111 protein-coding genes, 3 tRNA genes and 2 pseudogenes are annotated in these 109107 nt (G+C 66.0%); 49 read left to right on the forward strand and 67 right to left on the reverse strand.

All coding sequences use genetic code 11. The features are described from left to right. Positions 1-79 precede the first annotated feature (79 nt). The 12 genes from AB4Z10_RS00830 to AB4Z10_RS00885 all read right to left on the reverse strand — a co-directional run bounded on the left by AB4Z10_RS00830 (position 80) and on the right by AB4Z10_RS00885 (position 13346). Complete coding sequence (locus tag AB4Z10_RS00830) at positions 80-778, reverse strand: cytochrome c3 family protein (protein WP_441468956.1); 699 nt, start codon at positions 776-778, stop codon at positions 80-82. Positions 779-805: 27 nt separating this feature from the next. Then, a complete protein-coding gene (locus AB4Z10_RS00835) occupies positions 806-1309 on the reverse strand; it encodes a nitrate reductase cytochrome c-type subunit (RefSeq protein WP_441468466.1) in 504 nt (167 codons plus the stop codon). Continuing rightward, entirely contained in the window at positions 1276-3777 is a 2502-nt protein-coding gene (napA, locus tag AB4Z10_RS00840; RefSeq protein ID WP_441468467.1) for a periplasmic nitrate reductase subunit alpha, read from the reverse strand. The genes AB4Z10_RS00835 and napA overlap by 34 nt, the downstream gene beginning before the upstream one ends. Continuing rightward, the gene (locus AB4Z10_RS00845; RefSeq protein ID WP_441468468.1) at positions 3774-4061 is read right to left on the reverse strand and encodes a chaperone NapD; all 288 of its coding nucleotides are present in this window, start codon (positions 4059-4061) and stop codon (positions 3774-3776) included. The genes napA and AB4Z10_RS00845 overlap by 4 nt, the downstream gene beginning before the upstream one ends. After that, positions 4054-4563, reverse strand: coding sequence for a ferredoxin-type protein NapF (gene napF, locus AB4Z10_RS00850; protein WP_441468469.1), 510 nt, complete (start codon positions 4561-4563; stop codon positions 4054-4056). Before napF ends, AB4Z10_RS00845 begins: the two co-directional genes overlap by 8 nt. Positions 4564-4572: 9 nt before the next feature. After that, a complete protein-coding gene (napE, locus tag AB4Z10_RS00855; RefSeq protein ID WP_441468470.1) occupies positions 4573-4767 on the reverse strand; it encodes a periplasmic nitrate reductase, NapE protein in 195 nt (64 codons plus the stop codon). Between the two features lie 350 nt (positions 4768-5117). Then, positions 5118-6149 (reverse strand): alcohol dehydrogenase AdhP, encoded by a 1032-nt coding sequence (gene adhP, locus AB4Z10_RS00860; protein WP_441468471.1) that lies wholly within the window; start codon positions 6147-6149, stop codon positions 5118-5120. Between the two features lie 423 nt (positions 6150-6572). After that, positions 6573-8870 (reverse strand): glycoside hydrolase family 31 protein, encoded by a 2298-nt coding sequence (locus tag AB4Z10_RS00865; RefSeq protein WP_441468472.1) that lies wholly within the window; start codon positions 8868-8870, stop codon positions 6573-6575. 19 nt (positions 8871-8889) lie between these two features. Beyond that, a complete protein-coding gene (locus tag AB4Z10_RS00870) occupies positions 8890-9957 on the reverse strand; it encodes an ABC transporter ATP-binding protein (RefSeq protein ID WP_441468473.1) in 1068 nt (355 codons plus the stop codon). A gap of 16 nt (positions 9958-9973) precedes the next feature. After that, on the reverse strand, positions 9974-11044 hold the full coding sequence (locus tag AB4Z10_RS00875; protein ID WP_441468474.1) for a carbohydrate ABC transporter permease: 1071 nt from the start codon (positions 11042-11044) through the stop codon (positions 9974-9976). Beyond that, entirely contained in the window at positions 11041-12063 is a 1023-nt protein-coding gene (locus AB4Z10_RS00880) for a carbohydrate ABC transporter permease (RefSeq protein ID WP_441468475.1), read from the reverse strand. Before AB4Z10_RS00880 ends, AB4Z10_RS00875 begins: the two co-directional genes overlap by 4 nt. A 5-nt stretch (positions 12064-12068) precedes the next feature. Continuing rightward, complete coding sequence (locus AB4Z10_RS00885; RefSeq protein WP_441468476.1) at positions 12069-13346, reverse strand: ABC transporter substrate-binding protein; 1278 nt, start codon at positions 13344-13346, stop codon at positions 12069-12071. Positions 13347-13510: 164 nt separating this feature from the next. Here AB4Z10_RS00885 and AB4Z10_RS00890 point away from each other — a divergent pair, with 164 nt between their 5' ends. The 10 genes and pseudogenes from AB4Z10_RS00890 to AB4Z10_RS00935 all read left to right on the forward strand — a co-directional run bounded on the left by AB4Z10_RS00890 (position 13511) and on the right by AB4Z10_RS00935 (position 25494). Then, complete coding sequence (locus tag AB4Z10_RS00890) at positions 13511-14542, forward strand: LacI family DNA-binding transcriptional regulator (RefSeq protein ID WP_441468477.1); 1032 nt, start codon at positions 13511-13513, stop codon at positions 14540-14542. A gap of 434 nt (positions 14543-14976) precedes the next feature. Continuing rightward, positions 14977-18060, forward strand: coding sequence for a formate dehydrogenase-N subunit alpha (gene fdnG / locus AB4Z10_RS00895; protein WP_441468478.1), 3084 nt, complete (start codon positions 14977-14979; stop codon positions 18058-18060). 10 nt (positions 18061-18070) lie between these two features. After that, positions 18071-18991: a formate dehydrogenase subunit beta gene (gene fdxH / locus AB4Z10_RS00900; protein ID WP_441468479.1), complete on the forward strand. Its 921-nt coding sequence runs from the start codon at positions 18071-18073 to the stop codon at positions 18989-18991. Further along, the gene (locus AB4Z10_RS00905; protein WP_441468480.1) at positions 18975-19670 is read left to right on the forward strand and encodes a formate dehydrogenase subunit gamma; all 696 of its coding nucleotides are present in this window, start codon (positions 18975-18977) and stop codon (positions 19668-19670) included. The genes fdxH and AB4Z10_RS00905 overlap by 17 nt, the downstream gene beginning before the upstream one ends. Positions 19671-19735: 65 nt before the next feature. After that, positions 19736-20653 (forward strand): formate dehydrogenase accessory protein FdhE, encoded by a 918-nt coding sequence (fdhE, locus tag AB4Z10_RS00910; RefSeq protein WP_441468481.1) that lies wholly within the window; start codon positions 19736-19738, stop codon positions 20651-20653. Positions 20654-20840: 187 nt separating this feature from the next. Beyond that, entirely contained in the window at positions 20841-22247 is a 1407-nt protein-coding gene (selA, locus tag AB4Z10_RS00915) for an L-seryl-tRNA(Sec) selenium transferase (RefSeq protein WP_441468482.1), read from the forward strand. Further along, a complete protein-coding gene (locus AB4Z10_RS00920; protein WP_441468483.1) occupies positions 22234-22995 on the forward strand; it encodes a tetratricopeptide repeat protein in 762 nt (253 codons plus the stop codon). The genes selA and AB4Z10_RS00920 overlap by 14 nt, the downstream gene beginning before the upstream one ends. Beyond that, positions 22992-24809, forward strand: a pseudogene (selB, locus tag AB4Z10_RS00925) (selenocysteine-specific translation elongation factor); the annotation flags it as partial. The gene AB4Z10_RS00920 and the pseudogene selB, both read left to right, overlap by 4 nt. A 105-nt stretch (positions 24810-24914) precedes the next feature. Then, positions 24915-25010 (forward strand) — tRNA-Sec (locus AB4Z10_RS00930). A gap of 103 nt (positions 25011-25113) precedes the next feature. Then, the gene (locus tag AB4Z10_RS00935) at positions 25114-25494 is read left to right on the forward strand and encodes a hypothetical protein (RefSeq protein ID WP_441468484.1); all 381 of its coding nucleotides are present in this window, start codon (positions 25114-25116) and stop codon (positions 25492-25494) included. 81 nt (positions 25495-25575) lie between these two features. Here the strand turns inward: AB4Z10_RS00935 and selD are convergent, their stop codons facing one another. From selD to AB4Z10_RS00950, 3 genes are read right to left on the reverse strand one after another with little or no spacing between them, the layout of a single operon-like run. Then, positions 25576-26652: a selenide, water dikinase SelD gene (selD, locus tag AB4Z10_RS00940; protein ID WP_441468485.1), complete on the reverse strand. Its 1077-nt coding sequence runs from the start codon at positions 26650-26652 to the stop codon at positions 25576-25578. Positions 26653-26710: 58 nt separating this feature from the next. After that, positions 26711-27805, reverse strand: coding sequence for a transglutaminase-like domain-containing protein (locus tag AB4Z10_RS00945; protein WP_441468486.1), 1095 nt, complete (start codon positions 27803-27805; stop codon positions 26711-26713). Continuing rightward, positions 27802-28293 carry a TlpA family protein disulfide reductase gene (locus AB4Z10_RS00950; protein ID WP_441468487.1) on the reverse strand — a complete coding sequence of 164 codons (492 nt, stop codon included), beginning with the start codon at positions 28291-28293 and terminating at the stop codon, positions 27802-27804. The genes AB4Z10_RS00945 and AB4Z10_RS00950 overlap by 4 nt, the downstream gene beginning before the upstream one ends. Positions 28294-28633: 340 nt before the next feature. Between AB4Z10_RS00950 and AB4Z10_RS00955 the strand changes: the two genes are divergently transcribed. The 3 genes from AB4Z10_RS00955 to AB4Z10_RS00965 all read left to right on the forward strand — a co-directional run bounded on the left by AB4Z10_RS00955 (position 28634) and on the right by AB4Z10_RS00965 (position 29516). After that, positions 28634-28786, forward strand: coding sequence for a hypothetical protein (locus tag AB4Z10_RS00955; protein ID WP_441468488.1), 153 nt, complete (start codon positions 28634-28636; stop codon positions 28784-28786). Between the two features lie 91 nt (positions 28787-28877). Beyond that, entirely contained in the window at positions 28878-29285 is a 408-nt protein-coding gene (locus AB4Z10_RS00960; RefSeq protein ID WP_441468489.1) for a hypothetical protein, read from the forward strand. A 155-nt stretch (positions 29286-29440) separates the two neighbouring features. After that, a tRNA-Phe gene (locus AB4Z10_RS00965) sits at positions 29441-29516 on the forward strand. An 840-nt stretch (positions 29517-30356) separates the two neighbouring features. Here the strand turns inward: AB4Z10_RS00965 and AB4Z10_RS00970 are convergent. Together AB4Z10_RS00970 and AB4Z10_RS00975 are read right to left on the reverse strand one after the other, a co-directional pair. Next, positions 30357-30641 (reverse strand): hypothetical protein, encoded by a 285-nt coding sequence (locus AB4Z10_RS00970; protein WP_441468490.1) that lies wholly within the window; start codon positions 30639-30641, stop codon positions 30357-30359. An 11-nt stretch (positions 30642-30652) separates the two neighbouring features. Then, positions 30653-30919, reverse strand: a complete 267-nt coding sequence (locus AB4Z10_RS00975; protein WP_441468491.1) for a hypothetical protein — start codon at positions 30917-30919, stop codon at positions 30653-30655. 113 nt (positions 30920-31032) lie between these two features. Here AB4Z10_RS00975 and AB4Z10_RS00980 point away from each other — a divergent pair, with 113 nt between their 5' ends. After that, positions 31033-31251, forward strand: a complete 219-nt coding sequence (locus AB4Z10_RS00980; protein WP_441468492.1) for a hypothetical protein — start codon at positions 31033-31035, stop codon at positions 31249-31251. Positions 31252-31275: 24 nt separating this feature from the next. Here the strand turns inward: AB4Z10_RS00980 and yacG are convergent, their stop codons facing one another. The 3 genes from yacG to AB4Z10_RS00995 form a co-directional block, all read right to left on the reverse strand. After that, positions 31276-31479 (reverse strand): DNA gyrase inhibitor YacG, encoded by a 204-nt coding sequence (yacG, locus tag AB4Z10_RS00985; RefSeq protein ID WP_441468493.1) that lies wholly within the window; start codon positions 31477-31479, stop codon positions 31276-31278. Further along, the gene (locus tag AB4Z10_RS00990) at positions 31472-32293 is read right to left on the reverse strand and encodes an SDR family NAD(P)-dependent oxidoreductase (protein WP_441468494.1); all 822 of its coding nucleotides are present in this window, start codon (positions 32291-32293) and stop codon (positions 31472-31474) included. The genes yacG and AB4Z10_RS00990 overlap by 8 nt, the downstream gene beginning before the upstream one ends. A gap of 84 nt (positions 32294-32377) precedes the next feature. Further along, positions 32378-32986: a Maf-like protein gene (locus AB4Z10_RS00995; RefSeq protein ID WP_441468495.1), complete on the reverse strand. Its 609-nt coding sequence runs from the start codon at positions 32984-32986 to the stop codon at positions 32378-32380. A 296-nt stretch (positions 32987-33282) separates the two neighbouring features. Between AB4Z10_RS00995 and AB4Z10_RS01000 the strand changes: the two genes are divergently transcribed. Continuing rightward, positions 33283-33666: a hypothetical protein gene (locus AB4Z10_RS01000; RefSeq protein WP_441468496.1), complete on the forward strand. Its 384-nt coding sequence runs from the start codon at positions 33283-33285 to the stop codon at positions 33664-33666. A 72-nt stretch (positions 33667-33738) separates the two neighbouring features. Here AB4Z10_RS01000 and AB4Z10_RS01005 read toward each other — a convergent pair whose 3' ends face one another. The 4 genes from AB4Z10_RS01005 to AB4Z10_RS01020 form a co-directional block, all read right to left on the reverse strand. After that, positions 33739-34584, reverse strand: coding sequence for a CDP-alcohol phosphatidyltransferase family protein (locus tag AB4Z10_RS01005; RefSeq protein ID WP_441468497.1), 846 nt, complete (start codon positions 34582-34584; stop codon positions 33739-33741). A gap of 78 nt (positions 34585-34662) precedes the next feature. Continuing rightward, positions 34663-35364 (reverse strand): phosphatidylserine decarboxylase, encoded by a 702-nt coding sequence (locus AB4Z10_RS01010; protein ID WP_441468498.1) that lies wholly within the window; start codon positions 35362-35364, stop codon positions 34663-34665. Positions 35365-35724: 360 nt separating this feature from the next. Beyond that, positions 35725-36213 carry a hypothetical protein gene (locus tag AB4Z10_RS01015; protein ID WP_441468499.1) on the reverse strand — a complete coding sequence of 163 codons (489 nt, stop codon included), beginning with the start codon at positions 36211-36213 and terminating at the stop codon, positions 35725-35727. Between the two features lie 213 nt (positions 36214-36426). Further along, the gene (locus AB4Z10_RS01020) at positions 36427-38337 is read right to left on the reverse strand and encodes an ABCB family ABC transporter ATP-binding protein/permease (protein WP_441468500.1); all 1911 of its coding nucleotides are present in this window, start codon (positions 38335-38337) and stop codon (positions 36427-36429) included. 173 nt (positions 38338-38510) lie between these two features. On the opposite strand from AB4Z10_RS01020, the gene AB4Z10_RS01025 reads away from it, so the two are divergent. Next, a complete protein-coding gene (locus AB4Z10_RS01025; RefSeq protein WP_441468501.1) occupies positions 38511-38852 on the forward strand; it encodes a hypothetical protein in 342 nt (113 codons plus the stop codon). Positions 38853-38978: 126 nt separating this feature from the next. Here the strand turns inward: AB4Z10_RS01025 and cimA are convergent, their stop codons facing one another. Together cimA and cysS are read right to left on the reverse strand one after the other, a co-directional pair. Then, positions 38979-40577: a citramalate synthase gene (gene cimA, locus AB4Z10_RS01030; RefSeq protein WP_441468502.1), complete on the reverse strand. Its 1599-nt coding sequence runs from the start codon at positions 40575-40577 to the stop codon at positions 38979-38981. Positions 40578-40680: 103 nt separating this feature from the next. Then, positions 40681-42195, reverse strand: coding sequence for a cysteine--tRNA ligase (gene cysS, locus AB4Z10_RS01035; protein WP_441468503.1), 1515 nt, complete (start codon positions 42193-42195; stop codon positions 40681-40683). 321 nt (positions 42196-42516) lie between these two features. On the opposite strand from cysS, the gene AB4Z10_RS01040 reads away from it, so the two are divergent. Next, positions 42517-42846 (forward strand): hypothetical protein, encoded by a 330-nt coding sequence (locus AB4Z10_RS01040; protein WP_441468504.1) that lies wholly within the window; start codon positions 42517-42519, stop codon positions 42844-42846. A 12-nt stretch (positions 42847-42858) separates the two neighbouring features. On the opposite strand, the gene AB4Z10_RS01045 is transcribed toward AB4Z10_RS01040, so the two are convergent. Continuing rightward, a complete protein-coding gene (locus AB4Z10_RS01045; protein WP_441468505.1) occupies positions 42859-43374 on the reverse strand; it encodes a CreA family protein in 516 nt (171 codons plus the stop codon). Between the two features lie 106 nt (positions 43375-43480). Between AB4Z10_RS01045 and AB4Z10_RS01050 the strand changes: the two genes are divergently transcribed. Beyond that, entirely contained in the window at positions 43481-44032 is a 552-nt protein-coding gene (locus AB4Z10_RS01050; RefSeq protein WP_441468506.1) for a GNAT family N-acetyltransferase, read from the forward strand. On the opposite strand, the gene AB4Z10_RS01055 is transcribed toward AB4Z10_RS01050, so the two are convergent. The 3 genes from AB4Z10_RS01055 to AB4Z10_RS01065 all read right to left on the reverse strand — a co-directional run bounded on the left by AB4Z10_RS01055 (position 44013) and on the right by AB4Z10_RS01065 (position 46236). Next, positions 44013-44546, reverse strand: coding sequence for a hypothetical protein (locus AB4Z10_RS01055; protein ID WP_441468507.1), 534 nt, complete (start codon positions 44544-44546; stop codon positions 44013-44015). The genes AB4Z10_RS01050 and AB4Z10_RS01055 overlap by 20 nt on opposite strands. Before the next feature lie 92 nt (positions 44547-44638). After that, entirely contained in the window at positions 44639-45217 is a 579-nt protein-coding gene (locus AB4Z10_RS01060) for a DinB family protein (protein WP_441468508.1), read from the reverse strand. A gap of 8 nt (positions 45218-45225) precedes the next feature. Then, entirely contained in the window at positions 45226-46236 is a 1011-nt protein-coding gene (locus tag AB4Z10_RS01065) for a fumarylacetoacetate hydrolase family protein (RefSeq protein ID WP_441468509.1), read from the reverse strand. A gap of 62 nt (positions 46237-46298) precedes the next feature. On the opposite strand from AB4Z10_RS01065, the gene AB4Z10_RS01070 reads away from it, so the two are divergent. Continuing rightward, on the forward strand, positions 46299-47384 hold the full coding sequence (locus tag AB4Z10_RS01070; protein WP_441468510.1) for a TRAP transporter substrate-binding protein: 1086 nt from the start codon (positions 46299-46301) through the stop codon (positions 47382-47384). 19 nt (positions 47385-47403) lie between these two features. Next, positions 47404-47901, forward strand: coding sequence for a MarR family winged helix-turn-helix transcriptional regulator (locus tag AB4Z10_RS01075; RefSeq protein WP_441468511.1), 498 nt, complete (start codon positions 47404-47406; stop codon positions 47899-47901). Between the two features lie 151 nt (positions 47902-48052). On the opposite strand, the gene AB4Z10_RS01080 is transcribed toward AB4Z10_RS01075, so the two are convergent. Beyond that, positions 48053-49003 carry a phosphoribosylaminoimidazolesuccinocarboxamide synthase gene (locus AB4Z10_RS01080; RefSeq protein ID WP_441468512.1) on the reverse strand — a complete coding sequence of 317 codons (951 nt, stop codon included), beginning with the start codon at positions 49001-49003 and terminating at the stop codon, positions 48053-48055. 260 nt (positions 49004-49263) lie between these two features. Here AB4Z10_RS01080 and AB4Z10_RS01085 point away from each other — a divergent pair, with 260 nt between their 5' ends. Together AB4Z10_RS01085 and AB4Z10_RS01090 are read left to right on the forward strand one after the other, a co-directional pair. Continuing rightward, positions 49264-50433, forward strand: a complete 1170-nt coding sequence (locus tag AB4Z10_RS01085; protein ID WP_441468513.1) for a DUF2865 domain-containing protein — start codon at positions 49264-49266, stop codon at positions 50431-50433. 191 nt (positions 50434-50624) lie between these two features. Next, entirely contained in the window at positions 50625-51947 is a 1323-nt protein-coding gene (locus AB4Z10_RS01090) for an MFS transporter (protein WP_441468514.1), read from the forward strand. 169 nt (positions 51948-52116) lie between these two features. Here the strand turns inward: AB4Z10_RS01090 and gltX are convergent, their stop codons facing one another. After that, positions 52117-53457, reverse strand: coding sequence for a glutamate--tRNA ligase (gene gltX / locus AB4Z10_RS01095; RefSeq protein WP_441468515.1), 1341 nt, complete (start codon positions 53455-53457; stop codon positions 52117-52119). Positions 53458-53609: 152 nt separating this feature from the next. Between gltX and AB4Z10_RS01100 the strand changes: the two genes are divergently transcribed. Further along, positions 53610-54479, forward strand: coding sequence for an outer membrane protein (locus AB4Z10_RS01100; RefSeq protein ID WP_441468516.1), 870 nt, complete (start codon positions 53610-53612; stop codon positions 54477-54479). An 83-nt stretch (positions 54480-54562) separates the two neighbouring features. Here AB4Z10_RS01100 and AB4Z10_RS01105 read toward each other — a convergent pair whose 3' ends face one another. The 3 genes from AB4Z10_RS01105 to AB4Z10_RS01115 form a co-directional block, all read right to left on the reverse strand. After that, on the reverse strand, positions 54563-55948 hold the full coding sequence (locus AB4Z10_RS01105) for a class II 3-deoxy-7-phosphoheptulonate synthase (RefSeq protein ID WP_441468517.1): 1386 nt from the start codon (positions 55946-55948) through the stop codon (positions 54563-54565). A gap of 248 nt (positions 55949-56196) precedes the next feature. After that, a complete protein-coding gene (gor, locus tag AB4Z10_RS01110; RefSeq protein ID WP_441468518.1) occupies positions 56197-57567 on the reverse strand; it encodes a glutathione-disulfide reductase in 1371 nt (456 codons plus the stop codon). After that, on the reverse strand, positions 57560-58822 hold the full coding sequence (locus AB4Z10_RS01115) for an O-antigen ligase family protein (RefSeq protein ID WP_441468519.1): 1263 nt from the start codon (positions 58820-58822) through the stop codon (positions 57560-57562). Before AB4Z10_RS01115 ends, gor begins: the two co-directional genes overlap by 8 nt. Positions 58823-59044: 222 nt before the next feature. Here AB4Z10_RS01115 and AB4Z10_RS01120 point away from each other — a divergent pair, with 222 nt between their 5' ends. From AB4Z10_RS01120 to AB4Z10_RS01130, 3 genes are all read left to right on the forward strand, one after another. Continuing rightward, the gene (locus AB4Z10_RS01120) at positions 59045-60010 is read left to right on the forward strand and encodes a Bug family tripartite tricarboxylate transporter substrate binding protein (RefSeq protein ID WP_441468520.1); all 966 of its coding nucleotides are present in this window, start codon (positions 59045-59047) and stop codon (positions 60008-60010) included. 99 nt (positions 60011-60109) lie between these two features. Then, the gene (locus AB4Z10_RS01125) at positions 60110-60589 is read left to right on the forward strand and encodes a tripartite tricarboxylate transporter TctB family protein (RefSeq protein ID WP_441468521.1); all 480 of its coding nucleotides are present in this window, start codon (positions 60110-60112) and stop codon (positions 60587-60589) included. Between the two features lie 14 nt (positions 60590-60603). Continuing rightward, the gene (locus AB4Z10_RS01130; protein WP_441468522.1) at positions 60604-62103 is read left to right on the forward strand and encodes a tripartite tricarboxylate transporter permease; all 1500 of its coding nucleotides are present in this window, start codon (positions 60604-60606) and stop codon (positions 62101-62103) included. Here the strand turns inward: AB4Z10_RS01130 and AB4Z10_RS01135 are convergent. From AB4Z10_RS01135 to AB4Z10_RS01150, 4 genes are all read right to left on the reverse strand, one after another. Next, positions 62084-63127: an SDR family oxidoreductase gene (locus AB4Z10_RS01135; protein ID WP_441468523.1), complete on the reverse strand. Its 1044-nt coding sequence runs from the start codon at positions 63125-63127 to the stop codon at positions 62084-62086. The genes AB4Z10_RS01130 and AB4Z10_RS01135 overlap by 20 nt on opposite strands. A 194-nt stretch (positions 63128-63321) precedes the next feature. Beyond that, positions 63322-63819, reverse strand: a complete 498-nt coding sequence (locus AB4Z10_RS01140; protein ID WP_441468524.1) for a DUF2059 domain-containing protein — start codon at positions 63817-63819, stop codon at positions 63322-63324. Positions 63820-63935: 116 nt separating this feature from the next. After that, positions 63936-64637, reverse strand: a complete 702-nt coding sequence (gene rpiA / locus AB4Z10_RS01145; RefSeq protein ID WP_441468525.1) for a ribose-5-phosphate isomerase RpiA — start codon at positions 64635-64637, stop codon at positions 63936-63938. A gap of 109 nt (positions 64638-64746) precedes the next feature. Continuing rightward, positions 64747-65100, reverse strand: a complete 354-nt coding sequence (locus AB4Z10_RS01150) for a hypothetical protein (protein ID WP_441468957.1) — start codon at positions 65098-65100, stop codon at positions 64747-64749. Positions 65101-65298: 198 nt separating this feature from the next. On the opposite strand from AB4Z10_RS01150, the gene gph reads away from it, so the two are divergent. Then, positions 65299-65988, forward strand: coding sequence for a phosphoglycolate phosphatase (gene gph, locus AB4Z10_RS01155; RefSeq protein WP_441468526.1), 690 nt, complete (start codon positions 65299-65301; stop codon positions 65986-65988). A 36-nt stretch (positions 65989-66024) separates the two neighbouring features. Beyond that, positions 66025-66099, forward strand: a tRNA-Val gene (locus AB4Z10_RS01160). A 15-nt stretch (positions 66100-66114) separates the two neighbouring features. On the opposite strand, the gene AB4Z10_RS01165 is transcribed toward AB4Z10_RS01160, so the two are convergent. Continuing rightward, a complete protein-coding gene (locus AB4Z10_RS01165) occupies positions 66115-67194 on the reverse strand; it encodes a hypothetical protein (protein ID WP_441468527.1) in 1080 nt (359 codons plus the stop codon). Between the two features lie 111 nt (positions 67195-67305). Between AB4Z10_RS01165 and AB4Z10_RS01170 the strand changes: the two genes are divergently transcribed. The 3 genes from AB4Z10_RS01170 to AB4Z10_RS01180 all read left to right on the forward strand — a co-directional run bounded on the left by AB4Z10_RS01170 (position 67306) and on the right by AB4Z10_RS01180 (position 70310). Continuing rightward, a complete protein-coding gene (locus tag AB4Z10_RS01170) occupies positions 67306-68235 on the forward strand; it encodes a lytic transglycosylase domain-containing protein (RefSeq protein ID WP_441468528.1) in 930 nt (309 codons plus the stop codon). Between the two features lie 177 nt (positions 68236-68412). Beyond that, positions 68413-68991, forward strand: a complete 579-nt coding sequence (locus AB4Z10_RS01175; RefSeq protein ID WP_441468529.1) for a L,D-transpeptidase — start codon at positions 68413-68415, stop codon at positions 68989-68991. A 410-nt stretch (positions 68992-69401) separates the two neighbouring features. Next, complete coding sequence (locus AB4Z10_RS01180; RefSeq protein WP_441468530.1) at positions 69402-70310, forward strand: DMT family transporter; 909 nt, start codon at positions 69402-69404, stop codon at positions 70308-70310. An 84-nt stretch (positions 70311-70394) separates the two neighbouring features. Here AB4Z10_RS01180 and AB4Z10_RS01185 read toward each other — a convergent pair whose 3' ends face one another. Next, entirely contained in the window at positions 70395-71291 is an 897-nt protein-coding gene (locus tag AB4Z10_RS01185; protein WP_441468531.1) for a cell wall hydrolase, read from the reverse strand. A 747-nt stretch (positions 71292-72038) separates the two neighbouring features. Between AB4Z10_RS01185 and AB4Z10_RS01190 the strand changes: the two genes are divergently transcribed. Then, positions 72039-72632: a DNA polymerase III subunit epsilon gene (locus AB4Z10_RS01190; protein WP_441468532.1), complete on the forward strand. Its 594-nt coding sequence runs from the start codon at positions 72039-72041 to the stop codon at positions 72630-72632. 187 nt (positions 72633-72819) lie between these two features. On the opposite strand, the gene AB4Z10_RS01195 is transcribed toward AB4Z10_RS01190, so the two are convergent. Beyond that, positions 72820-73182 carry a gamma-butyrobetaine hydroxylase family protein gene (locus tag AB4Z10_RS01195; protein WP_441468533.1) on the reverse strand — a complete coding sequence of 121 codons (363 nt, stop codon included), beginning with the start codon at positions 73180-73182 and terminating at the stop codon, positions 72820-72822. A 154-nt stretch (positions 73183-73336) separates the two neighbouring features. Between AB4Z10_RS01195 and moaA the strand changes: the two genes are divergently transcribed. The 4 genes from moaA (at position 73337) to AB4Z10_RS01215 (ending at position 77262) form a co-directional block, all read left to right on the forward strand. After that, entirely contained in the window at positions 73337-74350 is a 1014-nt protein-coding gene (gene moaA, locus AB4Z10_RS01200) for a GTP 3',8-cyclase MoaA (protein WP_441468958.1), read from the forward strand. Between the two features lie 84 nt (positions 74351-74434). Then, on the forward strand, positions 74435-75028 hold the full coding sequence (locus tag AB4Z10_RS01205) for a hypothetical protein (protein WP_441468534.1): 594 nt from the start codon (positions 74435-74437) through the stop codon (positions 75026-75028). Further along, on the forward strand, positions 75018-76487 hold the full coding sequence (locus AB4Z10_RS01210; protein WP_441468535.1) for a hypothetical protein: 1470 nt from the start codon (positions 75018-75020) through the stop codon (positions 76485-76487). The genes AB4Z10_RS01205 and AB4Z10_RS01210 overlap by 11 nt, the downstream gene beginning before the upstream one ends. 10 nt (positions 76488-76497) lie before the next feature. Further along, on the forward strand, positions 76498-77262 hold the full coding sequence (locus AB4Z10_RS01215; protein ID WP_441468536.1) for a hypothetical protein: 765 nt from the start codon (positions 76498-76500) through the stop codon (positions 77260-77262). 42 nt (positions 77263-77304) lie between these two features. Here the strand turns inward: AB4Z10_RS01215 and AB4Z10_RS01220 are convergent, their stop codons facing one another. Further along, positions 77305-79002: a methyl-accepting chemotaxis protein gene (locus tag AB4Z10_RS01220; protein WP_441468537.1), complete on the reverse strand. Its 1698-nt coding sequence runs from the start codon at positions 79000-79002 to the stop codon at positions 77305-77307. A gap of 234 nt (positions 79003-79236) precedes the next feature. On the opposite strand from AB4Z10_RS01220, the gene solA reads away from it, so the two are divergent. Together solA and AB4Z10_RS01230 are read left to right on the forward strand one after the other, a co-directional pair. Further along, positions 79237-80376, forward strand: a complete 1140-nt coding sequence (solA, locus tag AB4Z10_RS01225) for an N-methyl-L-tryptophan oxidase (protein WP_441468538.1) — start codon at positions 79237-79239, stop codon at positions 80374-80376. 22 nt (positions 80377-80398) lie between these two features. Further along, positions 80399-81316, forward strand: a complete 918-nt coding sequence (locus AB4Z10_RS01230) for a DMT family transporter (protein ID WP_441468539.1) — start codon at positions 80399-80401, stop codon at positions 81314-81316. Between the two features lie 52 nt (positions 81317-81368). Here the strand turns inward: AB4Z10_RS01230 and AB4Z10_RS01235 are convergent, their stop codons facing one another. After that, positions 81369-82235 carry an NAD(P)-dependent oxidoreductase gene (locus AB4Z10_RS01235; protein WP_441468540.1) on the reverse strand — a complete coding sequence of 289 codons (867 nt, stop codon included), beginning with the start codon at positions 82233-82235 and terminating at the stop codon, positions 81369-81371. A gap of 134 nt (positions 82236-82369) precedes the next feature. Between AB4Z10_RS01235 and map the strand changes: the two genes are divergently transcribed. Then, positions 82370-83122: a type I methionyl aminopeptidase gene (gene map / locus AB4Z10_RS01240; RefSeq protein WP_441468541.1), complete on the forward strand. Its 753-nt coding sequence runs from the start codon at positions 82370-82372 to the stop codon at positions 83120-83122. Positions 83123-83138: 16 nt separating this feature from the next. Here the strand turns inward: map and AB4Z10_RS01245 are convergent, their stop codons facing one another. From AB4Z10_RS01245 to AB4Z10_RS01260, 4 genes are all read right to left on the reverse strand, one after another. Beyond that, a complete protein-coding gene (locus tag AB4Z10_RS01245; protein ID WP_441468542.1) occupies positions 83139-83855 on the reverse strand; it encodes an ABC transporter permease in 717 nt (238 codons plus the stop codon). Next, complete coding sequence (locus AB4Z10_RS01250; RefSeq protein WP_441468543.1) at positions 83852-84580, reverse strand: ABC transporter permease; 729 nt, start codon at positions 84578-84580, stop codon at positions 83852-83854. The genes AB4Z10_RS01245 and AB4Z10_RS01250 overlap by 4 nt, the downstream gene beginning before the upstream one ends. A gap of 74 nt (positions 84581-84654) precedes the next feature. Next, on the reverse strand, positions 84655-85428 hold the full coding sequence (locus AB4Z10_RS01255) for a transporter substrate-binding domain-containing protein (protein WP_441468544.1): 774 nt from the start codon (positions 85426-85428) through the stop codon (positions 84655-84657). 206 nt (positions 85429-85634) lie between these two features. Continuing rightward, positions 85635-86837 (reverse strand): MFS transporter, encoded by a 1203-nt coding sequence (locus AB4Z10_RS01260; protein ID WP_441468545.1) that lies wholly within the window; start codon positions 86835-86837, stop codon positions 85635-85637. 179 nt (positions 86838-87016) lie between these two features. On the opposite strand from AB4Z10_RS01260, the gene AB4Z10_RS01265 reads away from it, so the two are divergent. Further along, positions 87017-87691 (forward strand): spermidine synthase, encoded by a 675-nt coding sequence (locus AB4Z10_RS01265; protein WP_441468546.1) that lies wholly within the window; start codon positions 87017-87019, stop codon positions 87689-87691. A 37-nt stretch (positions 87692-87728) separates the two neighbouring features. Here the strand turns inward: AB4Z10_RS01265 and AB4Z10_RS01270 are convergent, their stop codons facing one another. Genes AB4Z10_RS01270 through AB4Z10_RS01280 form a run of 3 tightly spaced genes read right to left on the reverse strand, consistent with a single transcriptional unit; the run spans position 87729 to position 90087 of the window. Beyond that, positions 87729-88502, reverse strand: coding sequence for a hypothetical protein (locus tag AB4Z10_RS01270; protein WP_441468547.1), 774 nt, complete (start codon positions 88500-88502; stop codon positions 87729-87731). Next, the gene (gene speB / locus AB4Z10_RS01275; protein WP_441468548.1) at positions 88499-89551 is read right to left on the reverse strand and encodes an agmatinase; all 1053 of its coding nucleotides are present in this window, start codon (positions 89549-89551) and stop codon (positions 88499-88501) included. The genes AB4Z10_RS01270 and speB overlap by 4 nt, the downstream gene beginning before the upstream one ends. A gap of 23 nt (positions 89552-89574) precedes the next feature. Beyond that, positions 89575-90087 (reverse strand): GNAT family N-acetyltransferase, encoded by a 513-nt coding sequence (locus AB4Z10_RS01280; protein WP_441468549.1) that lies wholly within the window; start codon positions 90085-90087, stop codon positions 89575-89577. 187 nt (positions 90088-90274) lie between these two features. On the opposite strand from AB4Z10_RS01280, the gene AB4Z10_RS01285 reads away from it, so the two are divergent. The 3 genes and pseudogenes from AB4Z10_RS01285 (at position 90275) to AB4Z10_RS01295 (ending at position 92404) form a co-directional block, all read left to right on the forward strand. Beyond that, positions 90275-91360, forward strand: coding sequence for a TRAP transporter substrate-binding protein (locus AB4Z10_RS01285; RefSeq protein WP_441468550.1), 1086 nt, complete (start codon positions 90275-90277; stop codon positions 91358-91360). Positions 91361-91489: 129 nt separating this feature from the next. Beyond that, positions 91490-91855: pseudogene (locus AB4Z10_RS01290) on the forward strand (ABC transporter substrate-binding protein); the annotation flags it as partial. Between the two features lie 165 nt (positions 91856-92020). Beyond that, positions 92021-92404 (forward strand): hypothetical protein, encoded by a 384-nt coding sequence (locus AB4Z10_RS01295; protein ID WP_441468551.1) that lies wholly within the window; start codon positions 92021-92023, stop codon positions 92402-92404. A 1-nt stretch (position 92405) separates the two neighbouring features. Here AB4Z10_RS01295 and AB4Z10_RS01300 read toward each other — a convergent pair whose 3' ends face one another. The 5 genes from AB4Z10_RS01300 to AB4Z10_RS01320 all read right to left on the reverse strand — a co-directional run bounded on the left by AB4Z10_RS01300 (position 92406) and on the right by AB4Z10_RS01320 (position 95177). After that, entirely contained in the window at positions 92406-93041 is a 636-nt protein-coding gene (locus tag AB4Z10_RS01300) for a uracil-DNA glycosylase family protein (RefSeq protein ID WP_441468552.1), read from the reverse strand. Next, positions 93038-93505, reverse strand: coding sequence for a hypothetical protein (locus AB4Z10_RS01305; RefSeq protein WP_441468553.1), 468 nt, complete (start codon positions 93503-93505; stop codon positions 93038-93040). The genes AB4Z10_RS01300 and AB4Z10_RS01305 overlap by 4 nt, the downstream gene beginning before the upstream one ends. Next, complete coding sequence (locus AB4Z10_RS01310; RefSeq protein WP_441468554.1) at positions 93505-93972, reverse strand: hypothetical protein; 468 nt, start codon at positions 93970-93972, stop codon at positions 93505-93507. The genes AB4Z10_RS01305 and AB4Z10_RS01310 overlap by 1 nt, the downstream gene beginning before the upstream one ends. Next, on the reverse strand, positions 93972-94583 hold the full coding sequence (locus AB4Z10_RS01315) for a glutathione S-transferase family protein (RefSeq protein WP_441468555.1): 612 nt from the start codon (positions 94581-94583) through the stop codon (positions 93972-93974). Before AB4Z10_RS01315 ends, AB4Z10_RS01310 begins: the two co-directional genes overlap by 1 nt. A 120-nt stretch (positions 94584-94703) precedes the next feature. Then, positions 94704-95177, reverse strand: coding sequence for a thermonuclease family protein (locus AB4Z10_RS01320; RefSeq protein ID WP_441468556.1), 474 nt, complete (start codon positions 95175-95177; stop codon positions 94704-94706). 160 nt (positions 95178-95337) lie between these two features. On the opposite strand from AB4Z10_RS01320, the gene AB4Z10_RS01325 reads away from it, so the two are divergent. Next, positions 95338-96855 carry a sensor histidine kinase gene (locus tag AB4Z10_RS01325; protein ID WP_441468557.1) on the forward strand — a complete coding sequence of 506 codons (1518 nt, stop codon included), beginning with the start codon at positions 95338-95340 and terminating at the stop codon, positions 96853-96855. Positions 96856-96960: 105 nt separating this feature from the next. After that, entirely contained in the window at positions 96961-98079 is a 1119-nt protein-coding gene (locus AB4Z10_RS01330; RefSeq protein WP_441468558.1) for a D-alanine--D-alanine ligase family protein, read from the forward strand. Between the two features lie 107 nt (positions 98080-98186). Here the strand turns inward: AB4Z10_RS01330 and cobT are convergent, their stop codons facing one another. After that, positions 98187-99206: a nicotinate-nucleotide--dimethylbenzimidazole phosphoribosyltransferase gene (gene cobT, locus AB4Z10_RS01335; RefSeq protein WP_441468559.1), complete on the reverse strand. Its 1020-nt coding sequence runs from the start codon at positions 99204-99206 to the stop codon at positions 98187-98189. 117 nt (positions 99207-99323) lie between these two features. Here cobT and AB4Z10_RS01340 point away from each other — a divergent pair, with 117 nt between their 5' ends. The 3 genes from AB4Z10_RS01340 to AB4Z10_RS01350 all read left to right on the forward strand — a co-directional run bounded on the left by AB4Z10_RS01340 (position 99324) and on the right by AB4Z10_RS01350 (position 100802). After that, entirely contained in the window at positions 99324-100166 is an 843-nt protein-coding gene (locus tag AB4Z10_RS01340; RefSeq protein WP_441468560.1) for an adenosylcobinamide-GDP ribazoletransferase, read from the forward strand. A 143-nt stretch (positions 100167-100309) separates the two neighbouring features. Further along, positions 100310-100558, forward strand: a complete 249-nt coding sequence (locus tag AB4Z10_RS01345; RefSeq protein WP_441468561.1) for a hypothetical protein — start codon at positions 100310-100312, stop codon at positions 100556-100558. Positions 100559-100595: 37 nt separating this feature from the next. Further along, positions 100596-100802, forward strand: a complete 207-nt coding sequence (locus tag AB4Z10_RS01350) for a DUF1289 domain-containing protein (protein ID WP_441468562.1) — start codon at positions 100596-100598, stop codon at positions 100800-100802. A 79-nt stretch (positions 100803-100881) separates the two neighbouring features. Here AB4Z10_RS01350 and AB4Z10_RS01355 read toward each other — a convergent pair whose 3' ends face one another. The 7 genes from AB4Z10_RS01355 to AB4Z10_RS01385 all read right to left on the reverse strand — a co-directional run bounded on the left by AB4Z10_RS01355 (position 100882) and on the right by AB4Z10_RS01385 (position 105548). Continuing rightward, complete coding sequence (locus AB4Z10_RS01355) at positions 100882-101355, reverse strand: GNAT family N-acetyltransferase (RefSeq protein WP_441468563.1); 474 nt, start codon at positions 101353-101355, stop codon at positions 100882-100884. 16 nt (positions 101356-101371) lie between these two features. Then, positions 101372-102205: a sulfite exporter TauE/SafE family protein gene (locus tag AB4Z10_RS01360; protein WP_441468564.1), complete on the reverse strand. Its 834-nt coding sequence runs from the start codon at positions 102203-102205 to the stop codon at positions 101372-101374. 415 nt (positions 102206-102620) lie between these two features. Continuing rightward, positions 102621-103337, reverse strand: coding sequence for a DUF1428 domain-containing protein (locus AB4Z10_RS01365; protein ID WP_441468565.1), 717 nt, complete (start codon positions 103335-103337; stop codon positions 102621-102623). Between the two features lie 94 nt (positions 103338-103431). Continuing rightward, positions 103432-104184: a DUF899 domain-containing protein gene (locus AB4Z10_RS01370; RefSeq protein ID WP_441468566.1), complete on the reverse strand. Its 753-nt coding sequence runs from the start codon at positions 104182-104184 to the stop codon at positions 103432-103434. 82 nt (positions 104185-104266) lie between these two features. Continuing rightward, a complete protein-coding gene (locus AB4Z10_RS01375; RefSeq protein WP_441468567.1) occupies positions 104267-104671 on the reverse strand; it encodes an SRPBCC family protein in 405 nt (134 codons plus the stop codon). 42 nt (positions 104672-104713) lie between these two features. Beyond that, positions 104714-105058, reverse strand: coding sequence for an ArsR/SmtB family transcription factor (locus tag AB4Z10_RS01380; protein ID WP_441468568.1), 345 nt, complete (start codon positions 105056-105058; stop codon positions 104714-104716). Between the two features lie 280 nt (positions 105059-105338). Continuing rightward, the gene (locus AB4Z10_RS01385; RefSeq protein ID WP_441468569.1) at positions 105339-105548 is read right to left on the reverse strand and encodes a hypothetical protein; all 210 of its coding nucleotides are present in this window, start codon (positions 105546-105548) and stop codon (positions 105339-105341) included. 658 nt (positions 105549-106206) lie between these two features. Here AB4Z10_RS01385 and AB4Z10_RS01390 point away from each other — a divergent pair. Then, positions 106207-106476: a DUF1488 family protein gene (locus AB4Z10_RS01390; RefSeq protein ID WP_441468570.1), complete on the forward strand. Its 270-nt coding sequence runs from the start codon at positions 106207-106209 to the stop codon at positions 106474-106476. Positions 106477-106830: 354 nt separating this feature from the next. On the opposite strand, the gene AB4Z10_RS01395 is transcribed toward AB4Z10_RS01390, so the two are convergent. The 3 genes from AB4Z10_RS01395 to AB4Z10_RS01405 all read right to left on the reverse strand — a co-directional run bounded on the left by AB4Z10_RS01395 (position 106831) and on the right by AB4Z10_RS01405 (position 108546). Beyond that, positions 106831-107121 carry an acyl carrier protein gene (locus AB4Z10_RS01395; protein WP_441468571.1) on the reverse strand — a complete coding sequence of 97 codons (291 nt, stop codon included), beginning with the start codon at positions 107119-107121 and terminating at the stop codon, positions 106831-106833. A gap of 793 nt (positions 107122-107914) precedes the next feature. Further along, positions 107915-108334, reverse strand: a complete 420-nt coding sequence (locus AB4Z10_RS01400; protein WP_441468572.1) for a hypothetical protein — start codon at positions 108332-108334, stop codon at positions 107915-107917. 8 nt (positions 108335-108342) lie between these two features. Next, positions 108343-108546 (reverse strand): DUF4167 domain-containing protein, encoded by a 204-nt coding sequence (locus AB4Z10_RS01405; RefSeq protein ID WP_441468573.1) that lies wholly within the window; start codon positions 108544-108546, stop codon positions 108343-108345. Positions 108547-109107 lie beyond the last annotated feature (561 nt).

The raw sequence follows: 109107 nt of genomic DNA on the forward strand, positions 1-109107 counted from the left end.
TGATCTGCACTGCGCGGGACGAACACATGCACGACCGCCGCCACGACCGCTGCGGGCAGCCGCGAAGGCGCCGCTCGGCTCAGTGCTTTTCGATCTCCGCCAGATAGGTCCGCACGGCCCGTTCAGGCCCGTGCCAGGAGGCGCTGCCCTTGCCCTGCAGCTCCGGCGCGTCCTTCCAGCCCGGCTCGATGCCGGTCATATCCGGCAGCAGATGGGCGATGCCCTTGTGGCAGTCGATGCAGGTCTTCTCGCCGGTGATCAGGAAGCGGCTGTGGATCTCGGCCGCCCGGCGCGTCTGCTTGGTGAAGTCCATCGCGACCGAGGAATGGCAGTTGCGGCATTCGAGCGAGTCGTTCGCCTTGAGCCGCGCCCATTCGTGCTTGGCGAGCTCGAGCCGGTGATTGAGGAACTTCTCGCGCGTCGAGATCGTGCCGAAGATCTTGCCCCAGACCTCCTTGGAGGCCTGCATCTTGCGAGCGATCTTGTCCGTCCAGTTATGCGGCACATGGCAGTCCGGGCAGGTCGCGCGCACACCCGAGCGGTTCGAGAAATGCACCGTCGACTGCAGCTCCTGATAGACGTTGTCGCGCATCTCGTGACAGGAGGTGCAGAACTTCTCGGTGTTGGTGATCTCCAGCGCGGTGTTGAAGCCGCCCCAGAACAGCACGCCGCCGACAAAGCCGCCGAGGGTCAGGAAGCCGAGCGGCAGATAGGCGCTCGGCCGGCTGACGATGTGCCAGAACCAGACGACCCAGCCCCGCAGGCGAAGGAACAGCATCTTGAGCTTTCCCATGTCGGCGCCTCGTTACCGCTTGCCGCCAATGGCGTTCGCGTCCTGGAACAGGTTTGGCACCAGCGGGCGGGCATCGGTCTGCTGGACATGGCAGGCGGTGCAGAAATAGCGCCGCGGCGTCACGTCCGAGAGCACCTGGCCGTCGCGATCCTGGAAATGGGTGACGCTGATCATCGGCGCGCCCGACCCCTCGGTGAACTCGCGCTTGTGACACTCCATGCAGCGGTTCGTGTGGAGGGTGAGCTGGTAGCCGTCGATGGCATGGGGGATCACCGGCGGCTGCTCCGGCCAGTTCCGCATGCGCCGGATATCGTCGACGATCGGCCGGTCGAGCGGCGGAATCGGCTGCAGCGAGAGCTGCGGGACGACGCCGGTGAGGCGCGGGATGATCTTGATCGGACCGCCCTCCTGCGAGGAGGCGGCGCCGAAGGCGAGGACGAGGCACGCCGCCATGGCGGCCCCGAGAAGTGTCCGCGAGCGCATCAGCCCGAGACCGGAACGATCTTGACCGCGCATTTCTTGAAATCCGTCTGCTTGGAGATGGGATCGGTGGCGTCGAGCGTCGTCTTGTTGATGAGCTGGCTGGCGTCGAACCAGGGCACGAAGACCACGCCTGGCGGCATGCGGTTGCGCCCGCGTGTCTCGACGCGGGTGCGCATCTCGCCCCGGCGCGAGATCACCGTGATCTCGGCGCCCTGGTTGAGCCCGCGCTTGCGGGCGTCTTCGGGGTGCATGAAGCAGCGCGCGCCCGGGAAGGCCTTGAAGAGCTCCGGCACGCGCATGGTCATCGAGCCGGAGTGCCAGTGCTCCAGCACGCGGCCGGTGACCAGCCAGAGATCGTACTCGCCATCAGGCGATTCCGCCGGCGGCTCGTAGGGCGCCGCGATGATGCGGGCCTTCCCGTCCTTGTTGCCGTAGAACTCGACGCCCTTGCCGGGTGTCACGTAGGGATCGCTCCCCTCGCGGTAGCGCCAGAGCGTTTCCTTGCCGTCGACGACCGGCCAGCGCAGCCCGCGTACCTGATGATAGGTATCGAAGGGTGCGAGGTCATGGCCATGGCCGCGGCCGAAGGTGGCGTATTCCTCGAACAGGCCCTTCTGGACGTAGAAGCCGAAATGCCTGGCCTCGACGTTGTCATAGGCCGGATCGATCTCTTCCGCTGCGTAGCGGTCCACATTTCCATTGCGGTAGAGCACGTCGAACAGCGTCTTGCCGCGGAAGTTGGGGTTGGCGTCGAGCAGTTCCGCCGGCCAGACCTCGTCAGTGGTGAAGCGCTTCGAGAACTCCATCAATTGCCAGAGATCGGAGCGGGCGTCGCCGGGCGCCTTGACGAGCTGATGCCAGAAATGCGTCCGCCGTTCGGCGTTGCCGTAAGCCCCCTCCTTCTCGACCCACATCGCGGTCGGCAGGATCAGGTCGGCGGCCATGCCGGTTACAGTCGGATAGGCGTCTGACACCACGATGAAGTTTTCGGGGTTGCGGTAGCCGACGAAGGTTTCGTTGCTGCTGTTCGGCGCCGCCTGCAGGTTGTTGTTGACCTGAATCCAATAGAAATTGAGCTTGCCGTCCTTCAGCATGCGGTCCTGCTCGACCGCGTGGTAGCCGGGCTTTTCCGGAATGGTTCCGGCCGGCACCCGCCAGATTTCCTCGGCATGCTTGCGATGCTCGGGATTGACCACCGTCATGTCCGCCGGCAGGCGATGGGCGAAGGTGCCGACCTCGCGCGCCGTGCCGCAGGCCGAGGGCTGGCCGGTGAGCGAGAACGGGCTGTTGCCGGGCTCGGAGATCTTCCCGGTCAGCAGATGCAGGTTGTAGACGAGCTGGTTCGCCCAGACGCCGCGCACATGCTGGTTGAAGCCCATGGTCCAGAACGAGACGACCTTACGCTTGGGATCGGCATAGAGCTCGGCCAGTTGCTGCAGAAAGCCGGGCTCGACGCCGGTCAGGGCCGAGACCTTCTCCAGCGTGTAGTCCTTCACGAAGGCGGCATAGGCCTCGAAGTCGATCGGCGACGTCGCGGCCACGTCTGCCGCCTTCCTCGCCTTGACCTCACGCGGGTCGTCGGGGCGCAAGCCATAACCGATCTCGGTCGCAGCCTTCACGAAGGTGGTGTGCTTACCGACGAAGTCCTTGTTCACCCGCCCGGTCGAGATGATGTGGTTGGCGATGTAGTTCAGGATCGCCAGATCCGTGCCCGGCTTGAAGACGATCGGAATGTCGGCGAGGTCCGAGCTGCGGTGGGTATAGGTCGAGAGCACCGCGACCTTGACATGCGGCTGGCCGAGGCGGCGATCGGTCACCCGCGTCCACAGGATCGGGTGCATCTCCGCCATGTTCGAGCCCCAGAGCACGAAGGCGTCGGTCGCCTCGATGTCGTCATAGACCCCCATCGGCTCGTCCATGCCGAAGGTGCGCATGAACGCGTAGGCGGCAGATGCCATGCAGTGGCGGGCGTTGGGATCGAGGTTGTTGGAGCGGAAGCCGGCCCGCATCAGCTTGGTCGCGGCATAACCCTCCCAGATCGTCCACTGGCCGGAACCGAACATGCCGAGCGCGGTCGGCCCCTTGGCCTTGAGCGTCTCCTTGGCCTTGGCGGCCATGGTGTCGAAGGCCTCCTCCCAGGAAACCGGCGTGAACTCGCCGTCCTTGGCATAGACGCCGTTCTTCTTGCGCAGCAGCGGCTGGGTCAGCCGGTCGCCGCCATACATGATCTTGGAGAGGAAATAGCCCTTGACGCAGTTGAGGCCGCGATTGACCTCGGCCTTCATGTCGCCGTGGGTGGCGATGACGCGCCCTTCCTTGACACCGACCATGACGCCGCAGCCGGTGCCGCAGAAGCGGCACGGCGCCTTCGACCATTGGATCTGCAGGGTATCGACGCCGCCTGTGACCGGTTGGGCCTGCGCCGGAACGCTCATATTGGCGGCGAGCACGGCGACGCCGGCCGCCTGCGCCTTCAGCATCTCGCGACGGGACAGGGTCATGGGTCTACTCCAGGGTCGTCGAGGGTCTCGAGGTCTTCGATCTGCTCGAACACCATGTTGGCCGAAAGCACGCCGTCCAGCAGGCTGATGGTGGCCAGCCGGTCGCCGATCACGCCGGTGCTCGCGCCTTCCAGGACGATCACGATCTTGCCGTTCTCGACGCGGTGCACCTCGGTCTCCGGCATCTCGCCGATACGGGCGAGCACCTCATCGACTCGCGCCGGCAAGGCCGAGACGACGGCGCTCGAAATATGATGGAAGCGGGGGCGGGAGGGTTCAGCCATGGGCAGTCTCCGGCGGGCGCGCATTCACGCCGATGGCCGAGGCGGGACAGGCCGCGACGCAGGAGCCGCAGCCGCTGCAGCGATCGGCAGCCAGCTCCGGCAAGGCCGGCCCGCCCAGGCGCGGCCGGAAACGGATCGCGGCCTCAGGGCAGGCATCCCCGCAGCTCTGGCAGACGATGCCACGGCCGGCGAAGCATTCCGGCCCGATCACGGCCACATGCTCAAAGGCGGAAATGGCGCGGTCGAAGACCGGTTCGGGGCAGGCCTCAGCACAGGCACCGCAGAAGCTGCACTCGCCTCCCCTGAAATCGAGGGCGGCCCGGCCGGATTCGTCGAGCGCGATGATGTGCTGCGGGCAGGCAGGCACGCAGGCGCCGCAGCCGGTACAGGCCGCAGCGATCGACGCGGCGCGGGACCACGGTGGGCGAACTCTGTCGGGCAATGAGAGGCGCCGGCCGGTCAGGAAGTTGCGGCGCCCGCGATCAATGGCGGTGCGTTCCATGGCCTGGCCTCAGTGCGGAGGTCCGGGCGGACCGACAAGGAGCTGAAACATCCAGACGAGGAAGCCGTAGCCGCCGACGACGCCGACCGCGACGATCGGCCAGATAAAGACAGCCAGCGTCAGGAAAGCCAACAGCTCGGCTCGTCTCGTCGGCACTTCCGGAGCGGTCTTCCGGTCGCTCGCCCCTACGGTCTCAGTCGTCATCTCTCCTCCCTTCGCGTGCGGGCGTTCACAAATCGCACCGCCACCAGATTTGAGATCGACAAAAGAGAAGCTGAAATGATCGTGCTTGTCTACTGTCTTCGTTGCCGAAGAACGCACCCGCCTCAGGGCCTTGATCTAGCGCAAAGGCGTCTTCGCGACGGAAATGACGCCGATTGCTTGGCGCTTTTCTTGCTTGCAGGCAATATATCTCATTCGACCGACAAGACACCTCGTCTTGTCGGCGGTCAGATCGGGCTCAAACGGCGCCTGCATGGACGGGTTGCGCCGTTCTATCGATTGCATCAGGCCAAGCGTGGACCGCTCGGCCCGGGACCGGGCCGTCCCCGCGATCAGCTCGTCATGTCGAGCACGATGCGCCCTTCGATCTGGCCCTTGTGCATCCGGTCGAAGATATCGTTGATCTCCTCGAGCCTTGCCGTGGCGATCGTGGCCTTCACCTTGCCCCCGGCGGCGAAATCAAGCGATTCCTGCAGGTCTAGCCGCGTGCCGACGATCGACCCGCGCACGGTGATGCCGTTGAGCACCATGCCGAAGATGTCGAGCGGGAAGCCGCCGGGCGGCAAGCCGTTCAGCGAGACGGTGCCGCCGCGCGCCACCGCGCCGATCGCCTGCTCGAAAGCCTTGGGGCTCACCGCGGTCACCAACACTCCCTGCGCGCCACCGCCGGTCTCGCGACGGATCACGGTGCCGGGGTCCTCGTTGCGCGCATTGACGGTGACGGTGGCGCCGAGGCGCCGCGCGAGGGCGAGCTTGGCGTCGTCGACGTCGATCGCGGCGACGTTGAGCCCCATCGCCCTGGCGTATTGCACCGCCATATGGCCGAGGCCGCCGATGCCGGAGATCGCGACCCAGTCGCCGGGCTTTGTATCGGTGACCTTGAGCCCCTTGTAGACCGTGACGCCCGCGCAGAGCACCGGCGCGATCTCGGTGAAGGAGATATTGTCCGGCAGATGGCCGACATAGTTGGGATCGGCGATGACGTATTCGGCGAACCCACCATTGACCGAGTAGCCTGTGTTCTGCTGGCTCTCGCAGAGTGTCTCCCAGCCGCCGAGGCAGTGCCGGCAATGGCCGCAGGCGGTGTAGAGCCAGGGCACGCCGACACGATCCCCCTCCTTCACATGCTTTACGCCTGCGCCAACGGCCGAGACGTAGCCGACGCCCTCATGTCCCGGAATGAAAGGCGGGTTCGGCTTGACCGGCCAGTCGCCTTCGGCCGCATGGAGATCGGTATGACAGACGCCCGATGCCTGGATCGCGACCTGAATGGCGCCGGGGCCGGGCTCGGGCACCGGCACTTCCTCGATCGTCAGCGGTTTGCCGAACATCCGCACAACGGCGGCCTTCATCGTCTTCGCCATGATCCGTCATCTCCTTCGATGCGACTCCGCTGATGCAGGCATGCCCGCCTGCGATCAAACGGCCCGGTTAGCCGCGGGAACTCGGTGCGAATGTGGAGTCTTCGGCGCGGCTGCGGCCCGATCGAGAAATCCTCAAATGCTATTCAGAAATGAATGCGGACAATCGGGTTGCCCTGATGGATATCAGCACGCGGCCGGGCCGCCATTGACCGACATCAAACGGACCAGACCTCGGCCGTGCGTCGTCAAGCATGAACTCACGTCTGCGGCATGACGCGCGCAAGCCATTTCGGCAACAGGCTAGCCGAAACCGGGAAGGCGTCAAATTCCGCTCCACCGGCGGGCCTGTTGCGGGCAGGCCAAAAAAACACGCCCTCCCGCCTGACGAAGGTCAGGCGGGAGGGCTCGGCATTTCCCAAGGCTTCAGGCGCCGGAACCGGTGCCGTCAGTGCCGATGTGCCGGATCGCGATACGATCGAACTGAGGCTCCGTCTGGCCTTCCTGATGGATCTCGATCTCGCCGCCGCGCACGTTGAAGCGGATGATTGTCGCCCCGGCGCCGCGCCAGTCGCTGGTCTCGCCATCATCCTCGTAAAGCTCGCCGGAGGCGCCCTCGACGACGCCGCAGACGAGAAGCTCGCGCTGGCCGTCGATGCCTTCGGGGTTGCCGAGCGGGATCAAGGCACCGGCCCGGACGAAGACCGGCAGGCGCCCGAGCGGCGCCGCGACCGTGACGAAGGCGCCGCCGGCGAAATGCTTGCCCTCGTGCCAGTCGTACCAACCACCCGGATGCGCGGGCAGGTAAACACTGCGCTCGCGAGCGCCCTCCTCCAGCACCGGCGCGACCAGCACGTCCGGGCCCAGCATGAAGGCGTCGTCGGTCTTCGCCGCTATCGCGTCCTGCGGGAAATCCCAGAGCAGCGGGCGGATCGCCGGAGTGCCGTCACGGCTGGCGCGCCACATCAGCGTGTAGAGATAGGGCATCAGTCGATAGCGCAGCGAGATCGCCTCGCGAACCTGCGGCACCATCTCCGGGTACATCCAGGGCAGGTTGACGACGCCGTCATCGTTCCAGGAGTTCATGACCATGCGCGGCCACAGGCTGCAGAACTCGTTGAACCGCACAAAGAGCTCAGGGCCGGGCGTCGGGCCATGGAAGCCGCCGACATCGTGGCCGATGCTGAACATGCCCGACAGGCTCATGTTGAGCCCCTGCGTCAGGTTGTAGCGCAGCGTCTTCCAGGCGGTCTCGTTGTCGCCCGACCAGGTCTGGGCGTAGCGCGAGATGCCGGCGCAGCCCCCGCGCGTGATCGCATATTGCCGCTTGCCGGGCTGGCGATCGGCCTGCGCCTCATAGGAGAGCTTGGTCATCAGCAGCGGTTGCGCCGGGCGCGCCAAAGCCTGTCGGAATGGGGTCCCGTCGCCGTCACAGACGGCATCCTCGTCCCAGATCTCGTATTCGTTGTTGTCGTTCCAGACGGTGGTGAAGCCGTAGTCGAGCAGCGCCGTCTCGATGCCGTTGCGCCACCAGGCGCGGCCCTTCGGATTGGTATAGTCGAGGTGGAAGCCGAGCCCGTCCCAGAACTGGGCGACGGCGGGCTCGCCGGTCTTGCCGTCCTTGACCAGAAAGCCGTCGTCGAGCGCCTCCTGCAGGCGCGGATGGTCGTCGAGCAGGCAGGGCTTAAGGTTCGCGACCGTGAAGATGCCGGCATCGTTCAGCCGCTGCATCGTCGCCTTCGGATCCGGGAACTTGTCGCGGTTCCAGTTGAAGGCGTAGCGGCGATGGCCGATCTGGGTGTAGCCCGAGCCGAAATGGAAGCTGTCGCAGGGGATGCGATGCGTCTCCAGTTTGCCGATGAAATCGCTGATGCGGGCATCGGCATCGGGCGCGTCGGCGATCGCCATCGAGGTCACGCCGAAGCCGAAGGACCAGAGCGGCGCGAAGGCCTGCCCGCCGGTCAGCCAGGAGAAGCGCCTGACCACGTCCGGCACGGTCGGGCCCGCCATGACGTAATAGTCGAGGTCGCCGTCGTCGCCTTTCCAGGAGCGGAACAGGCCGTGGTAGTTGTCGAGTGTGCAGCCGAGATCGACGCTGCCGGTCGAGAGATTGTCGTAGAAGATGCCGTGCGCGCCAGCCGGCCCGTCGACGATGAAGAACGGCAGCATCTTGTAGAGCGGGTCGGACAATTCCGCGTCGAAGCCGCAGGGGTCGACCGCGTCGATGGCAAAGCGCCGGCCGGTGCGGTCGAGCGGGCCGGCCTTGTCGCCGAGGCCGTAATGACGCTCCGCGTAATCGCGCGCCATGAAATGCGCGACCGCGCCGGTGCGCGGCGAGACCAGATAGGCCTGCGTCGTGCGGTCCTGCAGGAAGGGCTTGTCCTCGCCGTCGCGGCGCCAGGCGATGCCGAAGGGCGAGAGCGTGACCTCGGCCGTCAGACCGCCGGCGGACAACGTGACCGCGCCGCCGCTCTCGCTGACACTCACCTTCGGGCATGCGAAGCCGGCAAGGCTGTCGCGCGGACGGCCGTCATAGGCCGGCTCCAACCCGCCGGGCGCGATCGACCAGCCGCGGTCGAGCCGGTAGCCGTCCTGCGGCTTCAGCGTCACGCGGCCGATATCGCCTTCGAGGATACGCACGGCGAGCGTATGGCCGAGCCCGACATCGAACAGGGCGGCTTCGCCATCGCGGCCGAGATAGCGGCCTTGCGTGAGGGCTTTCATAGGGATCTCTCTCGGAGTCTTAGGGTCGGATCGCCCGGCCGGCTTCGTCGAACAGGTGCAGGCTCTGCTGCGGGAAGGCGAGCGGCACCGTATGGCCGCGCTCATGCTCGCTCTGGCCGTCGAGCCGGAGCGTGATCTGGGGCAGGCCCGCACTCGCGCCGTAGAGGTAGCTCTCGCCGCCGAGCCGCTCGACCAGATCGACGGATAGCGGCAGCCCCTGCCCTTCCGGCGCCAGCGCCAGATGCTCGGGCCGGATGCCCAGCGTGATCTTCGATCCAGCCGCGAGATCGCCGGTGGCGCAAGCGACCTCATGACCACCTTCGCCCAGCGCGACCTTGCCGGCAGCGGTGACGCGGCCGGGCAGGAGGTTCATGTGCGGCGAGCCGATGAAGCCGGCGACGAAGAGATTGTCCGGGCGGTTGTAGAGTTCGAGCGGCGTGCCGACCTGCTCGATCCTGCCGCCGTGAAGCACGACGATACGGTCGGCCAGCGTCATCGCCTCGACCTGGTCGTGGGTGACATAGATCATGGTGCCGCCAAGCTCGGCATGGAGCCCGGCGAGCTCCTTGCGGGTGGCGACGCGCAATTCGGCGTCGAGGTTCGAGAGCGGCTCGTCGAAGAGGAAGATCTTCGGGTCGCGCACGATGGCCCGGCCGATGGCGACGCGCTGGCGCTGGCCGCCGGAGAGTGCCTTGGGCTTGCGCTCGAGATAGTCGGTGAGGCGCAGCATCTCGGCCGCGCGCCTGACGCGCTTGTCGATCTCGTCGCGCTTGAAGCCCATATTCTCCAGCGCGAAGGCCATGTTCGCGTAGACGGTCATATGCGGATAGAGCGCATAGGACTGGAAAACCATCGCAAGCCCGCGCTCCGAGGCGGGCAAGCCGGTGACGTCAGCGCCGTCGATGGCGATCGTGCCGCCGGTGATCTCTTCGAGTCCTGCGATCGAGCGCAGCAAGGTCGATTTCCCGCAGCCGGACGGGCCGACGAAGACGACGAACTCGCCGTCGGCGACATGCAGGTCGATGCCATGGAGCACCGTCGTCGCGCCATAGGCCTTGCGAACGGCGGCGAGCTTCAGTTCGGCCATGCGGAACTCACTTCCCTCATTTCATGCCCGTATTGGCGATGCCGGTGGTGATGAAGCGCTGCAGGAAGACGAAGACGAGTGCGACCGGCAGCAGCGTCACCACGGTCATCGCGAGCAGATAGTGCCACTGCGTCTGCAACTCGCCCTGGAAGGCGTTGAGGCCGATCTGCAGCGTGTAGGATTCGGTCTTGGTCAGCACGGCGAGCGGCCAGAGGAACTCGTTCCAGCGCCACATGATCGAGAAGATCGCAAGCACGGCCAGCGCCGGCATGGCGAGCGGCATGACGATGCGCCAGTAGATCTGCCACTCCGAGGCCTTGTCCATGCGCGCTGCCTCGATCAGGTCGCGCGGCAGGGTGAGCATGTACTGGCGCAGCAGAAAGACGCCGGTGGGCGTCGCCGCGCCGGGCAGGATCACCGCCCAGAGCGAGTTGACGAGGCCGAGCTTGGTGATGACCAGATAGACCGGAACGAGGATGATCGTGATCGGGATCATCAGCGTGCCGATCACCATCAGCATCACCGCCGTCTTGCCGCGAAACTCATAGATCGACAGCGCATAGGCCGCCATCGAGTTGATGATCAGCGTGATGATCGTCGCGACCACCGTGACGAAGACCGAATTCCAGAGAAAGCGCGTGAAGGCGAAGCGCTCCAGCGGCTCGGTATAGTTCTCGGTGGCGAGCTTGAACTCCCGCACCGGCGTGCGCTTGTCGATCGGCACGCGGATGGTCTCGCCCGGATTGGCCGGGTCGACCATCTGCGCCTGGATGCCGATGCGGCGCACCTGCGCCAACACGCGCTTGCTGCCATCGGGCATCTCGACCTCGAAGAGCGGCAGCTTCTGGGGCTGGCCCGGCACCACTACTTCCTTCTGCGACATCGGCAGCAGCGAGGGCGGGAATTCGAGCAGGCCGGCCTGCGTCTTGAAGGAAGACATGCCGAGCCAGAGCACCGGCCCGAACATCAACACGACGCCAAGCGCGAGATAGGCGTATGCCGCGATATCGGTCCAATGCCAGCGGCCGGGCTTGCGGCGGGCGGTCATCATGGCGACGGCCCTGTTGGTGTGAACAGCCTGGCTCATGCGGCCCCCTTGCGGCGGCTCGCCGCGAGCTGGGCCAGCGTCAGCGCGAAGAGAACGACGCCGAGCACCACGGAGGCTGCTGCCGCCAGGCCGAAATTCTGGACCTGATTGGCGAAGGCCGTCTCGTAGATGTAGTGCACGATCATCAGCGTCGCCGTGCCCGGCCCGCCGCCGGTGAGCACGAAGACCTCGTCGAAGGTCTGTACGCCCTTGATCAGCGCCAGCACGATCACGACGATCATGTTGGGCCAGAGCAGCGGCAAGGTGATGCGCCAGAACATGCGCCAGCGCGGCGTGGCGTCCATCTCGGCCGCCTCGTAGAGATCGGCGGGGATGGCCTGCAGACCGGCGAGCAGGATCAGCGTGTAGAAGCCCATATGGGCCCAGACCGAGACGAAGACGATCCAGAACATCGCCCAGCTCGGATCGACTAGGAAGAGGATGCGCTCGCCGCCGAGCGAAGTGATGCCGGCGTTGAGCAGGCCGTCGCGCTGCAGAATCCATTTCCAGGTCAGCGCCACCACCACCGGCGAGAGCAGCACCGGAAAGAAGTAGACGGCCCGGAAGAAGCCACGCGCCCGGATCTTCATGTTCAGGACGACGGCCGTCAGCAGCGAGAACAGCACCATCGCCGTGACCTGGAAGGCGGTGAAGCGGGCGGTGTTGTAGACGCCGCGCCAGAAATGATCCTCGCGGCAGGACGACGGGTCGACGAAGGAGCCGCAGTCGAAGAGATAGGCGTATTGCTGCGCCCCGACGAAAGGCCGCTCGGTCGGGAAGAGCCCTGCCCCACCCGTTACCGAGAAGATGAAGTTGATGACGAGCGGCAGGAAGACGAAGAGCGAGAAGAAGACGAGATTGGGCAGGATGAAGACATAGGCCATCCGCCGCTCGCCGATCAGGCGCTGGAGCGCCCGCATCGGCCAGTCGACGAAACGCATGAGCAACGCGAGCGGCGCGGCGAGAGCGCCGGCGGCGCCCGCGCCCTCGCGGCGCGGGTTGGTATCGGCGGAGGCCATCCGTCTTACTTCTTGCGCTCGGCGATCTGCTGGGCGATGTCGGATTCGATCCGCTTGAAGGCCTCGTCGAGCGTGCCCTCACCCGAGATCGCCTGGCCGAGGCGGCTGATCGTCGCGTTGAAGATGACGCGGTTGTTGACGTAGCCCTGCAGCTTGTAGGCGACCGGCGAGAGCTGCGCGACCTGATCCGAGAAGACCTTGAGCGCGGCCTTCGCCTGCGGCTTGGCATCCTTGTAGTCGAGCCCCTTGGCGGCAATGCCGAGATGGCCGGGAACGAAGAGCGAGCGGGCATAGAATTCGCTCAGCACCGGCTCGCTCGCCAGATAGTCCATGACCTTGGCGACGGCTTCCGGGCTCTTGGTCGTCTTGATCGCGACGAGGCCGGCACCGCCGGGCATGCCCGAGCAGTTGCCCGCGCCGCAGGGCGAGGGAACCGCGACCCAGTCGAAGGCATCGCCGACCGTCTTCTCGAATTGGGCGATCTGCCAGGAGCCGGAGTGGTACATCACCACCTGGGCGTTCTTGAACTCGTCATTCGCGCCGCGATAGGCGGTGCCGGAGACCGAGCCCCAGAGCTCCTTCTTCATCACGCCGTTGTTGTGCCAGTCATAGACCAGCTTGGCGGCGCGCTTGAAACCTTCGTCGATCACGGCGGGCTCGCCCTTGTCGTCGAAGACCTTGGCGCCTTCCGAGACGGCGACCGAGAAGAAGCGATGGCCCGAGCGGTCCATGGCGAGCGGGAACGGCGCCTGCACCTTGTCGGCCACGGCCTTCGCCGCCTTGCCCCACTCCTCCCAGGTCGCCTTGGCGCCGGGCATGGCGATGCCGGCCTGCTCGAATAGGGTCTTGTTGACGAAGGGACCGGTGACGGTGAGCTGCGTCATGAAGCCGGTGATCGCGCTGGAATCGCCCTCAGGGCGCATCCAGGGCAGGAACGGCCCGAAATTCTTCTCCCAATAGGAGGCGTCCTTGAGATAGGGGCGCATATCCAGCGCATAGCGGGCGATGCCGCCGAGATCGACGACGCGGGCAATGTCCGGGCCCTGCCCCGAGGCGAGTTGGACCGGCAGGTTCTCGGTGATCGCCTTGTAGGGCACCTGATCGAGGACGACCTTGATGTCCTTGTTCTCAGCCTCGAAGCGCTTCAGCAGATCGGAAACGACCTCGCCCTCATTGCCGTCGGAGTACCAGGCAATGCGCACCGTGGTCTGGGCGAAGGCCCCGCTCCCAGCGACGAGGCCAACCGTCAGCGCGAGCGCGGAAATCCAGTGCTTCCTCTGCATCTGCGTTCCATCCCTGAATGACGACGCCTCAATGAGCGTCTTGACAACTAGTAAGGCAAACGTTTGCCTTGCTTGTCAACGGGCGAAGCACGCACCATTGCTGCGTGCGCCGGCTTATACCCACCAGCCGGCATCGGCTTCGCGCGAAGGGACCGGGGAGAACGATGACGGCGAAGGCCGCAAGACCGCAGCAGAGCCTGGCCTCGCTCGCGACCGTCGCACGCGACGCCGGCGTCTCGGTCGCAACCGTTTCGCGGATCGTCAACGGCAAGGCCGGCCGGGCCTCCGCCGATACGATCGCGCGGGTCGAGGAAGCGATCGTCCGGCTGGGCTATCGTCCGAACCCGGTCGGGCGAGCGCTCAAACGTCGGGCCAGCCGCGTCGTGGCGATGCTCGCACCCAATCTCGACAACCCCGCCATGGCGGCGATCGCAGTCTCGACGGAGGCCGCGCTGCGCGACGCCGGCTTCGTCATGATCCTTTGCGACACGCATGACAGGGCCGACCTGCAGGACGACTACCTGCGCGCGATGCGCGACCAGTTCGTCGCCGGCTACGTCATGGTCAGCGCGGTACGCAGCCCCGGCCTTGCCGATGCGTTGAAGCGCGGCGATCCGATGGTGTTCGTGGCGCGGCGCAACCCGCTGGGCGGCGGGGCGTATGTGGGCATCGACAACCGCGCCGCCGGAGCGGACGCAGCCGATCACCTGCTCGCGCGGGGCATCGACAGCACGGCCGTGCTGATGGCCGCCGAGAACGCCTCCAGCACAGCCGAGCGCGCCGACGGCTTCGTCGACAGGCTCATCGCGCGCGGGTTTCCGGTCGATCGAATCCGCCGCGCGAGCGCGCCCGGCCTGTCGCATATCGAGATCGGCTATGCCGCCGCGCGGAATATGGTCGCGGCCGGCGGCTGGCCGGACAGCGCCCTCTGCGTCAGCGACATGATCGCCTATGGCGCCTATCGCCTGGCGGCCGAAAGCGCCGTCGCCATTCCCGAGCGCTGCGCGCTGATCGGCATCGACGGCAACGCGATCAATCGCTGGATCGCGCCCTGGCTGACCTCGATCCGCATCCCCTACGAGCATTTCGGCCAGTACGTCGTCGCGCAGCTCAGGTCATTATGGAGCGGCGCAGCGACGCAGGAAGTCAATGTGCCTCATGACCCGCCACCGATGATCGAGCGCCTCAGCGCCTGATTCCACAGGGTCCACCCATCGCGGGAACGGTCCGACATAGCGCGAGGCTCCAGCGAGCCGCGTCCGCAGTCACGATCGCGTCATGTCGCGTGCCGCGCCCGGCGCATCCTCCTGCCCTTCGATCGCTTCGCTCTCAGTCCATTCACGGAGAGCACCTCGCTTCCGAGCCGCGAAAGAGCGCGGCACGCCTGCTAACCATCTCTAATATGACGGATTATCGGATCGCCCACGCGGCTTTTGAAGCGATACGCGCCGTCCATGAAAGCGGCGACCGCACGCCGCCCTCCAGCCGGCTCTCTCGGGCGACGAAGACGTACACCTAAAGTCTAACTCCGCACCTCTTTGCCCAGCGGATGGGCAGCTTGACGCCCTCAGGGCAGAGTTTCACTATTCCAAAGAGGAACAAGACGCTCTTATTCGCCTGGGAGGTTGAGATGCTGCATGAGCTCTCGCGCCGCCAGTTCCTGAAAGCCGCAGGCGTGGGTTTGGGCGGTTCTGCCGTCGCCGCGCTGGGGTTCGGGGGTGCCGAGGAGGCACTTGCCCAGGCCGTGCGGCCCTTCAAGCTGGCGCGCACCACGGAAACGCGAAATACCTGTCCGTACTGTTCCGTCGCCTGCGGCGTGATCATGTACAGCCTGGGTGACAACTCCAAGAACGCTCACCCGGCCATCATCCATATCGAGGGCGACCCGGACCACCCGACCAATCGCGGCACGCTATGCCCGAAGGGGTCCGCCCTCCTCGACTTCGTCCATTCCGAGACGCGCACCAAATTCCCGCAATATCGCGGGCCCGGCCAGCGCGAGTTCAAGCAGATCAGCTGGGGCGAGGCGCTCGACCGCATCGCGCGGCTGATGAAGGACGACCGCGACAAGAACTTCGTCGCCAAAAACCAGGACGGCGCGACGGTCAACCGCTGGCTGACCACCGGCTTCCTGGCCGCTTCGGCGACTACCAACGAAACGGCCTTCCTGACCTACAAGGTCGTGCGAAGCCTCGGAGTTTTGGCGTTCGACAACCAGGCGCGTGTTTGACACGGACCGACGGTGGCCAGTCTGGCCCCAACATTCGGTCGCGGTGCGATGACCAACTCCTGGACGGACATCAAGAACACCGACCTCATCATCGTTATGGGCGGCAACGCCGCCGAAGCGCACCCTTGCGGCTTCAAATGGGTCACTGAGGCCAAGGCTCAGCGCGGCGCAAAGTTGATCGTCGTCGATCCGCGCTTCACGCGCACGGCCTCGGTCGCGGATTTCTATGCGCCGATCCGGCAAGGCACCGACATCGCCTTCCTGCTCGGGGTGATGAAGTACCTGATCGACAATGACAAGATCCAGCACGACTACGTGCGCATGTTCACCAATGCCCCCTATATCGTGAAGGAGGGCTTCAGCTATCAGGACGGCCTCTTCACCGGCTATGACGAGGCCAAGCGCGACTACGACCGCTCGACCTGGGAGTATGAGCTCGGCCCGGACGGTTATGTGCAGGTCGACGAGACGTTGCAGCATCCGCGCTGCGTCTATCAGCTCCTGAAGAAGCACGTCGCTGTCTATACGCCGGAGATGGTCGAGCGCATCTGCGGCACGCCAAGGGACAAATACCTGGCGATCTGCAAGATGATCTCGGAGTGCTCGGCGCGCGACAAGACAATGACGTCTATGTATGCGCTCGGCTGGACGCAGCACTCGAAGGGCTCGCAGAACATCCGCTCGATGGCGATGGTGCAGCTGCTGCTCGGCAATATCGGCGTGCGCGGCGGCGGAATGAATGCGCTGCGTGGCCACTCCAACATCCAGGGTCTGACCGATATCGGCCTGATGTCGGACCTGATCCCGGGCTATCTGACCCTGCCGAAGGACAGGGAGACCGATTTCGCGACCTACATGTCGACGCGCGGCTTCAAGCCGCTCAGGCCCAACCAGATGAGCTACTGGCAGAACTACAGGAAGTTCATGGTGAGCTTCCTGAAGTCGATGTGGGGCCCGGCAGCGACGGCGGAGAACGATTTCTCCTATCAGTGGCTGCCGAAGCTCGACGTGCCCGGCTACGACATGCTGCGCACCTTCGACCTGATGTACCAGGGCAAGGTCAACGGCTATTTCTGCCAGGGTTTCAATCCGCTCTTGTCCGCCCCCAACCGCGGCAAGATCACGGCGTCTCTGTCGAAGCTGAAGTTCCTCGTGGTGATGGACCCGCTGCAGACGGAGACATCGCGCTTCTGGAAAGACGAAGGCGTCCATAACGATGTCAAGCCCGAGTCGATCCAGACCGAGGTCTTCGAACTGCCGACGAGTTGCTTCGCCGAGGACGAGGGCTCGCTGGTCAATTCCGGCCGCTGGTTGCAATGGCACTGGCCGGGTCAGGAACCTCCGGGCGAGGCCAAGGCCGATACCTGGATCATGGCGCAGCTCCACATGCGCCTGCGGGCGCTCTACCAGAAGGAGGGCGGGGCCTTCCCCGACCCGATCGTCAATCTGCACTGGCCCTATCGCGATCCGCAGGACCCGCAGCCCGACGAAATGGCCAAGGAGCTGAACGGCTACGTCGTCTCCACCGTCGCCGACCCGGCCGATCCGAACAAGGTGCTGCTGGAGAAGGGCAAGCAGGTCGATACCTTCGGCCAGTTGCGCGATGACGGTTCGACAGCCTGCGGCTGCTGGATCTATTCGGGCAGCTGGACCGAACGGGGCAACATGATGGCCCGGCGCGACACCAGCGATCCCGGCAATACCGGCGCCTATTCGAACTGGGCCTTCTCCTGGCCGGCCAACCGGCGCATCCTCTACAACCGCGCCTCGGCCGATATCGACGGCAAGCCCTGGGATCCCAAGCGCAAGCTGATCGAATGGAACGGCACGGCCTGGACCGGCTACGACGTGCCTGACATCGCGCCGACGGCCAAGCCGCAGGATGTCGGCCCGTTCATCATGAACCCCGAGGGAACGGCCCGCCTGTTCGTCCGCGGGATGATGCGGGACGGCCCCTTCCCGGCGCATTACGAGCCGTTCGAAAGCCCCGTCGTCAACGTGACCGCGCCGAAGATCCGCGGCAATCCGGTCGCGCGCATCTTCAAGGAAGACCTCGCCGCGCTCGGAACCTCGGACAAGTTCCCCTATGCGGCGACGTCCTACCGCCTGACCGAGCACTTCCACTTCTGGACGAAGCATGTCTGGGTCAATGCGGTGCTGCAGCCGGAGTTCTTCGTCGAGATCAGCGAGCAACTGGCAGCCGAGAAGAACATCCAGAAGGGCGGCTGGGTGAAGGTCTCCTCCAACCGCGGCTCGGTCTATGCCAAGGCGGTGGTGACCAAGCGCATCAAGCCGCTGATCTGCGACGGCAAGACCGTCCACGTGGTCGGCATCCCGCTCCACTGGGGCTTCACCGGTGCGGCCAGGAAGGGCTTCGGTCCCAACAGCCTCACCCCGTTCGTCGGCGACGCCAACACCGATACGCCCGAGTTCAAGGCGTTCCTGGTGAATGTCGAGCCGTCCAACGGACCGGCGACGAGCTAGGGAGAGTCTCATGGCTGGATTGCAGAGTCAGGACTTCGCCCGCATCTCGGCGACCACCTTCAGGCCGCCGGATGTCCGCCACGACATCGAGGTGGCGAAGCTCATCGACGTCTCCAAGTGCATCGGCTGCAAGGCGTGCCAGGCGGCCTGCCTCGAGTGGAACAATCTGCGCGAGGAGATCGGCATCAACCGGGGGGTCTACGACAACCCGCATGATCTGACGCCGAACACCTGGACGCTGATGCGCTTCACCGAATGGGAGAACCCGGAGAGCGGCAACCTCGAATGGCTGATCCGCAAGGACGGGTGCATGCACTGCGCCGACCCCGGCTGCCTCAAGGCCTGCCCCGCGCCCGGCGCGATCGTGCAGTACAACAACGGCATCGTCGACTTCGTCTCGGAGAACTGCATCGGCTGCGGCTATTGCGTGAAGGGCTGCCCCTTCAACATCCCGCGCATCAGCCAGACCGACCACAAGGCCTATAAATGCACGCTCTGCTCGGACCGGGTCTCGGTCGGTCAGGCGCCGGCCTGCGCCAAGGCCTGCCCCACCGGCGCGATCGTGTTCGGCACCAAGCAGGCGATGCTCGACTACGCGCAGACGCGGCTGACGGATCTCAAGTCCCGCGGCTTCAGGAACGCTGGCATCTACGATCCGCCGGGCGTCGGCGGCACCCATGTGATGTATGTGCTGCATCATGCCGACCAGCCGCAGCTCTACGCCAACCTGCCGGCGAACCCGCGGATCAGCCAGGTGGTCGAGCTCTGGAAGGGGCTGACCAAATATGCCGGAATGGCGTTGGTGGGCTTCGCCGCCGCCTTCGCCTTCGTCCATGCGACGGTGGCGCGACGCAACGATGTCAGCCGCGCGGAGGATCGCGAGGCAGAACATCTGATCGACGAGGAGGCTGCCCGTGGCCGTCAGGCGTGAAGAGGAGCGCACGACCGTCGACCGCTACCCCGGCCGCGTGCGCGTCAATCACTGGGTCACCGCGATCTCGCTGATCCTGCTCGCTCTCAGCGGCGCCGCGCTGTTCCATCCGGCGCTGTTCTTCCTGTCGAGCCTGTTCGGCGGCGGCTCGGCGACGCGGATGCTGCATCCCTGGATCGGCGTCGTGCTGCTCGCCAGCTTCGCGATCCTCTTCGTCCAGATGGTCAGATACAATTTCTGGACGAAGGCCGATACGCGGTGGATGGGCCATATCCGCGAGGTCATGTCGGGCAGGGAGGAGAACGTCCCCGAGGTCGGCAAGTACAATGGCGCCCAGAAGATCGTCTTCTGGCTGATGACGCTCCTGATCCTTGTCCTGTTCGGGACGGGGCTCATGATCTGGTACGAGTATTTCGGCGCGAGCTTCACCATCGAGCAGCAGCGCTTCGGCCATATCCTGCATGCGCTGGCGGCGATCGCCATGCTGCTCGTCGTCATCGTCCATATCTATGCCGGCTTCTATGTGCGCGGTACGATCAACGCGATGACCGAGGGCAAGGTGACGGGCGGCTGGGCTTTCCGCCACCACCGGCTCTGGCTGCGGCAGGAGGCGCGCGAGGGCGTGATCGACGAGCGCCAGACCCCGCCGCGCGGCCATAGTGCTGGCCCGGCCGAATAGTTCGATCGCGGGGCGGCCCCGGCCGCTCCGCCTCCCGTGACCCGTGCGGTTCGAGAGGACAGTGAATGAGTGAGGATCCCGGCTTCGCCCTCGAAGATGTCGGCATTGCCGAGCGCGACAAACCGCCCTTCGTCAGATTGCCGAAGCCGGAAAACCTGTTCGGCCTGCGCGCCATGCGCTTCGCGGCACTCGCTCCGGGGCACCAGCTCGAAGCCTATCTCCTCTTCCTCTCCGCCTTGTCGAAGGTGCAGGACAAGCTGGCGCGCGAGCTGCCGCCCCCTGCCCTGCCGTCGCAGGCGCAGATGCGACAGCGCGCCGGCCATGCCATGCCGATCCTGCCGCGCGAGGAGCTGGCCGACGATCCCGCGGCCTCGGAGGCATTTGCGCATCTCGTGACGCAGCTCGCCGACGTCGCAATGCCCGATCTCGCCCGCGCCGCGCTCGATCGTGCCGGCCAAGCCGACGACGAAGGCCGGCGGGCGATGCTCGCGGCGGTTCTCGCCGATGCCGTCCCGGTCGAGGCGGTGGCCGAGCACATCTTCGCCGCCGCCGCCTTGCAGATCGTCGCCGCGCAGCGCGCCGCGCAACTCGACCCTGTTCTGCCGCAGCCGGTCGCCGACGGCGTCTGCCCCTGCTGCGGTGGGCCGCCCGTCAGCAGCACGGTGGCGGGCGACGCCAACATCGAGGGCGTGCGCTATGTCCAATGCTCGCTCTGCGCGACGCAATGGAACCATGTCCGTGTGAAGTGTGTTTCGTGCGGTTCGACCAAGGGCATCGCCTATCAGGCGATCGAAGGCATCGCCGACACGATCAAGGCCGAGACCTGCGACGAATGCCGGACCTATGTGAAAATCCTGAACCAACGCAAGGACATGGAGCTGGAGCCGGTAGCGGACGATGTTGCGAGCCTCAGCCTCGACCTGCTGGTGACCGAGGCCGGCTGGCGACGCGCGGGGGTGAACCCGTTCCTGTTAGGGTACTAGAGTTGCCGCTTTTTTATGGGAACACGCCGTCATCCCGGACAAGCCGCGCCAGCGGCGCCGATCCGGGAGCCATGCTTGAACCTCTGTTGGAAGTGCTCTGGCATGGATCACGGGTCAAGCCCGGGATGACGGGCGTGTTTCCGAGCAAGGCGACCAGCGTGATCAAGCGTCTCCCGGAGGGAGCCTGATGAACAAGCCCGAACGCTTCCGCCCGCCATCGGTCGACACTGTGCTGCGCAGTGCCGGCGGCGAGCTCGCCATCGCCCGCCACGGACGGGCCGCGACGACCGGCGCCACCCGACTGGTGCTGGAACAATTGCGAGAGGGCGGCCACCCCTCAGCCCCCTCCGTGGAGCAAGTCGGCAGCATGGCGCTGGATTGGCTGGAGGACCGCGGGCGCCCCTCCCAGCGCCCCGTCATCAATCTGACCGGCACGGTGCTGCACACCAATCTCGGCCGCGCCCTGCTGGCCGAGGAGGCGATCGAGGCCGTCGTCACCGCGATGCGCGCTCCGACCAATCTCGAATACGAGATCGAGGCCGGCCAGCGCGGCGAGCGCGACGGTCATGTGCGTGATCTCATCCGCGAGCTGACCGGGGCGGAGGACGCTGTCCTCGTCAACAACAACGCATCGGCGGTGCTGCTTGTGCTCAACACCTTCGCCAGAGATCGCGAGGCCATCGTCTCGCGCGGCGAGTTGATCGAGATCGGCGGCGCCTTCCGCATGCCGGACATCATGGCGCGCGCCGGCGCCATCCTGCGCGAGGTCGGCACGACGAACCGCACGCATCTCAAGGATTATGCCGAAGCCATCGGCCCGCAGACCGGACTGCTGATGAAGGTGCACACCTCGAACTATGTGGTGCAGGGCTTCACGGCGGAGGTCGAACCGTCGGAACTCGCGAAGCTGGCGCGCCAGCATGAGCTGCCCTTCGTCGACGATCTCGGTTCCGGCACGCTGATCGACCTCGCGCGCTGGGGGCTGCGCAAGGAGAAGACCGTTCAGGATGCACTCAAGGGCGGCGCCGATCTCGTCACCTTCTCTGGCGACAAGCTGCTCGGCGGCCCCCAGGCGGGCATTGTCGCCGGGCGCAAGGATCTGATCGCTAGGCTGGCGAAGAACCCGCTGAAACGGGCGCTGCGCCTCGACAAGCTTCGATTGGCGGCACTGGAAGCGACGCTCAGGCTCTATCGCGATCTCGACAGCCTGGCGCAGCGCCTGCCGACGCTAAGGCTGTTCACCCGGCCGGCGGCGGAATTACGGGCCGTGGCGGAGCGCCTGCAGGCCAAAGTCGCGGATCGGCTTGGATCGGACTGGACGGTCGAGGCCATCGACTGCGCCAGCCAGATCGGCTCCGGCGCACTGCCGCTGGAGACATTGCCAAGCGCCGGGCTCGCGATCCGCCCGGCCGGCAAGGCGACCGGCTCCGCCATCGAGAGGCTGGCTGCGACGTTTCGGGCCGTGCCGGTGCCGATCATCGGCCGGATCGCGCAAGGCGCGCTGATCTTCGACCTGCGCTGCCTCGAGGATGAGGAGCTTTTCGCCGCGCAGCTAGCTGCGTTGAAAGCGGAGCCGAGCGATGGGCTGGCTTGAACGCTTCTTCCGCAAGGAGCCCGCGGCCGGGCGAGCGGGCCGCCATGACGTGGCTTCGGCCATGGCCGAAGCCACCCACGCGGCAGAGCGTGGCGACCATGCGGCTGCGCTCGCGATCTGGGGGCCGCTTGCCCATGCCGGCATCGGCCGGGCCCAGAACAATATCGGCGCCTGCTTCGCCGAAGGCCTCGGCGTCGAGCGCGATCCGGCGCTGGCCCTGCGCTGGCTGACGCTTTCAGCCGAAGGCGGCGATCCGGTCGGGCAACGCAATCTTGCGGCCCTGCATTTCAAGGGCGATGGCGTCGAGCAGAGCGATGACGAGGCGCTGCGGTTCTACCGTCTCGCCGCCGAGCAGGGCGACGCACCGGCGCAGGACATGCTGTCCTGGATGCTGCTGGAAGGCGGGCGCGCCACCGATCGCGCCGAAGCGCTGCGCTGGGCGCAGGCCGCGGCCGAGACCGGCGTCGCCACCAGCATGACCCGGCTCGGCATGATGCATCACGATGCGCTCGGCGTGGAACGCGACGCGGCGCAGGCCGCGCAATGGTGGCAGCGCGGAATGGAAGCGGGGGACCCGGATTCGGAGGCGATGCTCGGCGCCGCAACTCTGCTCGGCCAGGGCGTGCCGCAGGATGCCGGCCGCGCGCTCGCCCTCCTGCTCGCGGCCGAGGGCAAGGGCAGCCTGCTGGCCGCCAACTTCATCAAGGCCGCGCGCGCCGCTGCCTCCCCGGCGGAGGCCGGGTCATGATCATCGGCACCGCCGGCCATATCGACCACGGCAAGACTTCGCTGGTCAGGCGGCTGACGGGCGTCGATACCGACCGGCTGAAGGAGGAGAAGGCACGAGGCATCAGCATCGCGCTCGGCTTCGCCTATTGGCCACAAGTCAACGGCAGCGTCATCGGCTTCATCGACGTGCCCGGCCATGAGAAGTTCGTCCATACGATGCTGGCCGGCGCCTCGGGCATCGACCTTCTGCTGCTTGTCGTCGCTGCCGATGACGGGGTGATGCCGCAGACACGCGAGCATGTCGCCATCGCGCGTCTGCTCGGGATAGAGCAGGCCGTCGTGGCGCTGACCAAGGCGGACCTAGCCGATCCGGATCGGTTGGCCGCGGTCACGAACGAGATCGCAAACCTGCTCGCGGACACACCGTTCGCCGGGGCACCGATCCTGCCTGTCTCGACCGTGGCCGGTGACGGCATTGCCGAGCTGTCGACATTGCTCGCCGAGAAGGCACGCGAAACCCGGTTGCGCCATAGCGACGGCGCTTTCCGGCTCGCGGTCGACCGCTGCTTCACCCTGCAGGGCGCGGGCACCGTCGTTACCGGCACGGTGCTGTCCGGTGGCGTCGCCCTTGGCGACAGCGTCATCGTTTCGCCCGCCGGGATCGCTGCGCGCGTGCGCTCGATCCACGCCCAGAACCGCCCGGCCGAGCGCGGCACAGCGGGAGATCGCTGCGCGCTCAACCTCGCCGGGCCGGGCATTTCGAAGGAGGCGATCCGGCATGGCGACATGGTGCTGGCGCCCCCCCTTCATGCACCTACGCTACGGATCGATGCGGAGGTGACGGTGCTGGCCTCGGAGGCTAGGCCGCTGACGATGTGGCAGCCAGTGCGGCTGCACCATGCCGCGGCGGAGGTCGGAGCGCGCATCGTGCTGCTGGGCGAGGAGATCGCCGCCGGCACCACCGCTCCGGTCCAACTGGTTCTTGATGATCCTCTGGCCGCCGCAGTGCTCGACCGTTTCGTCCTGCGCGACACCAGCGCTTCACGCACGATCGCCGGCGGGCGAATCCTCGACCTGCGCGCCCCCGAGCGCCGCCGCCGCAGCCCGGAGCGGCTGGCGCAGCTCGCGGCGCTCGGGCTGTCCGACCCAGCCGAGGCGCTGCGCGCGCTCCTGTCCCTGCCGCCGCATCACGCCGACATCGACGGCTTCGTCCGCGACCGCGCGGCGGGCGGCGAGGCGACCGGAGAATTGGCGGCCAGGCTCGGTCTGGTCCGGATCGGCTCGCTCGCGATGCTGCCGGAAAACTGGCAGGAACTCTCACAGGCGACCGTCGAGCGCCTCGACGCCTGGCATGCCGAACATCCCGACTTGCCCGGCATGGGGCTGGAGCGTTTGCGCCTCGCGATTGCGCCGCGCCTGCCCGCGCCGCTCTTCCGCACGGTGTTGGGGCGTCTCGCCGATGGCGGCCTGGTCGTCATGGCCGGTTCATGGGTCAGGCGGCCGGGACACGAAGTCCGACTGTCGCCGGAGGACGAGGCGCTCTGGGCACAAATCGCACCGCTGATCGACGCGCAGGAACGGTTCCGGCCGCCGCGCGTGCGGGATATCGGCCAGTTGCTCGGGCGCCGCGAAGAGGACATCCGCCGGCTGTTCCGGCTGGCCGGCCGGCGCGGGGATGTTCACGAGATCGCGCTCGATCATTTCTTCCTGCGGGCGACGCTGACCGAGATGGTCGGCATCGCCGCGCAACTCGCGGGCGCCGATCCGGCCGGCTTCAACGCCGCGCAGTTCCGCGACAAGCTCGACAACGGCCGAAAGGTCGCTATCCAGATACTCGAGTTCTTCGATCGCCATGGCGTCACCATCCGCCGCGGCGATCTCAGGCGCATCAACCGGCAAAGGCTCGATCTGTTCGGCCCGCAGCCGGCGATGCCCGATGGAGGAGAAGCGTCCCCGGTGGGGCGTCCGGACTTCAAATCCGGGAGGGGCCGTCAGACGGTCTCTGGTGGGTTCGACTCCCATTCTCTTCCGCCAGTTCACTGAGGCGGCATGATCGACAGCCAAGCCCCTGCCCTCGACCCGACCGTGCATTTCGAACGCGCCGCCGACGCGGCACGACCGACCGAGGATAGACCGCGTGTCGACTTCTAGGGGCCTCGGAACGGATTTCGACCGCTGGCTCGGCAAGCTCTTCCGCAAGGGGCCGTTCACTGCGCTGATCGTGCTCGTGAAGATCGCCGCGCCCAAGGTCGAGCCGCTGCGCTCCACCTTCGTCCATGTCGTCGGTAGCAAGATCGACTGGGGCGACATCGTCCTGATGCTGCGCGGTGCCGGGGTGAGCTGGGACGGAGCGGCCTTCTTCCCGACGCGAGACGAGGATGGCGGGCTGGTGCCCGATGAACTCGCCCGCAAACGGCTGCGCGAGCTGGAAGACGCCCTGCGGGAGGACCGGCTGGTCCTCAACAAGGGCGCCTTCTTCGACGTCTGGGGACGGAATCTGGAGGTTCAGGAGGCGTGAGACGGCGGGAAGGCTCCGGCGCCCCTTCCGGCAAGAGATTCTCGCGTCGCCGCAGAACGCGCCCGAGAACGGCGACGCAGGCTATGTCACTACCACGCGCCCCGGTCCCGCCTCGACCGCGCCGATGATCCGTGCGGCCGGATAGCCCGCCGCCTTGATCCGCGCGAGGATGTCCTGCGCCCGCTCCGCCTTGCAGGAGACCAGAAGCCCGCCGGAGGTCTGCGGATCGGTCAGCAGATGGCGGCGCCAATCCGGCAATCCGGCCGGCAACTCGGCGCCTTCGCCATAGCTCGCCCAGTTGCGGTGCGAGGCGCCGGTCACCCTGCCCTCTTGCGACAGCCGTTCTGCCTGCGAAAGGAATGGCAGATCGGCCAGTTGCAGCCGCAGCGTGGCGCCGGAACCGCGCGCCATCTCCAGCCCGTGGCCGAGAATGCCGAAGCCGGTGACATCCGTGATGGCGTGGACATCGTCATCCTCTGCCAGTTCGGCACCGATGCGGTTGAGCAAGGTCACCGATCCGATCATCTCGTCATAGGCCGCCGGCGAGAGCTGTTCCTTCTTGAAGGCCGCCGAATAGATGCCGACGCCCAGCGCCTTGGTCAGGATCAGCGCATCGCCGGGCCTTGCCCCGCTGTTGCGGCGCAGGTTCCGTGGTTTCAGAAGCCCGATCACAGCCAGGCCGTAGATCGGCTCGGGCGCATCGATCGAGTGGCCGCCCGCGACGGGAATGCCGGCCTCGGCGCAGATCGAGGCGCCCCCCATCAGAATCTCGCGTGTCGTCTCAATCGGCAACTTGTCGAGCGGCATGCCGAGGATCGCCAGCGCCATGATCGGCTTGCCACCCATCGCATAGACGTCCGAGATCGCATTGGTCGCGGCGATGCGGCCGAAATCACGGGGATCGTCGACCATGGGCATGAAGAAGTCGGTCGTCGCGACGACGCAGGTCTCGTCGTCGATCTGCCAGACGGCGGCGTCGTCACCGGTCTCGGTGCCGACGAGAAGCTGCTTGTAAGGCCCGGCCGCCGGGTGTTCGGCCAGAAGCTGCTGGAGCACCGAGGGCGCCAGCTTGCAGCCGCAGCCGCCGCCATGCGCCAGGCTGGTCAGCCGTGGTGCAGCGGGCTTCGCCGGCGCGGCGCGTTCGATCGTGTCACTCATCATCGGTCTCCGGATAGAGCGGCTGGGAGCCGAGGAGGCCCCGGCCGAAGCGGCGTCTTCAGGCGGTGATCTCGACTGCCTTGATCGTGTACTTGAAGGTGTCGGGATCTAGGCAATCGAGCAGCGCCCCGGCGATCTCCGCCTGCGGATACATGAGGAAGCCGACCTTGTGTTTCGAGCCGGGCAGCGCGACATCATGCGCCATGTTGTAGCCGAGCCAGTTGCCTTCCCAGGCGCCGAACAACGCCTCGCGCGCCGCGACCACCTTCGCGTCGTCGACGGCGTTGTTGCCGGGCGGCTCCTCGAGCACGACCTTGCGGACATCGGCGGGATCGGTCGCGACCCAGCCATGGCCGTCTAGCCAGACTTCCGCGCGGCAGTGCTGGGCCTTGGTGATCACCTCGGATCCCGCCCCCAGGCTCTTGTAGCCGAACTGGGAAGGTGCGACGCGAATGCCGTAGATGTCGCGCGCCGGGATGCCGACCGAACGCACGAGCGCGACATAGAGCGCATTGAGATCGGCGCATTTGCCGCCGAGATTGCCGCTGCGCAGCATCGAGGCGACGTCGCCGGTGCCGCAGCCGCGCGTCTTCGCGTCACGGAAGGTGTTCGCGACAACCCATTGGTAGATGACGCGCGCCTTGTCGATGTCGCTCGCCTTGCCGGCCGCCGCCTTCTCGGCGGTTTCCTTGACGATGCCGTCGGTCGGCATCAATTCGGTCGCTTCCAGAAAGAGCTTGCGCTCGTCCGCGCCCAACGCCGGCGCCGGCCCGGCCGCGAAATCCTCGGCGCGATCGCGCAGCGAGAAGCGGCTGCGGACTTCGGCCGCCGGCGCCGTCTCGCCTTCCTTGAAGACGAGATGCAGCATCTGCGCGCCATATTTCGGATCGCTGACGATCTCGGCTGAGGCCGCATTGGTCTGCCAGTCGTTGCGGCCCGGCTTGATCCATGCGGCCTCCGCGACGGAAGGCAGCGGAACCCAGGCCTGCGCCTTCCCCTGCCCGGCGAGATCGAGCCGTGTCACCACCACGAAATCCCGCCATTTGCCGGGCTTGGGGGCGAAGACGGGCGCCTGCGCGAAGCCTGCGCGCGGCAGCAGAAGCGCCGCACTCGCGGCGGCACCGGTCGTGAGCATATCGCGTCGGCTGATCATGGTGTGCTCCTTCCCCTGTTGTCGTCGGTTTTCACTGCGTCTGGCTTGGCGCCTGGCTCGGCGCCGACCAAGGCTTCGAGCGCCGTCAGCACCGGTGGGCTGGTCCAGTCGAGCGGCTCGGCGGTGAGCGATACGGGGCGCAGATCGCGATCGAGCACGAAGCTCGAGGGCAGCCCCTCCACCCGCCAGCGTTTCATCGCCGCCCGGTCACGGTCGAGCAGAATTGGGAAACGCACCGGGCGCTGACGAATGAAATTGCGCACCCGTGCCTCGACCTCACCGACATCGACGGCAAGGATGGTCGCGCCTGTACCGAGCCGCTCGGCCAGCGCATCGAGCGAAGCCAATTCCTCGACACAGGGCGCACACCATGTCGCGAAGAAATGAACGATGACGGGCCGACCGCGCAGGTCGGCGAGATCGATCGCCGGGCCGTCGAGACGGCCGAGCGCGAGCTCAGGTGGCGCTTCGTCGGACCAAGGCAGCAATTCTCCCGCAATCGCCCGCGCTGCGGCGAGGCACAATGAACAACCCGCCAGCGCCAGGAGAAAGCGCCTTCGCTGTCGATCCGGTCGGTGAGCGCCCCGGCACGCGGGAGCTGCGACGGCAAGCACGCGCCATCCTTTCCCGCTTGATCCGAAGCGTCAATAGAGCCTTTTGTCAGTCGGCGAGGGCCAACCCGCCTCGACCCCGTCGAGCGTGCGTGGCTGCGCCGCCGAAACCAAAAAGTTAGCCGCTTCGCACCGTCCTCTTGCCCCTGCGCCGAAGCAGGATCGTCCTGCGCCGTGATGAAGCTCCTGCTTGTCATGGGACGCCGTGAGCTGTGGCTTGGCGATGTGGCTGGCGCTGGAGGGAAACGCCGTGATGGCGCTCCCACGGGTCATCGTCGTGACCGCTCTGGTCCGGACGCTCGTGCCCATCGTCAACGGCAAGCATTTCCGGCCAGCGGAAGCGCCGATCGCCCACGATTCCGAGGATTGACGTAGCAGAGGTCCGAGCGCCTCCCAGCTCGCTTCAAATTTACCGCAAGCTGAATGGTCGCCGTAGAGAGGTAAGTAACCAAGCGTCACGCTTGGCGCTGATCGGCACTGACTTCGGTGCTATTTTCGATCTGGCCGACATAACAATCTCCTTCAGTGGAGGAACCATGGCTGAGAGGGTGAAGGAGTTACTCGCGCGCGATGTCGAGACCCTGCGCGCCGATGTGCTCAAGGCTGGCGTTCTCAATGCGAAGGCCTTGCAAGAAAGCGCCGAGACCCATGTGGCGCATCTCAATGAGGTCCTGCGCGAATCCCAGGCTCTGCAAGATGCGTCATTCCTGTTGGTGAACCGGGTCATCGCCTTCGCCCGGCTCCTCTACGGCCAGGCGGCGATCGCCGAATCGGAGCAGGCACGACGCGAAGCGCTGGCGGCGGTCGACCGCCTCGCGAGAGTGATCGACCACGCAGAGTGGCGGGAGGAGGCCCAGATACCCGCCTGAGCCCGGTATTAATCCCACCGTTTGTCCCGCCGCAGGGCCGGATTTCTCCACATGCGAACGCAGACTGTAGAAAGCCGGCTGAAGTGACTGGACAGGCCTGACGACAGCCTCTATATCGCCCCCACCAACACGGAAGGCGCGGCGCGCCCCGGGGCGCCCAGGTAGCTCAGTTGGTAGAGCATGCGACTGAAAATCGCAGTGTCGGTGGTTCGATTCCGCCCCTGGGCACCATTTCTTTTCCAGACGTTGACTTAGCTTTTCCGCCACGCTGGCTTACCGCGGGCTCGTGTCGTTGCCCGGCAAACGGGGAGCAGCCCTGGGATTGTCAGAACAGGAAGTGCCAGGCGCCGTAGCCGATCAGTCCGATCCAGGCGGTCATCGTGAGTGTGATGGCGGCGAGATATAGCGAACCAATCAGACGATCCATATCGACCTCGCCAGCTAGGAACCGGCCGACCGCCAAGCCGAATGGCCAACCGCAGGGGCTGGCGCGGCGTGAGACTGGTCAGGCCTCGCTATGACCTAGCGTTGGAGTGTGACGCCTTCGTCATTCGATCGGATGATTGCGCCGGAACGTTGCGCCTGTGCTCGACTGGCGCTGCAAGACTTCGGTATGTTGGAGAGGGAGCGATGCCGCCTCCCAACGGCGCGCTCCCTCTCCGCAGGCGCCGGCGCCGGGCTCGCCTTCGAGGGCCATGTCTGGCGGGCCCATTCCAAAGACGAGTGGCTATGCTCTTAAAGGGAACGAACCCGCTCGGCGGTTACGGCCGGATTAAATCGGGGTCACACGCTGAAGCTAATGCGCGACCACCATCGGCACCACGACGGCGGCAAAGATGGCAGCGACAATGACCGTCCTCATCCAGACGGCGAGGAAACGACTGTTGAACAGCACCTGAACCTCCCTGCATTTCTTGTTCGTTGATCGAACACGAACACAGGCCGAACGCCGCGGCAACCGGCGTTTCAATGTCGAATCGCTACCCCGATCTGGTTGAGGGAGGACAGCTCGGAGGCTCTGCGGACGTCGCCCGCGCCTCAACGGAGCCTCAAACCGTCGCTCCGGCCGCTCTACCCCAGACGCCTGTCGCGCATATCCTCGATTCGTTCGACGATGCTGCGATGCTCCGCGAGCAGCTCCTGTAGAGGTCCAAGCGGCCTGAAGGCCGCCAGATCCTGCTGTTCCTCGCCCTCGGCACACCATGCCTCGATCGCGGCATCGGCTGCGGCCCGCGCCTCCTCGGAGAGGCCGCGGCCCGATGGAATCCCGGACTCTTCCGCCAGGCGAATGGCAATCTGCCGGCGAAGCCGCTGCTCGCAGGCGATGACCGCGTCGAGCTCGTCGGTATAGGCCATGATAGCGCCGTTCAGTGCACTGTCGCGAGATCGTCCTCGTCGGGGTCGATCAGCTTCGCCAGACCGAGCTGCTCGACGCCGTCGGTGAATTCCGCAAAGGCCTCGGCGTCCGTAGCGAAGCTGTCCTGCCAGACTGTCGAGCCGCCTTCCTCATCGATGAGTTCGAGCGTCCAGCCCTCGGTACCGTCGACCCGAAAGATCTCGACCTGGACGGTGACGCCGTCCTCGGTGAAGCTCTGTGACAATGGCGAGCGGATGATGTCGGGAAAATCGGTCATTCCATAACCTAGCAGTTCCAAGTCCGGCTTGCAGCAAACGATCCGGCGGCGGTTGCAACCCACATATTCCCGCCGCGCCCAGTTCTCGCCGCGAAACGGCTACCCGGCATCTCATGCTGATGGCCATGAGGATCATCGCCGCATCCGCCATCTCCCTGGTTCTCAGCGCCTGCGCGAGCACCCCGGATCCCATTGTCGAAGACAGGTCGTGCTGCGATGCCTACGCGAACTGCGTCGTGACCGCCGCCCGCGACCGGCAGAAGCGCGATGAGCGCCAGGCGGATCGACAGAGTTACAGCGCACCGCAGGGATATGGCTCGCCCGAGGAGTGAGGCCGTCCGGGCGAAGGACGCGGCTCACCCCTCGCTTTCGGGTTGGGGCGGAGCCTCTTCGGCCTCCTCGACCGGCTCGCCGGGAATCACGTAGCTACCCTTCAGCCAGCGGCCGAGGTCAATATCGGCGCAGCGCGCCGAGCAAAACGGTTTGAAGCGCGCCACCGCGGGCTTGCCGCAGATCGCACAGGGCTTCGCGGCCGGCGCCGGCTTGTCGATTTCAGTCATATTTGAGCGTGATGCCTCCATCGACGACCAGTTCGATGCCGGTGACATAGCGCGCTTCATCACTGGCGAGAAAGAGCGCGGCGTTGGCCACGTCCCAGGCTTCCCCCATATGCCCCATCGGCACCTGTGCGGCGCGCGCCGCCCACATCGCCTCGACGTCACCTTCGCCATAGGCTTTGGCCAGACCTGCCGAATGCTCGACCATCGGCGTCTTCATCAGCCCGGGCAGGATCGCATTCGCACGAATCTTCTGCGCGGCGTATTGGACCGCCGTCGTGCGGGTCAGCTGGTTCAGCGCAGCCTTGCTCGCCGAATAGCTTGCATAGGGTACGCCAGTATGGCGGATCGAGGCGATCGACGAGATATTGATGATCGAGCCCCCCTCGCCCGTCTCCTCGAACTGGCGCTGCATGACCGGGATGACGTGCTTCATCGCCAGGAAGGCACCGGTGAGATTGACGCGGAAGACGCGCTCCCAGACCTCCTCCGGGAGATCGACGACGCTGCCGACCTCGGCTATGCCGACATTGTTGTCGAGGATGTCGATGCGGCCATAGCGGCCGAGCGCGTGGGCAACGAGATCGGCGACCTGCTCGGCCCTGGTGACGTCGGTTTGGATCGCGAAGGCCTCGCCGCCTTCGTTGCGGATGATCCCGGCGGTTTCCTCAGCAGCATCGCGGTTGATGTCGGCGCAGACGACCTGCGCTCCCTCGCGAGCAAAAACCGTCGCCGTCGCCTTGCCATTGCCCCAGCCTGGTCCGATCGACCCCGCTCCGGCCACGATCGCGACCTTGCCGCTCAGACGCCCCGCCATCTCTTCATCCTCCCTCGCGCGCCTTGTCCGAGCGGCGCAGCTGTCATGCGAGGATCAGACGTCGTGTGCGGAGAGGCAACCCCGTCAGGCTGCGTTCATCCAGCCGAAGCGAATCGGGAAGCCCTCGCCGCCGAGCAGATTGACCGTCTCGTAGAGCGGCAGGCCGACGACGCCGGTATAGGAGCCGACCAGCTTGATGACGAAGGAGCCGGCGATGCCCTGGACGGCATAGCCGCCCGCCTTGCCGTGCCATTCGCCGGAGGCGAGGTAGTACTCGATGTCTTCCGTCGAGAGGCGCTTGAAGCGCAGCCGCGTCTCGACGATGCGGTCTCGAATCGTTCCCGACGGCGTTACCAGTGCGACGCCTGTATAGACGCGATGCGCACGACCGGAGAGCAGGCGCAGGCAAGCTGCCGCCTCGTCCACGATCTCGGCTTTGGGCAGGATGCGCCTGCCGACAGCGACCACCGTATCCGCCGCAACGATGTAGCAGCCCTCCAGATCCGCCCGCGCCTTCGCGCCCTCGCGCGCTGCCTCCGCCTTCTCGCGCGCGAGCCGGCGGGCGAGATCGCGCGGGCGCTCACCCTTGCGCGGGGTTTCGTCGAGATCGGCCGGCAACAGCGCATCCGGCTTCAGCCCGGCCTGCTCGAGCAATGCGAGGCGGCGCGGGGAAGCCGAGGCCAGCACGAGCATCGGGCGCCAGCCAGGATGTTTGGGAGTGGAGAAAAAACTCAAAAGACAGCCCGACGCTTTTCCGTCGCCGGAGAAATGGCCGGCGCACGACCAGCCTTAGAGCATTTCGGCGCAGCGATAAATCCGCAACCGCGGCGCGAACCACATGCGTCAACCGTCATTGGAGACGCTTATTCTGCGCGTCCTGCATAAAAGCAGGGCGGGAAAATTGGTATACTATCGATTGCCAAGCTCGGCTTGCAGCGGCAGAGTCGTTTCCCCTCGGCATTACGCCGCATCGTTTTGGGAGTTTGTCCATGCCGAGCACGCGCAAGTCATCGCGCTCCGCCATCGCGACGGGAGCCGATGCACAAGTGCTTGCCGCGCGCGTGCTGACCATGCAGGCCGAAGCCGGCCTCACCATCGCGATGCGGATGCCGATTCTGATGAAGGGCGCCTTCGGCGACAGCCACGGCCAGCGCGAGGCGACCAACGCCGTGCTGGAGAAGGTTTCGGCTGTGGTCGAGAGCAGCGTGGCCGCAACCCAGGCGGCCACGGCGCTCTGGTGGGGTCTCGCGCTCCATTTGCCGGGCCAGTTCGACCTGGCGTCCGCAGCTGTCCGGGTCGCCGACAGCACGCTCGAGCCCTTTGCGCGGCGCACACGCGCCAACGCCGCCCGGCTCAGCGGCGGTCGGCGCTAAGAACCCACGCCTGCAGACAGCTTTTCCGATCAGGTTGATTCGACCTGATCGGAACGGGCTCCGGCTCGCAGCTCAGACTGGTTCTTGCGGAGCGTCGCCGGCCACAACGGCGGCCGGCGCGAGCAGGCTGTGCTCGCGCTCAAGCTTGCGGTATCGCGCCACGCTCACCGGGATGAGCGCGAGATAGCCCACGACCACGACCGTCAGCACCTCGAAGGTGTAGGCGAAGAGCAGCCCAGCCACGATCACGACGGCGACGAAGATCGGCAGCACCTGGGTTCGCGGAATACGCGTGCCGAGCGTCTTGCCGGCATAGCAGGGGATGCGCGAGATCGTCAGGAAGGCGATGAACAGAATGTAGATGCCGACGAAGAGCGCGCCATATTCCTGCACGGGAACGCCGATGATGTGCAGATAGACCGGCAGCATCGCGGTGATCGCGCCCGCCGGTGCGGGCATCCCGACGAAGAAGTCCTTCTGCCACTCAGGCCGGTCAGGATCGTCGATCATGACGTTGAAGCGCGCGAGGCGCAGCGCCATGGCGCAGGCCAGCGTCAGCACGATGATCCAGCCGAAGGACTTCAGATCGTGCAAGACGAAGATCCACAGCACATAGCCGGTGGCGACGCCGAAATTGACGAAGTCCGAGAGCGAATCGAGCTCGGCACCGAAGCGTGAGGTGCCCTTGAGGAGGCGCGCCAGACGCCCGTCGACGCCATCGAGACCAGCGGCGATCAGGATGCAGATCGTCGCCGTCTCGAGCTTGCCTTCGACGACGAGGCGCATCGCCGTCAGGCCCAGGCAGAGCGCCAGCAGCGTGATGACGTTGGGCGCCAGCAGCCGGAAGGGGATCGGCTTGAAACGAGCGCGCTTTGACTCGGCGCGCTCGGGCTCGAAAGGAGGAAACAGGTCGCTCATGTCTGCCGAAATACGCGGTTTCTCAAATCCGCGCTAGCAGCGGAGGTCGAGGCGGGGCACGTCGTCCCCACCCTACCCTCAGATGTCGCGGAAACTGCGCGCGATCGGCTCGTTGCCGCTCATGTCGGCCAGCACGGTCTCGCCGGCGATCGCGGTCTGTCCAACGCCGACCAGCGGCGCGATGTGCGTCGGCAGATAGACGTCGACGCGCGAGCCGAAGCGGATGAGGCCGAAGCGCTCGCCCGTCGCCAGTGTGTCACCCTGCTTGACGAAGGGCACGATGCGGCGCGCGACCAGGCCCGCGATCTGCACGACGCCGACAATGCCGGAGGTCGTCTCGATGGCCAGTGCATTGCGCTCGTTGTCGTCGCTCGCCTTGTCGAGCTCGGCATTGAGGAAAAGACCCGGCGTATAGGCGATCTTCGCGATGCGGCCCGGCACCGGCGCGCGGTTCACGTGGCAATCGAAGACGTTCATGAAGATCGAGATGCGCGTCATCGGCTCGGCCGGCAGCTCGAGCTCCGGCGGCGGCAGCGCCTGGGCGATCTGGCTGATCCGGCCGTCGGCGGGAGAGATCACCAGCCCTTCCCGCTGCGGCGTGACGCGGACGGGATCGCGGAAGAAATAGCAGATCCAGACCGTGATGATCGCGCCGACCCAGCCGAAGGGCGACCAGAGATTGGCCAGCACGATGGTCGCGACCAGCCCGATGGCGATGAAGACATAGCCCTCCTTGTGGATGGGCACGATCACCTTGCGGACGGAATCGACGAGAGACATGAGGCGGTATCCGTTGAACGTGTCGGCGCGCCGAGCGCGCGTGAATGACGATGCCCTAGCATGGACGGCCACAGGCGTTGCGCTGATTTAGGGCGTTCTGCCCGCCAGGGAAAGCCCGTTAGCTGCGACATTGCCGCCGATTCACCGCTCAAACGCTCTTCGAGCCGGAATCCACGTTGTCCACCCCGGTTCACCTGCGAGGAAACGGATCCAACGCGGGAGAGAGGCATGGCGACGGCCACGGCGAGTGCCGGGGCATCGAAAGGTGCATCGGCCGCAGCCCAGCAGCGGCGCCCCCCCCGGAAGCAGGTCGCGCTGATCACCGGCGGGCACTGAACCTTCGAAGCGGCAGCACCGCGCCTAGGCGATCCGTGGCATCTGGACGAAGCGCACCGCCGCCTTCCAGGTCAGGAAGCCGAAGGCAAACAGCACGAACGCCTCGGCGATAGCGAAGGGCGGTTCCGACTGGGTCGGGGCCAGCGCCCGCAAGGCCGGGATCTTGCCGAACATCTGCGCCACCAGCACGAAGACCAGCAGGTAGAACGACAGCATCGCGGTGATCGCGTAGGTGCGACGCCAGCCTCCTTCCAGTCTGCGCCCATACAATGCGAAGGCGGCAATCCCGACCAGCGCGATGTGGATCGCGCCGATGATGTGGGATGGCAGCACGCCGCTGAAGGGAAAGCCGAAACCGGTCGCGCTGGTGGCGAAGGCGGTCGACAGGAAAACCCCGGTCCAGCCCGGGCGCGTATGCCCATGGAGCAAGCCGGCCGCGACCGGAAACCCGGCCACGATCGCGATCAGGCTGAGCCAAGTGTGAAAACCTACGAATGTCGTCGGATCAAACATGGCAGCCGCTCCCCCAGTGCCTTTGCCCTGCGGCCGGAGCATGCCGGAAACGCGCCGAAGTTGCGAGCGGTTTTAAGCTGGCCGGGCGCCGGCGCCCTTGCCGTCATGGTCGGGCTCGTCCCGACCATCCACGTCTTCACTGATGAAGAGCGGTGTTCAAGGCGTGGATGCTCGCCACAAGGGCCAGCATGACGCCCGCGGCTAATCCAGTTTCTACGTCAGGCTCACCCTGACGCTCTCGCCTTCCGCCTCGGTAGCGCGCTGGAGCGTGGCCTTGGCCTCATCGACCTCGCGCTGGCGGTTCCACATCGCGGCATAGACGCCGTCCGCGGCGAGCAGGTCGCGATGATGGCCGCGTTCGACGATGACGCCCTTGTCGAGCACGATGATCTCATCGGCGTTGACGACGGTGGAGAGGCGGTGGGCGATCACCAGCGTGGTGCGACCTTCGCTGACCCGATCGAGCGCGTCCTGTATCTCTTTCTCGGTGAAGGAATCGAGAGCCGAGGTCGCCTCGTCTAGAACCAGGATCGGCGGCCCCTTCAGGATGGTGCGGGCGATGGCGACACGCTGCTTCTCGCCGCCGGAGAGCTTCAAGCCGCGCTCGCCGACCGAGGTGGCGTAGCCTTCCGGCAACAGGCGGATGAAGCGATCGATCTGAGCGAGGCGCGCGGCCTCCTCGACTTCCGCCATGGTCGCCTCGGGGCGGCCGTAGAGGATGTTGTACTCGATCGTGTCGTTGAACAGCACCGTGTCCTGCGGAACCATGCCGATCGCGGCGCGGAGGCTGACCTGCTGAACATCGGCGATCGGCTGGCCATCGATGAGGATGCGACCGCCCTGTGGCTCGTAGAAGCGGAAGAGCAGGCGCGAGATCGTCGATTTCCCCGCGCCGGAGGGACCGACGATGGCGACGGTGCGGCCGGGCGGAACCTTGAAAGACACGCCGCGCAGGATCGGCCGCTCGGGCACATAGGCGAACTGCACGTTCTCGAAGGAGACCTCCCCGGCCGGGACCTGCAGCGGCTTCGCGCCGGGCTTGTCCTGGATCTCGGGGTCGCGGCCGATCAGCGAGAACATCTGTGCGATGTCGAGCGTCGCCTGCTTGATCTCGCGGTAGACGGTGCCCATGAAATTCAGCGGCAAATAGAGCTGGATCAGCATGGAGTTGATCAGGATGAGATCGCCGACCGTGTTGGTGCCGGCCTGGAAGCCCCGCACCGCCATCACCATCGACAGTGTCAGCCCCACCGCGAAAATCGCAGCCTGGCCGAAGTTCAGCCAGGCGAGCGAGGTATAGGACTTGACCGAATTGCGCTCGTAGCGCGCCATCGACTGGTCGTAGCGGGCGGTCTCGCGGGCCTCGGCGCCGAAATACTTCACCGTCTCGTAGTTGAGCAGCGAGTCGATTGCCTTCGCGTTGGCGTCCGTGTCGGACTCGTTCATCGCCGAGCGGATGGCGATGCGCCACTCCGTGGCCTTGATGGTGTAGGTCATGTAGGTCGTGACCATCGCCACCAGCACGACAACATAGCGCCAGTCGAACAGGTAGAGCAGCACGGCGATGATCAGCACGACCTCGATGATCACCGGCACGAGCTGGTTGAGACCGAGGCGGACCATCTCCTCGATGCCGTTGCGACCGCGCTCCAGCACGCGGGTCAGGCCGCCGGTCTTGCGCTCGAGATGGAAGCGCAGCGAAAGATGATGCAGGTGACCGAAGGTCTGCAGCGCCAGCGTGCGCACCGCATGCATGAAGACCGGCGCGAAGATGGCGTCGCGCAGTTGCACGAAGGCAGCAGAACCGACGCGGGCGAGGCCGTAGAGCACGGTCAGTGCGAGCGGCGCCCCGACCAGCCAGGGCAACCAGTTCTCGAGGTTCGAATAGGTGCCGGCCAGGGCGTCCGTCACCCATTTGAAGGTGAAAGGCACGCCCATCAGCACGAGCCGCCCGGCCACCATCAGCGCGAAGGCCGCGACGACGCGGCTGCGCAGATCGGCACGCTCCGCCGGCCAGAGATAGGGCCAGAGCGCACGGAAGGTGGCGAAGAAGCCGGAACCCGGCTGGATCACGGCGGAGCGATGGAAGCTCGGCGCCGGGGGCGGCGCTGACGGCGCGGACATTTTCACACGATTCCAGTTGGCGTGTCCGTATAGACGCAATCGCGCGCCGATGCATGTGGGATTGCTCCGAAAGCAGCGACGGTCTCGCCGGAAACCCGCCTTGCTCTCGTCGAAAGCCCGGTGTCTGATCCGGTCAGAGCGCAGGACGCTCAGGATCGGGGACAGAAACAACCATGAGAGATCAGTATCTTGTCGCCATGGCACTCGGCGCCGCCGCCGCTCTCGCGCTGACGGCGCTGCCCGCCGCCGCGCAGTCCGGCAAACCGCATGCGCAGATCACCATCACCAACCAGCGCAGCGTTCCGCTCAACAGCTTCGAGATCGCGACCGCCGGTGAACAGCCCCGCCTCGTCGCCAAGCTCGCCAAGCCGCTGGCGCCCGGCAAGAGCGTCGCACTCAAGCTCAACAAGCCGCAGGGCTGCGCCTATACGGTGCAGGGGAAATTCGAAGACGAGGCCGACAGCGACGCCGACATGGATTTGTGCCGGGACCGCGTCATCCGCCTGACGGAGTGACAGGCACAAGACCGTCATTCTCGGGCGAAGCGTAGCCTGGACCCGAGAATCTCGGCACCAGGAGGCAGGAAGCTCCTCCCGCGAGAGATGCTCGGGTCGGGCCCGAGCATGACGGGGCGACCGCGCTCAAGCCGTCGCACCAGCCTTCACCAGCTTGTAGGTGATCGAGTCGACCAGCGCCTGGAACGAGGCGTCGATGATGTTGGCGCTGACGCCGACCGTGGTCCAGCGCTCGCCGGTCTCGTCACCCGACTCGATCAGCACGCGGGTCACGGCGTCGGTACCGCCCTGGAACACGCGCACCTTGTAGTCGACCAGCCGCAGCCCCTCGATCAGCGACTGGTAGCGACCGAGATCCTTGCGCAAGGCGATATCGAGCGCATTGACCGGCCCGGCATCGCCTTCGGCCGCCGAGATCAGCAGGTCATCGCCAACCCTCACCTTCACGATCGCCTCGGAGAAGGTGACGAGCTCGCCCAGCGCGTTGTAGCGGCGCTCGACATTCACCGCGAAGCGCTCGACCGCGAAATAGTCCGGCACCTCGCCGAGGATGCGCTTCACCAGCAGGAAGAAGGAGGCGTCGGCGCCCTCGAAAGCGTAACCCTGCGCTTCCTTGTCCTTGACCTCCTGGAGCACGCGGTTGAGCCGCGGATCGTCACGCCCGAGCGTGACGCCGATGCGCTCCAGCTCCGCGACGAGGTTCGACTTGCCGCCCTGGTCGGAGATCAGGACCTTGCGGGTATTGCCGGTCGCTTCCGGCGCGACGTGCTCGTAGGTGCGGGGGTCCTTCAGGACGGCCGAGGCGTGGATGCCGGCCTTGGTCGCGAAAGCCGAGGCGCCGACGAAGGGCGCATGGCGGTTCGGCGCGCGGTTCAGCATCTCGTCGAGCGCGCGCGAGACATGGGTCAGCTCAGCGAGCTGAGCGTCGTTGACACCGAGCTCGAAACGGTCGCGAAAGCGGTCCTTGAGCCTGAGCGCGCCGATCAGCGTGACGAGATTGGCATTGCCGCAGCGCTCGCCCAGGCCGTTGAGCGTGCCCTGGATCTGGCGCACGCCGGCTTCGACCGCCGCCAGCGAATTGGCGACGGCGCAGCCGCAATCGTCATGGGCATGGATGCCGAGATGCTCGCCCGGAACGACCTTCGCGACCTCGCGCACGATCGCGCCAACCTCGTCCGGCAGCGTGCCGCCATTGGTGTCGCAGAGCACGACCCAGCGGGCGCCGGCTTCAAAAGCGGTGCGGGCACAGGCGAGCGCATAGTCCGGGTTGGCCTTGTAGCCATCGAAGAAGTGCTCGCAGTCGAGCATCACCTCGCGACCGGCGGCCTTCGCCGCGGCGACGCTCTCGGCGATGCCGGTGAGGTTGTCCTCCAGCGAGATCTCGAGCGCGACATGGACATGGTAGTCCCAGGCCTTGGCGACGAAGACGATGGCATCGGCCTTCGCCGCCAGCAGCGCGGCGATGCCGGGATCGTTCGCTGCCGAGCGCCCTGCCCGCTTGGTCATGCCGAAGGCGGCGAATTTCGCCTGCTTCGTCGCCTTCTCCTCGAAGAAGGCGGTATCGAGCGGGTTGGCGCCGGGATAGCCGCCCTCGACATAATCGACGCCGAGCCGGTCGAGCAGCGCCGCGACGGCGCGCTTGTCGTCGAGCGAGAAATCGACCCCGGTGGTCTGCGCCCCGTCGCGCAGCGTCGTGTCGAAGAGATGGACGCGGGCCGCGCTCATCGCTCCCGCCTCAGCTTGAAGCGGACGACGCGCGGCACGACCATCGCCAGCATGACCAGCTTGATGGCGAGGGAGAGCGAGCCGGCAGGGCGGATCTTCGGGGTCATCGCTTCACCTCCCAGCTGGTCGTCGGTTCGCCCGTGGCGGGGTCCTTGCCATCCTTGAGCGCAATGCCCATCGCAGCGAGCTCGTCGCGGATGCGGTCGGACTCGGCGAAATTCCTGGCGCGGCGGGCGTCGAGGCGAGCGGCGATCAGCACCTCGACGTCCACTCCAGCAGCTTCTTCCTCTGCGCGCAGGGCTGCGGTGTTTCGCTCTGCCTCTTCGCGAGCGAATTTCCAGATATCGATCCCGATCAGTTCCAGCATCGCGACAAGAGTGCGCTGGCCAGTTCCATCCTTGAGCGCCCCCTCGATTGCTTTCATTGCCTCGGCAAAATTCAGATCATCCGCAAGCGCTTCGACGAATTCCGGCGGCAGAGCGATTTGATCCTCCGAAATTTCGTTGAACTCGATCTGCGCTACCCATTGGCGCAACTTACGCTCCGCCTCCTCCAGCGCCTTCACCGTCCAGTCGATCGGCTGGCGGTAGTGCGTCTTCAGCATCGCGAGCCGAAGCACTTCGCCCGGCCATTTGCGGCCGCCGAACGCGTCAGTCTCCAGCAGCTCATGGATCGTGACGAAGTTGCCGAGGCTCTTCGACATCTTCTCGCCTTCGACCTGCAGGAAGCCGTTATGCATCCAGATATTGGCCATGAGCGGCTGCCCTTCCGCTCCGCCGAAGGCGCAGCAGGACTGCGTGATCTCGTTCTCGTGGTGCGGGAAGACGAGGTCGATGCCGCCGCCATGGATGTCGAAAACGTTCTTGGCCGGGTCGTCGCAGGCAAGCCCGCCGCCGAACGGCGTCAGCAGCTTCGCCATCGACATGGCCGAGCACTCGATATGCCAGCCGGGGCGGCCGGGCGTGGCGATGCCGGCCGGCGACGGCCAGCCGGGATCGATGCCCTCCCGGCTCGGCTTCCACAGCACGAAATCCATCGCGTCGCGCTTGTAGGGCGCGACATCGACGCGCGCGCCGGCCAGCATCTCGTCGAGCGAGCGACGGGCGAGCGTGCCGTATTTCGGCGCCCTCGTGAGATGCGCGACGGCCGGGACATGGAAGAGCACATGATCCTCGGCGACATAGGCGACGCCGCGCGCGATCAGGCGCTCGATGATCGCCTTCATCTCCTCGATGTGGTCGGTCGCACGCGGCTCGGTCGTCGGGCGCAGGCAGCCGAGCGCATCGACATCGTGGTGGAACTGCGCCGTCGTGGTCTCAGTGACCTTCGCGATCGCCTCATTCAGCGGCAAGCCCGGAAAGTCGCGGGCGGCACGGGCGTTGATCTTGTCGTCGACATCCGTGAGGTTGCGGGCATAGGTGACATGCTCAGGCCCGTAGATGTGGCGCAGCAGCCGGTGGAGCACATCGAAGACGATGACCGGACGGGCATTGCCGATATGGGCGTAGTCGTAGACCGTCGGCCCGCAGACATACATGCGGACATTCGACGGATCGATCGGCGCGAAGGCCTGCTTCGTCCGCGTCAGCGTGTTGTAGAGCCTCAGGGTCGGCGACATCGGGGCTAAATCCTGGAACGAACGAAACTGCGGAATACGAAAAACGACCGGGCCGCTGGCCGGGGCGCTTTTGTCGGTTCGTTTTCAGGACGAGGACGTGAGCAGCCGGCCAGCGAAAGCTAGCGGCAAATAATGCAAGGGCTGTTGATGGCGGCTCGCGTCATGACGGAAAGTGATTGCCTGTCCACAGGGCTTGCGTCAAGAGGGCGCCCTGTTTGTTGCGCCGCAACATTTCGGCCGCAATTCACGCAAATTTAACCGGCCGGAACCATCCTCCCGATTCACGGGTTCTCCGCCCGTCTTCATCAGGAATCAGATTTCATGCGCCGCGCCGTGGCTTTCGTCGGACTGCTCGGGATCGTCGCCGCCGGCATCTCGCTCTCGATCATGCCGACCAGCCGTTCGAACGCTGCCGCGAACGAGCCGCGCACCTTCCTGATCCCGGCCAGCGACGGCTATGGCGTCGCCGACTGCATCTCGACGAAGGCCGAGTGCGGCAAGATCGTCGCGAACGCCTGGTGCGAGTCCCAGGGCTTCGGCAAGGCGGTGGCCTTCGGCGTGGCCGATCGCGCCGATTTCACCGGCACTGTCGCCCGGCCGAGCCCGGCGCAGGTGGCCGAGCAGCCGCTGAGCATCACCTGCAGCGACTGATCTGCGCGCCGGTCAGCGAATCCATTCCGAGCATTTCGGCGGCTCGCCGGACGCCCCCCAGGGCATGATCGGCACGGTCGAGGTCGAATTCTGCGGCGAGCCGTCGATCAGCTTGTCGGTGTAGACCAGATACACCAGCACATTGCGCTTGGCGTCGCAGCCGCGCACGATCTGCATCTTCTTCCAGACCAGCGAGCGACGCTCGCGGAAGACGACATCGCCCTGCTCCGCCTTCTCCTTGAACTTGATGGGGCCGACCTGGCGGCAGGCGAGCGAGACCTCCGAGACCTCCTCGGCCACACCGAACATGCCGGAGACGCCGCCCTTCTCGGGCACCGTATAGTGGCAGGCGACACCCTCGACGATGGGATCGTCGACGCCGTAGACGGCGAGCTTGTCGTTCGGGGTCAGCATCTTCCAGACCGTCGATTTGCGGAAGATCAGATCCTCTTGTGCCATCGCCGGCGATAGCGTCGTTCCTGCCAGAGTGACGGCCAGCGCAGCCAGAACCCCATGACGAAGCAGCATTCCCATTCTCCCGGCGCGTTTCAGCTCGGCGCCCGGCAGGATATGGGAAGCATGCGGCCGCTGCACCAGAGTTTTGCAGTGCAACCGCCGGGAAGAGGATCGCTGCGTGCTACCGGAACTGGAAAGCGAGAGATTGCTGCTGCGCCCGCGCAGGCTAGACGATCTCGACGCCATCGTGCGGCTGAACGCCGACCCGCAGGTGATGCGCCACATAGCACCCGTCGGCGACCCGGCGATGGGGCGCGATGCCGTCGCCGCGCGCAGTTTCAACCATGTCGCGTACGGGCTGGGCTACTGGTCGATCTTCACCAAGAAGGCTCCGACGGAGTTCATCGGTTATGTCGGGCTCATTCCCGACGGAGATGCCGTGGACGACGTGCAGATCAGCTATCGCTTCAAGGTCCGGCACTGGGGCAAGGGCTATGCCGGCGAAGCCGCTGCCCGCCTGCTCGACTACGGTTTCGGCACGCTCGGCTTCCCCATGGTCGGCATCACGACTCATCCGCTCAACGCCGCCTCGTTGCGTCTGGCCGAGCGGCTGGGCTTCGAGGCCGCACCGACCGATCCCCGCATCCTGATCGGCGATCCGCCGGTGCCGGCGGCGCGGCTATGGCTCGGACGCGCCGCGTGGCGCAGTCTCACCCAGCCAGAGGCTTGAAGACGAGATAGGCGGCGGCAAGCGCGCCGACCACGCCGAGCGCGAACAGGACGAGCTTCAGCCGGGTCATGGCGCTGGCGAAGGCGACGTTGCCGGCATCGACCTGCGGATAGCGATCGAGCAAGCGGGCCACCGCGAAATTCTCGGCGACATCGCAGAGTCCGCCGAGGAACCAGCCGCCGCCGCAAAGCACCGCCACCCACCAGGGCTGTCCGCGCATCGCGAGGCCGGCGATCAGCAGCGCGCCGACGATCGCATAGGTGAAGGCACAGGCGACGTCGGCCGGCAGCACGCGGTTGCGATAGCGCGCCCGCGTCTGCTCGCCATAGAGCGAGAACAGCTTCTCGACATCCGCCACATTGTAGCCGTCCCAATCGCTCTCCAGCATGCGCGGCACGCCCTGCCGGCTCGACCAGAAGCCGACCGCCCAGAACAGCACCACCACCAGCACCGGCCCCCAGACGAAGAAGGCGAGCGGAACGATGGTCGAATAGAACGGCACGGTCTCGATCATGGCGGCTCGTTTCTCGCGGCAGGCATCGGCGCTTCGTCGTCAGGTTATCCGGCGCGCGGGCTGCCGCCAAGCACGGCAAACCCCTTCCCTGCTCAAAGCAGCTCTTCCGGCGGCAGCAGGTCGAGGCGGCGTAGCTCGACGCGCGTCTGCTGGGAATCGTAGAGCAGGAAATATTCGTCGAGCTGGGGTGGCGCGATGTCTGTCCCGGCCAGCATCGCATGGGCCTGGCCGCGATGGTGGATCTGGTGCTGGAAGAGATGCGCCAGCAGATCGTCGATGCGCTCCTCGATCGCGCCATGCTTGCCACGATCGGTGGTGACGGTGGCATCGAGGGCGGCATCCGACAGCCCGTCACAGACCGCGATCAGGCGGCGATCGGTGGCGCTCTGCGCATGGAACAGCGCGGGCGTTTCAAAGGGCCGGAAGCGCTCGAACACCTGCCGGCCGAGCCCGCCGCGTTCGAACGCGTCGATGTAGTAGAGATCGACCATCAGGTTGTGGTTCAGCGTTTCATGCAGCGAGGGGAAGAAGCTCGTGCGCGTCGCCTTGAAGGCGGTGTCGTCGAGTCGCATGCAGGCCGAAAGCAGCCGCCAGTTCGCCCAGGCGTTGTTGTGCGCCATCTTGCGGAAATGGGCGCTGAGCGCCCCCCGGCGGCCCGCGCTCTCAGACATCGCTCGGCTCAGGCATGAGGCAGGATCTCCTGTTCGATCGCGCCGAAGATGGAATGCCCGGCGGCGTCCTTCATCTCGATGCGGACCGCGTCGCCGAAACGCAGGAAAGGCGTCTTCGGTTCGCCCCGGAGGATCGTCTCCACCATCCTCTGCTCGGCGATGCAGGCATAGCCCAGGCCACCTTCCGCTACCGGCCGGCCCGGGCCGCCGCCGGCATCGCGATTCGAGATCGTGCCGGAGCCGACGATCGTGCCGGCCGAGAGCCGGCGCGTGGCGGCGGCGTGGGCGACGAGCGTGCCGAAGTCGAAGGTCATGTCGACTCCCGTGTCGGGCTTGCCGAAGAGGCTGCCATTGACCAGCGCCAGTAGCGGCAGATGAAGCTTTCCGTCCCGCCAGGCCGCGCCGAGTTCGTCAGGCGTGACCGCGACCGGCGAGAAGGCCGAAGACGGTTTTGACTGAACGAATCCAAAGCCTTTCGCCAACTCGCTCGGAATCCGATTCCGCAAGCTCACGTCGTTTGCGAGCATGACGAGGCGAATCCGGGCGAGCGCTTCCTCCCGGCTCGCCCCCATCGGCACGTCGTCGGTGACGACCGCGACCTCGGCCTCGAAATCGATGCCGTCCTCCTCGCTGCGCGCAAGCACCGGCTGGCGCGGACCGAGCGGCGCATCGCTGCCGCCCTGGTACATCAGCGGATCGGTCCAGAAGCTTTCCGGCATCGCAGCCCCCCGCGCCTTCCGGACGAGGTCGACATGGTTCACATAGGCAGAGCCGTCGAGCCACTGATAGGCGCGCGGCAGCGGCGCGGCACAGTGATGCTCGTGGAAGCGGAAGGACGGCACCGAGCCGTGCTCCAGCCCCTCGGCGAGATCGGCCAGGCGCGGCGCGAGCCGCTGCCAGTCGTCCAGCGCGGCCTGCAGGGTCGCAACGACGGGGAAGGCGTCGGTCGCCCGCGTCAGGTCCCGCGAGACGATGACGAGGCGGCCATCACGGCCATGCGAGAGAGAGGCAAGCTTCATCTCTTTTCATTCCTTCGCGGACGCGCCAATAAGGACGCGACAAGCCTTCGGGAGGAGACCATATGGAACGTCGCAGCTTTTTGAAAACGGGGGCCCTCGCCGCCGCCGCGACGACCGTCGCGATGCCGGCGATCGCGCAGTCGCAGCCCGAGGTGAAATGGCGCCTGACGTCCAGCTTCCCGAAGTCGCTCGACACCATCTTCGGCACGGCGCAGCAGTTCTCGAAATACGTATCCGAGGCGACGGACGGCAAGTTCGACATCCAGGTCTTCGCGCCCGGCGAGATCGTCCCCGGCCTGCAGGCGCTCGATGCCGTTTCCTCCGGCACGGTCGAATGCGCGCATTCGCCAACCTATTTCTACATCGGCAAGGACCCGACGCTGGGTCTCGGCACCGGCATTCCCTTCGGCCTCAATGCGCGCCAGCAGCATAGCTGGTGGTATTTCGGCGGCGGCGAGCAGATCGTGAACGGCGTGCTCGACCGCTTCAACGCCTATTCCATCCCCTGCGGCAACTCCGGCTGCCAGATGGGCGGATTCTTCCGCAAGGAACTCGGCGGCCTCGACGACCTCAAGGGCCTGAAGTTCCGCATCGGCGGCATGGGCGGCGCGGTGCTGGCCAAGCTCGGCGTCGTCCCGACGCAGATCGCACCGGGCGACGTCTACCCGGCGCTGGAGCGTGGCACGATCGACGCGGCCGAATTCGTCGGCCCCTATGACGACGAGAAGCTCGGCTTCATCCGCGTCGCGAAATACTACTACTACCCCGGCTGGTGGGAGGGCGGCGCGATGCTGCACCTCATCATCGGCAAGGACGCCTGGGCCAAGCTGCCGAAGCACTATCAGGCCATCGTCCAGAATGCCTGCGAAGCCGCGAACAACTGGATGCTGGCGAAATATGACTTCGTGAACCCGGGCGGCCTGCGCCGGCTGGTGGCGCAGGGCGCGCAACTCAAGGCCTTTCCGCTGCCGGTCATGGAAGCAGCTCTCAAGGCGGCCGAGGAGTACTATGCCGAGACCGGAGCCAAGAGCCCGGACTTCAAGAAAGGCTACGACTCGATGGTCGCCTTCCGCGGCGAGAACCTGCTCTGGTGGCAGGTCGCGGAGCTGTCCTACGATTCCTTCATGAACAGGCTGAAGGCGCGCTGAGGCGCGCCTGTTCACCGCCATGACGACGAAACCGCCCGCCGATCCCGAGACCAAGGCGCTCCATCTGGAGCGCTTCCTGCCCTACCGCCTCAACGTCGTGGGCACACTGGGCGGCCGCGCCCTCGGGCGCATCTATGGCGAGCATTTCGGGATCGGCATCCCGGAATGGCGCGTGGTGGCGCAGCTCGGCGAGTTCGGCAAGCTGACCTCGCGCGACATCGGCGAGCTCGCCCAGATGCACAAGACCAAGGTCTCGCGCGCGGTCGGCGAGTTGGAGAAGCGCGGCCTCGTCTCGCGCTCCGAGAACCGGCAGGATCGGCGCGAGTCCTTCGTGACGCTGACCGCCGCCGGCAAGCGCATCTACGACCAGATCGTGCCGCTGGCGCTGGGCTTCGAGGCGCGCTGGGTCGAGGGCATCGCCCCCGACGAACTCAAGGTGTTCGAGCGCGTGCTCTCGACACTGACCGAGCGCGGGCGCCATCTCGCCGGAAATTATCGGGACGAGGACGGGGCTTAAGTGCAGATTTCAAGCACTCAGCCCTCATCCTGAGGAGCGCTTCGCAGAAGCGCGTCTCGAAGGATCCTCCAGATGGTTCTGTCGCGCCCTCGACCATCCTTCGAGACGCCGCTTCGCGGCTCCTCAGGATGAGGGCTGGATTAATATCCGCCTAGAAATACCGCGCCAGATTGCGCCTGATCCGCGGCAGCGGGTCCTCGCCCTTCGGTGGATAGGCGAAGACGCTGCCCGTGATCGTCTCGAAGGCGCGGACATAGACCGCCGAGGTCTGGTCGATCAGCTCCTGCGGGATCGGCGGAAGCGCTTCCTTATAGGGGTCGCAGCGGGCGACCACCCAGTTGCGCACGAAGTCCTTGTCGAAGGATTCCGGCTTGTCGCCGGCCGCGAAACGGGCCGGGTAGCTCTCCGCGAACCAGTAGCGGCTCGAATCGGGCGTGTGGATCTCGTCGGCGAGGAATATGCGCCCCTCGGCGTCGGTGCCGAACTCGTATTTGGTGTCGGCGAGGATGAGGCCGCGCTCGCGGGYGAGCTTCTGTCCACGTGCGAAGAGCGCGAGCGCATAGCCGGACACGGTGTCCCACTGCTGCTGCGTCAGCAGTCCACCCTCGACGATCTGGCGCTGCGAGAGCGGCTCGTCATGGCCGCCGTCGAAAGCCTTGCTCGTCGGCGTGATGATCGCCTGCGGCAGCTCCTGATTGTCGCGCAGGCCGTCCGGCAGGGTGATGCCGTACATGTCGCGCTGACCCTGCTTGTAGAGCGTCAGGACCGATGTGCCGGTCGTTCCGGCCAGATAGCCGCGCACGACGATCTCGACCGGCAGGATCTCGAGGCGCTTGCCGACCACGACGTTGGGGTCGGGATATTCCAGCACATGGTTGGGGCAGATGTCGGCGGTCTGCTCGAACCAGTAGCGCGCCGTCTGCGTCAGCACCTGCCCCTTCAGGGGGATCGAGGCGATCGCGCGGTCGAAGGCGGAGAGCCGGTCGGTCGAGATCAGGATGCGCCGGCCGTCCGGCAGATCGTAGTTCTCGCGGACCTTGCCGCGGTAGTAGTTCGGCAGCTCCGGGATGACGGCTTCGTGAAGAGGCAGATAATCGGACATGGCGGAGCTTGCCTCTTTGACGGAGCGCGCGGAGAGGCGCCGGAGCGCCATTCAGGCAGCCCTTCTAGCGAAAGCCCGCGTTTTCCACCACCGCGGCGGCGCGCGCTTCCCCGGATTGCTGCAACGGCCCGAATATGGCATGCGAAGCGTCCAGCGGGAGCCAGGTCCGCGGCGCACCGACGCGGGCCGCTCCATAGTTCCGTCGTGTTTGGCGGGTGTTGTTGGACGGAGCCGGCAACCGGCTTTCGACAATGGATGGCGTGACCCGACCTGCGATGATCCTGCGACTTTCCAGACGTTTTGGCATGGCGCTGCTGGCGCTGGCAGCTCTCAGCGGGCCTGCCGCGGCGCAATCGCCTTCCTGCGACGCCTGGCGCTCGGAACTTGAAAGCCTGCAAGGTCGTAGCGGCAGCGACCCACGTGCTGCCCAGGCGGCCGAACGTGTCGGCGCCCAGCTTTCGCAGCTCAACGGGCAATATCGCGCGATGGGCTGCGAGCGCACCTTCGGCATTTTCGATTCGGGCCCGCCGCAATGCGGCGCGATCCGCGCCCAACTCGGCCAGTTGCAGTCGCAATATACGGCGCTGCAGCGGCAGGCCCAGGGCGGCGGGGTCGAGCAGCGTCGCGCCCAGCTCGCCGCCGCGATCAACAACAATTGCCGGGCGCAGCCGCGCGGCTTCTTCGAGACGATCTTCGGGCTGGAGCCGCGCCGCGGCGAGGTCGATTCGACGATGCCGGAGCTCGACCCGGAGCAATCCACGGAACCGGCGAAGCCGCGTCTTGGCGGCCCGCAGACCGTCTGCGTGAGAACCTGCGACGGCTTCTTCTTCCCGCTGAGCAATAACACCGGCAATCCCGACGAGATGTGCCAGGCGCTCTGCCCGGGCGTCGAAACGCTCGCTTACGGCATGAGTGCTGGCGGCGACGTTCAGAATGCCGCCTCACGCTCGACCGGGCAGCCTTATTCCTCCCTGCCGAACGCGCTGAAGTACACGCGCAGCTTCGATGCAGCCTGCACCTGCCGTGGCCAGGGCGAGAGCTGGTCGGCGGCGCTCAAGAACGCCGAGTATCTGCTCGACAAGCGCAAGGGCGACGTCATCCTCACCGAGCAGCGCGCGGCCGAGCTCTCGCGCCCGAAGCTCGATCCGAAAGCCGAGGCCAAGCGGCGGAGCGCCGTGCAACAGCCGGTGCCTGGAGCGCCGGCCAATGCACCCGAGGCCGCGGATGATAAGCCGATGCCGTCCGAGAATTCGCCGACCTCAGGCACCGAGTCGGCCGGCGTCGGCCCCGACATCGTCGGCGAGCAGGTGCTCGACAAGAAGGATGGCTTGAAGAGCGAGTCGCGCAGCGTGACCGGCGAACGCCGCTCCGTTCGGATCGTCGCCCCCAATCTCGCGCCCAATCTGAGCCCGCAGCTCGTTCGGCCTTGATCCGGCAAAGTTCCATGCATCATGCGCAGATGGGCTGGCGGAAACTCAGCGCGCCGGCCGCTGGACGCATGCCAAAAACCGACGCATAAAGAGGCCGCCCAGCCGCCCTCCGGGAGGCCCGCCAGACCGCCTCCACGGCCTACCAGGCCGCGCGCTCGCCCTCTGACGCTCCCCAGCCTCAGCAGGCCGCCATGTCCGATACGACGACCACCCCGCACCCTCATCCGATCGAACTCGACGACGCCAGGCGGCGCCTCAAGGCGATCTTCATCGGCTCCGTCGGTAACCTCGTCGAGTGGTACGATTTCTACGCCTACACCGCCTTCGCGCTGTATTTCGCGCCACATTTCTTCCCCTCGCACGATCCGGTCGTCCAGCAATTGAACGCCGCGACCCTGTTCGCCGCGGGCTTCATCGTGCGGCCGGTCGGCGGCTGGCTGTTTGGGCATCTGGCGGATCGCTACGGGCGGCGGCTGTCGCTGACGCTGTCGGTGGTGATGATGTGCTTCGGCTCGCTGATCATCGCGCTGACGCCGACCTATGCCACGATCGGCTTCGCGGCCCCTGCCCTGCTGGCGCTGGCGCGCATCATCGAGGGGCTGAGCCTCGGCGGCGAGTATGGCGCGAGCGCCACCTATCTCACCGAGATCGCCGATCCCGAGCATCGCGGCTTCTATTCGAGCTTCCAGTACGTCACGCTGATCGGCGGCCAGCTCACCGCCATCCTGGTGCTGCTGCTGCTCCAGAATGTCTTCCTGACGCATGAGCAGCTCGTCGCCTGGGGTTGGCGCATCCCCTTCGTCATCGGCGCGTTCCTCGCCATCACCGCGATGTTCATGCGGCGGCATATGCAGGAGACCGAAGCCTTTGAGGCGGCCAAAGGCACGATGAAGCGCGAGAGCTCGCTCAAGGGCCTGATGAAGTATCCGCGCGAGGTTGCGATCGTGGTCGGCCTCACCGCCGGCGGAACCGCCGCCTTCTACACCTTCACCACCTATATGCAGACCTTCGTCAGACAGACGGTCGGGCTCTCCGACATCGTGACGACCTATGTCATCGCGGGCTCGCTGATCTTCGCGGCGATCCTGCAGCCGATCTACGGCCTGATCTCGGACAAGATCGGCCGCAAGCCGATGCTGATGTTCTTCGGCCTCGCCGGCACGCTCCTGACCGTGCCGATCCTGACGACGCTCGCCGGCACGAAATCGGCGTGGATGGCTTTCTTGCTGATCTGCGGCGCCTGGATCTTCACCGCCGGCTACACCTCGATCAATGCCGTCGTGAAGGCGGAGCTGTTCCCGACCGCGATCCGCGCCACAGGCGTCGCCGTGCCCTATGCGGTCACGGTCTCGGTCTTCGGCGGCACGGCGCCGGCCATCGCCCTGTTCTTCAAGCAGCAGGGCCATGAGGAGTGGTTCTACTACTACCTCGCCGGCGTCATCTTCCTGTCGTTCCTGGTCTATTCGACCATGCGCGACACCAAGCACGCCTCGGCGATGGAGCGGCACGAGTGAGCAGCGGGCTGCCCGGTCGCCCCACACACCTTCTCCCCTTGCGGGAGAAGGTGGCGGCTCGAAACGCCGACGGATGAGGGGCCACGCCTAGATAGTTCGGCAATCGGTTCGCGACCGGCGCCGCGAGACCGCTCACCCTGGCCCTCTCCCGCAGCGGAGAGGGGATCGTTCAGGCGCTCTCGCCGGCCAGTCGCTTCAGCGCCTTCTCACGCCCGATCAGCGGCAGCAGCGCCGCCAGTTCCGGGCCGTGATCCAGACCCGTCAGCGCCTGCCGCAGCGGCATGAACAGTGCCTTGCCCCTGGCGCCGGTCGCTGCCGAGACGGCCTGCGTCCAGCTCTTCCAGGTCGTGGCGTCGAAGGGCTCCTGCGGCAGCAGATCGGCCGCCGCAGCCGCAAAGGACTGATCCGCGATCACGGGCACGGCCGGTCCCTGAACGACCTGCCACCACAAGGCCGCCTCATCCAGCTTCGCGAGGTTTCCCCGCACCGCCAGCCAGAAGGGCTCGCCTCCGCCGATGCCGAGCGCCGAGAGTCGGCCCGCGACGGCCGCGAACGGAAATTGATGAAGCGTGCGGGCGCTCAGCGCCGCCAGCTCGTGCTCGTCGAACTTGGCCGGCGCCCGCGAGACATGGGCAAGCTCGACCAAGCCCGCGAGTTCGTCGAGGCTGGCAACCGGACGCACTGCATCGGATGTGCCGACCATCGTCGCCAGCGCCGCGACCGCCAGCGCCTCGACGCCGCTGTCGCGCAGGCCGCGCAGGGAAAGATGGCCGAGGCGCTTGGAAAGCCCCTCGCCGCTCGCGGTGGTCAGCAGGTTGTGGTGGCCGAAAGCCGGCAAGCTCGCGCCTAGCGCCTCGAAGATCTGCGCCTGCACCGCCGTATTCGTGACGTGGTCCTCGCCACGGATGACATGGGTCACCCCGGTCTCGATATCGTCGACAACCGACGGCAGGGTATAGAGATAGCTGCCGTCCTCCCGCACCAGCACCGGGTCGGAGAGCGAGGCGCAATCGACATGCGAAGCGCCACGCACGAGATCGTCCCAGTTGACCTCGCGCGGCTCCAGCAGGAACCGCCAGTGCGGCGTGCGCCCCTCCGCCTCGAAGGCCGCCTTTTGCTCGGACGTAAGCTTCAATGCAGCACGATCGTAGATCGGGGGCAGGCCGCGGGCGAGCTGGCGCTTGCGGCGCCGGTCGAGCTCGTCGGCGGTCTCGTAGCAGGCGTAGAGCCGCCCCGCCTGGCGCAGGCGCTCGGCCGCGGCATCATAGATCGCAAGCCGCTCCGATTGCTTGATGACGAGATCGGGCACGATGCCAAGCCAGCCGAGATCCTCGGCAATGGCCTGCGCATATTCCGGCTTCGAGCGGGCGATGTCGGTGTCGTCGTAGCGCAGCAGGAAGCGGCCGCCGTGGCGGCGGGCGAAGAGCCAGTTGAACAGCGCCGGCCGGGCGTTGCCGATATGGAGATAGCCGGTGGGCGACGGCGCGAAGCGAACCAGGGGCGAGGTCATGACGCGGCTTATGGCGCTTTTGCGGGCGCCCGACAATCGCGTCTTTGACGCCGCTTCCGCACCGTTAACCCCACATTAGGGTTACCAAGGCATGAATTGTCTTCGAGCAGGGCGAAACGGGTGGAGCCGGACGGCTGCTCGGGGAGATCAGGATGCGTATCCGTTCCATCGGGCCAGCGCTCGCGGCCACAGCCCTCGCGGCAAGCCTTCTCGCCGTCCCTGCCCTCGCGGCGGATTACCTGCGCGGCTCGCAGGTCATCGAGGCTCCGGAACCGCCGACCATCGACCGTGGCATCAACTGGTCCGGCTTCTACTTCGGTGGCGGCGCCGGCGTCTCCGACACGAAGTTCGAGCCCGGCACCGGGTTGCAGGATCTCGCCCGCTTCGCCTTCCGGAACACGCTACTCGGCGCCGAATACGATATGGGGGCACTGGTCAACAATCTTCCCGAAAAGCGCGACAGCGGCGCGACCTATTTCGGCTTCGTCGGTTACAATTGGGCCTTCGGCGACGTCATTCTCGGCTTGGAGGCGGATTACACCCGCTCCGGGCATAGCTATCAGATCGACGACTTCATCGCTCGCCGCGCTGTCACCTCGAACGGCACCGTCAACGATTACTCTCTGACGACCAACCAAGGCGCCAAGCTCGACGATTACGGCACAGCGCGGCTTCGCATGGGCTGGGCCTTCGGCAACTTCATGCCCTTCGCGACGATCGGCGGCGCGGTCGGGCGCTTCAACACCACCTCCACGGTCGACGCGACTTGGCGCTTCACGCGGACGAATCCGGTCACCGGTGCTCTGGAGAACAATGTCGTCGCGAGCGGCTATCCTCTTACCGTCGGCGCCACCAAGAAGAACGTCTACGGCTTTGGCCTTTCGGTCGGCGGCGGTCTGGACTGGGCGCTGGCGGACAACATCTTCCTGCGTGGCGAATACCAGCTCATCCGCTTCGCGGATGTCGAGGGCACGACGACGACGGTCAACACCGCGCGGGCCGCGGTCGGCGTCAAGTTCTGACGACACCACAAGTCGCAGCAACAAAAAAAGGCCGGGACGAAACGTCCCGGCCTTTTTGTTTGGTCAGCCGATCCGGCCCAGCCTTACTCGGCCGCCTCGACCTCGGGCCGGGTCCGCCCTGCCCGCTCGCGCTTGACGAGCTCGGCGACGAGGAAGGCCAGTTCCAGCGCCTGCTCGGCATTGAGGCGGGGATCGCAGACCGTGTGGTAGCGGTCGTTGAGATCGGCGTCGGTCATGCCGCGCGCGCCGCCGGTGCATTCGGTGACGTTCTTGCCGGTCATCTCCAGATGCAGGCCGCCGGCATGGGTGCCCTCGGCCTGATGGACGGCGAAGAAGTTCTTCACCTCGGTCATGATCAGGTCGAAAGGCCGGGTCTTGTAGCCGCTCGCCGCCTTGACCGTGTTGCCGTGCATCGGATCGCAGGACCAGACAACGTTGCGCCCTTCGCGCTTGGTCGCGCGCACCAGAGCCGGCAGGTTGTCGAAGACCTTGTCGGCACCGAAGCGGGCGATCAGCGTCAGGCGGCCCGGCTGGTTCTGCGGGTCGAGCACCTCGATCAGCCTGAGCAGGCCGTCGACCGTGGTCGAGGGACCGCATTTCAGGCCGATCGGGTTCTTGATGCCGCGGAAGAACTCGACATGGGCATGGTCGAGCTGGCGCGTGCGATCGCCGATCCAGACCATGTGGCCGGAGGTGTCGTACCACTCGCCGGTCGTCGAGTCGGTGCGGGTCATCGCCTGCTCGTAGCCGAGCAGCAACGCCTCGTGGCTGGTGTAGAAATCGGTCGTGCGCATCTCCGGATGGGTCTCCGGGTCGATGCCGATCGCGCGCATGAAGTCGAGCGCCTCGGTGATGCGCTCAGCAACCTCCTGATAGCGATGCGACTGCGGGCTATCCTTGACGAAGCCGAGCATCCAGCGATGCGCGTTGTCGAGATTGGCGTAGCCGCCGGTCGCGAAGGCGCGGATCAGGTTCAGCGTGGCTGCCGACTGGCGGTAGGCCTCGAGCTGGCGGCGCGGATCGGGGATGCGCGCCTCGGCCGTGAAGGCGATGTCATTGACGATGTCGCCCTTGTAGCTGGGAAGCTCGACGCCGCCTTCCTTCTCCGTCGGCGCCGAACGCGGCTTGGCGAACTGGCCGGCGATGCGCCCGACCTTCACCACCGGCGAGCCACCGGCGAAAGTCAGCACCACCGCCATCTGCAGGAACAGCCGGAAGAAATCGCGGATGTTGTCCGCCGAATGCTCGGCGAAGCTCTCGGCGCAGTCGCCGCCCTGCAGGAGGAAGGCCTCACCGGCCGCAACCTTGCCCAACGCCCGTTTGAGCTTGCGCGCCTCGCCTGCAAAAACGAGCGGCGGAAAGCCGGCGAGCTGCTGCTCGACCGCCTTCAAGGCTGCCTGGTCCGGATAATCCGGAATCTGCTGGGCGGGCTTGGCTCTCCAGCTCTCTGGCGTCCACCGCTCGGACATGGGACTACTTGCTCCTGACCTTCGRGATCGCGCGTTGTTAACCTCTTGGTAGCGCGAAGGGGCGGCTATACACCCAAGGCACGAGAATAGCCACCAGTCGGCGACGTCGTCACGGCCGCGGGTTTCGGCATATCAAAACGAGAGCCGGAAAGCCGCCTCATGTCAGCGGGATGCCGCCCTTCGCGGGCGGCTGCACGGCTGCTTCGCAGATCGGGTCTGCCGCGACGGAAGCGGCCCTCCCCGCGACGCTAAACCGCCCGCGGTGTGCGCATCGTCACGAGTTCCTCGGCGGCGCTCGGATGCAACGCGACAGTGCGGTCGAAATCCGCCTTGGTCGCCCCCATCGTCACGGCGATGGCAACGGCCTGGATAATCTCGCCAGCATCATGTCCGAGGATATGGACGCCCAGAACCTTGTCGGTCGCCGCATCGACGACGAGCTTCATATAGGTGCGCTCATGCCGCCCGGAGATGGTCGCCTTCATCGGGCGGAAGCCGGATTCGAAGATGCGCACCTCATGGCCGGCGGCAATCGCCTGGTTCTCCGACAGGCCGACCGTGCCGATCTCAGGCGTGGTGAAGACCGCTGAGGCGACCGTGGCGTGATCCACTGTCCAGGAGCGATTGCCGAAGGTGCTGTCGGCGAAGGCATGCCCTTCCCGGATGGCGACCGGGGTCAGGTTGACGCGGTTGGTGACATCCCCGACCGCATGGATCGACGGAACGGTGCTGGCTGAAGCTGCATCAACGGCGATCTCGCCGAGCGGGCCGAGCTCCACTCCAGCCCGCTCCAGCCCCAGGCCTTTCGTGTTCGGCCGCCGGCCGGTCGCGACCAGAATGACATCGGCGTCGATCGGCGCGCCATGTGCGCAATGGGCGCGACGGGCGCCGTCCGCCAATTCCTCGATGCGCTCGATGGTGCAACCGAGCCGCATGGTGATGCCGGCATGGACCAGCGCATCGCGCAGGCGATTGCGGATGTCTTCGTCGAAGCCGCGCAGGATATTGTCGCCGCGGTGGAGCAGCGTCACGGCAACACCGAGCCGGGCAAAGAGGCTGGCGAATTCGAGCGCGATATAGCCGCCGCCGACGACCAGAAGCCGCTTCGGCAAGGTCGGAAGATGGAAGACCTCGTTGGAGGAGATGCCCAGCTCGCCGCCGGGGATCGGCGGGTCGAAGGCCGGCCAACCACCCGTCGCGACGAGAATATGCCGGGCGGTGACAGTCAGGCCGCTCTTGACCAGCCGAACGCTGTGCGGCCCCTCGATGATGGCGCGCTCCTCACGGATCTCGACCTTCGCGCCGTCAAGGCCCTTGCGATAGAGGCCGGAGAGGCGCGTGACCTCGTTCGCCACGGCGTCGCGCAGCGTCGGCCAGTCGAAGGACGGCTTTGCGGGAAGCGTCCAGCCGAAGCCGGCTGCGTCCTCGAAATCGTCAGTGAAGCGGCTGGCATAGACGAAGAGCTTCTTCGGCACGCAGCCGCGGATGACGCAGGTGCCGCCGATGCGGTCCTCCTCCGCGATCATCACACGGGCGCCGTGGCCGGCCGCGATGCGCGCAGCACGCGTGCCGCCGGAGCCCGCCCCGATGACGAAGAGATCGACGTCGAATTCAGCCATGATCTTCTCCTTGGCGTCCCGGTCCGAACCAGAGGATTCCGGCTCCCAGGAGGGCGATCCACCAGCCCTGCCAGGCCCCGTGCCCGACGACGGAAATTGCGAAAGCGGCGGCGAACATCGCCAGGCGCGGCGCCATCTCCCGCGCCGGCAGCCGGCGCAGTTGCACGAGCAGTAACAAGCCCGCGAGCAGGAGAATGCCCGCTCCGATCACCCCGGTCTCGGCCCATGCCTGCAGCGGCATGTCGTGAGGATGTCCGACTCCCAGCAGCGTCCTGTGCTCCGGCGCCACCTCGGCCGCCACGGGGTGCTGGTCCATGCTGGCCGAGGTCCCGAAGCCGGCGCCTGCGATCGGCCGCACCCGCACGACCTCGCCGAAGCTCTGCCAGATATCGATGCGGGCCTGCCCGGTCATCACGGCGAAGCGGTTCAGGATCATCGAGGGCAGCCAATTGTGAGCGGCGATGCCGAGCACCGGCGCCATCACCATGGCGAGGACGAAGGCCAGGCCGGCAGCCGTCAGCGTCAGGCGCGGCCAACAGGCCGACAACGCCCAGGTGACAACGCACACCGCGACTCCCAGCCGCGCCGACGCACTCTCCGAGCGCAGCGCCAATGCGGCGACGGTCAAACCAAGGATCACCGCCAATATCCGGTCGGACCGGCGTGCGGCCGGCGCATTCCAGAGACCGTGGATCGTCGGAACGGCCAGCGTCAGCGCTGTGATAGCGGGCCGGTTGAAGACGAAGGTCATCACCTTGCCGACACCCAGCGCAGCCCGCTGCGAGAGGCCCGAGGCCAGTTCGACGATCGACAGCAGGCAGGCGAGGATCAGCGCGAATGCGAGCGCGCGCAGCCACGCCGGCCGCGGCCTGAACCGGCCCGAGGCGGCAATCGCAAACGCGAAGGCGATGGGCAGAACAAGCTCCGCCCAGGCGCGCAGGGAGGCGCCCGGCTTGTGGCTCCACGCAATCGAGATCAGCGCCCAGGCAAGGAAGGCGGTCAGGGCCAGTCCCAGCGGTGTCGCGAGCAGGCTCCGCAGGCGCGCGGCGACGCCTCCCGCCTGGCCCGCAGCGACGGCCGCGGCGATGAAGGGAATGACGGCCAAGCCGAGCATGAGCGGGGCGGAGCGATTGGCAAGCCACATCGCCAGCGGCATCAGCACCATAAGCGCCGCGCCGATCACGGTCAGGCGTGACGGAAACCTCCCGGAGCTGGGCGCATGTTCGTGGCGATCGGCGAAACGCATCTGACTCATGAATTGCGCTTACGCGATCGCGGGAAACGTCGCCAGCGCCTTATCCGGAAGCCGGCCAGAGTCGTAGAACTAAAGGAGCAAGAGCCGCAGCGAACGCGGAGAAGTACGCCGATTATTGTCAAGACATTATTCAATCAGGCGCAATTGACGCCCTGCGTGGCAAGGTGTCACAGCCGATACTGCCCAAAAAAGCACGGCGGGGGCCGTAATCGGAGGAAATCCATGCTGACATCTATCTTGAAGCGTACGGCCCTGACCGCGGTGGCTCTCGCCGCTCTCTCGACGGCTGCCTTCGCCCAGCTCGCCGAACTCAAGATCATGGCCCCTGCAGCGCCCGGCGGCGGCTGGGACGGCACCGCGCGCTCGATGCAGCAGGCGCTGACCGCAGCCGGAATCGTCAAGAGCGTGCAGGTCAACAACGTCACCGGCGCCGGCGGCACCATCGGCCTCGCTCAGCTTATCGGCGCGAAGGGCGACGGCCACCAGCTGATGGTCAACGGCTTCGTGATGGTCGGCGCGATCCTGCTCAACAAGTCGCCGGTCAATCTCACGCAGGTGACGCCGATCGCCCGCCTCACCGCCGAAGCCGAGGTCATCGTCGTCCCGACGGAATCCCCGCTCAAGACCGCCAAGGACCTGGCCGAGCGCCTGAAGGCCGATCCGGCCAAGGTGACCTGGGCTGGCGGCTCGGCCGGTGGCACCGACCACATCCTCGCCGCGCTGTTCGCGCAGGCCGTTGGCGCCGACGCCAAGAAGATCAACTACATCCCGTTCTCGGGCGGCGGCGAGGCACTGGCCGCGATGCTCGGCGGGCGCGTCACTGCCGGCGTCTCCGGCTATGGCGAGTTCGAAGGCCAGATCAAGGCCGGCAAGCTGCGCGTGCTCGCCGTCTCCTCGCCCAAGCGCCTCGAGAACGCGCCGGACGCCCCGACGCTGAAGGAGCAGGGCATCAACCTCGAACTGCTGAACTGGCGTTCGGTCGTGGCTCCTCCCGGTCTCTCGGCCGATCAGACCAAGGCGCTGACCGACACCGTCGAGAAGATGGTCAAGTCGAAGGAGTGGCAGGAAATCCTCAAGGCCCGCGGCTGGGATGACGCTTTCCTCGCCGGCGCTGCCTTCGACACCTTCCTGAAGGCCGAGATCGAACGCGTCTCGAAGGTGATGACCGAAGTCGGCCTGGTAAAGTAAGCCGGGCAAAGCCGACAAAAACACGGGGGCCGGGAAACCGGCCCCTTTTCTCACCGCCAGAAGCGCCGCGAAGGCGCCGGCCTGCATAGCGGGAACGCCATGACGAACGAGACTCGGACGCAAGGTGCCAACAAGCCGGCCCTGATCGTGGGTGTGCTGCTGCTGATCGTCGCCTTTTTCGTCGGCTACGACGCGTCGCAGCAGACCATTACCTCCACCTATGGCATCGGGCCGACGGCCATGCCCTATGTCGTGATGGTCGGCCTCGTCATCCTCGGCCTGGCGCATTTCGTCGTCGCCTTCCGCGAAGGCCTGCCCGAGCCGGAGGCGGCCGACAACAAGGCCCTCTTGTGGATCGCCGGCGGCCTCGTCTTCCTGATCGCGTGCATCGGGCTCGGCGGCGGTTTCATCATCGCCATCTCGGTCGTCTTCGCCTGCACCGCGCGCGGCATGGGGCGGCGGGCCCTGCTGGTCGATGCGGCGATCGGCTTCGTCCTCGGCCTGATCATCTTTCTTGTCTTTGCGAAGCTCCTGACGCTGATCCTGCCGTCGGGACCGCTCGAGCAACTCTTCCTCTGAGCCGGGGCTGAACGATGGATACCTTGCTCTCGCTGATCAGCGGCTTCGGCGTCGCCCTCGAGCCCTCCAAGCTGCTGTTCTGCCTCATCGGCGTCTTTCTCGGCACCGCAGTCGGCGTTCTGCCCGGTATCGGCCCGGCGCTGACCGTCGCGCTTCTGCTGCCGGTCACCTTCAAGCTCGACCCTGCCGGCTCGCTGATCATGTTCGCGGGCATCTACTATGGCGGCATGTATGGCGGCTCGACCACTGCGATCCTGCTCAATGCGCCGGGCGAAAGCGCCTCTCTCGCCACCGCGCTCGAAGGCTCGAAGATGGCCAAGGCCGGCCGCGGCGGCCCCGCGCTTGCGACTTCGGCGATCGGCTCCTTCGTCGCCGGCCTGATCGCGACGATCGGGCTCGCCTTCCTCGCGCCCTGGCTCGTCGAGGTCGCGGTCAAGTTCGGTCCCTGGGACTATTTCGCCCTGATGATCGTCGCCTTCGTCACAGTGTCGGCGACCTTCGGCGACTCGCCGCTGCGCGGTCTCACCAGCTTGTTTCTCGGCATTACGCTGGGACTGGTCGGCATCGACAAGCTGACAGGCCAGGCGCGCCTGACCTTCGGCGTGCCGGAGCTGCTCAACGGCGTCGAAGTGACGACGCTCGCGGTCGGCCTCTTCGCCGTGGGCGAGGCCTTCTACGTCGCCTCCAAGCGCTTCCGCGAGCCGGAAGAGATCATCCCTATCAAGGGCTCGCTCTGGATGACGAAGGAGGACTGGAAGCGGTCATGGGCGCCATGGCTGCGCGGCACCGCCTTCGGCTTCCCGATCGGCGCCTTGCCGGCCGGCGGCGCCGAAGTCCCGACCTTCTTGAGCTACTCGACCGAGAAGAAGCTCTGCAAATACCCGGACGAGTTCGGCAAGGGCGCGATCGAGGGCGTCGCCGGGCCGGAGGCAGCCAACAACGCCTCGGCCGCCGGCACGCTGGTGCCGCTACTGACGCTCGGCCTGCCGACCTCGGCGACGGCGGCGATCATGCTCGCCGGCTTCCAGCAATACGGTCTCAATCCCGGCCCGCTGCTCTTCGCCGAGAAGCCGGATCTGGTCTGGGGCCTGATCGCCTCGCTGTTCATCGCCAACGTCATGCTGGTGATCCTGAACCTGCCGCTGATCGGGCTCTGGGTCCGGCTGCTCGCGATACCGCAGCCCTGGCTCTATGCCGGCATCCTCGTCTTCGCGACGATGGGCACGCTCGCGGTCAACGGCTCGGCGGTCGAACTGACCATGCTCTTCGTCTTCGGCTTCCTCGGCTACCTGATGCGCCGCTACGACTACCCGGTCGCGCCGATGGTGGTTGGCCTCATCCTCGGGCCGATGGCGGAGCAGCAGTTGCGCCGTGCCTTGCAGATCAGCCTCGGCGACCCGATGATCCTGTTGGAAAATCCGATCTCGGCGACACTGCTCGGCATCGCCCTCCTCGCTCTGGTAGCGCCATTCGCGATGAAGGGGCTGAACCGCTTCAAGGCCTCGGAGGACTGACGAGGCCGAGCCGCAGCAGGCTCTCGCCGGTCGCGACGAGAGCCTCGGCGGCAGGCCGCGGCTGCCATCCCAGCATGGCCTGCGCCTTGGCGCTGGTCGCGTTCTTGACGCGGCCGAGCTCCGGCGTCGCCGCCTGACGCGCCGTGGCGCTGAAGCGCGCGGCGAGGCGCACCAGCCAGTCCGGCAATACGCGGGTCGAGACGCCGCCCGCGCGCTCGCCGAGCCCGTCCTTCAACGCCTGGGCAATGGCCTGCATCGTCATGAAATCCCCGGCGGTCGCGAGAAAGCGCTCGCCCGCCGCAGCCGGGTCGGTCATGGCGCGCAAGTGCAGGTCGGCCACGTCGCGCACATCGACCACACCGAACATCAGGCGCGGAACCGCCCAGAGCCTTCCTTCCAGCATGGTCTTCACCAGCAGGATCGAGGCGGAAAGATCCGGCCCGAGCAGCGGGCCGAAGACGCCGACCGGATTGACCACGGCGAGTTCGAGCCCCTGCCCTTCCCCGTCGACGAAATCCCACGCGGCAAGCTCGGCCAGTGTCTTCGACTTCGGATAGGCGGCGAGGCCCGGCGCGGCCGGATTGGTCCAGTCGCGCTCGTCATAGGGCCGCTTCAGCGCGCGGCCATAACCTATGGCCGCGAAGGACGAGGTCAGCACAACACGCCTCACTCCCGCGCGGCGAGCCGCGCGGAGAACACGCAACGTACCTTCGCGCGCCGGACGGATCAGCTCATCCTCGTCCCTGGGGGCTGCTGACGCCAGCGGCGATGCGACATGCAGCACATGGGAGCAGCCGGTCATCGCCGCATCCCATCCTTCATCCTGCATCAGATCGGCGGCGGCGATCTGCAGGCGCTCGCCCGCATCGACACCCGCCCCTTTCAAGGCTTCCCTCAGGCGGCCTTCCCGCGCCGAGGAGCGCAGCGTGGCGCGAACATCGAAGCCCGCCGCAAGCAGCTTCAGGATGCAATGCCCGGCGACGAAGCCGGAGCCTCCGGTCACCAAAACGAGGTCGCGGGTCATGATCCGGGCTCCGAAAACTGCAACGGCGAGACCACGCAGATAGGTCGGGCTTCGGGCAAACACCAGCGAGCCAGCGAACCGCCGATGGAGGACATCGGCGGCACCGGCCCGGCTGACTGGCGCGCCATATGAAAACGCCTCCCCTTCCGGCGAAGGGGAGGCGTCGATGGCTGTGCGTTACCAGATCGGCAGCGTCAGAGCGTATGGCCGCGCTTGCGCATTTCTTGCGAGAAGCGATCGAAGAGATAGTTGCTGGTCTGCACGCTCCAGGGCTGCAGAAGCGGAAAGATTTCTTCCATCGCCTTGGCACGCAGGCTGGTATAGCGCTGCCCGACGTCAGACTTGAAGAAGCCGGCGACCGCCTTCAGATCAGATTCCGTCATCTTGCTGGCGAATACCGCAGCAGAAGTCTTGATCATCTCCTCGGAGCGCTTGTCAGCCTCGGCCTTCAGCTCGCCAAGAACGGCGTCCGTGTCTTTCGCCATTTCCGGCCGGGTCGCCACGAAGCCCTTCGCGCTCTCTTCGAATTCGCGATAGATGTTGTTGATGTTCTGCGTGACGCCGGTCAGCTCCATGACCTCGCGCGCCGCCTGGAGATGGCTCGGCGTCAATGTCGGCACCTGGGCAAAGGCAGGAGCGGCGCCCAGCAGCGCGAGGCCGAGGGCCAGGCTGGCGAGAATATGGCGGATCATGCGGTCAAAACCCCTTCATCGTTGACGAGCCGCCGATCAGCCCGGCAGCGTCGCCGGCCCTGCCGAGCCGACCGTTGTTTCGCGCGTTCCTTAGCGTGGATCGCGCAGGAATGGAATCATTCGATCTTGCCGAGCAGCTTGAGCCCGTCGGCACCGGCGAGGATCGCTCCCGACGCCAGACCGATGAACAGGCCGTGCTCCACGACCCCTGGCACCATGTTCAGAGCCTGAGCCAATAATTCCGGCCGCTCTATGGCGCCCAGATGAGCGTCGAGGATAAAATGGCCGCCATCGGTGACGAGCGTAGAGCCGTCGGCCCGCTGGCGCAGCGAGATCTTGCCGGCGGAGCCGGAAGCGGCGATGGCCTCAGCCACCGCGCGGCGCGTCGCCTCCAACCCGAAAGGCACGACCTCGATCGGCAGCGGGAAGCGGCCGAGCTTCTGCACCAGCTTGCCGTCATCGGCGATGACGATCATTCGGGCGGAAGCGGCGGCGACGATCTTCTCGCGCAGCAGCGCCGCGCCGCCGCCCTTGATCAGGCGCATCTGCGGATCGAGCTCGTCAGCGCCATCGACCGTCAGGTCGAGCTCGGGCGTCTCGTCGAGAGTCGACATCGGAATGCCCAAGAAGACGGCCTGCGCCTGCGTTGCCTCGGAGGTGGCGACACAGATCACCTCGAAGCCGGACGCGACCTTCTTACCGAGCAGATCGACGAAGTGCTTCGCGGTGGAACCGGTTCCGAGACCGAGCCGCATGCCCGGCCGCACGAGTTCGAGGGCGCGGGCGGCAGCCTGCTTTTTCAGATCATCGGCGTTCATAGGACTTGCCCGGATGGAGTTATCGAGACCGGCCGCTACCCACGGAAGATAGCGCCGCTCTCCTGCCGCGCCGCGCGCTCCATGTCCAGCGCGCGCAGCTCGCCAGGCATCATTTCGCTTGCGGCGTGCACACCGTCTTGTCGTCGAAAACGTAGCAGATGCTCATCTCCCCGGTGCGGATATTGACGCGGAAGATGCCGCCTTCGCGCTCATGCCGCGAGGGCATCAGCCCGTAGTCGCTCGGCGCCTGAGGCCCGGCCCCCTCGCCCGTCGGGAAGCACACAGTGAGGCCGACCCCGCCCTCCTTCAGCTGGAACTGACAGGCGCCGACCTCTCCCGTCGCCTTGTCGATGCGGTAGACGCGGTTGAGATCGGTCTGCGGCGCAGGCGCGAACTCGAACGGCCCAGCGAGCGCCGGGAGCGCGCACGACAGCGAAAGGCAGGCTGCCAATCCCAGGCGCATCACGCCGGGCCGGATTGCGATGAACTTCGACATGACATGGTTCCCTGCCGCGGGGCGACGAATCGAGCGAACGATACCATCATGCGCGGCGAATTTGGGGAGGCGGTGACGACTGTCCTTCCAAGGCGAAGCACTTGCCAGCCGGCGCGGGAAGCCCTTTAAGCCGGTCGTCTGTCGCATTGCCCGGAAAGCCACGCCATGAGCCTGCCCCCGATCGTCGTCTTCGATCTCGACGGAACGCTCGCCGAGACCGCACCGGATATCATGCGGGTTCTGAACGTCATCCTGGTGCGCGAAGGCCTGCCCGCATTGCCGTTGGACCGGGCACGCGAGCTCGTCGGCGCGGGCGCGCGCGCCCTGATCGAACGCGGATTCAAGGTATCGGGCCAGCCGCTCGATGCTGAAACCCTGGAGCGGCTCTTCGAGGATTTTCTCGCGATCTACGCCGACGACGTCGCCTCCCACAGCCATCTTTTCGACGGCGTGCTGGGCGCGCTCGATGCACTGACCGACGAGGGCTACGCGCTCGCCGTCTGCACCAACAAGCCGATCCTGCACACGCGCCTGATCCTCGACCATTTCGACATCGCCAAACGCTTCGCCGCCGTGGCGGGGCGCGACAGCTTCCCCTGGTTCAAGCCCGATCCGCGCCATCTCACGATGACCATCGAGGCGGCGAAGGCCGACGCTTCGCGCGCCGTGATGATCGGCGATTCCCGCACCGACATAGCGACGGCGCGCGCGGCGGGCATCCCGTCTATCTGTGTGCCCTTCGGCTATACCGACGTGCCGATCGAGACACTGGAGCCGAATTTCATCATTCAGCACTTCGACGAGCTGCCGAATGCTGTGGATCGTGCGCTCAATCTGGTGCCGGCACGTCCTTGACGGCGTGAAGCGCGCCGACTAGGAGAAGGCCGGTCCGGGCGGCTAGCTCAGCGGTAGAGCACTCCCTTCACACGGGAGGGGTCACAGGTTCGATCCCTGTGCCGCCCACCATTTTCTCCGACATCGTCAGCGCAGAACGCGTGCCGCGCCATCCGGCAGCGGCTGGCCGCCCTTGGCAACCCCGACCAGCTCCTCAGCGAACCGGGCTGCGATGGGCAGGCGGAAATGCAGGGGATCCCAGTAGTTTTCATCCCGCGCCGTGATCGGCGAGGCGTGCGCGTAATCGACCATTGTCGCGCCGTGCCGCCGCGCCAGAGCGGTAATCCCAGCCTTGCAGGCGGCATAACGCTGCCATCCCGCCGATCCCTCGCGGGGGTAGCCCATCAGATGTGCGGGCGGCAGGACGAGCATCACCTGCGTTTCCTTCGGGAAGGCAGCGATCGCCTCCTCCAGCCAGGCCAGCGCCGGAAAGCGCCAGGCCGCCCTTTCGGCGGCCGGCACCGGCACCGGCGGCAAGGGCGTCATATCCAGAGGCAGGCCGCCACTGCTCATGTAGATGTGGCTGCGCGCACGAGCGAGATCGTAGCTCGCCTCCGGCGGCGTGAAGACCTCGTAGCCGTCGCCGCGGACGCGTTCCCGCGACCAGCCGAGACGATAGGCCATCAGACGGCCGGCGATCTCCAGATTGGTCAGGTTGAGCAGCTTCGGCCAATCGGTCCAGCGAACCTCTCGCGAGAGCCAGTCCGGCATCGGCCGCGGCGTCAGGCGCTTCGCCGCATCGGTGGCGTCGGGCTCGCACCAGGTGACATCGAGACCCCAGATGATTCGCTTGGGAACGCGGACATGCGAGCGGAACAGCCCGGCCATCTGCAACTGCTCCCAGGGCGTCGCCGCATTCATCGCGAGGTTGACGAAGCGCGCATCGAGCCCCCGCGAAAGCGTCTGCGGATCGAGCAGCCGCATGGTCGAGGTGCCCAGCACCGCCGCGTCGAAGCGCCCGGAGCGCACGAGCTGCGGGTACATGAAGCGCTGGTTGATATCCATGATCGGCCGCGCCGGCTGGCCCGCTCCGACCCGCATACCGAAAGGATCGAGCGCCGCGATGAAGACGAACAGCAGCCCGGCGCAGCCCGCCGCCGCCGCCAGGAACCATCGCGACCAGACAATCCAGGCCTTCTCCATGCTGGCCCTGTACTCCAATTTCATGACCCTGACCGGTCAGCCGGCCGGCGCCCTCTTCGCACAGGCGATGCCTCCGTCACAACGCGGAAGGCGCCGCAGTTGGCAGCCGGCGCGCGAACATGCGAGAGAGGCCACATGATCTCAGGCGTCTTCCGCCGTCTGGCCAGCCCCGCGCCGCGGCTTATCGCCGCCCTGCTTGCACTCTGCCTGCTACCCGGGCCCGGGCATGCTGCGGAAGAGCCGTTGCCGCCTTCCTCCGGCATCCAGGATGCGCTGTGCCGCCTGATCGACGGCGCCGCGCAGCAACACTCGGTGCCGCCGGCCTTCCTGACCCGCCTGATCTTCCAGGAATCGAGCTTCCGCCCGCACGTCACCAGCCCGGCCGGCGCACAGGGCGTGGCGCAGTTCATGCCCGGCACGGCGCGCGAGCGCGGCCTCCTCGATCCGTTCGACCCCGAGCAGGCCGTGCCCAAGGCTGCCCATTTCCTGGCCGAGCTGCGCGACCGCTTCGGCAACTGGGGGCTTGCGGCGGCAGCCTATAATGGCGGCCCGAACCGTGTTGCCGGCTGGATTGCCGCCCGCGCGGCGGGGCAGACCCGGTTCCTGCCGACGGAGACCGAGAACTACGTCCTGCTGATCACCGGCGCCTCGGTCGAGGACTGGGCTCAGGATGCGCGCAACAGCGCCAATGGCGACGGACGCTCGCCGCCGGCGCGACCGGCGACGCGCGATCAGTTGGCCGCCTGCGCGCCGACGCTGGTTGCGATCCGGCAGGCGCGCCCGGTCCTGCCCGTCATTGCGGAGGCGCCCTTCGCGCCCTGGGGCGTGCAGCTCGCCGGCAATTTCTCCAAGGCCCGCGCACTCGCCAGTTTCCAACGCGCGAGCGCTCTCCACCGCACGATCATCGGCGAGCTTGAGCCTATGATCATCGGCACGCGCCTGCGCAGCCGCGGTACGCGGGCATTCTACCGGGTCCGGCTCCCCGCCGCGACGCGCGCCGAGGCAACCGCGCTATGCCGGCGCATCCAGGTCGATCGCGGCGCCTGCGTCGTCCTGAGGAGTTGACGCATTGCGGCCATGTTGCATGTGCGCAACGCGGAATGGCAAAGCTCGGAAGCTCTCAGGGATGTGATAAAAGCCCGATTGCGGCGGACCCGGGAAGCTGACAGGACGTTGAGGAGACGTTGACTTTTCCGTGTCAACTTCGTGTCCACACGCCGCCCCGACCGCCCGAGGTTCTCGATGATCCGCTCCATCCGTCTGGCCATGCTCGCCGGCCTTGGCCTGCTTGCCCTCGGCTCCGCCGCCCGGGCCGAAATCGATCCGCTGACCCGCCAGCCGCTCGTCCAGTATGTCGACCCCGCCAAGGCGCAGGCCACCGCCATTCCGCGCGAGATCGTAAGCTACCCGACGAACCAGCGGCCCGGCACGATCGTGATCAATTCCGCCGAGCGGCGCCTCTATTTCGTGATGCCCGACGGGAAGGCCATGCGCTACGGCGTCGGCGTCGGCCGCCCGGGCTTCGACTGGGCCGGCAGCCAGAGCATCACCCGCAAGGCCGAATGGCCGAGCTGGACCCCGCCGTCGCAGATGCTGAAGCGCCGTCCCGACCTGCCGCGCTTCATGCCCGGCGGCCCGGACAACCCGCTCGGCGCCCGTGCCATGTATCTCGGCTCGACGCTCTACCGCATCCACGGCTCGAACGAGCCGGAGACGATCGGCCAGGCCGTCTCCTCGGGCTGCATCCGCATGCTGAACGAGGACGTGATCGATCTGTACGAGCGCACCAAGGTCGGCACCCGCGTCGTCGTCGCGCGCTGAGCGGCTCACGCTTCACTACCGAGACAAGCCGGCGGAAACGCCGGCTTTTTTCGTTTGGCCCACCCCCATCTTGATCGCTCGTTGGCAGCCTCTCGGGACGCAAAGGCACCTGCGACGCCAGTGACGCGGATGCTGGGCTGTGGTGTCGACCGCCCCCAGCAGGGGGCATTCGAATTCGTCGGGCTCAACCATTTTCGTCAGATGGCCCGAAATCATCGGCCAAATTCGCCATACGGCGGTCAATATTCGCGAACACGGCCGCTCGATTTCAACAACGATGCTTACGCGCGCCGACCCCCCCAGGCCGGGCGAAGCGGCTCAGAAAGCATCGGAACACAGTCATGGCTCCAAAGGACTGGACCAAGCGCGCCCTTCCCGTCCGGGCGCCGAAAGCCGGGCGTCGCTGAGCCGTGACGACCACGATCGAAAGCCAAGGGGCGGCGACTGAGGCAGCCGACCGGAAATTCGGTCAAATCCTGCTTGTCATCACGGCATGCGGCTGGGGCCTGAACTGGTCGGTCCTGAAATTCGTCCTGCTCGACTGGCCGCCGCTGTTTGCTCGCGGCATGGCTGGCCTCCTCGGCGCGGCCGGCCTGGCTATTTTGGCATGGCACCGCGGCGAAACGCTCAGGGTACCGCGCGAATTCCGCCTCCCGCTCCTCCTAGCAGCCGGAATCAACGTATTCGCCTGGATGGGCTTTACGGCCCTGTCGCTGAATTGGCTCAAGGTTTCCGAGGGCGCCCTCATCGCCTATTCGATGCCGATATGGGCGATGCTGATTGCGTGGCCCCTGCATGGAGAACGCCCGGATCGCCGTAGCCTGCTCGCATTGGCGCTCGGCGTTGCCGGCATCGCGATATTGATGGGCGGGCCCAACCTTGCCGTCCAAAAACTGCCGGGCGTTCTCTTCGGCCTCGCCGCCGCCATTCTCTTCGCGGTCGGCACCGTCATGGCCCGCAAGCCCATTGCGATGCCTTTCACGGCGCTGACGGCATGGCAGGTCGCTCTCGGCTGCTTGCCGATGGTCGCGCTCAGCCTCCTTCTGGAACGACCACATCTTCTTGCCTTGTCCGGCCAAGGCTTGGTCGGTCTGGCCTATATGGCGGCCGTCCCGATGGCGCTGTGCTATCTGACCTGGTTCGGGGCACTGAAACGCCTGCCGACGACGACTGCGGCAACGGGCATGCTGATTGTCCCGATCGTCGGAACCTTATCGGCCGTCCCTTTGCTCGGAGATGCTTTGGGGGCGCGGGAAATCCTGGCGATCGGTGTCGCGCTCAGCGGTGTCGCATTGGCGCTCCGCAGGACCCGCCGCTGACATTCGCGGACGCAAAAGCGTTCAGCGATCCAAGCTGTGCCGTAGGCTCAGCAATCGCAGGGGCCAGCGCAGCCCGCCTCATCTTCAGCTGTAGAAGATGTGCCGGCCGATCACGTCCATTTTCTTCAGCTTCTTCGCCCAGCCGGGTTGGACATAGTCGGCGTGATAATGCATCGCGGCTCCCACCTCCAGGAGATAGGTTTTGCCCTCGTAGACCTCGCGCGCGATGCGCATCGCCGCTTTCCATGCCTCGGGTTCGGTGATCCGCAAGGCCTTGCCCTCGCAGGCGAAGGTGAACTGGCAGGCGAGCTTGCGGTGGCGGTTCTGGAAGACCACGCCGCAGATCGTGGCCGGATAGACCCCGCTCTTGACCCGGTTGAGCACGACCTGGGCAACGGCAGCCCGCCCTTCTTCCACTTCGGAACGCGCCTCGAAATAGACGGCCTGGGCCAGGCAGCGCTCTTCGCGCTCCAGATGCTCGGGCTCGATCAGCCCCACATAGATCTGCCGTGGCTCAGGCTCTTTCCCCGGCACGACGATAAAGCCCGTCGGCGTGACCCAGGCGATCGCCGTGCTTTCGCTCGTCGGCGTCACCGAGGTTTGCGCTGCGCTCGCGGCAGGGCGCGGGGTCGTTCCATCATTTTTCCCCAGGCCCTCGCCCGAGCGTTGCGCTGCTCCGGGCGGAGCCTGCTCGCTCTTCTCGCTGTCGTGCAAGGCGCGCGCGAGACTGTTGCGCCACTTGCCCCCCGGCCCGTGCACGATCGACAGCACGAGCAACGAACTGTCCGGCCTACCGAACAGTCCGAAATCATCGGCAAGGAGACGGCTTGAGGCAAGCGCCTTCGGATGGAAGCCAAGTGTGCGCTCATCGACGCCGAACGGGACATGCGACAGAGCGGGCGACGTCGTCGGCAAGGTCTTGGTAGGCAGCACGACGAGAGCCGCGAGCGCGAGCAGCGCCTGCGGGACGATGCGCTTCATGGAGTACGCTCCGGAAATATAGGGTCAGCCGAGCAGGCGCAGCACCGATCGATCGGCGGCGAGATCAGCGGCTCGTTTGACTGGAACTTGCTGGGAAACGGGAAGGGTGACGAGCTAGCGTTCCGCCATTGCGGGGATCAGGCGAGGCTGAATGGCGGAGCTAGTCGATGGCTTTGGTCGTCGGTCGATACTCGGATCAGCCGCAAGACTGCGGTGGTTCGCAGGCCATTTGCCACGGCAGGAGAATGCCAGGGATATGCTCGGTCGCATCGTCGGCCTTCGGCTTCATCGCGGCGCCATGAGCGATGACTGCGCGCCTTGCGGCGCAGGGCGAAAGCCTTCCGAAATAAGCTCCTACCTGCACGAGCGAACGCCCTGCCTATACGTGAAATTAATCCTATTCTCTTCGCAGACATCTGCGCCGATATTACTTTCACTCAACGGTCCATTAACTCCACATTAACGACGCCACGGATCGATCTACGCGCCCTATGAAGAGAGACTTCGGCAGCTTTGTGACCTGATCTACCTGGCACCGAAATCAACGACCGCCTTTCGCCGCGGACGCCCGGCACGCTCGGGCGCCCCCGCATGCAGTCCGAATGCGGATGAAACTCAGGTTTTGACTTCCTGGGTATATTCGGCAAGCAGCGATCCGGGTCCGTGCCTCGCCGCTCGAAGCGAGCGTTTGCCTCGGAGTCAGTCGGATATGCGCAGGTTCACAGCGAGAAGAGACCAGGGGGATCGATGCCGCATTTCTACGTTGTGACCGACTGCGAATTCGATGGGCCGATACCGGGCGCGAATTCGATGCTGTCGTTCGGCTCAGTGGCAGTATCAAGCACCGGCAGGATCCTCGGCGAATTCGAGGCTGTTCTGGAGCCTCTCGACGGCGCTGAACGGGACGCGGGAACCATGGCCTTCTGGCAGACGCAGCCTGAGGCATGGGCGGCTGCGACAAGCAACCCGGAACCAGCAGGGGCTGGCATCGAGCGATTTGTCGATTGGGTCAAATCGCTGGATGGCGAGCCCATTTTCGCTGCCCACCCGGTCGTCCTCGACGGGTTGTGGATCGACTTCTACCTGAGACGATTTACCGGACGGCCACTATTTGAAGGCCCATGGGTTCCCGACCGGCTCTTCAGGCATCCGCCTCTGTGCATCATGTCGATGGTCTCTGGCAGCACGGGGCGAGGACATTGGCAATGTGATGTCGAGCACTATCCGCCGGAATGGCTTGGCTCCATCGAACACACGCACCGCGCGATTGACGACGCTCGGGGCTATGCAAACCTCCTGAATCTCGTCGCCCTCAGCCGGCAAGCCAGCCGCGACCTTTAGCTGCCAAGAGCAAGGTCCGCCTTCCATCCCATTCCGAGGTTCAACCGAGACAACGAGGGCACCGCGGCGGGAGGCGAGCCAGGCGACGATCCTCCGTACCCGCGCTCCAGCGCGGATTGCGTGGCCCCTGGCGCTGCGGCTTCGCTTCGTCGAAGTCGCCGACCCCTGCAGCGGATCGGAACGGCTCCTAGCGCTGCCGATCGCGGGAGAGCCCCTTCTCCGCCAGCGCGGCCTCATAGGCCTTCATCTTCTCCTGCGCCTGCTCCCCGAGCTCGCGCAGATAATCCCAGGCATAGATGCCGGTCTCGTGCATGTCGTCGAAGCCGAGCCTGACGGCGTAGTTGCCGACCGGCTCGACCCTCAGGATCTCGACTGCGGCCTTGCCGGCGACGATCGTCTTTTGGCTGGGATGGTGACCCTGGACCTCGGCCGAGGGGCTTTCAACGCGCAGAAGCTCGGCCGGCAGCGCAAAACTCGCCCCGTCCTCGAACGCGACGTGCAGGGTGCGACGGTCCTTCGACAGGCGGATTTCGGTCGGCCAGGATGACATGATCGTGTACGTCCCTCGCAGGCTGCGGCAGTCATGCGCTTGACCTTGGCCGCAGTGGTGCCAATGTCTTGCTATAGCAATGTGCAAACCAGTCCGCATCCTGGGCGGAGCGGGCTGGGCGTTCGGAGTTGAGGCAGACGTGCTGCTCGACGACATGAAGCCGCTGACGCGGTCGCCACTGGTCGATCCGTTCGGCCGGAAAATATCCTATCTGCGCATCTCGGTAACGGATCGCTGCGATTTCCGCTGCGTCTACTGCATGGCCGAGAACATGCAGTTCCTCCCCCGGAAAGAGCTGCTGACGCTGGAGGAGCTCGACCGAATCGCCACTGCCTTCGTCAGCCGCGGCACGCGCAAGCTGCGACTCACCGGCGGCGAGCCGCTGGTGCGCCGCGACATCATGAGCCTGTTCCGCTCGCTCTCGCGCCACCTCGCCTCCGGTGCGCTGGACGAGCTGACCCTGACGACCAATGGCTCGCTGCTCTCGCGCTATGCCGACGAGCTCGCCGGCTATGGCGTGCGCCGCATCAACGTGTCGCTCGATACGCTCGATGCCGACAAGTTCCGCGAGATCACGCGCCGGGGCGACCTCAAGGTCGTGCTCGCCGGCATCGAGGCGGCGCGCAAGGCCGGCATGCGCGTCAAGATCAACGCGGTGGCGCTGAAGGGCGTCAACGACGACGAGATCGAAGAGCTGATGCTCTGGTCGCACGGCCTCGGCATGGACCTCACCCTGATCGAGGTCATGCCAATGGGCGAGATCGAGGTGGGCCGCATCGACCAGTACCTGCCGCTCTCGGTGGTGCGCGGGCGGCTGATGGACAAGTACTCGCTGGTCGACGACCCCTACCGCACGGGCGGGCCGGCGCGCTATGTCCGCGTCAAGGAAACCGGCGGGCTTGTCGGCTTCATTACGCCACTGACCCATAATTTCTGCGAGAGCTGCAACCGCGTGCGGCTGACCTGCACCGGCACGCTCTATATGTGCCTCGGCCAGGAGGATGCTGCCGACCTGCGCGGCGCCGTCCGCTCCTCGCAGGACGACGCCCTGCTCTACCGCGCCATGGACGAGGCCATCGCCCGCAAGCCAAAAGGCCACGACTTCGTCATCGACCGGCGCCATGCGCGCCCGGCCGTAGGCCGGCATATGAGCGTCACCGGCGGCTGATCGGCCTGGATGGCAGCCGCCGCTCGCTTGACCGGCCCGGCGAATGCGGTCACCGTCAGCTGACGGGTGGAGTTGCTGCGGGTCATGTTCAAAGCGATCGCAGGCCGCGTAAAAGCGGCGGCAAGCGCAATCGACGACGCCGTGCGGCAAACCCATGCGGCGCGGCTGGCGATCATGGCCGCGCGCTTGCGACGCCCCCTGCCGCTTCTTGCTATCCTGATCGCGACCATCCTGCTCTTCTGCCTGTTCCTGGGCTGGTCGTCGGGCCGCGGCGTCTTCTTCCTACTCTCTCCCGCCTCGCCGACCGGCATCGGGGCCGGAATCGCGGGCGCCCTGGCAGGGCTCGCCGTGCTCGAACTCTGCGCGGCGTTCGCGATCACGCTGATGAGCGCGGCGCTGCAGCTCGCCTACGACACCGGCCGCCATCGCGTGCTCGCCTTGCTCGTGATCGCCTGCGCCCTGGTGCTGGCCGGACTTGGCTGGCGGCTGGCCGCGCTCGATCGGGCGCCCCTATCGCTGGCTGCGATCCTGCCCATGCTGGGCGGAGCCGGGCTCGTCGCGCTGACGATCTGGTTCGAGCGCGCCTATCTGCGGCCGGCCTATCCGGGCTTCCGCGATTTCTGGGTCGATGTCGTCGATGCCCGCCTGTTCCTGACACGAGCCGCCCATGGCGAATGAGAACGGCCACACGGCCACGCGTCACGGCGCCACCCCGGCGATGACAGCGCATCATCTCGCGGAATCGGTCAGGGCCGGACACAACGGCGCGAGCGACGCGGTCGAAAACCTGCCCCCGGCCGACGCCACCATGCTGTCGCAGACCGAGCAAACGCTGATCGCCAGGGCGCGCGAGCATTACACCGCGCTGCGGCAGGAGGCGGCAGCCAGGCTCAACGCGATCCAAGCCGAAATCGTGAGCCGGCGGGAACTCTTCACGCAGCAGCGCTTCGAAGGACGGGTACGCGGTGTCGAGGCGACGATGCGGGCCATGCTCAACAAGCACGGCAGCGAGCTGGAGCAGCGCATCTACGATGCCCTCAGGGCCAAGCGCGAATACGCCTTCTTCAACTACGAGAACAAGCGCCGCGCCGATCCCAAGCTCGACAAGTGGCAGTTCATCCTGTTCTTCCTCGTCGTTCCGCTGGTGATCGAGAGCCTGCTCAACGGCAACTTCTTTGCAGAAGCCAGCGATTTCGGCCTGGTCGGCGGCGCGGCCACCGCCGTCATCATCTCGGCACTCAACATCGCGCTCGGTTTCTTCATGGGGATCGGGCCAGCGCGCTACTGCCAGCATGTGAAGAGCTCGCATCTGTTCTGGGCGCTGCCGGCCTATGCCGGGATGATCGCGCTCATCGTGCTGTTCAACCTCGCGGTCGGGCACTATCGGGAGATGCTGATCGCCAATCCGGATGCGCGTTCCTATCAGGTGATGCCGCGCATGCTGGAGAACCCCTTCGCGATCTACGACATCAAATCAGTCGCGCTCGTCATCATCGGCTGCCTCGTCGCCTTTGTCGCCGCGACAAAGGGCTTTACTGCTTTCGGCACCTATCCCGGCCATGCCGCCGCCTACAAGCGCTGGCGCCAGCGCTGGAGTGCCGTCGAGGAGGAGCGGCGCCGGCTCGATGGCGAATTGCTGCCGGAGCTGGAGGGAATCCGCACGCAGATCGACGGTTTTCGCGCCGATTGCCGTGACGAACTCGGCAAGCTGCAGGGCATGAAGGCAGCCGCCGAAAAGGCGCGCGACCTCTATCAGTCCCGCCTCGGGCAGCTGCGCGCGGCCAAGGACGCAGCGATGATGCAGTACCGCGAGGCCAATCTGCGCGTCCGCACGGATCTGCCCCCGGCCTATTTCGGGCAGTCACTCAACCTCGCCGAGATCGACCAGCCGGGAGAGCTGCCGGAATATGTCGCAGCACGTCGGCAGATCGAGGATTTCGAGCAGCAGCTCGCCAGCATGCCGGGGCTCATCGAAGCCAAGCTCAAGGACCGGCTGATGCTGCTGCGCGGCGTCGATCTCGCCGGCGAGATCGAGCAGGTGAAGCTGCGCGCGGCGCAGGCCGGACGCGAAGCTTTCGAGCGCGACGAGGCGGCCCAGAAGCAGGCGGCGGAGGATTTCGCCGCAATGCCGCGATAAAGGCTTGGGCATGAAGACCGAGAACCTGGCCATCGTCGCCTCCCTGCTCGCGGGCGTCGCGCTCGTCGGGTTTTTCGCGGCCCCTTCCCTGCTGCGCGGGCCGCCGCGCGACCAGGAAACGCTCTGCCCGAAGACCGGCCCCGTCGGCCATACGCTGATCCTCGTCGACAAGACGGATCCATGGAGCGAGGTGCAGGCCGGGCGGCTGAAGAAGCTGGTCAAGCAAATCGGCGACGAGCTGCCAGCCGAGCGCATGCTCTCGATATACGTCTTCAACGACGTGTTCGAGCCCGGCTTCCCGGCCCTGATCTCGCTGTGCAACCCCGGCAAGACCGCAAGCGAGCTGATCGGCAATCCGCGCCGCGAATACGTCAAATGGGTCGAGAAGTTCGGCCGCCCGCTCGACGATGCCCTGACCGTTCTGACCCAGCCGGCGAAGGGCAACCAGTCGCCGATCGTCGAGGCCATCGGCGACGTGGTGTCGCGCCGCGAGAACCGCGTGCCGAACGGCGACCGCTCGCTCGTCCTCGTCTCGGACATGCTGCAGAACTCGGGCCAGTTCACAGTCTTCGGCAACGCCGCCGGCGCACGCGACCCGGAGCGGCTGCGGCGCCTGCTCGACAAGGTCTGGCAGGATTCGGGCGCGAAAACGTGGTCTCTCAGTATCCACCAGGTCCAGGGCGTCTACGACCCTAACCGCCTGGAGCAGGCTGCTTCGCTGTGGAAGCAGGCCTTTCAGAAGCTCAACATCTCGGTGACCTGGGACAGGCTTTAGCCTAACGCCGCTTGCCCTGCTTGGGCCCGCGTGTCGTGGCCGTCAGAGCCTGTAGGCCATCCGGACACCGCCCCAGTGGCGCCCCCGCACCCGCAACGGCGCGTTGATCTCGTTGAGAGCTTCGCTGCACCCGTTACCGAAGTCATGGTGGCAGAGCTGGACCATGAACGGACGCACCGAGCGGCTCGCGCTGATGCCGGAGCGGCTATCGAGAATACGCCTGTTGCAGGCATGGACCGCATTCCACGCCGGATCGTAGCTGCGTTGCGGCTGCGACGTCCCCGTATGATGCACCGGCACGTAACCATTGCGATCACTCGGCACGGCGAAGACCAGGCGAGGGTCGCTGGCGAGCGTCCTTTCCAGCAAGGGCGGCAGGACGACTTCCAGAGCCGGCAGGCTCGGGCTCAGATACTGGAGCGGCTCGCTCTCGGGAACCGGCGCATAGTTCGCCTCGAACAGTTCCTCCTCCGCTATCAGTCCTTTCTCGATCGCGGCTTCCATCGCCGCAGCCACTTCCCGGGCAAAGTCCTGGGCGCGCTCGATCAGCGGCCGATAGGAGCGTTCGATGTCCTCGATCATCTGCGCCAGCGCGTCGCTGCCGGCGACGGCGTCGGGGTCGAAGGCGAGGTGCAATCCATGCTCGCTTTGCCCCGCCATGCGGCAGGGAATCGGTGGCAGCCCGTCGATCGTGATCATGCCGGCCTCACCGCCGACGCGGACGGCCTGGGTACCGGCGAGCAGGGCTCCGCCTCGGCCAACATCGACGATGCGGCTCGAGAGATCGATATCGCCGAGCTTCAGCTGCGCGCGGCGGACTGTCGGGAAGCGATCGAACCGCCGCCGATCGGCGAAAGCCGAATGCCTCAGCACCGGCTTGAAGCGCCGGAGCATGCGGCCGACCAGCCGGCTCCCCTTTTCCGAAGCGCGGCGGGCCCGTTCGCTTTCGGCGACCGTGGCATGGGCAATCCGGTCGATTTCATTTGCACGGAGTGCGACGTCCTCGACGAAAAGCGCGGTCTCAACGGCGTTGCGCGACAACTCCGCCGTCGAGAACGCCTGTTCCTGCGAGGCCTGGCTGATCGTGCTCATAAGCGGATTGACGTCCCGCACGATCTGCAGCGCCTCGTTGACGATGCCGGTCGAGCTTTGCGCTGCGTGGGTGAGGCGATCGACCCGGCTGCGGATATGCTCGACGGCCTCGCTCACCGCGATGGAGAGAGTCTTCACCTCATGGGCGACGACGCCAAAGCCGCGCCCGGCCTCGCCGGCGCGGGCCGCCTCGATTGCCGCGTTGAGCGCCAGCAGATTGGTCTGGCGGGCGATCTCCGCGATGGAATCGACGATCCCGCGGATCTCGCCGGTCGCCTCGGCCAGCCCATCGAGCATCAAGGTGGCCTGGCCCGCGCGCGTTACCGCGGCGTCGAGCCGGTCGCGGACGCTCGCCATGGCGCTGTCGACCTGCTCGGCCGACTGCGAAACCTGCTGCGTCGCCGCAGCCACGACCGAGGCGTTCTCGCTTGCGGCGCCAACGGCCATGCGCATGCTGCCGGCGCTCTCCAGAATGGTGCGCGAACCGCTTTCGGAATCGGCCGACAGCTTCTCGACCTCGCCCAGCTCCTTCGTGAGCCGATTCATCGCGAACAGGATATCGCGCTCGATGTCATCCACCGCGTCGCGAACGGAAAGGTCGCGGGGGGCGATCTGCAGAGCGGTCGTCTCGGCTGGCTCGACCGTCACCGGGTCAGGTAAAGCCTCGCTGCCCGCTGGAGTTCGGGCGCTCAGCCAGCGTCGTATCCTGCCCTGCATCCCCAGCCCAGTCTCACCTAAGGTCAGCCCTGCATCCGGTTATGGGTGGCGAGCGTTAACAAAAAGCTTCCTCGGCGCCTGCACGGCTCGTGTGCCGCAGAAGCATTGGACCGTCATCCCGGGGGCCGGTATAGCTTGGCCTTCCACGTCTGACGGGCACGAGCCATGAGCCAGCACAGCTATGACGTCATTGTCGCCGGGGTCGGCGCCATGGGGTCGGCGGCGTGCTGGCACCTCGCCCAGCGCGGCCTGAAGGTTCTGGGGCTCGAGCGTTTCGACCTCGGCCACGCCATGGGCTCCTCCCATGGCCTGAGCCGGATCATCCGGCTCGCCTATTTCGAGGGCTCGCACTACGTCCCGATCGTGCGCAGGGCGCATGAGCTGTGGGCCGAGACCGGCCGGCAGGCAGGGCTCAAGCTGCTCCATGTCACCGGCTCGCTCGATCTCGCGCCGAAGGGCGGCGGACCGGTCGAGTCCTCGCTGCAATCCTGCCTCGACCACGGGCTGGCCCATGAGGTGCTGGAGGGCGCCGAGGTGATGCGTCGTTTTCCCGGCTTCCAACTGCCGGCCGGGCATATCGGCCTGTGGCAGCCGGATGGGGGCTTCGTCGCCTCGGAGAAGGCGATCTATGCCCATGTCGGCCTGGCGCAGTCGCACGGCGCCGACATCCGCACCAACGAGCCCCTCCTGGACTGGACGCCGACCGCACAGGGCGGCGTGATCGTGCGTACCGAGCGCGGGACCTATTCCGCCGGCCGCCTCGTCATCACCTCGGGCGGCTGGATCGCCGACGCGGTGCCGGCCTTGTCGCAGCGGGTCAACACGGTGAAGCAGGCGATCGGCTGGTTCACCACGCACCGGCCGGAGCTTTTCCGCGAAGGCGCCTTCCCCGTCTTCATCCTCAGCGTCGAGGAAGGCAGTTTCTACGGCTTCCCGCTTTACGAGCACCCCGGCTTCAAGCTGGGCGGCCCGCATTTCGGGCGCGAGCCGATGGATCCGCGCGAGCCGGACCGGACACCGAGCGAGAATCAGGTCAGGCTCATTCGGGAGTGCCTCACGCGCTATCTTCCCGATGCTGCGGGCGAGCCTTTGACGGTCAAAGGCTGCGTCTACACCGTCTCACCGGACGAGGACTTCATCATCGACACGGTGCCGGGCGTGCCGCAGGCCCTCTTCGCTTCGGCCTGCTCGGGGCATGGCTTCAAATTCGCCAGCGCGATCGGCGAAATCCTCGCCGATCTGTCGACCACCGGCCATTCACCCTTCGACCTCGCTCCCTTCTCGCTTTCCCGCTTCGCGGCCTGAGCCTTTCCAGCAGGATACCCCTTTGGCCAGCGCAGCCGAAAATCGCCGCGGCATCATCTTCATGCTCGCGGCCATGTCGCTCTTCGTCGTCAACGACACGCTGATGAAGCTGGCGCGCGAAACCTACCCGGCCGGTCAAGCCATCGCGCTGAGGACGGCTTTCGCGATCGTCGTCGGTTTAGGGCTTGTCTTCCTCGCCCGCGAGAGCGACCGCCTCGCAATGGCCTTCCGGCCGCGCGTGCTGCTGCGCGGGGTTCTGGAGGCCTTCAGCGCGCTGACTTTCGGCTGGTCGCTCGGGCTGCTGCCGCTCGCCAACATCACCGCGATCAACATGGCCTCGCCCCTGCTCATCGTGGCGCTTGCGGTCGTACTCGGCATGGAACGCGTCGGCTGGCGACGGACGCTGGCGCTGACCGTCGGCTTCATCGGCGTGCTCTTCGTGGTGAAGCCGGGCGCCGCTTCCTTCAATTCCGCAGCGCTCGTCGCCCTGCTTAGCACCCTGCTTGTTGCCTGCCGCGATCTTGCGACCCGTACCATCGGCGACGACGTGCCCTCGACAGTCGTTTCGCTCACGACGACGGTCCTCGTCGGCACCGTCGCGCTCGGTTACGGCCTGACCGAGCAATGGCTACCGGTCTGGCGGCTCGAGACGGTCTATGTCGCCCTGGCTGCCGTGTTGGTCACGGTCGGCACCTTCTTCATCATCAGCGCGTTTCGCCGCACCGATGTCGGCGTCATCTCGCAGTACCGCTACGCCATCATCGTCTTCGCGACACTGCTGGGCTATCTCGTCTGGGGCGACGTGCCCGATCTCTTCGCCTTTCTCGGCATCGGGCTGATTGTCGGCAGCGGGCTCTACACCATGCACAGGCAGCGCGTGCGGCCGGATTCCAGGCTGAAGCTGGACCGCCGCTCCAATCCTTCGAGAGGACCCGCCTGACGGTCGACGGGCCACGAGGGCCCGTCTCAGGATTTCGTTGGGCAGCGCCGCTTTACGGCTCCAGGCGGGCGATCAGGCTGGAGGTATCCCAGCGATTGCCGCCCATTTTCTGCACCTCGGCATAGAACTGGTCGACGAGCGCGGTAACCGGCAGCTGCGCACCATTGCGGCGGGCCTCGTCGAGGACGATACCGAGGTCCTTGCGCATCCAATCCACGGCGAAGCCGAAGTCGAACTTGTTCTGGTTCATCGTCTTGCCGCGGTTCTCCATCTGCCAGGAGCCGGCGGCCCCCTTGGAGATCACCTCCAGCATGGTCTCGACATCGAGCCCGGCGCGCTTGGCGAAATGCACGCCCTCCGACAGGCCCTGAACGAGGCCAGCGATGCAGATCTGGTTGACCATCTTGGTGAGCTGGCCGGAGCCGGCCGGGCCCATCAGACGGCACATCCGGGCGAAGCTGGCGATGACCGGCTCGGCGCGGGCATAGACCTCCGGGTCGCCGCCGCACATCACGGTCAGCACGCCGTTCTCGGCGCCAGCCTGTCCGCCGGAGACGGGCGCGTCGACGAAGCCGAAGCCGCCTTGCTTGGCCGCCTCGTCAAGTTCGCGCGCGACATTGGCGGAAGCCGTGGTGTGATCGACGAAGATCGAACCCTTATCCATCCCGGCGAAGGCGCCGTTTTCGCCTGTCGTCACCGAACGCAGATCGTCGTCATTGCCGACACAAGCGAAGACGATCTCCTGGCCTTTCGCCGCATCGGCCGGCGTCGCCGCCGAGACGCCGCCATGCTGGGCGACCCATCCTTGAGCCTTCGTCGGATTGCGGTTGTAGACGGTGACGTCATGGCCCTTGGCCTTGAGATGGCCCGCCATGGGATATCCCATCACGCCGAGACCGATGAACGCGACTTTGGCCATGAGCAGCTCCCGCTCCTTTTTGAAGACTGACACGCTTTAGCGCGCCGTTGCCGAGCCGGGAAGGAGGATGCGCGCCAGCGGCCCATGCGGCATTTTCCGTTGCAGCCGGGACGCCGGCAGCTTAGCTCGGGTCCATGACCATATCGAACGACGACGAACTGCAGGCGCTCAAGGAGATCGGCGGGATCGTGGCCCGCGCGCTCGCCGCCATGGGCAAGGCGCTCGAGCCCGGCATGACCACGGCGGAGCTCGATGCCATCGGGCGCGATTTCCTCGAGCGGCACGGCGCACGCCCGGCCCCCGAACTGGCCTACGACTTCCCCGGCGCGACCTGCATCAGCGTCAACGAGGAGATCGCCCACGGCATTCCAGGCGAACGGCGCATTCTCGGGGGCGACCTCGTCAATATCGACGTCTCGGCGGAGAAGGACGGCTTCTTCGCCGATACCGGCGCTTCCTTCGCTGTGCCGCCGGTCAAGCCCAAGCTGGAGCGACTGTGCCGCGACGGCCGGCGCGCACTATGGACCGGCATCGGGCAGGTCGGCGCCGGCAAGCCTCTCGCCGGCATCGGCCAGGCCGTGGGGCGCTTCGCGGACAAGAACGGCTATACGCTCGTGCGCAACCTGGCGAGCCACGGCGTCGGCCGCTCGCTCCATGAGGAGCCGACCGAGATCGCGACCTGGCCCAACCGCCGGGAACGCCGGACCATGACAAACGGGCTCGTCTTCACCGTCGAGCCGTTCCTGTCGCTGGGTGCGGACTGGGCGGAACAAGAAGATGGCGATCGCTGGACACTCTACAGCGAGCCTCGCGCGCCCACCGTCCAGTACGAGCATACCGTGGTCGCGACCCCGCGCGGCGCCGTCGTCCTCACCCTGCCCGGCTGAGTCGGCTACACCCGGCTCAGCGCAGAGCCAGATGCCGGCTGAGTCTGAGCTCCACCCGGTCCCAGACGCGCCGGATGATCTCGACCAGCACCAGATAGATCAGCGCCGCATAGAGATAGATCGAGAGGTCGAAGGAGCGGGCGAAGGCGAGCCGCGTCGCGCCCATCAGGTCGAACAGCGTCACCAGCGAGGCGATGGCGCTGGCCTTGATCATCACGATCAGCTCGTTGCCGAGCGGGCGCAGCGCGAGAATCATCGCCTGCGGCATCACGACGAGCCGCAGTGTCGCCCAGCGATGCAAGCCGAGCGACAGCGCGCCCTCGAACTGCCCGCGCGGGATCGACTGGATGGCACCGCGCAGGATCTCGGCCTGATAGGCCGCCGTGTTGATCGTGAAGGTGAGGAGCGCACAGTAGAACGGGTCGCGGAAGAACCACCACAGCCCGATATCCTGCCAGAACAGACGAAACTGGCCGAGGCCGTAATAGACGAGGAAGAGCTGGCAGAGCAGCGGCGTACCACGGAAGAAGGTGGTGTAACCGCTGACCAGCCGGGCTACCCAACGCGTGCCGTAAAGCCTTGCGACGGCGAGCCCGAACGCCATCACGAAGCCGAGCAGCACCGAGAAGAAGACAAGCTCGACGGTGATCCACAGGCCCGACGCCATCCGGCAGCCGTAGTTCTGCAGGACCTCGCTGCCGAAGAACCAGCCGGGATATTCGCACCAGTTCATCGCGTCGCGCCTCCGAAGGCGGCGAAGCCGCGATTGGCGCGCCGTTCCAGCCCGTCGATCGTCCGTGCGGAGACGAGCGAGAAGATCAGGTAGATCATCATCGCCGCGCCGAAGAACAGGAAGGGTTCCTTGGTGACGACATTGGCGCGGGTCGTGATGAACATGATGTCCGGCAGGGTGATGACCGAGACCAGCGAGGTCTCCTTGAGCAGCACCATCCAGTTGTTGCCGAGACCGGGCAGCGCCACCCGAACGAGCTGCGGCAGCACGACGAGGCGGAAGGCCTGGGCCTTGCTAAGGCCGAGCGCCGCAGCCGCCTCGCGCTGGCCCTTCTGGATCGAGTTCAGCGCGCCGACCCAGACCTCGCTGGAGAAAGCCGAGAGCACGACGCCGAGCGCGACCATGCCCGCAACGAAGGGCGGCATGCTGAAGGAACCCGGCAGGCCGAGGCTCTGCCAGAGCTGCTGAAGCAGGATCTGGATGCCGAAATAGATGATGTAGAGCGTGAGCAGCTCGGGCACGCCACGGAAGATCGTGGTGTAGAGCGTGGCGAGACCACGCCACAGCGCATTGTCGGAGCGCTTGCCGAGCGCGACGATGAGCCCCAGCGCAAGTCCGAAAGGCAGCGTTGCCAGCGCGATGGAGATCGTGACGGCGGCGCCCTGCAGCAGGGCCCAGCCCCAGCCTTCGGGGCCGAAGCCGAGCAGCGCGAATTTATCGAGCATGGAGATGCCGGAGCAGGAGAAGCTTATGCCCGCCGGCCCGGCCGGGCCGGCGGAAACGGTTCAGGACGGCCGGCTCAGTCGTACTTGAACCACTTGTCCTCGAGCTTCTTGTGCGAGCCGTCGGCCATCGTCTCGGCGATGGCCTTGCTGATCTTCTCCTTCAGCTCGGGGTCCGACTTGCGCACTGCGCCGCCGACGCCGGGGCCATGGATGGCATCGTCGCGCTTCACCTCGGCGATCTTGCGACAGCAATCCTTGCCCTTGCCGCGCAGGAAATCGGAAAGCGCGAGCGCGTCCGCGACGATGTAGTCGAGGCGGCCGTTGATCAGATCGAGATTGGCCTCTTCCTGCGTCGGGTAGAGGCGGATGTCGGAATCCTTGTAGAACTTCTCGAGATAGTTGGCGTGGATGGTCGAGCCCTGCGTGCCGACCGACTTGCCCTTGAGTGCCGCCGGCGAGATGTCGTCCGACTTGGTGCTCTTCGGCCCGATCGCCCAGATCGGCGTCTTGCTGTAGACCGCGGTGAAATCGACCCGCTTCTTGCGCTCGTCGGTCGCGTTCATGCCGGCGAAGATGACGTCGTATTTGTTGGCGAGCAGCGCCGGGATGATGCCGTCCCAATCCTGCACCACCCAGGTGCATTTCACCTTCATCTTCTCGCAGAGCAGATTGCCGTAATCGATCTCGAAGCCTTCGAGCTCCTTCTTGGCGTTGAGGTTGTTGTAGGGCGGATAGGCACCTTCCGTGCCGATCCGAATCTCCTTCCACTCCTTGGCCTGGGCGAGAGCGCCTGTCGCACCAGCCAGCGTCAGCGCCGCAGCGGCGACGAAACGAACGAAACCTTGCATGGAACCTCCCGCAGTTTCGGAACCGCCGGATTTACCCTTGTCCCCGGTCCGGCTCCGTTGCGACAGATTGGGCGCAGTTTCGTGCCACCCGCAAGAGGGATCGACGCAGCTTTTCGCAGCCGCCCACGCCCAAGGCACCGGCAACGGCGTCAATGCTGCCAAAGACGAAGACGGGCCGGCGCAGGAACTCCGCCCGGGCCTCGCGCCTAGCGGCGCGCATCGATGACCGCGACGATCCAGATCGCGAGGCCGCCCAGAGCCAGCGCAGCACCGACCCAGCCGGTCGAGGTCCAGCCGTAGCCGGCAGCGATCACCATGCCGCCGAGCCAGGGGCCGAGCGCGTTGGCGGTGTTGAAGGCGCTGTGATTGAGCGCGGCGGCCAGCGTCTGCGCATCCTCCGCAACGTCCATCAGGCGAGTCTGCAGCATGGCGCCGAGACCGCCGCCGCTGCCGACCATGAAGACGACCAGCGACACCGCCCAGATGTTACCGGCAGCGAAGGGGAAAGCCGCGAGCCAGAAGGCACTCCACAGCAGAAGTCCCGCAGTTGCCGGAACCAGCGCCCGGTCCGCCGCCCAACCGGCGAAGAGAGTGCCGAACGTCAGCCCGAGCCCGAAGACGGCGAGCACGACCGGAACCAGTGCGGGCGAAGCACCGGTCACGGCCATCAGGGTCGAGGCCAAATAGGCGTAGACCGCGAAGAGCCCGCCGAAGCCGATCGCGCCGGTGGCGAGCGTCAGCCAGACCTGCCGGCGCTTCAGCGCTCCGAGCTCCCGCAGCGGGCTCGCGCCCGGCTGGACCTTGTCGCGCGGCGCGTAGAGGGCGATCAGCAGGACCGTCAGCAGGGCCAGCCCTGCGACGATGGCAAAGCCCGAGCGCCAGCCCAGCACCTGCCCCATCCAGCTCGCGGCGGGAACGCCGAGAATCGTCGCGATCGTCAGGCCAAGCATGACCCGCGCCACCGATTGCGCCCGGCGGTTCGGCGGCGAGAGCGAGGCGGCGACCAATGCCGCGACACCGAAATAGGCGCCATGCGGCAGGCCACTCAGGAAGCGGAAGGCCAACATCCAGTGATAATTCGGCGCCAGCGCGCTCAGGCCGTTGCCGATGGCGAAGACGGTCATCAGCCCGATCAGCAGCGTGCGGCGCGGCACCCGCGCGGCCAGCACGGCGATCAGCGGCGCGCCGACCACGACTCCGAGCGCATAGATGCTGATGACGTGCCCTGCGGTGGGCTCGTCAATGCCGAGGCCGGCGGAGAAATAGGGCAGCAGGCTCATCGCCGCGAATTCGGTGGTGCCGATCGCGAAACCGCCCATGGCGAGCGCGAACAGCACCAGCCCGACCGAGGTCGTGCGAAAGGCGGACGTGCCTGCGTTCAGGCTGCGATCGTGCGCGGCGAGGCTCATGGTCGGCTTTCGAAGGGATGGCGGCACAATGCTGCGCCGCAGCATGAAATAGCCATTCCCAAGACGCCAAGACACCAGCAGAAACGACGATATCTCATGCGTCACGGACATATCGATCCGCACCCCGCGATTCGCTGGGATGCGGCTATAAGACCGCTTCCAACAATGGTGAGAGCAACGTGATTCCCTGGACAGTCCTCGACAGCGCCCCCCTGCCCGACGGCAGCGGAGACCTGCGCCTGAAGCAGCGAGGCAGCGAATTCTCGATCATGCTGGGCAGCAACGAGCTGATGAACAGCCGTCTCAGCGGCTCGGAAGAAGCGCTGGCCAAGCTGGTCTGCGAGCGGCTGGCTGAGCGCTCCCGGATCAAAATGCTGATCGGCGGGCTTGGGATGGGCTTCACATTGCGGGCCGCCCTCGCCCATCTGCCGCCGGATGCGGAGGTCGAGGTGGCCGAACTGATCCCCGCCGTCGTCGACTGGGCGCGCGGGCCGATGGCGGCGGTCTTCGCCGGCTGCCTGGACGATCCGCGCGCACAGCTGACCGTTGCCGACGTGGCCGGCGTCATCGCCAACGCCAGGGGCCGCTACGACGCGATCCTGCTCGATGTCGACAATGGGCCGGAAGCGCTGACAGTCGCCGGCAACGACCGGCTCTACGCTGCAGGAGGGCTGCAGGCCGCCAAGGAGGCGCTGCGGCCGGGCGGCATCCTGGCGGTCTGGTCATCGGGGCCGGACCACGGCTTCACCCGGCGCCTGCGCAGCGCGGGTTTCGTTACCGAGGAGGTCACGGCGCGCGCCCGCCGGACGGGCGGCGGGGCGCGGCATGTGATCTGGCTGGCGGCGCGGCGCTGACGACACCGATGAACGGCCGGGATACCGGCCGATCACCTCAGTTGAGCCGGCAGAGCCCGTCGCAGGGCGCCGCCGAAACGGTCTGGATGAATTCGCCGACCGCCTTCTTCGCATCCGGCTTCAGAACCGGCTGAGCCGCCTGCAGGGCCGCGATCATCGCCTGCCGATCCGCAGGCGCGACGCCTGCGGCGATATCGGCCGCATTTTCGGCAAGGCTGCGCGCGATCAGAAGCTGATTCTCAGGCTTCAGCGCCGGATTGCGCAGCGCCAGCGACGCTCCGGCCACGATCTGTTGCAGGCCGAGGCGCATCTGCCGGATGCCCTGAAAGCGAGCCTCGGTCTTCTCGTCGGCCTGCAGATGCGCGCCGAAATTGTTGATCGCCTGGAGCGATGCGGCAACGGCCTTCAGCAAGAAGGCATGGGTCCGCGTCAGCTCATCCTGGAAATCGACGACGTTCCTGGCCGTGTCCGGCGGCTTCCGATCGGGCGAGAACAGGGTGTAGGCCTGCAGGATCCGGGTCTGCTTCTGGACGATGTTGAGCAGCGCCGGAATGTCCGCGCCCGTATAGGGCTTTTTCCCGAGAATGGCGGGCTCGTCCCAGACATCAGCCAGCACCTTGCCTTCGACGGGATCTGCCAGGCGCGGCAGGGTCGGCCTGCCCTCCGAAGCCTTGATCATCGTCTCCACCGAGGCGAAGGCGGCGTCCATATAGGCCGATCCGTTCTGCGGCACCTCGGCGCGAGCAGCGAGCCCCAAGAGGCAGGCCCCGCCCAGAGCGGCGAGCCGTGCGATCGAACCGAACCTCGTCATGGTCTTCCTTTTCCTGCGGCGCGAGCCTCCGCCAGAAGGCAGAGCTCGGTGAAGAGGACCTGCGCCGCGCATTGCGCCGTGTTGCTGGTCGCATCGTATTGCGGCGCGACCTCGACGACATCAGCCGCCACGATGTCGCGCCCCTTGAGCGCGCGCAAAATCGCCAGCGCCTCGCGCGGCGTCAAGCCACCGACTTCCGGCGTGCCGGTTCCAGGCGCAAAACCCGGGTCGAGCGAATCGACATCGAAGGAGACGTAGGTCGGCCCGTCACCGATCACGGCCAGCGCCTTGGCGATCACCGCATCAAGGCCGAGATCGTCGACCTCATTCGCGTGGATCACGGTCATGCCGGACTCGTAGGAGAACTCCCACAGGTATTCCGCACCACCGCGGATACCGATCTGGATGACGCGCTCGGGATCGAGCACGCCGTCGAGCACGGCCTGGCGGAACGGTCCGCCGTGATGGAACTTCGAGCCCTCATAGGGACCGGAGGTGTCGCAATGGGCGTCGATATGCACCATGCCGACCGGGCGCTTTGCGCCGACGGCCTTGAGGATCGAATAGGTCATGGAGTGATCGCCGCCAACCGCGAGCGGCGAGACACCGGCCTCGACGATGCTGCTAAAGGTCGCCTCGATATCCTCGTGGCAGCTTTCGAGCGAGTAGCGCGAGCGGAACGGCACGTCTCCGATATCGGCGGCCTTGATCATAGCGAAGGGCGCCGTGCCGAGCACGTGATCCATGGGCCCCATCCGCTCGATGGCGCGGACGGCGCGCGGGCCGAGACGGGCGCCGGCCCGGTTGGTCACGCCCAGATCCATCGGCACGCCGATGATCGCGACGTCGAGCCCGCCGAGATCGGGCTTGGCAAGCGCATTCGGGCGATATGGCGCACCGACGAAGGTCGCGACGTCCGCGAAAGGCCATTTGCGCCGATCGCCGGAGAACTGGCCGGCCGCGACCTTGGCGAATCGCGGATCGTGAATGTCGCCGCCGCTGGCGCCGGCATAGCGCTGCCGCAACCGGTCGAGCTTGTCCTGATCCATGCCTGTCTCCTTGCGGACGTTCCTCAGCCCGGAATGCGTTCGAGCATCAGCACCGGGTGGTCCTGATATTCGACCTGTCCGAAGCCCTTGTAGCCGAGCTTTTGTGCCACGCGTAGGGAGGCGAGGTTCTCGGGCGCGATGATGCAGACGCTGCGCCGTGAGCCATGGGTTGCAGCAAACCAATGGTGAGCAGCAGCCGCCGCCTCGGTCGCATAGCCCTTGCCATGCGCCGACGCCGCGAGAATCCACCCGGCCTCCGGAGCATTGTCGAAATCCGGAGACAGCCCCCGGCAGCCGTCGAACAGACCGATCTCGCCGACAAAGGCGCCGCTGCGCTTCTCGACCGCCACGAACATGCCGTATCCGCGCAGAGCCCAATGGCCGGCGATGCGGGTCAGCCGATGCCAGGCCTCCTCCCGGCTGAGCATCCGGCCGCCCAGGTAGCGAACGACATCCGGGTTGCTGCGCATGGCGTGGATCGCGTCGAGGTCGTCGATCTCCGGGCGGCGCAGGCGCAGGTTTTCGGTCTCGATCATGACCGCTTTAAGCATCGCCGCAGGAGCGAGCCAAGACATGCCTCGGAACTAGCCGAAAGTCGCAATAATCGTCGATGAAATCCCTCGCACTTCGAAAATCCATTCGCTACAACGCGTTTTCGAACGCCGAGCGACAGAACCGATTTCGAAACGCTCGCACCCCCAGATGTCCGAGGAGAATCGCTAGATGAAGCGTCGTCAGTTTATCCAGACCGCGGCGGCTGGCGCCGCGGCCACCGCCGTTGCTATGCCGGCAGTCGCGCAGTCCAATCCCGAGGTGAAGTGGCGTCTGGCCTCGAGCTTCCCGAAGTCGCTCGACACGATCTATGCCGGCGCCGAGATCATGGCCAAGATGGTCTCCGAGCTGACCGACGGCAAGTTCCAGATCCAGGTCTTCGCCGCCGGCGAAATCGTCCCGGCCCTGCAGGCTCTCGACGCCGTCACCAACAACACCGTCGAGATGTGCCACACCGTCTCGTATTACTATGTCGGCAAGGACCCGACCTTCGCGGTCCCCGCCTCGGTCCCGTTCGGCCTCAACGCCCGCATGCAGAACGCCTGGCTGTTCCAGCACGGCGGCAACGAGCTGTTCAACGAATTCTACAAGAAGTTCAATGCCTACGGCCTTCCCTGCGGCAACACCGGCGCGCAGATGGGCGGCTGGTTCCGCAAGGAGATCAAGTCGACCGCCGATCTCCAGGGCCTCAAGATGCGCATCGGCGGCATCGCCGGCTCCGTGCTGCAGAAGCTCGGCGTCGTGCCGCAGCAGCTCGGCGGCGGTGACATCTACCCGGCGCTCGAAAAGGGCACCATCGACGGCGCGGAGTGGGTCGGCCCCTATGACGACGAGAAGCTCGGCTTCGCCAAGGTCGCGCCCTACTACTACTATCCGGGCTTCTGGGAGGGCGGACCGACCGTCCACGCCTTCGTGAACCTGGAGAAGTGGAACTCCCTGCCGAAGACCTATCAGGCCGCGCTGACCGCCGCCTGCACCTATGCCAACACGCAGATGGCGGCGCGCTATGACGTCGTGAACCCGCCGGCGCTGAAGCGCCTGGTGGCGGCAGGCACGCAGCTGCGCCCCTTCCCGCAGGACGTGCTGGAAGCGAGCCTCAAGGCCTCGAACGAGCTCTACGCCGAAATTTCGGCGAAGAACCCGGACTTCAAGAAGGCGATCGAAACGATGGCCGCATTCCGTTCCGACCAGTATCTCTGGTGGCAGGTGGCGGAGCTCAGCTTCGACGTCTTCCAGGTCCGCACGCGCGCGCGCTGACCGGCGAAGGCCAGACGGATTGTTTCAAGGCCCGGCATCCTGCCGGGCCTTTTTCTTGACTGGTCTCTCAGCCTGAACAAGGTCGCGCCGTATTACGACTATCCCGGCTGATGGGAGGGGGGCGCCGCGCTCCACTTCTTCATCAACACGGCGAAGTGGAACGAACTGCCGAAGGTCTACAGGTCACTGCTCACGACGGCGGCCGCGCAGGCGAATACTGACATGCAGGCGAAGTATGACGCCCGCAATCCGGCCGCTCTCAAGCGCATTGTCGCCGCCGGCGAGCAGCTGCGCCCGTTTTCGCAGGAGATCCTCGAAGCCTGCCTGAAGGCGTCGAAGGAAATCTATGCCGAAACCAGCGCCAAGAATCCGGACTTCAAGACGATCTACGAATCGATGGCGGCCTTCCGCTGCGGCGAATATCTCTGGTTCCAGATCGCAGAATATGCCTACGAAAACTTCCTGATCCGCTCGCGCGTTTCGAATCTGCTCTGACCCGACGGAGCGTCTCGCGTAAGCGATACTTACCCCGGCGCAAGCCGGGATTTTTCATGGGCGCTGCACCACTCCCCCGGCGATGCGCACCATGCTATCAAGTTGTCGGATGCCACGACCGCGCCTTGCTTCAGGGTTAGCAGGCACCATAATTCGGAAATCGCCATGCCCCGCACCGCACTCGCCCTGCTCCTGTCCTGCCTCGCGACAGCAACCGCAGCGCAGTCGATCGGCGAGCCCTTGCCGGGGCGCGCCGCTCCTCGCGAATCCTTCAGCAAATCGGCCCCCGCCGCGGGCAAGGGCGCCCGCCCGTGCCCGGAGTATGGCGCCGGCTTCATCAAGCTCGAAGGCTCCTCGCTCTGCGTCCGGGCCGGCGGCTCGGTCCGCGCCGAATTCGGGAAGAGCTCGCGCAACGGCTACGGTAGCCGCGCCGACGGGATGGTCTATCTCGAAAGCCGCGGGCAGAGCGCAATCGGGCCGGTTCGCTCGGTGCTCAGCGTTCGCGGCGGGGTCGACCGCGGGCTGGATTCCGGGCCGTTCCGCTACTGAGCTAGCCCGGCGGCTTAAACAGCCGCGCGACCTCCGCCTGAAGCACCGGAACCAGCTCTCCCTCGAACCAGGGATTGCGCTTGAGCCAGGCATTGTTGCGCCAGGACGGGTGCGGCAAGGGCAACACGCGCGGATGGACCGGCCTGGCCAGGATCTCGCGCCAGTTCGCAACCGTCGCCGAGAGATTGGCGGCCTCCCTGGCGCCGAGATGCCAGCCCTGGGCATAGCGCCCGATCGCAAGCACGAGCTCGATGCGCGGCAGCGCCGCAAAGACGCGTCCGCGCCAGGTCGGCGCGCATTCCCGGCGCGGCGGCTTATCCCCGCCCTTCGCGTCGAGCCCCGGGAAGCAATGGCCCATCGGCACGATCGCGACCTTCGCGGCATCATAGAAGACCGCCTCGTCGATGCCGAGCCAGCTCCGCAGCCGCACGCCGGAAGGATCGGTGAACGGGCGGCCGCTGGCATGGACGCGCGTGCCCGGCGCCTGCCCGGCGATGCAGAGCCGCGCCGTCGCTGCGGCCTGGATCACCGGTCGCGGCTGGTGCGGCAGCGGCGGCGGATAGAGCGGTGCATCGCGGCAGATACGGCAGCTGCGCAGTTCCGCCAGCACCTCGTCGAGCGTTTCCGCCTCGCTCATCGGTTCGCCAGCCTGGAAGGTCCGGGAGCCTGCGAGATCAGTCCGTCGCAGACCCAAGCGGGCTGCTTCCCTGCATAGTCGTGCGGGTCGCCCTTCTCGATCCGGGCAAGACCGTTGATGCGCCCGCTCGGGCGGTTGCGGATGACATAGAGATCGCCGCTGACCTCGATGGTGAAGCAGTAGGTCCGGCGCGTCTCCTGCGGGCCATAGTAGTAGCAGACGGCATCCTCCGTCGTAGTCCAGCAGGCATCCTTGTTTTGCACGCCGCGATTGTGACCGCTCGCACGCCCATCGGGGTGATGATACTCGCTGAACGGCAGGTTGCTGCCAGTATAGACCCCGGAGACGGTGTTGCCTTCGAAGAGGCGCCGGATCTGCTCGCCATTCAGCCGCTCGGCCGCGCCGGCTTCGGCCGTGGCAAGAAGCCCGAGGACGACAGCCGCGATGCCTGCACAGTGCGGCATCAGCGTTGCGCCAGCTTCCGGCTCATCGGCGGCATCGGCGCGCGCGAGATCAGGCCGTCGCAATACCAGGGGGTACCGTTATCGGTGTGATTGCGCGGATTGCCGAGTTCCACCTTGGCCAGCGCATTGACGATCCCGTTGCCGGTATTGCGCAGCACATAAAGATCGCCGCTCATCTCGACGGTGAAGCAATGCACCGTGCGGTCACTCGGCGGGCCGTAATAGTAGCAGATGCGGTCCGGCTTGGTGATCCAGCAGGCGTCGGTGTTGGGTTGCCAGCCATTGTGCCCGAGCGCTCGCCCGTCCGGGTCGTGATACTCGGTGAAGAAGCCGCCATTGGTGTAGCGCCCGGACACCGTGTTGCCCCGGAAGGCGCGCTCGATCGCCTCCCCGCTCAGGCGTTCGGCCGCCTGCGCAGCAGCCACCGGGACCAGCAGAGCAAGCAGGAACGGAAAAAACCGAAGCATCACGCCTTCCAGCTCGGGCGCGACGAGAGCTCGCCATGCCAGCGGCGGATATGGACGAAATCCTCGGATAGCGGAATGCGCGACGGCTTCATGAAGTCGATGGCAATACCGGCGGTGATATCGGCCACGGTCATCGCATCACCGCAGATATAGGCGCTGCCGGCCAGTTGCAGTTCCAGCAGCCAGAGATGGTCGTCCATCTGGTCGCGGTTGGCCTCCGCCCATTCCGGGACCTGCTCCTCGAGCGCCGCCATCGATGGATGGCTGTGGCGGAAGACGGCGGCGACGCTGGCGAACAGACCGAGCTCGACGCGCCGGTTCCACATCTCGATCAGGGCCTGTTCCTTCGCATCCCGGCCGAACAGTGCCGGCTGCGGGTGCAGGGCCTCGATGTAGCGGCAGATCGCGACGGTCTCGGCGAGCGCGGTACCGTCGTCGAGTTCGAGCACCGGCAGACGCTGCGCCGGGTTGATCCTGGTGAAGGCCTCGCTCCGATGTTCCTTCTTGGCGATATCGACCGGCACCAGCTCCGGCAGCGACACGCCCTTCTCCGCGAAGAAGATGCGGACCCGTCGCGGATTCGGCGCCCGGCCACCGTCATAGAGCTTCATCAGATGTTCTCCGTCTCCGGCGCACCGGATCACGGCCCGCGCCGGAAGGTCAACCACATGCTGCCGCTTCGTGACGCCAGCATGGCGAGCGATGCCGCATCCGGCCGGGATGGCGCGGGTTCAGCGCGGATGGGCGCGGCGCCAGGCCTCAGGGCGCTCGAACTGCAGCGCCCAAAGCCCGCGCCCGGCGGCCCGCGCCTCCTCCTCCTCGGCCCGGTAGGCGCCGTAGGAGACCGCATGGCCATCGCGGACCATGCGGGCATTGATGTCCGCCTCGCCGATCCGGCATCGGGCAAGCCCACGGCCGTAGCGATCGATCTTGCCGATCTCGCAACTCGCCATGCCGCCCGCCAGCATGGCCTGCAGCGCACGCCGCGCCTCGCGTCCGCAGGCGACCTGCCGGCCAGCTCTATCCGTACAACTCTGGCGATATTCGGGAGCGTCGATCCCCTCCAGCCTCAACTCCTCGCCGAGGAGCCGTAGCGAATCGCCATCGATCGCCTGCGCCGGCCCGACGAGGCTCCGGGCCGGACCGAGGCGGTACTGCAGGATCGCGCCAGCCAGCGCGAGGAAGCCCAGCAGTCCGAGCGCCACGACGAAATCCGTGACGCGGCCGACACGGCGCCACCCGAAAGGTCCATAGCGAGAGCTAAATCCGAAGGGAGCCATCAGGAAGAGCTTAACGATTTGGTGTCCATGATGGCCAGCCGTCCGCGCACGCCGCGCGGCGGAACGAGGATACACGCTCCCGACCATGGCGGAAGTGACGGCCGAACAGGTGCAGCGCGGGCGCGGGCCCGATCCTTCCGTCGTGGCGCGCCGAAAGCACGTTTCGCGGGAGGTGAAATCCGTGCGCGAGCGCCTGACGTCCTCGACCGGGCTCGAGCGCGCCTTCGATTCCGAATTGCTGCGCGTCTTCGCGCAATACCGCCTTACCGGCTCCGCCGGCACGCTGGTGCTGGTCATCGGCATCGCCGCAGCCGCCTGCCTGTGGCTGCCGACCATGTATGTCGCGCTGTGGAGCAGCGCGGTGCTCGCGAGCACGCTCGTCATCTTCGCCCTGTCGCGCCGCTATCTGCGCAAGCCCGCCGATACGGTCCGGCTCAAGCGCTGGCGGCGGCTCTTCACCCTGGCGGAAGGCATACACGGCCTGTCCTGGGCGCTGCTCCTCATGCTGTTCGCGCCTGTCGAGGCTCCCGGCGCGAAGGTCTTCGTCACCACGGCGCTGCTCATCGTCAGCGCCCTCACGGTCATGCTCTCCGCCACGATTCCGATGGCGGTCTATGCCGGGCTGACGCCGGTCATCGCCGGAATCATGGCGTTCTTCTGGGAACGCCGCGACATGGACAGCGTAACGATGGCGCTGATGGCGGCCTCGGCACAGCTTTTCTTCATCTTCCTCGCCAACCGGCTCTATGCCAGCTCGGTCGACTCGATCGGCTTCCGCGCCGAGAAGGACGCGCTGATCGCCGAGCTCGAAACCGCCAACGCGAATTCCGACGAAGCCCGCCGCAAGGCGGAGGAAGCCAATCTCGCCAAGTCGCGCTTCCTTGCAACGATGAGCCATGAGCTGCGGACCCCCCTCAACGCCATTCTCGGCTTCTCCGAGGTGATGAAGAGCGAAATCTTCGGGGCGCACGCCAATGCCGCCTACAAGGAATACTCGGCCGATATCCACGGCTCGGGCCAGCATCTGCTCAACCTGATCAACGAGATCCTCGACCTGTCGCGCATCGAGGCCGGCAAATACGAGCTGAACGAGGAGGCGCTGTCACTCGTCGAGATCGTGGAGGACTGCCGGCACATGCTGACGCTGCGTGCCAAGGCCAAGGGCCAGACGATCAGTTCGCTCGCCGAGCCCGACCTGCCACGGGTCTGGGCCGATGAGCGGGCCATCCGGCAGGTCGTCCTCAACGTGCTGTCAAACGCGATCAAGTTCACGCCGCAGGGTGGCGAGATCACCATCAAGGTCGGCTGGACGGCGACGGGCGGACAATATGTCTCGGTCGCCGATACCGGGCCCGGCATCCCGGAGAACGAGATCCCGATCGTGATGCAGAGCTTCGGGCGTGGCTCGCTCGCCATCAAGACCGCCGAGCAGGGCTCGGGGCTGGGTCTGCCGATCGTGAAGGGGCTGATCGACCTGCACGGCGGCGGCTTCAACCTGAAGTCGAAGCCGCGCGGCGGCACGGAAGTGACGGTCACCCTGCCGGCCGAGCGCGTGATGGACACGCTCGCCGCCCTGCCGGAGCCGAAATCGCGGGCGGCATGAACTGCATCTCCGCGGCGGCAACGCCCGAATCTCGCCCCATCGATCGGCAACATCCATAACCGCCTCACTCGGGGCGCTCACACTCTCCTCTCGGACCATCGCATCATGAACCGGAAAACGCGCGTCGCCGTGCTCTATGGCGGAAAATCGGGCGAGCACGAGGTCTCGCTGAAGTCGGCGGCCTCCGTCCTGCGCTATCTCGACCGCGACCGTTTCGAACCCGTGCCCGTCAGCATCGACAAGCAGGGCCGCTGGCAATGCCACGACCTGCGCCTCATCGAGGGCACGAACGGCGACAGCCTGCCGATCCCGGCGGGTTCGCCGGCGATCCGGCTCGAACCGCAGGGCGAGCGCACCGCCATCCTGCCGGCCGACAACGCGGCACCGGCCATCGAGCCGGTCGATGTGGTGTTTCCCGTCATTCATGGCCCGCTCTGCGAGGACGGCGCGGTACAGGGTCTGCTGGAGCTCTCCGGCGCCGCCTATGTCGGTTCAGGCGTGCTGGCTTCCGCCGTCGGCATGCACAAGGACATCGCCAAGCGCCTCGCCGCGCTCGCCGGCTTGCCGGTAGCGCCCTATCTCGCGCTGTCGCGCCGCGACTACCGTCGCGATCCCGAGGGATCGGCCAGGGCAGCGCACGAGACACTGACGCTCCCGGTCTTCGTCAAGCCCTGCAACATGGGCTCCAGCGTCGGCGTCCATAAGGTCAAGCACTGGGAGGACCTCGGCGCCGCGCTCGCCGACGCCTTCCTGTACGACACCAAGGTGCTGATCGAACAGGGCATCGATGCCCGCGAGATCGAAGTCGCCGTTCTCGACGGCGATCCGCCGGTGGCGAGCGTCGCGAGCGAGCTCAATGCCGGCCCGCAGCACGAGTTCTACTCCTACGAGGCCAAGTACATCGATCAGGACGGCGCCACCGTCGATCTGCCGGCGAAACTCGATGCCGACCAGATGGCCCGCGTGCGGCAACTCGCGATCGACGCGTTCCTCGCGCTGGAATGCAGCGGGCTGGCGCGGGTCGACTTCTTCCTCGACCGCCAGAGCGGCGCCTTCTACTTCAACGAGATCAACACGCTGCCGGGCTTCACCGCGATCAGCATGTATCCGAAGATGATGGAGGCTTCAGGCCTGCCCTACCCGGCGCTGATCACCCGCCTGATCGAGCTGGCGCAGGAGCGCCACGCCGAGCGTGCCGGGCTGAAGACGGATTACGCGGTTTAGGCGCGCCGTCATTCTCGGGCGAAGCGCAGCTTCGACCCGAGAACCTTATGACAAGAAGGCGTTGGTTTCCGAGATGCTCGGGTCAAGCCCGAGCATGACGCGGGGTCCTACCCCTTCCGCGCCACCTGCGCCTGCTCGAAGGTCGCCATGCCGGAATGGACCGCCGCCGCCGCCTTGACGAGGCCGGCGGCGAGCGCAGCCCCCGTACCCTCCCCCAACCGCATGTCGAGTGCGAGCAGCGGCACCTTGCCGAGACGGGCGAGCACATCGGCATGGGCGCCCTCGGCCGAGAGATGACCGGCGATGCAGTGGTCGATCGCGGATGGCTCGATCGCATGCAAGATCGCCGCGGCGGCGGTCACCACATAGCCATCGAGGATCACCGGGATACGCTGCGAGCGCGCAGCGATGATCGCGCCGCAGATCGCCGCGACCTCTCGCCCGCCGAACCGGCGCAGCACTTCGAGCGGATCCTTGAGATGGGCGCGATGCAAAGCAAGCCCCGCCTCCACCGCCGCGACCTTGCGCTTGAAGCCGGCTTCGTCGATGCCGGTGCCATGGCCGCACCAGTGCGCGGCGTCACCGCCATACAGAGCAGCGTAGATCGCCGCAGCCGAGGTGGTGTTGCCGATGCCCATCTCGCCGAGGCAGAGCAGGTCGGTTCCGCCGACGAGCGCTTCCATGCCGAAGGCCATGGTGGCGACGCAGGCGCGTTCGTCGAGCGCATCGGTCTGAGTGAAGTCGCCGGTCGGCAGGTCCAGCGCGAGATCGAAGACCTTGAAGCCGAGATCATAGGCCGCGCAGATCTGGTTGATCGCGGCGCCGCCGGCAGCGAAATTCTCCAGCATCTGGCGCGTCACCGTCTGCGGGTAGGCCGAGACGCCCTGCGCCACCACACCGTGATTGCCGGCAAAGACGCAGACCAGCGGGCGGTCGACGCGCGGCGGCGCCTTCCCCTGCCAGGCGGCGAGCCACTCGGCGATCTCCTCCATGCGGCCGAGGCTGCCGGCCGGCTTCGTGAGGTTGGCATCGCGGGCACGCACTGCGTTCGCGGCCGCCATATCGGGGCCGGGCATCGCGGCGATGAGTTCGCGGATATCGTCGAAGGGCAATCCGGAGGCGGCCATGGCTGTTCCGTCGAGCAAAGGGGCTTGCGCCGACGCGCGCAGGCGTGGCGGCGAGGTCTGCGCTGCTGCTATAGGGTCAAGCTCGGGAAGACAATCGAGCAGAGCAGCGCGGCAGGCATGGCTGAGGCCGAGACGACGACGGAGACCACCCCGCCGGACTGGCCGGGCTGGACGATCGCGACGGCGATCTGCCTGCGCTTCTGGTCGCGCCTGCCGGTCCCGCCATTGCCGGGCGAGGCCGACAGCCACGCGATCCCCGACTTCCGCAGCGTGCCCCGCGCCCTGCCCTTCGCAGCGCTCGTCATCGCGCTGCCGGCGTCGCTCGTCGCACTGGGCGCCGGGCTGGCCGGCCTGAGCGGTTTCGTCGTCGCCGCGCTCGCGCTCACCGCGCTGGCGCTGGCCACCGGCGCCTTCCATGAGGACGGGCTCGCCGACACCGCCGACGGGTTGTTCGGCGGGCACACGCCGGAACGTCGGCTCGAAATCATGAAGGACAGCCGCATCGGCTCCTATGGCGCGCTGGCGCTCGGCCTGTCGCTGCTGCTGCGGGCGAGCCTGATCGCGATGATCCTCGACCGCTCCGGCGCCTGGGCCACAGCGGCGGCGCTGCTCGTCGCCGCCCCCTGGTCTCGCGCCGAGGCCCTGTTCCTGCTCGCAACGCAACCGGCCGCACGCAGCAGCGGCGCGGCGGCGGCTGTCGGCCAGCCGACGATCGTCACGGCGCGGATCGCACTCGCCCTGAGCCTCTTCCTCGCGACCGGGATCGCACTGGCGGCGCAGCTACCTGTCGCGGGACTGCTTCTAGGCTTTGCGCTGGCGCATGGCGCGGCGGCCGTTCTGTCGCGGCTGGCGCGGCGGCTGATCGGCGGGCAGACCGGCGATATCCTCGGCGCGGCGCAGCAGCTCGCCGAGATCGCGATCTATCTCGGAATCGCCCTGATGCTCTGGCCGGGCATCTGAGCGCTTGGCCGGCCGCGCGCCGTTCCGAACCGGCATCGCGTTTCGAGATGAAAGGTCACCGTTGCCTGTTGCGACTTGACGGGAACGCTTCTTTGGCGCTGGCTCAGATTGCCTCCAACCTGCTTACGTTAGGTAACACTGCCATGCGCAAAGCTATTTTCAGTCTCCCGGCCGGACTGGTTGCAGTCGCGTTCGCCTATGCCGTGTCCAGCCTCGTTCTTCCCTCCACCGCCTCCGCTGTGGTCTGTGCCAAGGGTGTCTATCGGGCGGGATGCGCCGGGCCGAACGGCGCCGTCGTCGCCAGACGCGGCTATGCTGCTCCGCGCTCGCACGGCGCGGTGTGCCGACGCTATGGTGTCGTCGGCGGCGTGCGCCGCTGCGTCGCCTGGTAAGCAGCGCATCAGGTAACGCCTGTACTGGACGGTTGAGTTGATAAGCGCCATCTCGACGCCCTGTATCAAGGTCTGCATCATCGCCCCTCAGAACAGGCTCTGCGAGGGCTGCGGGCGGACGCTCGCCGAAATCGCGCAGTGGGGCCGCCTGAGCGAGGCCGAGAGGCTGGCGATCATGGCCGTGTTATCGGAGCGGTTGGCCCAAGGAGCTTCCCAGCAACCGCCACGTCATGCTCGGGCTTGAGCCTTGAGCACCTCGGAAACGAGCGCCATCTTGTCATGAGATTCTCGGGTCAAAGCTGTGCTTCGCCCGAGAATGACGGCTACTTGCTCGCCAGAGCGATCAGCGCATCTCCTGTCAGGCGATAGAACACCTTCTTCGGATACGCGACGGCGCCGAGGCCCTCGTAGAAGCGCAGCAGCGCCGCATCGTCAGCATCCGCCGTCCAATCGATGCGGAGGTGGCCGCGTTCCAGCGCGAGCTCCGACAGCGCGGTCATCAGTGAGCGGCCGAGCCCCATGCCACGCGCCGCATCGGCAACGTAGATCTCCTTCAGGAAGAAGCCGGATTTCAGCCCCGGCCCCGGATAGAGATTGCAGGCCGAAGCAAAGCCCAGCACCGCCCCTCCCCTCACCGCGACCAGGATGTCCACGCCAGCCGGCAAGGCGGCGAGGCCTGCCAGAATTTCTGCGACCGGCGGACACGGCACCCGGTAGTGGCCCTGCATCTCGACCATCAGCGCCGCCAGCGCCGGATGATCGGCGGGCTGGAGCAGCCGGATCGCGGTCTCGCTCATCAGGCGCCCCGCCCGCTCAGTGCAGCAGCGACCAGATGAAGCGGCCGGCGACGACAAGAAGGAATAGGCCGAAGGCCACTTCCAACCGCCGCTTCGAGAGCCGGTGCGCCAGGCTTGCGCCTATCGGCGCCGTCCAGATCGAAGTCGGGATGAACAGGATCATGCCGATCAGCGAGACATAGCCGAGCGAGAGCGGCGGCAGGATGTCCATCTTCGGCCAGCCGGCATAGATGAAGCCCAGCGCACCGGGGATCGAGATGAGCACCCCGAGGCCCGACGAGGTCGCGACCGCCTGATGGATCGGACGGCCGTAGAAGGTCATGAACAGGCTGGAAAGCTGGCCGCCGCCGATGCCCATCAGCGCCGAGAGCACGCCGATGATGCCGCCATAGGCGACCATCAGCGGCTTTCCGGGCATGTCCTCGCCGAACTTCCAGCGGTCGGCGGCGAAGAGCAAGCGGACGGCCGAGATCGTTGCGACGATGACGAAGACGATCTTGAAGAGATCAGCGGGTGCATAGCGGGCGATATAGCTGCCGACGATGACGCCGATCACGACCGGAGCGGCCCAGATCTTCAGGATGGAGAGATCGACAAGGCCCCTCGCGCGATGCGCGTTGAAGGAGCGGATCGAAGTCGGGATGATGACGGCGAGCGAGGTGCCGACGGCCAGCGGCATCCGAACCTCATCGGCCACGCCGATGACACGGAAGACCTCGTACAGCACCGGCACGATGACCGCGCCGCCACCGACGCCGAAGACGCCGGCCAGCAAGCCCGTGGCCGCGCCGGCGAGCACGAGGGAAACGGCCAGGAAGGCGAGATCGCCGAGAGGAATGCCAGCAAGCATCGAGATTCGATCCGGTGAAGCAGCCCGATCTCTCGGCCATTTGCACGACCGGGACAAGATACCGCCCCGCATGACCGCTGCGAGAAATCATGGCGCCAGGCAAATCGCCACCTCGACGGCGTGATGGTGTTCAACGCCACCGGAAAGGTGATCGGGCTCGCCTCGGCCACCGGAGGCCTGCGGCAATATCTGCTTCGGCGGGCCGAGGTGGGCCCGCCCGTTCAGGGCGCAAGCCGGTCGATCTATGCGCTCCACCTCGCAATGCAGGCTCCGGGCCGGGCTGATGGCCCGGCCCCGATCCCCGTCATTCCGGACCAGCCGCTTTGGCAGCGCCGATCCGGAGTCCATCCGAGAGCGTTGCATGCCACGATGGAGTCCGGGGCAAGCCCCGGAATGACGGCCTCGTCACGGCGCTTCACACATCGAGAAGCGGCGCGAAGCCGGCATGGACCGAGCGCTTGCCGTCGAAGGGCAAGGACATGGCCTTCATACGCGGATCCTGCATCAAACCGGCCCAGGCGGCGTCGCGCACCGCCTTCGACGGCCACTCGATCCAGGAGAAGACCACCGTCTCGCCGGGCTCGGCTTTCACCGCCCCCTTGAAGTCGGTGAGCTTGCCATCCGGCACGTCATCGCCCCAGGCATCGACGACGCGCAACGCGCCATGCTCCTCGAAGAGCGCCGCGCCCTTGGCTGCGAAAGCCTGGAAATCCGCCTTGCGCCCATCCGGCACCGCAGAAAGCATGCCGTCGATATAGCCCGCCCGGCCGCCCTCGCCTTCGTCGAGGACCGAAGCGAAGCCGCCATAGATCATGCGCTTGCCGTCGAAGGGCATCTGCAGTCCCATCATCTCCTTCATGCGCGGATCGCTCATGATCCTCTCATTGGCAGCATCACGCGTCGCCCGGTCGGGATATTCGAACCAGGAGAAGACGACGACCTCGTCAGGCGTCGCTTTCACCGCACCCTTGAAGTCCGTAACCTTGCCATCGGGGACATCGTCGCCCCAGGCCTCGACGTGGCGCTTGACGCCGAATTCCTTGAACAGCGGCGCCGCATCGGCCGCATGCTTGCGGTAACTGTCCTTGTTCGCGGCCGGAACCGCGACGACGAAACCATCGACATAAGCCATTGCGTTCTCCTCACTTGCGGCCGCCCAAGCGGCCATGCCCAAAAAATGTTGATATCAACAATACCCCCCGCACCGCGATGCGAGGAATCCACTCTCAGCCGCAGCAGGATCCCGCCGCCAATTCGGGCTGGAAACTCGCCGCTCCCTTTGGCTTGCTCTGGTAGCGGTCGTGATGGCGGACCCAGTCCATGATCCCGACCTCGTTGCGCCCCTTGGGAGTCATATCGAGGAAGTTATGGGCGCCGATCAGGAGGTCGCCGCCGCGGGCATAGGTCGAGTAGGTGTGGAAGATCTTGCCCGCGTCGTTGCGGTAGAAGACACTGAAGCCCGGCATCTCGCCGCCCTGCCCGTCATGCATCTCGTAATTGTACTCGTAGCGGCCGGCCGCCCTCTCCTCCGGGCTCGGCGCGACGTGGAAGTCGTAGTTGAAGTCGCTGTTGGCCGAGGACACCCAGGGAAAATCCCAGCCCATGCGATGCCGGAAGGCCTGGAACTCGGCATAGGGCGCCCGCGAGACCACGACCAGGCTGACATCATGGTGCTTCAGATGCCGGTTGGCGCCGTCGAAATGGTCGGCGAGGAAGGAGCAGCTCGGGCAGCCTTCCCTGGCGCCCGGGCCGAACATGAAGTGATAGATGATCAACTGGCTGTTGCCGGCGAAGAGATCCGCCAATGTCAGCCCGCCATCCCAACCCTCGAAGGCATAGCCCTTGTCGATCCTGACCCAAGGCAGCGCGCGCCGCTCGGCCGAGAGCGCATCGCGCTGGCGGGTGAACTCCTTTTCACGGGCGAGATGGGCCTTGCGGGCCGCAAGCCATTCTTCACGGGATACGATCCTGTGTTCCATCGTCTCCTCTCCTGTGTTTCCGCCGGCCCACGCCGGCGGCTCGTTCAAGCGCTGCCGGACAGAGCAGCGCCGCTCTCCGCCTTCAGGCGAAGTAGGCCTCGAGCTTTTCCATGGTTCCGGTCCAGCCATGGGTGTGGCCGCGCACGGCCGCATCGTCGAACAGCTTCTCGTGCAGAAGCGTCAGGATCGTGCCCCCACCATCCGGCTTCAATGTGACGGTGACGCGCGAGACGCGCTCCGGCGTCGTCACCCAGGACCAGCTGAAGACCAGACGCTCGTTCTCGACGACCTCCAGGTAACGCCCGGACACCTCGTGGCGCTGCCCCGTGTCCTCGATCATCACGACGCGATACGCGCCATCGACGCGCGGATCGATCTCGGCCTCCTGCGCCACGACGTTCTCGGGCCCGAACCAGCGCACCAGCAGTTCAGGGTCGGTCCAGGCCTTGTAGACCTCGACCGGCGGCGCATGGAGGCGGCGCTTCATCGTAAGACTCGGTGTCACCTGCTGATCCATGCGCCTGCCCCTTCAACCTTCGCCCTTGCGCCGCGCTTCGAGCAGCGCCTCCAGCGCATCGAGCCTTTGGGTCCAGAAGCGCTGATAATGCGCCAGCCAACCCATCGCTTCCTCCATCGGCTCGGCGTTGAGGCGGCAGGACACGGTGCGCCCCGTCTTCGTCCGCTCGACCAACCCGGCGTCCGACAGGACATCGAGATGCTTCATGATGGCCGGCAATGAGACCGGAAACGGCTTCGCCAGCTCGCTGACCGAAAGCCCGTCTTCCCGCTCCAGCCGCGCCAGCAAGGCCCTCCGCGTCGGATCCGCCAGCGCGGAGAACGTCCTGTCGAGCTGCGCTGCTTGAAACTTAACCATTGAGTTAAGTGTAGACGCGAATTTTGCACGCCGTCAAGCCCCCCCCGCTTTGATGGGCAGGAAGGTATTGGAGAAACCTATATGAAAAACCGAGCCGTGGCGGGCGCAAGCGCTGTTGTTTTCACCACGGTACCTACAGCAACCCACGGGCCGCTGCAGCGGACGCGGGGTTCGATGGACTGCAAGGGCGCGCATTGATTGGAAGTGTCGCGGCGAGCGATTGGTTCGAGCCTGCGGCCCGCCCTGAGATTGCTCTACCGACAAACTCAAAGATTCAATGTCAGCTGCTGCGCGGATCGAGCGTTACCTTTGAATTCATGTATTCCTGAGCACTATCGCTCAACGCAACATGACTTCCAGTGCGGCTGGCGAGCCCTCTTTCATATTCGATCACCGCATTAATGTCGCTTGACCTGCCGTAGTGCTCACCCGTGACGTCTCGGACAGCCCAGTCCGTACCGAGGCGGCACACGGTCAAGGTCTGGGCCATCACAGTTCCTCGATCCAAACAACCCTAACAACCGAAGAGCCCTTTCGTTCCGGGGCGCGCTCAAATGACGGGGGCATTCGACCGGCGGTTTCAAATGAATAATTTGAAAATGAGGATTAATTTTTATCGCGCCTTGTAAGATGACGTCAGAAGAACAATATCCAAAACTGCGAAATTTTCTTCTGATTATTCTTTTCCTAAATTTCGAAATTTCCCGCTTTTTGACCAAAACAACGGATCGCCGTCATGTCGAATCTACCGGCGCACTGGGATATTTACCGATTTAGGCGGTCGACCCTATGTGTGGGCCGGGCACGTTGGCCTTGTCGCCGAATTCACGCTTACCTTCACACTCGTATTGAAATGAGCTTCTCATGAAACTTCGCGCAGAGAAGGCTCGGCAAGCAGCCGCTGCCTATGCTCCGGCCCCCGAAGCTTCGGCGCTCGTTTATGGAATTGTCGGGATGACGCTTTTCGGCGTCGGGATATGGGGTGCAGCCGCGTTTTATGACGTGCGCCTGCTCCCGCAATGGGCACTGCTCGTCGCTGGCTCGGCTGTCGCTTTCTGTCTGGGAGTTTGGCTACGGAGGAGGCGGAGGCTGCGCTACGTCCACGCCTATCAGGCTGAGCTCACTGGGCTTGGCGGGCAGTCCCCGTCATGAGTATCAACTTTCCCAATTCCATCCGACGATACGAACCTGGCCGCGGTTGCGTGAGCTTCTGGGGCTCCGCGTCATCGTTGGAAGTCATGTTTCAGATCGAGCTGGGGGTACTGCGGACCTTAAGCCCCAGCATCGTTGATGAAAGCGAAGCTTCGTTCCTCGCTGCGTTCGACCTCAACCGATCGGCTATATTGCAGGCGGCGCGTTCTGCTTATTTGAAGAAGCGGGACAGCTATCACCGACTTTCGCCTTCCAACTTCCGTTAGCTCTCGGCACGATGGCGGGGCATGTTACGAAGGCCCCCGTCTGGCTTGGGCTGGGCGCTTCCGTTGAAGCGTACCCTGCATCAACAGGCTCACATTCGCCTATCGTTCACTATTTTGAGCCAAGCTCTCAAGGCGCCTTCGATGCGGCGTGGCGCCGAGCTGCCGCCATTTCCCCTCCCATGGCGTGGGTGGCTCGGCGTCTTTTCCTGATCGATTGAAGGATCGAGAACTACCCGCAAGCGCGGTGGCGATTTCGTGCTCGGCTGCCGCACGACCGCACAATCAGAGCGGCCAAACGATTGCCAACACAGAAATCCAGTTGGCCGGGACGGCCCCGCTGCCGAAGTCCGGGCCCTATTCCTCGGATTCGCCCGCTTCCGCGTTGGTGGCGATGCGATGGGCAATTAGCACGACAAGTTGGCGAACCGTCGTGCAGGCTCGCATCTCGTCGTCCGGGATCATGTCGCAATCAAACTCGCGCTCGATCGCGTTCCCGATCAGCGTCAAGTCATCGAGCGAGAGCCCCAGATCGCCCTCCACCGTCGCGGTGGGATCGAGCTTTCCGTGATGGATGAGCCCTTCACGTGCGATGATTTCCAGAAGCCGCTGAGCAAGAGCTGCTTCACTGGCTGTGTGATTGGACATTGGCGCCCCCTTCAAGCTCCATTGGATATGCGAGAGTTGGCTGCCCCCCGCGCTTATACGCTCTGCGGATGCGGGTGAGGCGGAATCTGCAGCTCGATCGATCGAATTGCAGCAATCCACTTTAATCGATCAGGCGGCGCTGCTTTGAGGGCTGAGCACAGTGAGTTCATTTCACCATTATGCCCGGGAATGTGACTTGCGCTCTCCAGTGAGAGTGCGCGGATGCCGCTGAGTTGTCTCCATACAGCTTCTGGAAAGGACCGTCGCGGCGCTCATGACGCCGCCAAGCGGAGATACCCATGATGCTCAACGGAGCCGGCTTTGTCACCTTGCGCAGTGGTCGAAGACTGTCTGCCAAATACTAGTTCGGCACTCATCAGGAACATCATTGGGTCGGGTATTTGATCTGTGACACGGGGTCCGCCGACCCAAGCGAGTTCACTTACAGAATCCTCCTTCACTGTGAGGGCGGAACAGCGGTCGAGCTTGCCGTTGCCGATTGGACAGAACGGAACATGGCGGTCGTCGGACGCCCCTTGCCGGAGTTCGACCGGGTGGCGTGAACGCCTCCCGGTTACCGAAGAACCGCGCCCCAGAGGTCTTTTGCCGCCAAGCAGCCCCGCATAACAGCGAGGAGCACGCGCTCCGTTGGCGCAATGGCAGTGGTGAAGCCGTCGGCGCGGATGATGGCTGCCCCCTTCGCTCGGTCGCGCTTTGGCGAAGCCTAGCCTTTTCGCTCTTACCGGAACGTCGGCCCAGGACCGGCGCGAACGCTGGTTCCGAGATCGAGCTTTCAGTTCGCGGTACGAACGCGGTGTTCTTGGAGCTTGGCCTGCATCTGCGTGACGAGCCGCAGCAATTCGCTGTGTGACATTGTCATCGTTACATTGTGGTCGCCGACCGTCAGTCTCAGATGAAACTTGGCTTGCGTTACCCCATCAAAACGCGGCTCGTCAGCATCAATCGATGTCGCCATCACCTCATGCTCTCCCTCAAGGCTTGCGGGTATATCGATCAGGACTTCGTCACCGGCGGGGGCGGGCATGTAGGCGATGAGACCGGCTGCCAGCTTTTCAGCCTGAAGCCGATCCAGCAGGAAGACCTGGCTATGCCCGGGTGCGGAGAACTTGAAGGCAACATGCTGCCGACCCGCGGGTGTGATCCACTCGACGTTTTCGATAAGGGCAGCATCGACCGTTGTCAGGTCCAGCATGGTGCCTCCTATGCGGCTTTGCCGTTCAACAAGCGGCGAAAGTGATCGGCCTGCTGATAGAAGCGCTCGGCATCGACCTTGTCGCCTGTCGCTTCGCACCCTTGGGCACGGGTGACGGCACGGTCGTAACGTGCCCGAAGGTCCGAACCCGTCCATCTATCCGTCTGGCTGCGCCTATCGGCATCCCGCGACGTGCGATGATTGAGGTTCATGGTTCCCTCCTCAGCCCATGATCCGCGCGACGATCTTGCGCAGCTCCTCGCGGGAAAGGCCACAAGGTTCGGGTTTCCAGTCCAGCGAGGATTTCGGGGGCAATGGCAGCGAGGCAGATGCGCCAAGGCACTGCGTCGTCGGATGTTCGTATTCTGTTGTGCTTTTCATATCGGTCCAAGGGCGCGCGGCTTGACCGCGCTGCCTGTAAGGCTGCCGGGCGGAATGCCGGCGGCAGCGTGCCGCGAAGCGGCGTTCAATTGTCGAAAGAGTTGGAAAGTCGGGCAACGCGCCTGTAGCGGCGAGGCCAGCCGATTAGCTCGGTCGATGGAGCACCAATAGCGCGCCATTGTGGCCGTTTGAAGTTGCCGGTACCCGTCAGGGGAAATAATCGGCTGGCACCATGGCAGCGCCATGCAGACAAGACCCGTGCAGGGTCTTCTCAATGGCCTTCATCGCGCCGTCTATCGCCTTGAAGGGGCCGCGCCGCACTTCAACCATCCGTGGAAGCTCGTCGGCTGTCAGGACGATCCAGAACTGGTCGTGAGGGCCGCGTATGATCG

Source organism: Allobosea sp. RAF48, from assembly GCF_052114025.1.
Classification (GTDB): Bacteria; Pseudomonadota; Alphaproteobacteria; order Rhizobiales; family Beijerinckiaceae; genus Allobosea.

Excerpts from the sequence above, each read along its gene's own strand:
- AB4Z10_RS00945 (WP_441468486.1), bottom strand. The coding sequence starts at position 27,805 with ATGATCAGCCGACGCGATATGCTCACGACCGGTGCCGCCGCGAGTGCG.
- AB4Z10_RS01195 (WP_441468533.1), bottom strand. The coding sequence starts at position 73,182 with ATGTCATCCTGGCCGACCGAAATCCGCCTGTCGAAGGACCGTCGCACC.
- AB4Z10_RS01370 (WP_441468566.1), bottom strand. The coding sequence starts at position 104,184 with ATGGAACACAGGATCGTATCCCGTGAAGAATGGCTTGCGGCCCGCAAG.
- AB4Z10_RS00990 (WP_441468494.1), bottom strand. The coding sequence starts at position 32,293 with ATGGCGGGGCGTCTGAGCGGCAAGGTCGCGATCGTGGCCGGAGCGGGG.
- napA (WP_441468467.1), bottom strand. The coding sequence starts at position 3,777 with ATGACCCTGTCCCGTCGCGAGATGCTGAAGGCGCAGGCGGCCGGCGTC.
- AB4Z10_RS01100 (WP_441468516.1), top strand. The coding sequence starts at position 53,610 with ATGCGTATCCGTTCCATCGGGCCAGCGCTCGCGGCCACAGCCCTCGCG.
- AB4Z10_RS01325 (WP_441468557.1), top strand. The coding sequence starts at position 95,338 with ATGGCGGAAGTGACGGCCGAACAGGTGCAGCGCGGGCGCGGGCCCGAT.
- AB4Z10_RS00870 (WP_441468473.1), bottom strand. The coding sequence starts at position 9,957 with ATGGCCGAACTGAAGCTCGCCGCCGTTCGCAAGGCCTATGGCGCGACG.
- AB4Z10_RS01140 (WP_441468524.1), bottom strand. The coding sequence starts at position 63,819 with ATGATCCGCCATATTCTCGCCAGCCTGGCCCTCGGCCTCGCGCTGCTG.
- AB4Z10_RS00995 (WP_441468495.1), bottom strand. The coding sequence starts at position 32,986 with ATGCTCGTGCTGGCCTCGGCTTCCCCGCGCCGCCTCGCATTGCTCGAG.
- AB4Z10_RS01385 (WP_441468569.1), bottom strand. The coding sequence starts at position 105,548 with ATGGCCCAGACCTTGACCGTGTGCCGCCTCGGTACGGACTGGGCTGTC.
- cobT (WP_441468559.1), bottom strand. The coding sequence starts at position 99,206 with ATGGCCGCCTCCGGATTGCCCTTCGACGATATCCGCGAACTCATCGCC.
- AB4Z10_RS01105 (WP_441468517.1), bottom strand. The coding sequence starts at position 55,948 with ATGTCCGAGCGGTGGACGCCAGAGAGCTGGAGAGCCAAGCCCGCCCAG.
- AB4Z10_RS01175 (WP_441468529.1), top strand. The coding sequence starts at position 68,413 with ATGATCCGCTCCATCCGTCTGGCCATGCTCGCCGGCCTTGGCCTGCTT.
- map (WP_441468541.1), top strand. The coding sequence starts at position 82,370 with ATGACCATATCGAACGACGACGAACTGCAGGCGCTCAAGGAGATCGGC.
- AB4Z10_RS01380 (WP_441468568.1), bottom strand. The coding sequence starts at position 105,058 with ATGGTTAAGTTTCAAGCAGCGCAGCTCGACAGGACGTTCTCCGCGCTG.
- AB4Z10_RS01285 (WP_441468550.1), top strand. The coding sequence starts at position 90,275 with ATGAAGCGTCGTCAGTTTATCCAGACCGCGGCGGCTGGCGCCGCGGCC.
- AB4Z10_RS01280 (WP_441468549.1), bottom strand. The coding sequence starts at position 90,087 with ATGATCGAGACCGAAAACCTGCGCCTGCGCCGCCCGGAGATCGACGAC.
- AB4Z10_RS01170 (WP_441468528.1), top strand. The coding sequence starts at position 67,306 with ATGATCTCAGGCGTCTTCCGCCGTCTGGCCAGCCCCGCGCCGCGGCTT.
- AB4Z10_RS01125 (WP_441468521.1), top strand. The coding sequence starts at position 60,110 with ATGACGAACGAGACTCGGACGCAAGGTGCCAACAAGCCGGCCCTGATC.
- AB4Z10_RS00920 (WP_441468483.1), top strand. The coding sequence starts at position 22,234 with ATGGGCTGGCTTGAACGCTTCTTCCGCAAGGAGCCCGCGGCCGGGCGA.
- AB4Z10_RS01295 (WP_441468551.1), top strand. The coding sequence starts at position 92,021 with ATGCCCCGCACCGCACTCGCCCTGCTCCTGTCCTGCCTCGCGACAGCA.
- AB4Z10_RS01270 (WP_441468547.1), bottom strand. The coding sequence starts at position 88,502 with ATGACGAGGTTCGGTTCGATCGCACGGCTCGCCGCTCTGGGCGGGGCC.
- yacG (WP_441468493.1), bottom strand. The coding sequence starts at position 31,479 with ATGACTGAAATCGACAAGCCGGCGCCGGCCGCGAAGCCCTGTGCGATC.
- AB4Z10_RS00980 (WP_441468492.1), top strand. The coding sequence starts at position 31,033 with ATGCTGATGGCCATGAGGATCATCGCCGCATCCGCCATCTCCCTGGTT.
- AB4Z10_RS00830 (WP_441468956.1), bottom strand. The coding sequence starts at position 778 with ATGCTGTTCCTTCGCCTGCGGGGCTGGGTCGTCTGGTTCTGGCACATC.
- AB4Z10_RS01310 (WP_441468554.1), bottom strand. The coding sequence starts at position 93,972 with ATGCTTCGGTTTTTTCCGTTCCTGCTTGCTCTGCTGGTCCCGGTGGCT.
- AB4Z10_RS01150 (WP_441468957.1), bottom strand. The coding sequence starts at position 65,100 with ATGCGCCTGGGATTGGCAGCCTGCCTTTCGCTGTCGTGCGCGCTCCCG.
- AB4Z10_RS01315 (WP_441468555.1), bottom strand. The coding sequence starts at position 94,583 with ATGAAGCTCTATGACGGTGGCCGGGCGCCGAATCCGCGACGGGTCCGC.
- gor (WP_441468518.1), bottom strand. The coding sequence starts at position 57,567 with ATGGCTGAATTCGACGTCGATCTCTTCGTCATCGGGGCGGGCTCCGGC.
- cysS (WP_441468503.1), bottom strand. The coding sequence starts at position 42,195 with ATGTCGCCGACCCTGAGGCTCTACAACACGCTGACGCGGACGAAGCAG.
- AB4Z10_RS01235 (WP_441468540.1), bottom strand. The coding sequence starts at position 82,235 with ATGGCCAAAGTCGCGTTCATCGGTCTCGGCGTGATGGGATATCCCATG.
- AB4Z10_RS01205 (WP_441468534.1), top strand. The coding sequence starts at position 74,435 with ATGTTCAAAGCGATCGCAGGCCGCGTAAAAGCGGCGGCAAGCGCAATC.
- AB4Z10_RS01360 (WP_441468564.1), bottom strand. The coding sequence starts at position 102,205 with ATGCTTGCTGGCATTCCTCTCGGCGATCTCGCCTTCCTGGCCGTTTCC.
- AB4Z10_RS01055 (WP_441468507.1), bottom strand. The coding sequence starts at position 44,546 with ATGATCGAGACCGTGCCGTTCTATTCGACCATCGTTCCGCTCGCCTTC.
- AB4Z10_RS01260 (WP_441468545.1), bottom strand. The coding sequence starts at position 86,837 with ATGAGCCTCGCCGCGCACGATCGCAGCCTGAACGCAGGCACGTCCGCC.
- solA (WP_441468538.1), top strand. The coding sequence starts at position 79,237 with ATGAGCCAGCACAGCTATGACGTCATTGTCGCCGGGGTCGGCGCCATG.
- AB4Z10_RS01165 (WP_441468527.1), bottom strand. The coding sequence starts at position 67,194 with ATGAAATTGGAGTACAGGGCCAGCATGGAGAAGGCCTGGATTGTCTGG.
- AB4Z10_RS01340 (WP_441468560.1), top strand. The coding sequence starts at position 99,324 with ATGGCTGAGGCCGAGACGACGACGGAGACCACCCCGCCGGACTGGCCG.
- AB4Z10_RS01040 (WP_441468504.1), top strand. The coding sequence starts at position 42,517 with ATGCGCCGCGCCGTGGCTTTCGTCGGACTGCTCGGGATCGTCGCCGCC.
- AB4Z10_RS01065 (WP_441468509.1), bottom strand. The coding sequence starts at position 46,236 with ATGAAGCTTGCCTCTCTCTCGCATGGCCGTGATGGCCGCCTCGTCATC.
- AB4Z10_RS00880 (WP_441468475.1), bottom strand. The coding sequence starts at position 12,063 with ATGGCCTCCGCCGATACCAACCCGCGCCGCGAGGGCGCGGGCGCCGCC.
- gph (WP_441468526.1), top strand. The coding sequence starts at position 65,299 with ATGAGCCTGCCCCCGATCGTCGTCTTCGATCTCGACGGAACGCTCGCC.
- AB4Z10_RS01300 (WP_441468552.1), bottom strand. The coding sequence starts at position 93,041 with ATGAGCGAGGCGGAAACGCTCGACGAGGTGCTGGCGGAACTGCGCAGC.
- AB4Z10_RS01025 (WP_441468501.1), top strand. The coding sequence starts at position 38,511 with ATGAGAGATCAGTATCTTGTCGCCATGGCACTCGGCGCCGCCGCCGCT.
- selA (WP_441468482.1), top strand. The coding sequence starts at position 20,841 with ATGAACAAGCCCGAACGCTTCCGCCCGCCATCGGTCGACACTGTGCTG.
- AB4Z10_RS01330 (WP_441468558.1), top strand. The coding sequence starts at position 96,961 with ATGAACCGGAAAACGCGCGTCGCCGTGCTCTATGGCGGAAAATCGGGC.
- AB4Z10_RS01185 (WP_441468531.1), bottom strand. The coding sequence starts at position 71,291 with ATGAAGCGCATCGTCCCGCAGGCGCTGCTCGCGCTCGCGGCTCTCGTC.
- AB4Z10_RS00890 (WP_441468477.1), top strand. The coding sequence starts at position 13,511 with ATGACGGCGAAGGCCGCAAGACCGCAGCAGAGCCTGGCCTCGCTCGCG.
- AB4Z10_RS01015 (WP_441468499.1), bottom strand. The coding sequence starts at position 36,213 with ATGTTTGATCCGACGACATTCGTAGGTTTTCACACTTGGCTCAGCCTG.
- AB4Z10_RS01090 (WP_441468514.1), top strand. The coding sequence starts at position 50,625 with ATGTCCGATACGACGACCACCCCGCACCCTCATCCGATCGAACTCGAC.
- AB4Z10_RS01010 (WP_441468498.1), bottom strand. The coding sequence starts at position 35,364 with ATGTCTCTCGTCGATTCCGTCCGCAAGGTGATCGTGCCCATCCACAAG.
- AB4Z10_RS01355 (WP_441468563.1), bottom strand. The coding sequence starts at position 101,355 with ATGAGCGAGACCGCGATCCGGCTGCTCCAGCCCGCCGATCATCCGGCG.
- moaA (WP_441468958.1), top strand. The coding sequence starts at position 73,337 with ATGAAGCCGCTGACGCGGTCGCCACTGGTCGATCCGTTCGGCCGGAAA.
- AB4Z10_RS01115 (WP_441468519.1), bottom strand. The coding sequence starts at position 58,822 with ATGAGTCAGATGCGTTTCGCCGATCGCCACGAACATGCGCCCAGCTCC.
- AB4Z10_RS00835 (WP_441468466.1), bottom strand. The coding sequence starts at position 1,309 with ATGCGCGGTCAAGATCGTTCCGGTCTCGGGCTGATGCGCTCGCGGACA.
- AB4Z10_RS00970 (WP_441468490.1), bottom strand. The coding sequence starts at position 30,641 with ATGGCCTATACCGACGAGCTCGACGCGGTCATCGCCTGCGAGCAGCGG.
- AB4Z10_RS01045 (WP_441468505.1), bottom strand. The coding sequence starts at position 43,374 with ATGCTGCTTCGTCATGGGGTTCTGGCTGCGCTGGCCGTCACTCTGGCA.
- AB4Z10_RS01365 (WP_441468565.1), bottom strand. The coding sequence starts at position 103,337 with ATGGCTTATGTCGATGGTTTCGTCGTCGCGGTTCCGGCCGCGAACAAG.
- AB4Z10_RS01060 (WP_441468508.1), bottom strand. The coding sequence starts at position 45,217 with ATGTCTGAGAGCGCGGGCCGCCGGGGGGCGCTCAGCGCCCATTTCCGC.
- AB4Z10_RS01375 (WP_441468567.1), bottom strand. The coding sequence starts at position 104,671 with ATGAAGCGCCGCCTCCATGCGCCGCCGGTCGAGGTCTACAAGGCCTGG.
- AB4Z10_RS01005 (WP_441468497.1), bottom strand. The coding sequence starts at position 34,584 with ATGAGCGACCTGTTTCCTCCTTTCGAGCCCGAGCGCGCCGAGTCAAAG.
- AB4Z10_RS01135 (WP_441468523.1), bottom strand. The coding sequence starts at position 63,127 with ATGACCCGCGACCTCGTTTTGGTGACCGGAGGCTCCGGCTTCGTCGCC.
- AB4Z10_RS01405 (WP_441468573.1), bottom strand. The coding sequence starts at position 108,546 with ATGAACCTCAATCATCGCACGTCGCGGGATGCCGATAGGCGCAGCCAG.
- cimA (WP_441468502.1), bottom strand. The coding sequence starts at position 40,577 with ATGAGCGCGGCCCGCGTCCATCTCTTCGACACGACGCTGCGCGACGGG.
- AB4Z10_RS01120 (WP_441468520.1), top strand. The coding sequence starts at position 59,045 with ATGCTGACATCTATCTTGAAGCGTACGGCCCTGACCGCGGTGGCTCTC.
- gltX (WP_441468515.1), bottom strand. The coding sequence starts at position 53,457 with ATGACCTCGCCCCTGGTTCGCTTCGCGCCGTCGCCCACCGGCTATCTC.
- AB4Z10_RS01390 (WP_441468570.1), top strand. The coding sequence starts at position 106,207 with ATGAGTATCAACTTTCCCAATTCCATCCGACGATACGAACCTGGCCGC.
- AB4Z10_RS00875 (WP_441468474.1), bottom strand. The coding sequence starts at position 11,044 with ATGAGCCAGGCTGTTCACACCAACAGGGCCGTCGCCATGATGACCGCC.
- AB4Z10_RS01345 (WP_441468561.1), top strand. The coding sequence starts at position 100,310 with ATGCGCAAAGCTATTTTCAGTCTCCCGGCCGGACTGGTTGCAGTCGCG.
- AB4Z10_RS01130 (WP_441468522.1), top strand. The coding sequence starts at position 60,604 with ATGGATACCTTGCTCTCGCTGATCAGCGGCTTCGGCGTCGCCCTCGAG.
- AB4Z10_RS01245 (WP_441468542.1), bottom strand. The coding sequence starts at position 83,855 with ATGAACTGGTGCGAATATCCCGGCTGGTTCTTCGGCAGCGAGGTCCTG.
- AB4Z10_RS01190 (WP_441468532.1), top strand. The coding sequence starts at position 72,039 with ATGCCGCATTTCTACGTTGTGACCGACTGCGAATTCGATGGGCCGATA.
- AB4Z10_RS01075 (WP_441468511.1), top strand. The coding sequence starts at position 47,404 with ATGACGACGAAACCGCCCGCCGATCCCGAGACCAAGGCGCTCCATCTG.
- AB4Z10_RS01255 (WP_441468544.1), bottom strand. The coding sequence starts at position 85,428 with ATGCAAGGTTTCGTTCGTTTCGTCGCCGCTGCGGCGCTGACGCTGGCT.
- selD (WP_441468485.1), bottom strand. The coding sequence starts at position 26,652 with ATGAGTGACACGATCGAACGCGCCGCGCCGGCGAAGCCCGCTGCACCA.
- AB4Z10_RS00975 (WP_441468491.1), bottom strand. The coding sequence starts at position 30,919 with ATGACCGATTTTCCCGACATCATCCGCTCGCCATTGTCACAGAGCTTC.
- adhP (WP_441468471.1), bottom strand. The coding sequence starts at position 6,149 with ATGGCGAAGACGATGAAGGCCGCCGTTGTGCGGATGTTCGGCAAACCG.
- AB4Z10_RS01395 (WP_441468571.1), bottom strand. The coding sequence starts at position 107,121 with ATGTCCAATCACACAGCCAGTGAAGCAGCTCTTGCTCAGCGGCTTCTG.
- AB4Z10_RS01070 (WP_441468510.1), top strand. The coding sequence starts at position 46,299 with ATGGAACGTCGCAGCTTTTTGAAAACGGGGGCCCTCGCCGCCGCCGCG.
- fdhE (WP_441468481.1), top strand. The coding sequence starts at position 19,736 with ATGAGTGAGGATCCCGGCTTCGCCCTCGAAGATGTCGGCATTGCCGAG.
- AB4Z10_RS00865 (WP_441468472.1), bottom strand. The coding sequence starts at position 8,870 with ATGAAAGCCCTCACGCAAGGCCGCTATCTCGGCCGCGATGGCGAAGCC.
- napE (WP_441468470.1), bottom strand. The coding sequence starts at position 4,767 with ATGACGACTGAGACCGTAGGGGCGAGCGACCGGAAGACCGCTCCGGAA.
- AB4Z10_RS00845 (WP_441468468.1), bottom strand. The coding sequence starts at position 4,061 with ATGGCTGAACCCTCCCGCCCCCGCTTCCATCATATTTCGAGCGCCGTC.
- rpiA (WP_441468525.1), bottom strand. The coding sequence starts at position 64,637 with ATGAACGCCGATGATCTGAAAAAGCAGGCTGCCGCCCGCGCCCTCGAA.
- speB (WP_441468548.1), bottom strand. The coding sequence starts at position 89,551 with ATGGATCAGGACAAGCTCGACCGGTTGCGGCAGCGCTATGCCGGCGCC.
- napF (WP_441468469.1), bottom strand. The coding sequence starts at position 4,563 with ATGGAACGCACCGCCATTGATCGCGGGCGCCGCAACTTCCTGACCGGC.
- AB4Z10_RS01000 (WP_441468496.1), top strand. The coding sequence starts at position 33,283 with ATGCCGAGCACGCGCAAGTCATCGCGCTCCGCCATCGCGACGGGAGCC.
- AB4Z10_RS01400 (WP_441468572.1), bottom strand. The coding sequence starts at position 108,334 with ATGCTGGACCTGACAACGGTCGATGCTGCCCTTATCGAAAACGTCGAG.
- AB4Z10_RS01305 (WP_441468553.1), bottom strand. The coding sequence starts at position 93,505 with ATGCCGCACTGTGCAGGCATCGCGGCTGTCGTCCTCGGGCTTCTTGCC.
- AB4Z10_RS01020 (WP_441468500.1), bottom strand. The coding sequence starts at position 38,337 with ATGTCCGCGCCGTCAGCGCCGCCCCCGGCGCCGAGCTTCCATCGCTCC.
- fdxH (WP_441468479.1), top strand. The coding sequence starts at position 18,071 with ATGGCTGGATTGCAGAGTCAGGACTTCGCCCGCATCTCGGCGACCACC.
- AB4Z10_RS01210 (WP_441468535.1), top strand. The coding sequence starts at position 75,018 with ATGGCGAATGAGAACGGCCACACGGCCACGCGTCACGGCGCCACCCCG.
- AB4Z10_RS01215 (WP_441468536.1), top strand. The coding sequence starts at position 76,498 with ATGAAGACCGAGAACCTGGCCATCGTCGCCTCCCTGCTCGCGGGCGTC.
- AB4Z10_RS00885 (WP_441468476.1), bottom strand. The coding sequence starts at position 13,346 with ATGCAGAGGAAGCACTGGATTTCCGCGCTCGCGCTGACGGTTGGCCTC.
- AB4Z10_RS01250 (WP_441468543.1), bottom strand. The coding sequence starts at position 84,580 with ATGCTCGATAAATTCGCGCTGCTCGGCTTCGGCCCCGAAGGCTGGGGC.